Raw genomic sequence first — 83,273 nt, 5'->3', positions numbered from 1 at the left:
ACAGCTGCTGGGTGAGCTTGATCGTGCCGTCGATCTGCACGTCGGCCGCGCGGACCATCTGCTCGATGCGGTGCAGCACGCGCACCGGCTGCACCCAGGTGGCCGGGTCCACGATCTGCACGGTGCCTGCGTCCAGGTCCGCCGTCCATCCGCCCTGGATCAGCTTGCCATCGGCGCCGACCAGGTGCACGCGCGACAGCCGTGTGCGGCCTGCCGAGACGGTCTGCCCGGTCGCGTAGTTGGCTGCGGGCACGGTGCCGGTGTGGCCCACGACCAGATAGCTGCCCACCCGGTAGATAGGCACGCGGCCATCGGGCGGCAGGCGCACCGGATCGAGACCCAGGATGTCTGCGTCCAGGGGCAAATAGAAATACGCCACGCTGTTGTACCGCAGCGTAGTCGGGTCCACGGGCCAGGGGCGCCAGATCTTGCCGGCCTCGACCGCGCCCACGTCAGCAGGCCGGTACCACCACTCGGCCTTTTGCGCGGGAGTGAGGTCCGCGTCGGCAACGAAGTCACCAAACTGCAGCTCGCCCACGCCGGCCTCGTAGTCCATGCGCCCACGCATGTGCTCGCCGCTGAAACTGCCATCCAGGCCCGCCGTGGCCGTGAGCGCATTGCCCTGCAGGTCCAGCAACGTGAGCACCAGCCCGCCCGGCTTGATCGGCGCGCTCTGCGTCCGGAAAAACACGCTCGCCGTGTTCCAGGCACTGCGCTGGGTCCACAGGCTGGCGAGCGCGAAGGCGGTCGGTGCCCCGGCCACCACATAGTCCGTCATGCGGGCCAGGCCCCGGCCATAGTCCACCGTGCCGCTCACAACGCCGGGCGCGGCATTGGTGCGGCCGCGGTACAGCACGCCCTCGAAGTCGTCGTAGGTCTGGCCCATCCAGACGAAGCGCACGCTGCCCGGCACGATGCGGTCGGTGGTGTAGCGGCACAGGTCGATCACCACCTCGGGCGGCGCGAAATCTTCCTCGTACGCATTGGGCGCCAGCGGCGCGACCTTGTAACGCACGATGACCGTGCCCAGCATCTGCTCGCCCACGGCCGCGGTACTGTACTCACCGCCCTGGGCCGAGTTGCTGCCCGACGACGACTGGCTGGACACGCGATCGAACTCCTTCGCGTCCTCGTAGTCGCTGCTGTAGCTCTCCGTGGTCTTGCTGTAGCTGACCAGCTTGAGGACCACGGTCTTGGCAGCATAGGCTACGGTGCCCAGGCCCGCCGCGAAGCCGCCCGCGCCGTCATCGGTGGCGCGGTGTAGCGTGATCACGCGGTTGGAGTTCGTGGTGTCGCTGCCCGACGTGCGGCTGTAGCGGCTGGTGGTAGTGAGCGTGCCGATCACGTTGAGGAAGCCCGCGACATACGGCCGGCCGTCAATGACTTTGCGCTCCACGGACATGCCGGGGGCCAAGTTGCCGTAGCGCTCCCAGAGTGGCTCCTCCATCCAGCTCAAGGCGGTGATCGCCTCGGGCGCCTTGGACGTGCTGGCGCTGGTGAGCTTGGCGCCGCTGGTGCTGCTCACTTCCTGCGCGGTGGACCATGCGACCTCGATGCTGCCCGCCACCGGCTGCTGGGCCAGCGTGATCGTGGCCGAGCCGGTCGGGTCCAATGCGGGCCCAGTAAAGACCTCCTCCTGCATTGATGCCGCCGTGTAGCTCGTCGAAAACGATCCGCCCGCGTCGATCATGTGAGCAGGCCGCAGGAAGATGCTGGAGCTGGGGTAGTCGATCTCGCCCGCCGCATCGCCCGTGAACTTGCCGGCGCCGTTGTCGGTGGCGGTGCGCACCTGGCCGGCCGACAGCCAGGTGATGGTGACGTCGCCCGGGGTGGCTCCAGAGTGCGCCAGCGTCCACGAGTACTCCGGTGCACGCACCTGCGCGCCCTGGGCCGAGCGGTTGTTGTAGCCCACGCGCTCGGCCCACTGGATGATGATGCTGCTCGCGTCGTCCGGCATCGCCAGCAGCGTCATGTCCACGCTGCCGGTGGCGTAGATCACCCGGCCGGATCCGGAACCCGTCAGCACCCCGGTGCCGTCGTCGGTGAGCGTGTACCAATTGCCCAGTGCCCGGTAGCTGATGACCACGGTGCCTGGTGCCGGCAGTGGCTTGAGCATTGCGACGTAGCTGAACCCACGATTGCTCTGGCCGATCTTGATGCGGTTGGTGTGCGCGGCCACGGCGACCTCCACGCGGCGCGGCGCCTCGGCCAGGACGATAGAGCGCTCCGCTGCAGGACGCTGGTCCAGGGCCGTGGTCTCCGTGCGCGAGCTGGGCACGAGCTGGGTGTAGATGCTCGCAACGCGCAGCACCGAGTCGCCCAGCGCCGTGGGCGCGGCCAGGGGCGAGGCGCCGTAGTACACCGCGGCATCGGCCACGGTGGTGTCGCGGATCACGGCCTTGCCGGCACCGGCTGCGTAGTCGCGCGAGGGCGGCGAGCCCGGAAAGGCGAGGCGCAGCGCGTCGGTCAGGTCCACCTTGGTGACTGCGCCCTGGTAGTCCACGAATCCGCCGCTGGAACCGTAGGTGTATGTGCGCTGCTCGGTCTCGGTGCGTGTCACGCGAACGAACTGCACGCGCTCGGTGGGCGTACCCGCCTGGTAGGTGAGCACCAGGGTGCGGCCGATGTCCGGCGCGGGCGTGCCGGGGCGGTGGAAGATCTGGATGGACCGCATGCCCACGACGTGATCCTCGAGAAGGTAGCCCGACCACTGGGTGCCCTCGATGAGATAGGCCGCGATCGCGGCGGCGATTTCGGTGCGGCGGGCGAACAGGCCGCACTTGGCGAGGGTGATGCTCACCTGCGGATCGGTGGGCAGCTGCGACAGCACGATGTTGCTGCCCATGTACACGTCGGTGTTGGGGGTGAGGACGCCCACGTGCAGCTGGCGCATGGACACGTTGCCGCCTGCGCGATCGGTCTCCGTCACGTCCGGGAAGATGTTGTTGCTGCCGCCGTAGGGGATCATGGTGCCGGTCGGCCCGCCGCCGCCCTCCGGCACGTCGGCCATGACGCGGCTCGCGAAAAGATGGATGTCACCGTCCTGAATGGGCATGGTTCAGACCTCGAAAAACTTGAAGGTGGGGAGATAGAGAAGCTTGGGCGTGATCTCGCCGTCCAAGAGCTTGTGAATCGGCTGGGCCTGGAAGCCGCCGACGCCGTGGTCGAACATCACGCGGTAGGTGTCGCCGCGCAGCACCAGGTCGAGCTCGATGCCGGGCAACTTGGCCCAGGCCTGCAGCGTGGTGCACAGCGCCCGCGTGATCCAGGCGGCGGTGTCGGTACCGACCAGGGTGATGGGGCGGCCGGCCTGCTTGAGCGCGACGTCCACGAGCAGCGCGCCGGTGGTGCTGTAGGCCGTGGCCTGATCGACCGGGCTCCAGCCGAATTCGTCGGTCCATTGGAGGCGGTCGCTGATGTGGGCCGTGGTGCCGTTGTAGGTGAGCGTGATCATGGTGTCTGGGGTCTCAGATGGCGGCGCCCTTGGCCTGGGCGAGGTCGCGCAGCAGATCGATCTCGGTCTGCGCGCTCTGGGCGTCGACGTGGCGCGTGGTGCCGCGCGCGACGCCCCAGTCGCCAGCGCCGTTGATCGTGATGTTGTTGACGTAGGTGGTGCCGCCGGTGCCTGGGGCTGGCGCGGGCGACGGGGTTGGCGATGGAGCGGGCGACGGGCTGGTGGAGGGCGTCTTGTTCTTGTTGCGCTCGTACTCCAGCATGGTGTTGGCTTCTGATTTGCCATTGCCGTACTGGTAGTAATCAACCATCTTTCCCAGCGCCTCGGCCAGGGTGGAAGATGGGCCACCCCATTTCTTTTGCGCTTCGCTTGCCACGTATGGCACGGAGCCGTCGGGCTGGACGAACTGAGCGGCCAGGCGCTCTGCGAGCAGTTCGTCCATACCGGCCTGCTTGAGGTAATCGATGATGGCGGCGCGGGTCCATACCCACTGCTGCTGGACGTTGCCCTTGGCATCCGACGTCATGCCTTCCTTGTTGCGGAACTGGTAGCCGCCCGTTCCCACTTCTTGGACGCCAGGGCTCAGCTCCTCCCCACGGGTGCTGCGCCGGCCAGATTCGAACAAGCCTTTGTCACCTTCGCCAGGACGGCCGTATTTCTCGGCCATCCGCTGCTGGTATTCCTGGAGTGCGCGGCTCGCCACATTGATTGAGGAGCCGACGCCAGTCCAGTCCTTGACCATGCTGCCTGCCGCTCGGTTGCTGGCAGAGGCGGTCTTGGTTACGGAATCACCCAGTTCAACCGAGGCCTTACCGGCATCGTCAAATGCAATCTTCAAGCCCTTCGACGCGGCCTGAGATTCCAGCAGAGTTCGAGTGCTGCTGGCTACGGCGTCACCCTGCCTCTCCGCGGCTTCCATGCTCGCCCGTGCATAAGACTCAAACGCCTGACGCAACGTGCTTGCAGACTTCACTCCTGACTCGGCTAGCGTGTCCCAAGACCTCTTTGCAAGTTCTGCGGCGTCATTGAGTTCCTTGGACGTTTTCAGGCCCAAGCTCGTATAAGCCTGCTCTAGCCGCGCAGCCGCTTCCTTGGCAGCGTCGGCAGCGCCAGATGCCGACTGCATGATCCGGTCGATCTCTTGCAATTTATCGGCCGCCGCCTGGAGATTGCCTTCGGACACCAGCGCTGCATACTGATCTTTTAGTTGCCGCACCGAGTCAGCTACAGCGGTGTCTGCTGCAGCCTTCTCTCGGCTGGCCTGAGCAGCCGCCGCTGACTTCTGACCCACCGCTTCGATCTGCCGAGCCACTTCGGCGATAGCCTGCGACGTGTTGTCAGCCTGCACCCGGCCCTCGCCGAGCGTCTGCGTCAAGCCCGCAAAGCTGGTCTGCGCGATCCGAGCGCCGCCAGCAGCGGCATCCATTGCCGTGTTGGCTCGCCGTGCGAACTCGTCGCTCACGCCCGACAGGCCTGTGAGCACCTCGCGCATCTGCGCCGCGTCATCAAGAAGCTTCTGCTTGGCGCTGCCGATCGCGATCTTGGAGAGCGCCTCGGACAGTGAGGCCGCCCCCTTAACGATGAACCCCGCCGTTTCAGTGAAGGCCACGCCCAGACCATAGATGCCCGCCAGGACCGTGTTGGCGCCGGCCGACATGACCCCGTAGGCCAGCTTGACGCTGTTGCCCGCGGTGGAGGCGTAGTCCGCCACCTGGGTGAAGGCCTCCTGCGCCCGAGTCGCGAAGTCCTGCATGCTCTTGGTGATCGCCGCAAAGTCGATCTGCGCCAGGAAGTCGCGACCCCACTTCACACCTGCGCGGAACGCCTCGGCGATCGCTTCGCCGAACTTGGCGACCGTGCCGTCGGCCACGATGCCCTTGAGCGAGCCGGCCAGCTCATTGACCGCATCTTTCAGCACCGGCAGCACCGGAGCGCCCAGCACGTTCTTTACCGTGTCCCAGGCACTGGCCAGGCTGTTCATCGCGCCGGGCAGGTTGTCTTCCATGATCGCGGCCGTGCGCGCCGCGCTGCCGGCCGAGTCCAGCAGCTTGGCTTTCAGCTCGTCCAGCGCGCCCATGCCCTGGTTGAGCAGCGCGCGCAAGGCGGGCCCCGCCTCCAGGCCGACCGCAAGCAGCGCCTTCTGGCCTTTCGGTCCGGCGGCGGCCAGCTGCTGCAGCGCGCGCTCGAAGTTCGTCGTCACGATGCCCGCCGCGCCCAGTTCTTGTCGGAACTTGCTGGACGGGTCCATGAACTGGCTCAGGATGCTGTTGAGCGCCGTGCCCGCGCGGCTGGCGTCGATGCCGGCATCAGCAAACTTGCCGATGATGGCGACCGTGGATTCCAGGCTCAGGCCCAGGCTGTGCGCCACGGGCGCGGTATAGGACAGTGCCTCGGCCAGGCCTTTGACGCTGGTGTTGGAGGCGTTGGCACCCTTGGCGAGCACGTCGGCCACGCGCCCGGCCTGGTCGAACGACAGGCCCATGCCCATCACGGCCTTGGTGAGCATCTCGCTGGACTGCGCCAGCTCGATGTCGCCGGCCTGTGCCAGCGACAGCACTGGGGGCAAGGCCTTGATCGCGTCGTTGGCGCTCAGGCCTGCCTTGGCGAGGTTCTCGAGTGCGTTGGCGGCCTGGACGCTGGTGTATTTGGTGTCCGCGCCCGCGTCCTCTGCGGCTTGCTTGAGCGCCACCATCTCTTGCGCGCTCGCATCGGTCGCGGCCTTGACGCGCGAGAGCGCCGCTTCGAATTCAGCCGCCGACTTGACCGCCCCGGCAAACAGCGTGACGCCGAAGAAGGCCGCCACGGCCGCTGCGAGGGCCGTCACCTTGGCCTGCACGCTGGTCAGCATGCCGGTGGCTTCGTCCTTGACGCGGATGAGGATCTCGATGGGGCGGATCATGGTGAGGCGGTCTGCAATAAAAAGGCCGCACGCCTCCTATGGGGCAGCGTGCGGCCGGCGTTGATGCGAGGCGGGAATGCGTGCGTGTCAGGCCAGCCGGGTTCGGTAGTACTTGCTGACACCCGCGCCGGTCTTCGTGGGGTCCTGCAGCACAGTCCCTTCGACGTCCAAGGCGCCGAAGCCCTTGTTGATCAAGGCCAGCGTCTTCGTGATGCCTTGCGACGCACGCCAGATGTCCACCACGACCGGCTTACCCGAGTCGGCTTCGTTCAGGCCGCCGAAGAGAAGCTGCAGCTCGGGGGTCTTGGTCGTCAGCGCCTCGATCGCGGCATAGGCGCCGTAGCTGTAGCTCACCCACAACTTGTCCGCGACCGTGATGCCCGGCGCGCCATCCAAAAGAACGATGCCTTCCGACTTGACCAGGTAGTTACCGGCCATGGCCACCGGAGTTGCGGCACCAGCCGTTGCGCCTTTCTTGACCACTACCGCCGTCGGGTCGATGTGCAGCAGTGGCAGGAGGATCCCCAGGCCAGTGGCCACGAAGGGCTCGTCTTCCACCTCGCCGGCCTCAATGGCGGCGACGGTGCCGAGCGATGCGCGCGCCAAGTTGACCACGTTGAGGTCGGCGATCTTCATGTTCACCTTGACCTCGGTGACGCGGCGCACCTCGGCGTGCGTGCCGCCGCCCAACTGGGTCATGTCGTCCTGCCGCTGCACGTCTTCGGTGTGCTCCAGGCCGAGCTCGAGCACGTTGCCCACCGGCATGGGGGCAGCTGCCGAGCCGTAGGGCTTGGCATACACCTGGCCCACCGTCATGGCGGGCCTGTAAATCTTCTTGATGACATCGACGGCCATGGCGGCTCCTAGGTTTGCGGTTTGCGAAAAATGGTTTCGGCCCGGAAGGCCGTGGGCAGGTACAGGTACCCCGCGGCGTACCCCGCGGGCGGTGGCGTGATGAGCGTGAGCGGCCGCACCGCGCCCGGCACTTGCGCGCCGGCCAGCGCCCCTACGACGTGGGCGGCCAATGCGCCCGCGTCCTGCCGGGCGGCCTGGCCGCTGCGCGTGGTGGCCACGTTGCGCACGGCCGCGACGACAAACCAGGTGTGCGCCAGGCGCCAGGACGTGCCCATGTCTTCCTCCACCTGGTAGCCGCCGTAGATCACGTGCACCGCGGGCGTCTTCTGCACCGCCTCCTTGACGTCGGCCAGGTCGGCTGCGGTCAACACATGCACCGCGGGCACCATGTGCTGCACGGCCCCCTGGACGAGCGCGATCAGCCGGCCTTCCAAGGCCATGAAGTTGTTGGCTTCGGCGATCGACAAGCCGGCGTTGCTCATCGGTAATCCTCGTCCACGTCCCGGCCGATCCGGCGCGGGGCGAATTCGAAGTAGGTCTCGCCTGCGGCCGGTCCGCTGCTGGCGCTGTCGCCGGGCTCGCCGCCCCACGGGCACACCAGGCGGGATTTGCCGTCGGCAATCGACTGCAGTTCGCTTGCGGCGACTTTGAAGCGGCGGTACACCTCGCTCTCGGGCGCCAGGTCGGTGTAGAGGTAGTAGCGCGCGACGTCGCACACAATGCGCTTGAGCTGGGGCGGCGCCACGTACTCCACCACACCCACGCCGCCCACCGGCTTGGCGCAGCCCTTGAGCGGCAAGGCGTAAACGCGGCCGAGGTAGCCGTCGGCCAGCGCGTGCGCATCGTCCAGCTTGAGCTGCACACGTTCCGGCTGGACAGCGGACAGGTTTTCCGTGTCGGTGAGCTGGATCATCTCCGGCTCACCGAAACGATCGACCATGTCCGCGACGCTGGCGTATTGCATGGTCAGGCGTGCGTGTGCCGAACGATCTGCACCTCGACCAACTGCCCCGCGGCGCTGGCGATGCCGAGCGCGCGGCCGCAGTGGTCCGCCAACGCACCAGGTGCCGCGCGGCCCGAGCCGTCCGCGGCGGGCTTGACGTAGTCGAACAGCGCGATGGCCGCGCTGGCCTCCACCAGGTAGCTGTAGCCGGTGACGATGCTGAAGGCTTCGCCGGCCGCAGCCGACTCTTCGGCCACGCCTTGGCTGTCCTGGCCTCCATTGGCGGGCGCAGCGGGTGCATGGGCACCGTTGTAGGCGGTGAAGCGGTGCTTGGTGACGGCCGCGGTTGCGGTCTGCGTGACCGCGTGGACCTTGTCGAACTGGCGGCCATAGCCGGGTTGGGATGCCATAGGTGCTCCTCAAATGGGATGTGGTTGCGAGTGCTCAGCGCTTGCGGCGCTGGGCCGGGTCGGCCACGGGCGTTTCGGACGCGTCGGCCGGCTCGCCTGCGACCGTGTCGGCCGTGGCCGTGGCCGTTGCCGTTGCGGTCGGTTCGCTGCTGGCATCCGGAGCCTGCGAAGGTTCAGGGCTTGCCGGGGCGGGCTTGGGTACCGGCAGCGGCTCGCCCGCCTGGACGACGCGGCGCACGCCGTTTTCGAGTACCGCGGTGGGCACGAGGGCGATTTCGGGGATGATCTTTTCGGGCATGGTGATGCTGTGCCTTTATGCGGGGTTTTGCAGAAGGAAGCCCGCGGTGCCGCGGACCAGGGTGGGCTTGCGTTCGAAGGTCGAGCCGTAGATCCACGACTTGAGGGGACGGTCGTAATACGGGGTCTCGACGAAGGGATGGCCGTCCATCCAGCTGGTGAACCCGAACGCCGGTTCGCCGAGGCTCAGCCCGGTGCCTGTAGGGCCGATGTTGGGCGTATAGGCCAGGATGGCGTTGTTGCCCCAGATGTCGGTGACGACGCCCGCATCCGAGGTCCAGACGCCGTCGGCGATCACGATGTTGGGTACGTTCAGGATCGTCTTGAGCTGGTCCAACGTCGCCGGCCCCAGCATCGTGGTCGGCATGTAGCTCTTGACTTGCTTGTTCAGCGCCAGGGCATTGAATGCCTTGGCGCTGACCACCAGCGTATTGGGGCGCCGTCCGGTAGCCACGCGGATGGACTCGGCAGCGCTGGAGATGTCCGTGACAGGGGTGCCCGTGTCGGCCGTCCACTTCGTGCCCCCCGTGAGCGCGAGCACGTTGGGACCGAAGGCCGCTGGATCGGTTGCCAGCGAGGCCGCTTCCATCTCGTACGACGTGTTGAGGATCTGCAGCGACGTGTTGACGGCGATCTGGCTGATGTCCAGGTTGGCGCCGACATTGAGACGCCGGGCCTCATCGCTTTCTTGGATCAGCTCTCGCGGAATCGGCACGTCGATCGCATGCTGGTCCACGGTGTAGGTCTGACCCTGCCAGCTGATACGTACCTGTTTGGTGGCCGTGCCTGGCGCGCGGCGCGTGTTGTATGCACGGGAAGCCTCGTCGCCGAGCTGCGCGAGCTGGAAGCCACGCAGCGCGGAGGGCAACCGCGGGAAGAGCGCGGGCGCCGCGAGAGCCGTGGCGGCTGCGACGCCAGCGATCATCAGGCTGCCCAGGATAGGGTTCGCCAGGCGTACGTCTTTGGGAGTCATGTCGGGTTCCTTGGAGTAGAGATAGGAGGGTCAGGCGCCGAAGCTCACGACCTTGCCCAGGGCCTCGGCGTAGCTCACCGTGGGGTGGTCCGCTTGGTAGCGGCGCGCGGCCTGGTCGATCTCCGCGTCGGACTTACCGCGCGAATCGAAGGCGTTGGCATCGGTGCTGCTGGCGGCGAACTCGCCGTAGCTCACTACTGCAGTACGGCTGGACATCTGGCCCTGCAGCCATGCGCACATTTCCAGAGGTGTGACCTGGGTGGTGCTGCTGCCTTCGCTGAAAGACAGCGGCTGCTGTGCGGTGGCCAGGGTTTCCAGGGCAGCGACCGCGGCGTTCTTGTCCTTGGGCAGCAACCGGCCCGCCTTGATCTCGGACTCTGCGAAGCTCACGTAGCTGGCGCGGCGATCGGCTGCGGCCTTTTCAGCGAAGTTCGAGACCTGCTTTTGTGCCTTTTCGGCGCGGTCGTTGGCGGCTTTGGCGTCGGCTTCGGCCTTGGCGCGCGCATCGGCGTTGGCCTTGGCCTCGGCGCGCAGGCGCTCCAGCTCGGCCTTGTCGGTATCACTCATGGAGGGCTCCTTTGGTGGGATGGGGGTTGGGGTTTCAGAAAAGCTCACGGCCTCGGTCAGGTCGCCGAACTCGGCAAACCCGATGTCCTTGAGCCCGGCGACGGCCGGCGGCTGCGCGCCGAGGAAAGCGACGTGGCGCAGGTACCACTTGCCCGGGGTCGGGTTGTGGGGGGCGTTCGGGGGATAGAAGCTCGCGCTGCGCTTTTTGAAGCGACCCGCGACGACCATGGCGGCGAACGCGGGATCGACCTGGTGCGGATCGACGGCCAGGTTGCCGGCGTCGTTGATGAATACGCGCTGCACCCAGCCGTAGGCAGGCAGGTTGTCTTTGGGGTGACCGACGGTCAGCGGCGCTTCGCGCAGCGTGGCGTTGTACGTGCCGGCCATCTCCTCGAGCTGGGCGCGGGTGAACGTGTGGGTGTTGCCCGCATCGTCGCGGTGCGTGCCGGCCCGGAAGATCTCGATGCCGGCGGGCAGACCCGCAGACGGCTGCGCGGCGGGCGATCCGGCGCTACCTGGCGCGGCGGCCGGCGTGGCGGTGGTGGAATTCGCGGGAGTGGAGAGCGCTTGGGATGCCATGGTGGGCATCGTCGCGCGAAGGGACCGGACCTACTGAATGACGCCGGTCAGTGATTTGCAGTCAGTCGAGCGGGAGCACGCCCTGTCGGCGCGCCCGTTCGGAGAGCAGCCACCGCGCCTCGATGCGCCTCACGTGGCGGTCGGACAGACCCACGAGCTGGGCCACGTGGGCGTAGTCCTGGCGGTGCTGGCCCAGCAGCTGGATCACCCGGGCGGCCGTGCTGCTGCGCTGGATGTCGATGCCCTGGTTGATGTAGGGCTGGGTGCCGCCCATGTGGGCCGCAATGCCCAGGGTAAGCTCGATGGCAAGCTCGACGGCGGGCTCGCAGGCCATGGCCTGGTCGCCGGTCAGCAGCGTGACGTAGAGCGACCGGGCGATCTCGCGCCAACTGTCCGGCCAAGCAGCGCCGACGATGCGGGCTTCCAGCATCGCGGTCTCCTCCGCTGTGACCGTCAGCGCATCCATGGACCGGATGTCATCATCCATGGTCAGCCTCGCCCCGTTCGACCCAGGCCTTGAGTGCTTCGATCAAGCTGTCGAGCTGCGGCCCGGTGGCCCAGCGCAGTGCCGATACGCCGACCTGGCGGTGGACCCAGGCGTCGAGTGCGGCCTGGCTCTTGTTGTTGACTAGGCCGTCACGGTGCAACTGGTGCCACAGAGCCCACACCTTGCGCTCGCGCGGGCTGGCTGCCTTCTTGACCTGGTCGAACTGCTCTCGGGTCAGCGGGCGACGGCGCGTGGTGGCCGGCACCAGGCCCTGGCGCTCGGCCAGGCCCTGCATGTGGTCGCGCACGCGCTGCTGTTCGGCCGCGCTCATGGCCTTGCTGCTGGTCTTGCCGGTGAGCTGCTGAAGGAGCACGCGGTAGTCGTCGTCGCTTTGACCGAGCTTGCCCTTGAGTACGTGGATGGCTGCGACGTGGTTCACGCGGCACTCCCCGAACGCGCAGGGCCGGCGAGCAGCGGCGCGATGCAGTCCGTCATGTGTGGGCTGGCGCTGGCAACGGTCTGCCGCCTCGGAACGGCAGCCACCTGTTCCCGATAGCAGGCCTTGCAGCAGTACGCGAGGCCATCGGTCGTTCGCGGATTGGAGTAGAAAAACTCCAGATCCGCGGGCCAGTCCTCGCCGCATTTGTTGCAGTGCTTTTCGTGGGTGGCCATGGTCACCCCAGCAGCAGCGGTCCGAGCCACCAGTTCCACAGGCCCACCAGACTTGTGACCAGGAACACGACCTGTTGCGCGAACATGCGCCAGTGGCGATGGCTTGCGCTGAAAGCCAGCCAGGCCACATTGCTGACCAGGAAAGCGCCGAATCCGAGCCCGGGCGGATAGGCCGTGGCCAGAAGCATCGCGCCCAGCATGCCGAATACGGCAGCAGCCGTTTCGAGCGCAAGTGCAGTGCGCATTAGGGCCTCCTCGATTTAAAGGCCACGGAGACGCTTTGGGGCATTTCCGCACCCGGTGCCCCGGCGTTTGCTTTGGGACGATTTGGGACGGGTTTCTGCGCGTCGGCGGCGCCTTTGGCCCCGAGGGCGGCGGCGAATCCGCGGAAAGCCCGGTCGGCATCCGCTCCCGTGAAGCGGATCGTGGTGCCGCGCGAGGTCTGGCGTACACGGATCGTCATGCGCTTCTCCCTTCGCCGCCGAGCGCTTTGACCAGGTCGGGGATCAGCTTGCTGAGCTCGCTCGTGGCGATGGCCACGTCGGTATCGAAGCCGCCTTCGTCGGTCTTGGTGCCGTCGAAGACGGAGTCTAGGAACGCGATCTTGCGCAGCTGCAGGCAGTCGGTCAGAAGGAACGACACGCGATCGTCCCAGGTCAGCGCGAGCTTGGTCGGCAGCTTGCCGTGGTTGATGTGCTCGCGCACCTCGTCGATGTCGAGTGGATGGCGGGCATAGCGCACCACGGCCTTGGCCTCGTCGGCGCTCTTGAGTTCGCACTCGCGGTCCACGCTGAAATCCGGCGGTGGCTCCTGCGTGCCGAGCCAGTGCGCCATCGCGGCCTGGGGCGAGGTCGCCGTGTCCAGCAGCGCCACCGACAGACCGGGCACGGTCTCCACCAGCAGGGTGACGACCTCGTCGGCGCGTGCCTGGCTGGGGGTGTCCAGCACCAGCAGGTTCGCCGCAGGATCGATCCACACCCACATCGCACCCTGCTTGGCGAACGCCATGGGCAGGAGATCGAGCTTGGTCTCGTCCACCAGTTCCTTGCGTTCCTTCTTGCCGGGCATGCGGCCGGTGTCCTGTTCGATGCGCGCGGCTTTTGCCTTGACCTTGCGGTTGAGTTCCGTACCCGGGATGGACTTGGCCTCGACCATGAAGCGGGCGATCCACTGGCCGCCGATGGACTCAACGAAGGCGCCGTTCGCTTCGCCCCGAGGCGGCACCCAGCCGACGGACTTTTCTTGCGTGGCGCCGCACTCCACGAAGGGCACCTTGGCGAGGGCCTGCTCGACCTGGTCAAGCCCCGCAGACAGGCTGGTGATGCGGTAGATGATGGCGTTCTTGATCATGGCATCCTCACTTGAGTGCGTGACGGGTCACGGCAGTGATGCCGTTCGGAAACGGCGAGCCATCGGGCAGCGCTGCGGTAGTGGCGGTCGGCGGCTCTTCTAGGAACCCGGCCCGCTCCTGTCCAGTGGCCTTGAGGTAGTCCACTTCGACCTTGGCCGTGTCCACGAGGACGGAAGCGACCTGGGCAACGGCACGGGCGCGGTCAGGCTCCATGGGCTTGTCCCGGTCGCGCAGGTCGGCGAGCGTGTCCAGCAGGTGCTGGCGCAATTGGCTGATGTGCGGCGAGGCGGCTGCGATGGTCATGCTTTTGCTCCTTCGCCAGACTCCCTGGCGATGCGATTGACTTGGCGGGTGATGGCCCCTTTGAGCTGGACCAGACGGGCGAGCTCAGGGCTCTTACTACGTGGGTGGTTGCGGCGAGCGTTCTCGGCCCGCGTGATGCATTCGAGCCGGTCCACCGTGATCTCTAGAGACTTCACGGTCTTCTTGCCAGGCCGGAACACCACGATGTGGCCGTCCGGGATAGCGCCATGGGCGCCGATCCACACCAGGCGGTGCACAGCCACCCAGCGTCGCGCCGGGTAGATCGACGGGTCATCCGTCATCTTGCGTTCCAGGTAGCCGTCGGTGCAGATCCGCTCGCTGCCTATGGGCACGTAGTTGTGACTCGCGGCACCTCGCCTCTGGCCTTTCTTGAACTGGGTCGCGCGGGTGTTTGGATGAGTGCCAGTCGACCCTTTGACGCCCTTGTTCCAAGGCCTCGAGCCTGGCTGGAATCGAGACGCGACCATCGAAGGCAACTGATGGCCTCGCTTGATGCGCCTAGACAGATCCGACGCGGTGAAGGCGTCGGATTTACACAGGCCCAGTTCACGCGCCTTGCGGTACACGGCCTCGACCGGCCGCCCGAGTTCGCGGGCGACGGAGCTCGCCAGCAGGTCGGGATACAGCTCCTGCAACCGGCGCAGTTCGTGTGGCGTCCAGGCGCGGCGCGCCGGCAGGATGTTTCGGGACTTGGTCATGGAGCCTCCACCGACTCGTCATCCTTCAGCGCAAGGGCAACCGTCTCAATGGAGTCGGCCAAGCCACCGAGTTCGTTGACGCAGTACTGGTCCAGGTCCTCCCATTGCTCAGCCATCTGCAGAACGCTTTCGCGCATGGTTTTCAGGCGGCGGATGTGGCGGGCTGCAAGCTGCTTCTTGGTGGGAGCGCTCATGCTGCGCCGCCTTCCTTGAGTTCGCCTTGGGTAAGTTCCTGCCGGACCTGCAGCAGGCGCTGCGTGAGCAGGCCCAGCTTGGACTCGCGGCCCCAGTCGCCAGGACGGCCTGCGTACTTGAGCAGCGGGTCCAGCACGTTGATCCACTTGGCACGTTCTTCGATGGACAGGGGGCAGGACGCCAGCGCGAGACCGTCGAATGTCTTGGGCGTCGTCATCGGAGGGGGCGAATCGGCCGCACTTCCCAGCAATCCGGCAGCAGTGCGCAAAAGCATGCGCACTTGGGCGTCGCTGCCGACGTCGCCGCCGTCTGACAGGTGGAGCAACCACTCGGCGCACCGCTTGGCTTCGCAGACGCCACCCGCCATGTCCAAGGGCCGGGGGCAACCAGTGAATGCCACATGCGAGGCGATGGTGCTGGTGGCCTGCTGCCACCCATTGATCTCGGTTTGGCTCAAGCGCTCCCACTCGGACGCTTTGGCACCGCCCAGGCGCATGCGCTCTTTGGCATAAGCGTGATAGGCGTCCTGGGCCAGTTGATCGGTGGTGGTGGGCGCCGAGGCGCGCAGGGTAGAGATGGGCAAGCTCATGGCGCCACCTCGGCCGTCGCTTCGAAAGGCGCGACGATGAAATCCTCGACGCCCGTCACGATGTTGATGCCGGCAATGCCCCGCACCGCTTCGGGCTCGTTCAGCATCGCTTCCTTGTTGGGCTCGTTCTTCACACGGACGAAGCGGCCCAGGCCCATGCGCAGCAGCGTGTCCATCACGGTGTCCACGCCCCGGATAGAAACACTGGGCGGGCGCTGCCGCCAGCTGACTTCGCCGGTGACCAGGTTGGCCGTCTTGCCCAGCTTGTCGGCCTCGCCGCACAGCTCGACCCGGTGCGCTTCGCACCAGGCCTGGACGCCCGCCTGCAGGGCTTCGACCCGCTGCGCCAGATCAGAGAGCGCGGGCTGGTGCTGCTGGGTGATCGCCGCGATCGCATCGTTCATCGTGGCGCGTTCGCGCTCGAATTGGCGCTGCAGGTCGCCGATCAGGCGGATGGATTCGGCGCAGTCGTTCTTGCTCTGTGGCACTGCGGCCAGGGTCTTGGATTTGATTCGGGTTGCCATGGTGGCTCCTTTCAGTGGATGGGGCGGTTGGTAGACAGGCCTTTGCCAGTGCTGCTGGCTTGCATGAGTTCGCCGGCATAGGCGGCTATGGCAAAGCCAGCGGCTCCGAGGGCTTCAGCAGGCAGCTGGACGCAGACAAAGCGATGCACGCGACAGAGCGCTTCCAAGACTAAGAAGCCGTCCTGCTCGCCTTCAAGTGCTTGGACGATCCGGCGCGCAATGACATCTGCCTGTTCCGAAAACTCGCTCTTGCTCAATGGTTGTTGTTGCATGTGGACGTCCTCTCAGCACCGATAGCCGCGGCTGGCGATGCGCTGGTGATCGTCGGCACCGGCACGGGTGGCCGGTGCGGGGTTGGTGGTCCAGACCGGCGCACGCATGCGGTCGTACTGGGCGGGTTCCACGGCACCTGCTTGTCGGGTCTGGGCTTGGACCTTTGCGCGTGCGTGGACCTTGGCCTTGGGGGGCGTTTTCATGGTTGCTCGCCTTTCTTGCGTGCCTCGATCTGCGCCCGCATTGCGCGGACCGTGGGGGAGACGCCTGCAGGCGCGGGTGCGGCTGCTGCAGGGCGTGGCGTGTGCGCCGCAGACGGCGCGGCGGGTTGCAGGACGTCGCCCACCGCGGCCGGGCCGTTGGTGGATGCACGGCGTGGGCCGGTACGCAGCTCCTGCTCGTGCTGCTGCTCAGCCTGGCCTTCCAGCTTGTCGGCCATGCCGGCCAGGATCGTGTACAGGTAGCTGTGGTTCGTCATGGGCAGCGTCAGCCGGTCCATGGCGCGGGCCGTCAGCATCTGCTCGATGGCCTGGGCCCAGTGCGCAAGGGGTGCCGCCCAATCTCGGCCCTTGTGCGTGATCGACCGAGCCTCCAGGCCAGGCAGCAGCTGATCGATCAACCGCAGCTTCTTGGTATTGGTCAGGCGCTGGCTGGCCGGAGTGAACAGGGTCAGGTACTGCATGACCAGGGTGCCTAGGGGCACGCTGACCGCGGCAAGGCGGTCGAACGTGCGTCCCGATTCCATGTGGCCCAGCAGCTGCTCGAACGTCAGCTCTGCGGAGCACACCGGACAGGCGAGCTTCTCGGATGGCTTGGTCACAGCGGCAGTCCCCGCACACTGATGCAGCCCAGCAGCATCGCCAGCCCGAGCGTGAAGGCCAGCACGGCGGCCAGCACGAGCGCGTAGCACCCCACCGAGCGGTGCGTGGCGTACGCCTCGACCACGCCGGGAGCGAACACCAGCGCGCCAGGAGGCAAAGCATGGGTATCGTGCTGGATCGGAGCTGTCTTGCGAGTGGCGATCGAGGCCAGCCGGCGTGCCTTCCAGGCCCCGTACGTCTCCACGGAGATGCTCTGCGCTGCAGGGCGCCGCCGAGCCATCTCCTGGGCGGCGATCACCGGGTCGCCGAAGTCATCGAGGTGTCGCTCTTCCGTGCCGTCCGGGCGGATGATGGTGGTCAGGTAGGAGGGCATGGTCAGCACCCCGCGATCACTTGGGCGTCCACCTTCGGAAAGCCCACCAGGGCGGCGGCGTTGAGGGCGCGGCAGACCAGGTTGTTGACCACGAGCGGGTAGCACACGCTCACGGCATCCGCCGCGCGGCCGCCCCGCGGCATGCTGATGAGTCGCGCGCGGATTGCGTCCAGGGCATCGGGCTCGACCAGGTCCGCCAGCTTGGCGCCAGCGCGCTCCAGCTTGTGCGAGAGATAGGCCTCCAGGTCGTTGTCCAGCGGCTCCATGGCGATCTGCTCGCAGCGCTGCACGATCTCCCGGATCTCCGGGTTCTGCTCGCTCAGCAGTGTGCGCAGCTCGGGCTGGCCGATGAGGGCAACACCGATCAGGCGGCGCAGGCCGTCCTTGAGTTCCATCAGGTTCTTGAGGTGCTTGAGGGTGGCGAGCGGCATGCGGTGGGCCTCTTCGATCACCACCAGGTGCGAGTAGCCTGCGGCCCGGCTGCTCTTGAGCAGGTCGTGCACCTGGCGGTAGCGGGCTTCCGGACTGCTTTTCATCCCCACGGCCGGGGCGAGGGCATGCACGATGGCCTCAGCGATCTGACCCACGCGCATCGGCTTGCCCTTGGTTTCGTTGGGCTCCATGCCCAGCACATAGGGCTTGATGACGATCACGGGCTTGCGCTCCTCGCGGATGCGCTCCTCCAGGTCCTCGCGAAGCGTGGACTTTCCGGATCCGGACTCGCCCACGATGGCAATGAAACCGTGGTGGGTCGCGGCATCCATCAGCGCGGCGCGAACGTAGCGGCCGTGCTGGCTTGCGAACACGTCATCGCGAGACTGGATGTCGTCCACGAAAGGGCTTCGGGCCAGGCCGAAGTGGCGCTTGGCGGCCGGGGTGAGTGTCTCGTTGCGCAGTAACATCTGGCTTTCCTCCTGGGGTTCGGTTGGTTCTGGGTTCACGGGGGCGGCCTCGGCGTGTTGCAAGCACTCCGGGGCCAACTTCTTTGGCAAGACGATTTCGCGCAGGTGCGCCATGGAGGCACCGCGGGACTTGAGGTAATCCACCACGCGCTGGCGCACTTCGCCGGCCCGGCGCGCGGGCAGCAGCCCATGGGCCACCAGGCGGCTGGCGGCGCTGCGCGACAGGTTGGCGGCGCGCGCGAGGTCGCGGCTTTGGATGCCCAGCTCGGCCAGCACCGGCTGCAGGGGCGGCATCACGGGGACGGACAGGGATGCGGGGATCACTGGGCACCTCCGACCACGCGCAGGCCAGCGCGCACCGTGAGCCGGGCCACCAGGGCGTCCAGCTCGGCTTCCGGCACTCCCTCGGGGTGCAGGCTCTTGAGCGTGCCCACGAGTTCGGGCGACATGGCCACGCCCTTGGACACGAGGGCCTTCGCAGCCTCGAAGTGCGTGAGCAGCTCGGGCTCGGCCTGGGCCACGCGGGTGGCGGTTTCGAGCTCGGTGCCGCGCCGGGGCAGCGGTACCGCTGCCGGCAGGCTGGGTTCGTGATGCGCATACGGATCGTGCTTGCCACCGAACGGCAGGGCCTTGGCCTTGCGTGCTGCTGCGGCGGAATCGTCGCTGTCCGTGCCCGTAGCCAGGCGCTCCACCAACTTGCGATTGGTGACCGCCACCGTGTCGGGCAGCGACTTCATCTCTCGGGCGATGCGGGCCGCGCTGGCTGCGAAGCCGTGGGCGCCTTCCTGCGCCTCCGGCACGGGGATCAGCAACTCCTGTCCTTCGGAATCGTGCTGGATCACGTAGGCCGTGGCCTGGTCGAAGGGGTTGTAGGTGATTTCGACCGTCCCCCCCACCATCACGCCCGGCACATCCCGCACATTCCATACGCGGTTGTCGAAGCGCACCGTCAGCTCGCGGTCCACCTTCGGGGTCACCGGTTCGCGGGTGAGCAGCGCCCGGGCCAGCGTTGCGTCCACCAGCCGCAGCTGCTGCTGGGTGATCTCCAGCCACTTGGCCCAACGGGTCATGCCGTGGCGTGAATGCGTGCGGGCGCTGTTGTAGTGGCGCATCCACATTTGCGCCTTCTCGTTGATCCACTCTATGCTCGGGACGTGGGTGAACTTGAAGCCCGACTCGAAGTTCGTCTCCACCAAGTTGTGGGCGTTTTCGACCTGGCCCTTGGCGCGGGCGTTGCCAGCCTTGTTGACCACCGGAGTCACCTGCAGGCGGCGCAGCAGGTTCATGAACGTTCCGCCGATGCCGGCGCTGCCCGGGTCCATCATCAAGTGGAAGGGCACGCCGTACATCTGCTGGCCGGGGCGCTGCGCGATCGCGGCCAGGAATGACTCGGCCATGTTGACCGTGCTCTCGCCACCAGGCACGTACAGCACGAAGATGGAGCCGCTGCAGTGGTCGGTGAGCACGTAGCGCGTGAGGCGCTGGCGCTTGATCCGCTCGAAGTTCTCGGGCTTGTTCTTGTAGAAGACGCCAGGCGCCATGTCCTGCATACCGCTCTCGCGCTCACCAGGCACATAAAACAATGTGCTGATGGAGGCGTCGATCTGCCACACGTCGTTCGGGTGGTCGCTGGCCAGGGCCTGCACCGGGGCGGGTGCGCGCAGCTGCTCAGGGTGCAGCGCGTAGCCACGCAGTGCACGGGCGCAAGCGCTTTCGGAGAGCTGACGCGTCTCGCCCGTGTCGGCGTCGATCACGCTTGCGAACAGGGGGTTCTCGGCGCGCAGTTGCTCCAGAGACAGCTTGAGAGCCTGGATGGACTTGTCGTTGGCCCGGTAGCCTTCCATCATCTGCGCAGATAGGCGCTGCGCGTCAGGCAGGGTCAGGCTGGTCTTGCCTGCGTCGTTGCGGCGTTTGCGTTCAGGTTGCACGGTGACCTCTTTCAGGCGGCGCATGAGCGTGGCGCGGGAGTAGCCGAGGTGCTCGCAGGCGGCGGCATAAACGGCTTCTTTGCCGCCATGGCCTGCCGCCTGGGCGCGGCGCTGCACGTTCAGCAGGGCGTCGATCAATGCGGGGCTCAGACTCATGGCAGGGCGGCGGCTCAGCGGGTGGTGGGGGTGGCATCGACCGGATTGGCCTTTGCCCAGCGTTCCCACTCGGGGGTACCGTCGCCTGCCGTCTCGGGCAGGTTGAATTCGTCGCGAAGGCCGTTCAGCTCCACGATCACGGCGCCCACCAGCCCGGCCATGAATGCCTGCTTGCTGGCCTCGTCGGGTGCGTCGTTGAGTGCGATCAGTGCCTGGCGCAAGCCACCACGGACCAGGCCCAGCGTTTCGCTGAGGATGGTGGTGGCCTCGTTTTTGGTCTTCGCCAGTGCCTCGTCGGGCGGCAGCTTGGCAATACGCTTCTGCGCGCGTTCCAGCTGGTCGATCTTGGCGTTCTTCTTTTCGAGTAGCTGATCGCCCGCGTCCTTCTCCGCGCGGGTTTCTCGCAGGGCGGCTCGGAGCTCCTTGACGGACATCGTGGCGACGTCGTCAAGGGAGAGTTCGCCGGTCTGGCCGGTAAGAGCCAGTTCTTCAAGCTGCCCGTCGTCAAGGATGAGCATTTCCAGCAGCTTTGACTGGGTGCCAATTGCCTTTGTCAAATGTGCCGACGTCGGCACATTTGAAAATTTGACCGCTGCCTGCATGAACCGAGCTGCGACGTACCTGTCGACACCCAGGTCATCCAATCTCTCGACGAAGTCGCCGTGCTCGCAGGCTTCTTTCAGCACACGCAGGCCACGACCTACTTCCAGGCAGGCCTCAACACTGCGCCGCATGTTGGAGGAAATATCGCGCTGGATCAGATCAGGGTCGATGTGATCCATCGGCAACTGGTAACCCAGCTGCAGGGCAACCGCGCGCACTGAGCTCGCACGCTGGGCCTGGGCCAATGTCAGGGCGCCAGCGTCTGCCTGCATCTGCGCCATGTCGGCAGCAAAGCGTTCCTGGTCGATGGACTTGTCCGCGACGTCCTGCACGTCGGCAGCGACGGGGGTTTTCTTGGGGAAGCGGGCTTCGATCTGCGCGTCGGTCAATTGTGGGCGTGCCATGGTGTTCATCAATCAGGGTTGCGGGTGTAGCGGTTGCGGGCTTCCTCGACGCGGCGTGCAGCCGCTTCGATGGCGCTGTAGACCTTGATGGCCTGCTGCGGAAAGCGGGGCGTGAGACGCCAGTGGCCGGTGGCGTCGTCGCGCTCGGCCAGGCCCGCGGTGCGCAGGTTGTCCAGGTCTCGTGTGATGACGCTGGGCGAAGCCTTGAGCAGATCGGCCAAGCGGCTGGGCGGGTAGCCGTGCACGACGTCGCCAAAGAGCGCCAGGGTGAGGTGCAGGATCCGCTGCTGGGCGGCGTTGGTGTAGTCGGTGGCGCGGGTCATTAATACGTCCCGTCCCGGCTCACGGTGAAGCCGATGTAGATGCAGTCCAGGGTGGGGCTGACACAGGCGTCGTGCGAACCTTGAGGCAGGTTGCACGGCGCATCCAAGGGGGCGAAGTCATCGCGCCAGGGCCAGTCTTCGCGGCCCACGAGCACACTGACCGCGCGGGGATGACCCGTGATCGCATGACCGGCCGGTTGCCGCCGAATGTCTGGATCCTGGTTCATGGCTGCACCTTGCCCTTCTCCACTCCGTAGTCGAAGCCGGCGCGCCACGCATCGTCTTGCGCACTGCCAGTCGGGTAGTTGCTGGGTTGTGGCTCGACGCCGTCGATCGCCTGCTCCAGGCCACGCAGTGCGCCGGTCTTCCATTCCGGGCTGCGCGGGCAACGCCGGATCTCGGCGTTGTAGATGTGCTGGGTGGACCTCATGCCGATGCCCCTGCGCGATCGCGGCGCAGTTTGGGTCCGGCCGCCTTGGTTGGCCATATCTTGTCCGCCGGCAGGCCGATGACCTGGACGATGCGGGTGGCGATCCGGGCGCTCTTGGCCTTGCCGTTGATGACGTGCGACACCATCGATCGCGACACCTTCAGCTCCTCAGCAAGCGCTGTGGGCGTGGTGCCCTTCATTCGGATGGCCGCTTTGATTTCTTCTGGGTGCATGGTCTGTTACCCTTCGACTCAACTTGTTTAGGTGCAGCAGGGATTTGCTGCGTTGAGTGAATTATGTGAACTTGAATTCACAACGTCAAGGTGTTTTTTGTGAACTCTTATGAGCATTTCGGAGAGCGTTTGCGTGAAGAGCGCAAGCGTCTCGGTTGGTCCCAGGCAACCGCAGCAAGCGCTGCGGGGGTAAGTCGTGAGATGTGGTCCAAGTACGAGTCAGGTGCCGAACCCGGAGCAAGGGTCCTGGCGGCTATCGCGGGCGCTGGGGCAGACGTGCACTACATCCTCACGGAGAGTAAGGAGCACAGTCCGCAAGTCACCTTGACAGCCGAGGAAGCGCTACTGCTTGAGTACTTCCGTGACGCGTCTAAGGATGTGCGGCGTGCAGCACTGGGAGCGCTACTTGGCGCATCTGCACCTGGGCATATAGGAGGAACGCACAGCCAGCACAACAGCGGCGATGGGGCCATCCAAATTGGCAGCTTTGGAAACGCACCAGTTAAACGCAGGAGGTAACGAGTGGGGTTGGTTCCGAAGTGGCTTCGAGACTGGATTTCGAGTCTCATGCCAAAACAAGAAAATAAAGGGAGCGGAACAGTGCAAATGGGCAATGTTCGCGGGCAGGTGCAAAACGTGACGCACGTCACACATCAATACTTCTATGGTCCGCCGCCACAATCTCTACCTGCAGAGCAAAAGCCTACTGATATCGTCTCGGCGGTAAATGAAGAAGAGAAACTTACAACTGAGCAGCTTGCCGTGTTGGCACTGCTGAGACCCCTTGACCCGCTGGTCAAAAAGAAGGTCTATAAATGGATGGCGCTTCAGTTCAACACGACGTGGGTGAAAGAATTGCCACCTGATCAAGTATTTAGGACGCGCCGTTATTTAGAAGCCGTTCATAAAAACGAGAGGGAGCGATCATGATGAAAAAGGTGTTGGCCGTTGCTCTGGCTTTTGCAGTGGTTCCCGCGTGGGCAATAAACAGGTGCACTGGGCCTGACGGGAAGGTGCAGTTTCAAGATGGCGCGTGCACATCCAATGAGACTTCAAAAACTTTGCCAATCTTGTCTGCGCCCCCGGGTGATCGAGACAAGTGGAATTTCGAGAAGAGCACTGATTCGATGACAGGTAAGGTTTCGTGTCTCGCCTTTTCGCCAGAGGTCCTTTTGGGAACGAGGGTCGCCAGGCAATACAACGCTGTCCGACTCACTGTGCATGCATTGCCGAATGAGCGGTTTCTAGCCACAGCGGACATCATGTCCGGTAGCCGGGACATATTCCACAATGATCTTGCAGGTATGGGCATCCGGTCAGAACCAGGCAGCTTTCTTCCGCTTGACGTCAAGCTAGGACAAAAGATGGTTGGAGGCTCAAAGAGCGGTCAAGCCATAGATGAGTTGCTGTCGGCGAAATTCATAAAGCTCAGACTTCGGTTTTGGCCCTACGACGATTTAGTCGACAGCCCGGCAATTGCAACAGTTGGGTTACGTCAAGCCATAGTGCTCGCATCTCAGTGCGCTCGGGCCTCGTCGGAAAAATAGACCCAAGCTAACTTGCTTCTTAGTCGCGGCACACTGCCATTTTCAGGTAACTGACAGCCGTCATTTAGCACCCTCGCGCGCGCGAAGCACCATACCTCCATGCCCGATTTGGGCGAGGAGGATTGGTAATGCAGGACGACGACAAAGCCACGCCGTGGCTCGTGAAATTCGCGCGGGTGCGCATGGCAGATTGGGTGATTGCAGCGGTGCTGCTCACCATCCTGGTGGCGCTGCTCGCGCCCCAGCAAATCCCGGTCTCGCTCTACAAACTCAGCCTGGTGGCGCTGGCTGCGGTGTCCGGCTACTGGATCGACCGCAGCCTCTTTCCCTACGCGCGCCCCGACCTGTTCTTCGAGCTCCGGCACGGCGCCGGCGAAGTCCCGCAGGAAACCACCTTCACCAGTCTGGAAGGCGCGGTCAGCTTCGCCGAGAAAGCCGTCGCGATCAACTTGGCCAACGCGCGGCCCGATGAGCTCATGCGCCTGGCCGGCGTCAGCATGCTGCGGCGCGCCGCCATCGTCGCGGCGACCATGCTGGCGGTGGGACTGGGCGCATGATCCGCTCCCTCAAAGCCCGTGCGTTGCTGGCCCTGGCGCTCGCTGCGGCCGCGTGCCAGGTGGGCGCTCAAGAGCCCTACCAGTCCACCCGTTACAAGCTCACGCTGCTGCGCGAAGCGCATCGCCAATGGGGACTGTCTGCGCCGGTTGCTGCCCTGGCCGCCCAGGTGCAGCAGGAGAGCGCTTGGAACCCCCAGGCCGTGAGCCGCGTGGGCGCGCAGGGCCTCGCCCAGTTCATGCCTGCGACGACGCGCTGGTGGTGCGAGCGGGCCCGCATCGCGGCCGACGACTGCCAACCCCATAACCCCACCTGGGCGCTGCGCGCCATGGTGGGCTACGACCTCTTTCTCTGGCAGCGGGTGTCCGCCACCTACAGCGACTACGACCGGCTCTGGCTGGCCCTGCGTGGCTACAACGGGGGCGAGGCGCATTGGCGTGCGGAGGCCCGCACCACCGGCCTGGAGCAACCCACGCGCGAGCAGATCGACGCCGCATGCGGCACTGCGCGCCGCGCCGCGCTGCACTGCCGCGAGAACCTGCACTACCCCCGCCGCATCCTGGTGGAGCTGCAGCCGCGCTACGCGGCCTGGGGTGCCGTCTGGGAGCCCGCGAAATGACGGCCTCGAGCTGGGTGTTGATCGCCAAGCTGCTGGGCACTGCGGCGCTGTTGTCGCTCGCCGTGACCGGCGTGCGCAGCTGCCAGGAGCACTACCGCGACCAGGGCCGCCAGCAGGTGCAGGCCGCGTGGGACACCGACCGCCAGGAGCAGCGGCGTGTCGCCGAATCCGCCCGGGCAGCGCGTGAGCGTGACGAGCGAACCAAAGAGCAAAACATGGCCCTCGGGGCCGAGGAGAACGTCCGTGTCCAAGTCCAACGGGAAGAGTCCACTGTGCGCCGCGATGCTGGCCTGCAGCGCAGTGCTGACGGGATGCACAGCACCATTGCCCGCGCCGACACCGACAGCCATGCCCGACGTGCAGCCAGCTCGTGCCCCGCTGCCGATGCCGAAGCTCATGAAGCGGCCACCGCGCGCGGGCTACTTGGAGCCTGCACAGGCCGATATCGACAGCTGGCAAAAAGCGCTGCAGATCTCGCCGACCAGGTAACGGGCCTGCAGGACCACGTCCTGCTGCTGCAGCCCGAGGCCGCTGCACTCGTGGGCGGGGAAACGCCATGACCCTGCTGCAGATCCAGGTCATCGCCGTGCTGAGCCTGCTGATCGCGCTGGCGGCGCTGGCCTTCGCCGCACTGTCCCTGCGCAAGCAGCCGTACCTGCAGCACCTGGCTGCGGTGGAGGCCGGGCTCACCAAGGCGATCGCGGAGCTGCGGCTGCGATCGGATGCCGTGGACCACCGGCTGGCCCAGTTGCCCAACGTGCAGGAATTCACCGACATCCGCGTGAAGCTGGCCTCTGTCGAAGCCCGCCAGGAAGCCGTGCTCACGGAGACGCACGGTGCCCGCGCGGCGATCCGCCGGGTGGAAGATTTTTTGTTGAAGTCGAGGCTGAACAACCATGATTCCCAGTTATGAAGTGCATCGCGCCGCTGATCGGCGGCTGGTGATCCTTGCGCTGCTGTCGCACGCGACGGGCTACTCCGATAACGAGTACCTGATCCACGCCGTGTTGCCCGAGCAGGGCCACGACATCAGCCGCGACAAGCTCGCGGCCGAGCTGGCCTGGCTGCAAGAGCAGGGCCTGATCACCACCACCAAGGTGGGCGGCGTGACCATTGCCAAGCTGACCCCCCGCGGCCTGGACGTGGCACGGGGCCGTGCGACGGTGCCGGGCGTCAAGCGCCCCGAACCGGACTGATGCGGGGGCACTGAGCCATGGGCCGACCGTCCACTGTAGGCAAGCTCCCCAAGGCGCTGGTAGAGGCTTGCAACGGCCTGATCCGCGACGGCCGCACGATCGACGAGATCCTCGCCGCGCTGCAGCAGCTGGGCGCAGAGGTCTCGCGCAGTGCGGTGGGCCGCTACGTCAAGGGCGCGCGCGAGTCCATGGAGAAGTACCGGGAGGCGCAAGAGATCGCCAAGGTCTGGGTGGACAAGCTGGAAGCCGAGCCTTCTGGGGATGTGGCGCGCCTGCTGCCCGAGATGCTGCGCACGGTGGCGTTCCAGACGCTCACGCAAATGGGCGAGTCGGAAAAGGCCGCCGGGGCCATGGACGTGATGCTGCTCGCCAAAGCCCTCAAGGACATTGCCGGCACCAGCAAGACCAACCTGGACACGGAGCTGCAGCTGCGCAAGCTGCGCTCGGAGATCCAGGCCAAGGCCAACGCGGCCGCCTCGGCCGTCGAGCAGATGACGCGCCAGGCCGGCATGAGCGACGAGCTGGTGTCCACCATCCGGGCCCGGATTCTCGGTGTGGGAGAAAAGGTATGAGCACGACCGACCGCGATCTGCCGGTACGCATGCGCGAGCGTGCCGACGCCGAGCAATTGCCTGCAGACCACGACCTCCGGCAGCGGGCCGACGCGCTGGACCTCGCGGTTGTAGGGCACTTTGCGAGCCCTCCCACCGTGTCGGTCGCGCAGTTGGTGGGCGCCTGGGCCCGGGCCCGCACGGCGTGGTGCGCGCACACCGGCGAGGCGCTGCTGTGACCCCCGCAGACCTCCCATCCGTTCTGCTGCCGTACCAGCAGCGCTGGATCGCCGATCCGTCGCCCTTCAAGGTCGCGGAGAAAGGCCGGCGCACGGGCCTGACCTGGGCCGAGGCGGCGGACGACGTGCTGATCGCCGCCGCCAACAAAAAGGCCGGCGGGCAGAACGTGTACTACGTCGGCCAGGACAAGGACATGACGGAGGAGTACATCGACGCCTGCGCGATGTGGTCTCGGGAGTTCAACCAGGCGGCGGCCGCCGTCGAGCAGGGCCTGTGGGATGACGTGGACGACGAGGGCAACAGCAAGAGCATCCTCACCTACACCATCCGCTATCCGAAGTCCCGGTACCGCATCACGGCGCTGGCATCGCGCCCCAAGAAGCTGCGCGGCCGCCAGGGCGTTCTGGTGGGAGACGAAGCGGCGTTCCAGGACGACCTGCCGGGCCTGACCAAGGCCGCCATGGCGTTCCTGATCTGGGGCGGCAAGGTGAGGTTCATTTCCACGCAGTTCGGCGTGGACAACCCCTTCAACACGCTCTGCACGGACATTCGCACGGGCAAGCAGAAGGGAACGCTCCATCGCATCACGTTCCGCCAGGCCGTGGCGGACGGCCTCTACCAGCGCGTGTGCCTGCGCATTGGCAAGATCTGGACCCAGGCAGAGGAAGACGTCTGGGTTCAGGGCATCTACGACTTCTACCGCAGCAACGCGGATGAAGAACTCGATTGCATCCCGAGCCAGAGCAGCGGCTTCTACATGAGCCGGGCGATGATCGAGGCGCGTATGTCGCCCGATTTGCCGGTGCTGCGCCTGACCCTGCCACAGGGCTTCGAGCTGCGGCCCGAGGCCGAACGGATCGCCACCGTCAACGACTGGTTGGTCCAGCACGTCGAGCCTTTGCTCAAGGCGCTGCCGTCCACCGTGCGCAGCTACTACGGCCAGGACTTTGCGCGGACCAACGACCTCTCCGTGTTGTTCCCGCTGATCGAAGACCAGTTCCTGCGCAAGCGCGCGCCCTTCATCCTGGAGATGCGCAACGTGCCGTTCGAGCAGCAGAAGCAGGTGCTTTTTTATGTGGTGGACCGACTGCCTAATTTTTCCTCCGGCGCGAACGATTCACGTGGCAATGGGCAGTACCTGGGCGAGGTGGCCGCGCAGCGCTATGGCGGCACGCGCATCCATCGCGTGATGCAGACGCAGGAGTGGTACATCGACCAGATGCCGCGCTACAAGGCGGCCTTCGAAGACGGCGACATCACGATCCCTCGCGATGACGGCGTGCTGACCGACCACCGCGCGATTCAGATGATCAAGGGCGTGCCAAAGGTGCCGGACAACGCACGGGCCAAGGATGCCGATGGTGGCGAGCGCCACGGTGACACGGCCATTGCCGGTGCGCTGGCCTGGTATGCCTCGCAAAACGGCGCAGCACCCATCGAATTCATGAGCGACGGGCCGCTGTCCGGCGCCGACGACTACCAGGGCTTTCTATGAGCGACGACAAAAAGGCGCCCGAGCGCCCACCACTGGACACCGAGGTGGCCGGCCAGGCACAGGATCCGTTCTCCACCCTGTTCATGGGCTTGCTGCGCACCAACGATCCGTTGCTGATCGAGCGCGGGCTGCAGGGCAGCGAGGCGCACGAGCTGTACCGCGATCTGCGGCGCGACGGCAAGGTGTTCAGCGGCATGCAAAAGCGCAAGCTCGCGGTGGTCAGCCGCGATTGGACCGTGGAGCCGGTGACCGCCACCGACCAGGGCACGCGCGATGCGGCGGTGCTGGACGACGTGCTCGGCAGCTTCGGCTTTGATCGGCTGTGCAGCGACCTGCTGGACGCGCTGCTGGTGGGTTGGCAACCGTCCGAGGTGATCTGGACGCTGCGGGATGTGACCGTGGACGGCCGATCGCGTCAGATGGTGGTGCCGGCGCGCGTGGTCAAGCGCTCGCACCGTCGTTTCGTGTACACGCAGGAGGAAGGCAAGCCCTACGAGCTGCGGCTGCTCACGCGCGGGGACATGCAGCGCGGCGTGCCGGTCCCGGAGCGCAAGTTCATCGTGCACCGGGTCAATGCCGAGGACGACAACCCTTACGGAACGGGCCTGGGCCTGCAGCTCTACTGGCCGGTCTCGTTCAAGCGCCGGGGCGTGCTGGCGTGGACCAAGTTCCTGGACCGGTTCGGCCTGCCCATCCCCTGGGGCAAGTACCCCGTGTCGGCCACCCCGAGAGAAAAAGGCACGCTGTTCGATGCGCTGCGCGCCGTCAGCAACGACGGCTTGATCATGACGCCCGAGGGCACCATGATCGAGCTGCTGGAGAGCAAGCTGTCGGGCTCGGCGACGCCGCACCAGTCGCAGGTGGAGTACATGGACGACTGGATCATGGAAGTGGTCCTGGGCCAGTCGCCCCGCGGCAAGTCCGGCGGCGCGCTGGCGGCGGCCGCGGCCGAGCGCGAGGATGTGCGCCTGGAGTTGAGCCAGGCCGACAGCGATCTACTGAGCGAGACGCTCAACGGCACGTTGATCCAATGGATCTGCGAGCTCAACGGGCTGCAGCCGTGCCTGGTGTATCGCCGCATCGAAAAGGACGCGAACCTCCAGGCGGAGTCCGAGACGGACAAGAACATCAGCGAGCTGGGCTTCGAGATGACGGAGGAAGGCGCGCAGGCGAAGTACGGGGCCCATTGGAAGCGCAAGGCGGCTACGCCCCCTGCTGGCGCGCCCGCCGACCCGAAGCTGCCCGGGCGAACGGCCAGTTTTGCGGAGGGGGAGCCCACCGGCGCCGCAGCTCCGGATGCGATCGACCAGCTGATCGACGCAGAGCAGGCGCAGTGGCAGCGCGTCATGGAACCGATGGTGGATCCAGTCCGCGCCCTGCTGTCGGAGGCCGCAGCGCGCGGGCTCACCGCGGCCGAACTGCTGGAGCGCCTGCCGCAAGTGCTGGCGGACATGGACCCCACGCAGCTGCTGGATGCGCTGACGGCCACCGCCTTTGCGTCTCGCCTGGCCGCCGAGGCTGGCATCCCTACGGAGTGATCGATGTCCGCAGCCACCGACTTTGCCGAACTGCGCAAGCTCCCGCCCGAGGACGCCGTGGCCTGGCTGGCCGGCCGGGGCCAGCTCACGCGCAGCTTCGCCTGGCAGGACGTGTTCCAGGATGAGCACGGCCACCAGTTCACGATATCGCGCCTGACGCGGCTCGACCTCTTGCAGGCGATCCACGATGCCATCGTCCAATCGGTGCAGGGCGATCTGAGCCGAAGCGATTGGATGCAGGACGTAGAGCAGCTGCTGCGCGACGCCGGCTGGTGGGGCACCAAGGCGGTGACCGATCCGGTGGACGGCGACATCAAGCTCACCCGCTTCGACGCGGCCCGTCTGCGGCTGATCTTCGACACCAACACGCGCCAAGCGTATGCGACCGGGCTGTGGGACCGGGTGGAGCGCAGCAAGCGCACCCACCCCTTCGTTCGCTACATCACGCGCCAGGATGAGCGGGTGCGCGCGAGCCACCGGGCCTGGGACAACCTGGCGTTGCCCGTGGACGATCCGTTTTGGCTGCAGCACTGGCCGCCCAACGGCTGGCGCTGCCGCTGCCGCGTGATGTCGATGACGCAGCGTGACTACGACAAGGGCTATACGCTGAGCCGACCCGGCGCGGAGACCGATCCGGACGCACCCCTGGTGCGCACGCCGATCAAGACGCAGGCACCTAAGGAAGTGCTGCAGGAATACACCAACCCGCGCACCGGCGAGGTGACCCAGGTGCCCGAGGGCGTCGATCCGGGCTTTGCATACAACCCGGGCATCGCGCGCAAGCAGGCGCTGCAGCAGCTGGTGGACGGCAAGCTCAAGGGCGCGGATCCGGGCCTGGCGCGCGCGGCCCGGCGCGCCGGCCTGTCCGAGGAGGAGTGACCGATGTTGGACGTGTCCACCGACGATCGCGCGTTCGCCCAGGACCTGCGCACGATCTACAACCGGCTGGGCAACCTGCGGCCGGTGATGGAGAGCATCGGCATGGAGCTCGAGGGCCGGGTCAGCGGCCGATTCGAGACGCGCACCGATCCCAACGGCAAGGGCTGGGCGGCCTGGTCGCCTTTCACGCAGGCAACGTACCCAAAAGACGGCAACCGGCGACTGCTGGACCGCTACGGCGACATGCTGGGCAGCCTGACGCACAAGGCCGACGCCGGCAGCGTGCGCGTGGGCTTCGGCCAGCCGTATGCCACCTTCCACGAGTTCGGGACCAAGCACATGCCGCGGCGCGGGTTGCTGTTCGCCGACCCGGAAGCCGGGACGCTGGGCCAGGAAGATGAGGCGGCGGTGCTGGATGTGCTTTCGGCGTGGCTCAACGACCTGACGAAGTGATGGGAGTGTTCATGAGCACGATGTTCTCGATTTTGGCGATGCTGTGCGTTTTGGTGTGCGCTTGTAGAGATGGCGTGCTGCTGGAGACCGTGTTCGTGTTTGCGGTGATTGCGGCGGTCATCTCTTGCTTTGCCCAAGGATGAGACTTCCCCGTCCAAGCTATGGGCTGGAGGGCTACCTGCTGCACAACCAATGGCGTGCCGACTGATTTCCGTTTCAACGACGCCGACGGCAGGCGGCCCGACCTGTCAAATCCCCTGAAAAGCCATGCCCGATATCAGCAAGCACCCCATCCTCCAGCAGATCAGCCAGTTGATCCACGCCATCGAGGTCTGCGGCGCCTCGCCCGAGTTGACCCATGCGGTCTGCTTGGCCGAGCGCCTTTACACGCCTGCCGAGGCGTTGATCGACGCCAGCCAGCCAGCCTCAATCCTTGCCGCCGCGGAAACTTCGTTGCCTCCCATGAGCGACGGCGAGATAGAGCTCGAGATTCGGTCGGCAGGGGCCGATGCCGCGTCACGCATTGCCACTGGCAAGATCGACGCGCTGCATGCCTCCCTGGTCGTGCGTTCGCACCACTTCCCGGGCACCACCACGACCGTCGCCGTGGCCGCACTGCCGGATGGCTTCGTGGTGGCCACCGGCCATTCCGCCTGCATCAGCGCCGCCAACTTCAAACGCGATGTCGGCGAGCAAATTGCAGCCGACAACGCGCGAGCCGCCGCGCGGTCCAAGCTCTGGGAGCTGGAAGGCTACCTGCTGCGCGACTCGCTGCGTGCGGATGCGGAGTTCATCGGCGGTAGCATGGCCATCACAGACTGATCCGGTGAACGGCCAGCAAAAAGGCGCCGATCGGGCGCCTTTTTTTCTTTCGCTTACCTGTTTCGTCTTGGGAAAGAGATTTGCGGAGATCGATCCCACAACATCCCGGCCGCAGACCACAAAATCCCATTTATCGCGCCTCCCTCTCTTCCTTTATCTCACTCCCGTTCACTCGGTGGAGATGGTGGTGGGACTGCTGGCCATCCTCAAGGCCGGTGGTGCCTATGTGCCGCTGGACCCGGACTACCCTGCCGATCGCCTGGCGCACATGGTCCAGGACAGCGGCATCGGCTTGGTGCTGGTGCAGTCCACGCTGCGCGCGAGCCTGCCTGGCCTGCAGGCGTTGCAGGTGGTCGAACTGGATCAGTCGGATCTGCCGGGCCTGGATGCCGGACCTGCGCACGATCCCGCGGTAGAGCTGCACGGCGAGAACCTGGCCTATGTCATCTTTACCTCGGGTTCGACAGGGCGGCCCAAGGGCGCAGCCAACCGGCACGGTGCGCTGCAAAATCGGCTGGCCTGGATGCAGCAGGCCTATGCGCTGACTGCGGCGGATGCCGTGCTGCAGAAGACGCCGTTCAGTTTCGACGTATCGGTCTGGGAGTTCTTCTGGCCGCTGATGACCGGGGCCAGGCTGGTGATGGCCGACCCGGGCGATCACCGCGATCCCGCCCGACTGGTTTCGCTGATCCAGCGGCATGGCATCACGACGCTTCACTTCGTGCCCTCGATGCTCCAGGCTTTTCTCGGGTATGAGGGCATCGAGGCCTGTACAAGCCTGACCCGCATCGTGTGCAGCGGCGAAGCGCTGCATGCCGATGCACAGGCCCAGGTCCACAGGCGGCTGCCAGGCGCAGCCCTCCACAACCTTTATGGGCCGACCGAGGCTGCCATCGATGTGACGCACTGGACGTGCCGCAACGACGGGCGGCCCAGCGTGCCCATCGGTCGACCCATCAGTGGCATCCGTACTTATGTGCTGGACGCACAGCTGAATCTGACGGTGCCGGGTGTGCCGGGCGAGCTGTATTTGGGCGGCCTGGGCCTGGCCCGTGGCTACCAGCACCGCGCCGGGCTGAGCGCGGACCGCTTTGTCGCAGACCCGCTGGACGATGCTGGCGGCAGGTTGTACCGCACGGGGGATCTGGTCCGCTGGAGCGCAGACGGGCAAATAGAGTATCTGGGCCGCATCGATCATCAGGTGAAGATCCGGGGCCTGCGCATCGAGTTGGGCGAGGTGGAGTCGCAACTGCTGGCGCAGCCGCAGGTGCGCGAAGCCGTGGTCATGGCAAGGCAGGGCGCCGGGGGCGCGCGCCTGGTGGCCTATGTGACGCCTGCGCCAGCCGGCCCGGACGCCGCCATCGACACCGATGTGCTGCGTGCCCAGCTGGGGCAGGTCCTGCCCGACTACATGGTGCCCAGTACCGTCGTGGTGCTGGACGACTTGCCTTTGAATGCCAATGGCAAGGTGGACAGAAAGGCGCTGCCCGAGCCGCAGGCGCCGGCAGGCAGCGCATACGAGGCACCCTTGCCGGGTGTCGAGGCGTTGATGGCGGAAGTTTGGTCCCAGGTGCTGAAGGTGGACTCCATGGGCCGGCATGACAATTTTTTCGCGCTGGGCGGTGACTCCATCCTCAGCCTGCAGATCGTCACGCGGATGCAACAGCGCGGTTGGCACATCACGCCCCGGCAGCTGTTCGAATGCCAGACCATTGCTGCGCTGGGCGCTGTGGCCAAGGAGACCGATGCAAGCGCATCGCAGGGCCGCGCGCCAAGGCGCCGCTCGGACCTGAGCGACTACCCGGAGGTAGACCCGGCCTGGTTCCCGCTGCTCGACAGGGACAACATCGAGGATGTCTATCCCCTGGCCCCCACGCAGGCCGGCATGCTGCTGCATGCGATGGAGGCGCCGGGTTCGGGCTTGTACGTCAACCAGTTGAACCTGGAGGTCGGCAATCTGAATGCGGCCCGTCTGGCGCGGGCCTGGCAGGTCATGGTCGATCGCCATGAGATGCTGCGCACCGGATTCCTGTGGCACAGCGCCATGGCGCGGCCCCTGCAGGTTGTGCTGCGCAGTGTGCAAGCGCAGGTGTTGCTGCTTGACTGGTCCGGCGTGGAAGCCGGTGAGGCCGAGCGCCGTGTGTCGTCGCTGGCGCAAGAGCTGTTCACGCGCGACATCGACTGGTTGCGCCCGCCGCTGTCACAGGTCACCGTGATCGACCTGGGCGCCGACCATCCAGGCCATCGACATCGCCTGATCTGGACCCACCACCATGTGCTTTCGGATGGCTGGTCCGATTCGCGCCTGATGGGCGAATGGCTGCGCGCGTACGCTGACGAGCCTCTGCCGGCCAGGCCCGCGCCCTATGGCGATTACATAGACTGGCTGCAGGCCCAGGACATGCAGCAGGCCGAGCAGTTCTGGCGGGGCGAGCTTGCAGCGTGCGACGGTCCCAGCCTGCTGGCGCAAGCCACGGCAAACAGCCATCCCGGCCAGGGCTTCGGCAAGCTGTATACCCACCTGGGCCGCCAAGAGACCGGCGTACTCCAGGCGTTTGCACAGCGCGAGCGCGTCACGCTCAACACACTGGTGCAGGCCGCCTGGGCCTTGCTGCTGCAGCAGCACACGGGCAAGGAGCGCGTGCTGTTCGGCTCCACGGTGGCCGGCCGTCCGGCGCAACTCCAGGGCGTGGAAGAGATGATGGGACTGTTCATCAATACCATTCCGGTTCCCGTCGCAGCCCCGGGCGGGCAAAGTGTGGGTGACTATCTGCGCGAGGTGCAGCAGACCAACATGCGCGTGCGCGAGTACGAGCATGTGTCACTTGCCGATATCCAGCGCTGGAGCGGATCGGGCGGTAGGCCGTTGTTCGACAGCATCATCGTTTTCGAAAACCTGCCCATGGACGAGACGCTGCGCAGCCTAGAACGCTTCGGCCTGCAGTTCGGCCCCATGCAGGGTGGCGGTCTGACCGGGTATGCCATGGACCTGCAGGTCGTCGTGGGCGAGTACTTGGACATTGAGTACTGCTACGACCGCCGCGAGTTCGACGAGGACCAAGTGGCGGCGCTGCGCTCGCAAATGGAGCATGTGATGCAGCGCATGGCCTGCGATGCGGCTTGCGCATTGGGCGAACTGGGTTGGCTGGACGATGCGGCGCGTGACGGCCTGGTGGCCCTGGGCGGCAATGATTCACCGCCGCCGAGCGCCAGCCATGGGGCCGTTCACCACCTCATCGAACAGCAGGCCGCCCGGCGCGGCGATGCCATCGCCTTGTTAATGGGTGACGAGGAGCTGAGCTACGCCCAGCTCAATGCCAGGGCCAACCGGCTGGCGCATTGCCTGCGCGGCCTGGGAGTGGGGCCCGACGTGCTGGTGGGGGTGGCGCTACAGCGTTCGCTGGACAGCATCATCAGCCTGCTGGCCGTACTCAAGGCCGGCGGCGCCTATCTTCCCATCGACCCCGGTTATCCGGCCGACCGACTGAAGTACATGGTCGAGGACAGCGGCATCGCCCTGCTGCTGGCTCACCGTGCCGTGGCGGCCCGATGGCCGGCTTGCGAGGGTGTCGAGGTGCTGGAGCTGGAGAGCATTGATCTGCCCGGTGGCGAGGAAAGTGCATGCAACCCGCAGGTGGCGCTGGGGGCCGACCATCTGGCCTACGTCATCTATACCTCGGGATCGACGGGGCGTCCCAAAGGGGTGGCCGTGGCCCATGGGCCCCTGGCCATGCATTGCCTCGCGACGGCGGAAATCTATGGCATCGGGCCCCAGTCGCGTGAGCTGCATTTCATGTCTTTTTCTTTCGATGGGGCGCATGAGCGCTGGCTTGCACCCTTGTGCGTGGGAGCCGGGCTGGCTTTGCGCGAAGAGGAACTTTGGACTGCGGAGCAGGCCTACGAAGCCCTGCGCCGCTATGGGGCGACGAATGCCGCGTTCCCTCCTGCCTACCTTGGACAGATCGCCGACTGGGCGCACCAGCGTGAAGATGTTCCGCCCGTGGAGTTATATGTCTTTGGCGGCGAGGCCATGCCCAAGGCCGCCTATGAAAAGGTAAGGAGCAGCCTGCGGCCGCGCTTGCTCATCAACGGTTATGGTCCCACGGAGACCGTGGTGACGCCGCTGATCTGGAAGACCACGGCCGATCGCAGCTTCGATTGTGCTTATGCGCCCATCGGCCGACCCGTGGGCGAGCGCAGCGCCTATGTGCTGGACGCCGGCCTGCAGTTAGTCCCCCGCGGTATGGTGGGCGAGTTGTACATCGGCGGCTACGGCCTAGCGCGAGGCTACCTGGGGCGCAGTGCGCTGACGGCAGAGCGCTTCGTAGCCAGTCCCTTTGAAAAAGACGGCGGGCGTCTGTATCGCACCGGCGACCTGGTACGTTGGATGGAGGACGGCAATATCGAATACATCGGACGCGTGGACCACCAGATCAAGGTCCGCGGCTTTCGCATCGAACTGGGTGAGGTTGAAGCCCGCGTGCGTGAGGTTGAAGGGGTGGTCGACGCCGCCGTGGTCGCCCACCAATGCGCTGCGGGCGTGCAACTGATCGCCTATGCCGTGCCTCGGGATGGCTTGTCCGCGGAGGAACTGGTGGCGCGCATACAGCAGCAACTGCCCCAGCGGTTGCCGGAATACATGCTGCCCTCGCGCGTGCTAGGTCTGCCGGCCCTCCCCCGGCTCATCAGCGGCAAGCTGGACCGCGCTGCGCTGCCGCCCCCCGCTGCCGAGGTGCGAAGCACATTCCAAGCACCCGCCAGCCATGCGCAGGTCGAGATGGCCAGGATCTGGCAACAGGTGCTGGGCGTGAAGCAGGTGGGCATCCATGACAACTTCTTCGAACTCGGCGGCGATTCCATCATGAGCCTGCAGGTTATCTCGCGCGTGAAGAATGCCAAGCTCGGATTCAATCTGCGCCTGCGTGATCTGATGCGTCACCAGACCATCGAGGCCTTGGTGGCCGCCTGTGCCGCGCAGCTCGACTCCGTGCAGCCGGCGGCGGCGGCCGCGGTCGCCGCCCAGGGCGAGATCCCATTGGGCCCCATACAGCAATGGTTCTTCTGCGAGGACATTCCATCGCGCCACCATTTCAACCAATCGGTGCTGCTGCGTGCGGCACGACCACTGCACAGCCGCAACCTGGAAGAAGCCGTTCGCCTGTTGCAAGCCCGGCATGATGCTTTTCGCATCCGCTTTCGGCGTAACGGGGCTGGTGTGTGGACGCAGGCCTATGCGCCGGACAGCGGCTCCACCGTGCTCTGCACGCTGGAGGACGTGGCCGTTGACGACATCTCCCGCACTTGTGAAACCGTGCAGTGCAGCTTGGATCTGGAGCACGGGCCTTTGTGGCGCGTGGCACATCTGCGCGTTGAAGATGGCAGCGAGCGGCTGTTGATCGTCGTCCACCATCTCATTGTGGATGGCGTTTCCTGGCGTGTGCTTCTGGAGGACTTGCAGAGCCTGTACCAGCAGCTTGGCGACGGTGCTCTGCCGAAAGGTTTGGCCGAATCTGCACCCTACAAGGCCTGGACTCAGCACCTGCACGACCCTGCCACGCTGCAGCAGCGCATGGCCGAACTTCCCTACTGGCTGGGCCAACTCGGCGCCGCCGGGGATCTGCCACGCGATGATGAGTGCGTCAGGGCCGTCATCAAGGACAGGGCCACCGTGTCCCTGCAACTGGACGAGGCGCAGACCCATGCGCTGCTGCGCCAGGCGCCTGCAGCGCTGGGCGTGTCCACGGAGGACCTGCTGCTGGCGGCCCTGGTGCGTGCCGTCGCCCAGTGGACGGGGCAGGATGCCCTGCTGCTCACCCTTGAAGGCCATGGCCGCGAGGCCGACGATGCGGGGATCGACCTGAGCCGGACCGTAGGGTGGTTCACCAGCGCCTATCCCGTGCGTCTGACCGGTGGTCGACTGGCTGCGCGACAAACTCTGGAGAGGGTCCGGGCCGGCCTGCAGGGCGTGCCGGGCAAGGGCATCGGCTTTGGGGCCTTGCGCTATCTGCATCCCGACGAGAAGGTGCGGGGCGCGCTGAGCACCGTCGAGCCCCGGATCACCTTCAACTATCTGGGACAGTTCGACCAGACCTTCGATGGCGAAGCCAGCTTCATGCCTGCCGGCGAATCTCCCGGTGCCGAACGCCATCCCGAGGCGCCGCTGGCGAACTGGCTGGAAGTCATTGGTCGCACGTACGGCGCAAGGCTATCCATGGGATGGAACTACAGTGCCGCCATGTTCGAGCGAAAGACCATGGAGCAACTGGTGCAGGCCTATCACGCGGAGCTGGTGGCATTGCTGGCGCAGGCAGTGGCAGATCCGCAAGAGTGCGTGGTAGCTGAAGCCGGAAGCGTGTGACAGGCGGGGCGGCGCAGGCACCGCCTGCGCCAGTTCCGCAATGAAGAAAGAGCGCCGTGGCGCTCTTTCTTATTAAAGGAGCGGGCACGTAGCTGCTCCTCGATGTCCATCCACTTACCAACGGTAGGTGGCTGTGGCAATCGCCTTGCGGGGCTCGCCATAGAAGCAGCCCGTGGTGCAGCTGCCGACATAGGTTTTGTCGAAGAGATTGGTGACGTTCAGGGCCAGGCGCCAGGGCCCCGTGGTGTAGCTGACCATCGCGTCGAACAGCGTGAAGGATGGCACATCGAAGGTGCCCACATTGGGCTTGGTCTCGCCCTGGTAGCGCATGCCTGCGCCCACCTTGAGGTTGGGCATTCCAAAGCGGCCGAAGTTGTAGTCACCCCAGAGGGAGAGCTGGTGGTAAGGGATGCCTGGTGACCGCATGCCGACCTGGGACGGCTGCAAAGGGCTGGCCTGCGTGGTGCGCGCATCGGTGTAGGCATAGGCTGCGATCAGGTTAGCGTTGCGGCCCACGCGTGTCCGGGCTTCCAGTTCGAAGCCCCTGGAGCGCACCTCACCAATCTGGGCCGAATACGTGGGGTCCACGGGATCGGCTACCGAAACGTTCTGCCGGGTCAACTGGTACAGGGCCGCGGAAATCAGCGTGCTCGAACCCGGAGGCTGGTAGCGGGTGCCGATTTCGTACTGCGTACCCTTTGATGGGTCGAAGCGTGATCCCAGGCGGTCCCGGCCCGAGGTGGGCTCGAAGGACTGGCTGAAACTGAAGAAAGGCGCCAAGCCGTTGTCCGCCAGGTAGACCAAGCCGGCGCGGCCCGTGAACGCCTTGTTCTTCTCGTTGTCGACGGCTTTTTCTCCCGTGAACAGGTTGCTCTGGTTGTCACTGGCATGGTCGTAGCGACCGCCGATCAGGGCCACCCATTTGTCGGCGATCTTCATCTGGTCCTGCGCATAGACGCCCAATTGCCGGGTGTCGGCGTTATAGGACCACCAGTTGTCACGGGTCGGCTCACCCAGGGCGCTGCCATATACCGGGTTGTAGTAGTCGATGCTGCCCGCCGTCCTGTCGTATCGCTCGGACTGATTCTTGGGCCGGGTGTAGTCGAACCCGACCAGCACCGTGTGCTCGACATTGTCGTGCTTGGCCTGGTATTGCAGCGAGGTGTCGGCGACCAGCGAGGAGGAGCGCTCCCAGCGCAGCGTACCGCCGCGGAAAGCTGAAGTGCGCTGGTCTGCCGCAAGCCCGGAAACCCAGACCTGCGGGAAGTCGCTGTTGGAATGGAAGTAGCGCAGGCTGTTGCGCAGCTTGAGGTTGTCGTTGAACGCATGTTCGAACAGGTAACCGATCGAATAGCGTTCCATATCGAACTTGCTGTAGCCGGGCTCTCCGGTAAAGCGGTTGCGCGGGATCTTGCCGTAGATGGTGGGGAAGATGGTGCCCTGCGCGGGCAGCCAGTAAACGTAGTTGGTCTTGTCCTTTTGGTAGTCGGCCAGCAGCGTCAGCGATGTCGATGCGTTGGGTTGCCACTTCAGTGCCGGGGCAATGAAGGTCCGGTCATCGCGCACATAGTCGACGAAGGTGTTGCTGTCGCGTTGGAGAAAAGTCATCCGATAGGACCATTCACCATCCTTGTCCAGCGGTCCGCCGAAGTCCCCGGAGATCTGCTTGCGGCCGAAACTTCCCAACTCGAGGTTGAGTTCATGCAGCGGGGTCGACGTGGGCTGCTTGCTGACCATGTTGATGATCCCGCCGGGACCGGCAGACCCGTACAGGACCGAGGCTGCGCCCTTGAGCACCTCAATGCGTTCAAGGCCGTAGATTTCCTGCTTGCCGTTGAAGGCATTGACCGTGTACTTCGTGCCATCGCGGTAGACACTGCCCGTGCCGGCCTGCGCCTGAAAGCCGCGGATATAGATGGTGTCCTGGACCCGCGACAGGCCTTCGAAGCGGCTGACGCCAGCCACGTAACCGAGCGCATCCTGGATACTTTGAGACTTCAGCGTGTCGATCTCCTCGGCGCCGACCACCGAGATGGACTGCGGAGTCTCGATAAGGGGCGTGTCGGTCTTGGTGCCCGTCGCACTGCGGCTGGCGACGTAGCCCTGCACGGGGCCGGTGGCGGATTCGTGGAATGCGTCGTCCCGCACTAGCACGGTGGGAAGTGTTGAATCCTGGGCCGACGGGGGCGGACTGCGACGGATGGAAAAACCCCCACTTGCCATGTGCACAGCCTCCAGAGGGGTGCCCGAAAGCATCTGGTGCAGCGCCTGATCCAGCGGCAGTCGGGCGGCGACGGCGCGGGACTGCAGTCCGCTCACCAACTCGCCTGCGGCGAAGATGGGCAAGCCTGTCTGGCGCGAGAACTCGTTGAGTGCGCCCGCCAGGGGCTGTGCGGGCACATTGATGTCAAACACCTGTGCCGTCGCCTGTATCGGTGCCTGGGCGCTGGCGAAGGGGCTGTGGAGCGCCAGGGTGGACCCGAAGGCCGTGGCAAGGGCTGTACTGAGCAGAGGGTGGCGAGGCAGAGAACGCATGGTTGGGAGGTCCGAGTGCATTGAATGAGAGCTATTCCTAAAGAGGCGCGGGCTCCCGTTCTCTATCGGTTGCCACATGCCGCACTGCGAAGACGTATGGGCCTGGAAAATGGAGACAGGCTGCCCCCATTTTTTTTGGAAACTGCAGGATGGTCTCGGAGAAGCCGTTCAGAGCGCTTGTAACTGCACCTTGCCATCGGCCTGCATCCGCACCTTCAGCGGCAGGATCGAGGGCAGCACGGCCAGCAGGCCGGCGGAATCCTTGGCACGAAAACGCCCGGTGAGGCGCAGCGCCGCCACACGAGCGTCGGCCGCCTCGATGGGTTGTATGCGATAGGCGTTGACCGTGGCCAGGGCTTCGGCCAACGGGGTGTCTTCGAAGACCAGCCAGCCCTCTCGCCACGCCGACAACGTCGTGGCATCGGCCTGGCGGACAGCCCCGGGCTGGCCATTGCGGATGTCCAGGATCTGCCCGGGCAGCATGTCGAGCACCGGTGCGGTTGCGGCAGCCGAATCCTGTGCATCCTTGCCCATCACCCGCACCCTCACGTGGCCATGCTCGACGCCCACGGTGACTTGGCCGCCGCGGTCGCGCACGTGGAACACCGTGCCTATGACCTCGATGCGGGCCTCACGTGTCACGACCTCAAAGGGCCGTCCGGGATCGGGGGCCACGTCGAAACGCACCTCGCCCTCCGACATGGACACGCTGCGGCGCTGGCGGTACAGGGTGACGGCGATGGCGCTTCGGGGCGAGAGCTCGACGCGGCTGGCTTCGCGAGAAACCTCGCCGTCGGCCAGTGTGACCTTGAGAAGCTGGGAGCTGCGAGTGGTGTAGGACGCCGTGTGCACGGGCTGCTGCCAGTACCAATAGGTTCCGCGGCCTGCCAGTACACCAGTGCACAGCAGTCCTGCAATGGATCGCAGCAGCTTGCGGCGCTGCCGCAAGCCCGCAGAGCGGTCGGCGTTGCCAGCCAGCATCGCTGACTCCTGGAATTGCTCACGCAGCCCGTTGGACATGCCGCCCAGCATCGTCCAGCGCAGATGCGCCTCGTGCGCGGCGGCGTCGTGCCGGGCCGATTTCTCGCGCCATTCGCCAAGGATCAGGCGGGCCTGGTCGGCGATCGGGACAGGCGCAATTTCGCTTTGAACGATCAGCGTCAGCGCATGCTCGACCATGCGCTCACTAGGTGCATTCGCCATGGGAAAGGGGGTCAGGAGGCATCGTCGCTCAGTGTACTGTTGTCGAAATCCATGGCACTGGCCATGCTTTGATCCTCCAACAGTTCCAAACGCAGCTGGGCGAGCACACGCGAGCAATCGAGCGTGGCACGCACCATGTGCTTGGCGACAGCCATTTCCGTGATGTTGAGTTGCTCGGCGATTTCAGCGCGCGTGTAGCCGTGGGCGCGGAACAGAATGAAAACTTCTCGCCGGCGCGGCGGCAGGTCTTCCAGCACTCCGACAACGCGGTTCAGGATCTGACTTTGGGCGGCAAGGTACTCGCTCGACGGTGCACTGTGCTGCAGCACCATTTGCTGGCGCGTCCATTCCTGAGCGGTCTTGCGCTTTCGCGCATCGTCGATACACAGATTGCGGGCCACGCGAAAGAGCAGGGCCCGCGGCGATTCGATGCCCGCATTCGGCGGCGCTTTGGCCTGTCTGCCACTGCGCAGGCCCATGGCGTGGACATAGACCCGCTCGAAGCTCGATTGCGCAATGTCGGCTGCATAGTGCGGATCCCTGAGATCGCGCGTGAGCTGGCGGCGCAGATCGCCATAGTGAACCACGAGTTCCTGGATCAGGTCACGCATCCGGATACCTGCCTTTCTGCAAGGACGATGGGTTGGAACCCCTGGGTCCGTGCAGAGAAGGGCCTATCGGATTCTGCAGCTCCGGGCGAGCCGGAGGCATGCAGCAACGGATATGGAATTCAGCGGCGCAGGCGATTCAAATGCAAATGGTTTGCATTCAAATTATGGCATGGGAGATTCGTGCGTCCATCATGCCCCATGTGATCTTTCAGTCCTGCAGCGCCAGCTGTTCTTTGCGCGCAACATCCGGTCGTTCTGCTTGTGCAGCCAGCAGGGCTTCACCGATCTCTCCGGTGCGCACCGAGGTGACCGACAAAAGGGTGTCACTGAGCCCGTGGGAGCCTTCGCAGGCGCCCTGCAGGAAGATGGCTGGGCGAAAGTCCGGCGTGGTCTTGAGCTGGTAGTCACGGCTGACGGAAAAATCTCCCAGGTACGGTGCCAGCGGGTCCAGCAACGTCTTGTGGTGATCACGCGCATAACCGGTGGCCAGCACCACCACGTCATAGCGTGACGCATGGTGGATGCCGCTGTTGAGGTCCCGCAGCCCGAGATGGATGCCATCGCTGGCGGCTCGTACATCCTGCACCTCATTGCGGCGCAGGAAGCGGTGGCGCGTATCGCCCGTGACCTTCTGTTCGTAGAACACTTTGAAGATGTTCTCGATCAGTTCCAGATCGGGGCAGGCATAGTTGGTGTGCCAGAACTCGCGCAGCAAGGCGCCGCGTTCGTCATGGGGGCGGCTGTAGACATGGTCCACGAAGTCGGCATTGAAGATTTCGTTGACGAAGGGGCTGTCGTCCGACGGACGGATGGAGCGGGCCCGCATGACGAGGTCGATCTCGGCGGTGGCGTAGCGGCCATGCAGATCCATGAAGATCTCGGCGGCGCTCTGTCCGGCGCCAACGACAGCGATGCGCAGTGGTTTGGGATGCTCGGCAATGCTGCGCAGGTAGGCGCTGGAGTGAAAGACGCGAGGGTTCCCGCGCAGGGGCTTGAACTGCTCGGGAATGCTGGGCGTGCCACCAATGCTCATGACCAGGTTCTGGCCCAGTCGCTCGTGCACATTGCCGGCCGCATCGCGTGAGCGTACGCGCAGCAGTTCGACCCTGCCGTCGCGCTTTTCGGGCAGCACTTCGATGACTTCCTGGCCGTAGACGCAGCGGTCCTCGAACTTGGAGGCAGCCCAGCCCAGGTAATCGTTGAACTCGTGGCGGCTGGGGAAGAAGGTCTTGAGGTTGATGAAGTCCTGCAACCGGCCCTTCTCATGAAGGTAGTTGATGAAGGTGAAGCGGCTGGTGGGATTGCGCAACGTGGCCAGATCCTTGAGAAAGGAGACCTGCATGTGGGCCTGCTCCAGCAGCATGTCCCTGTGCCAGGCAAAGCGCGGCTGCTTTTCGATGAAGAGAGGATGCATGGCATGCGTGGCGGATTCGCGCTCCTTGAGGGCGATGGCCAGTGCAATGTTGGAGGGGCCGAAGCCGATGCCGATCAGCGGGTGGATTTGCATGGAAAGTCCTTTCATTGGGTCGATGCGTCCGGCGCGGCTGCGTCAGACTGCGGTATCCATAAGGCGTCTGCGAAAAAGCGTTCCCTGAGCAGGACTCCCAGCACGGCACGTTTGTGCGGAAAGTCGAATTCCTTGAGCAGCGCATAGCCGCAGCGCGGCAGGTTCTTTCGCATCTTCAAGTTGTCGGAGCGTGGCTCGACGACGATGCGCTGCGTGCGGCAGTCGTCGAGGAACAGGTAGTGCGAAAGCGACGGCAGCCAAGCCGTGAGATAAGGCTGACCGCGAAACTCGGCCTCGCCCACCAGTGCATGCCAGCCGCGGTCGTGGTCGCCGGCGTCATAGAACGGCGCGATGCGGTCTTCCTTGGCCCAGTAGGCCTCGAAGTAGCCGAAGGGCTGGCCGTCGAAGCAGCCGATGAGGCCTACCGCATGCGGGTCACCGGCAATGCGCTGCAGATATGCGCGGTGATGGCCGAGGTCGCCGCTTTCCTCCCAGAAATGGGCTACCGTGGGATCGTTCATCCAGCGGTGGAAGGTGGGAAGGTCGGCATCGGGATCCACGGTGCGCAGGCTCAAGGTTCGGCCCAGCCAGGGAATGAAGCGCCGGTATACCGTGTTCTGGGGATGGGCTGGCCGCACCGGATGTCGCCGCTCTCCGGTCATCGTGTAATGCAGTGCATACGGTGGCCGAGGTTGCGGCAGCCATAGCCGTTGCTGCTGCCACAGCACCGACCTGGCGACCCGGGGAGGGCGGCTGGGGCTCAAATCCACGATGCCATCACGCAGACCCGGTGCCAACTGTGGCATGGACAGCCTGAATTCGATGGCCTCGGGATGGAGTTGGAAGGCCGCCTCCAGAGCTGCCAGCGACTCGGTGGCGTTTGGAGCGGCAGAGCATGACCCCATCCATTGCAGGCACGGGGGGTGGGTTGTCGGGTTCAGTTTCCAGAGGCTTGGTGCGTGCCCATCCTTGAAATCCAGGCGCAGCTTATCGTCCTCGCATTGCACGATGGCCGTTTTTCCATCGGCATAGGCGATGTGCCGTTGGCTGGTCTGGCGCATTGGAGCTAGGGATGGAATGGATGGAGCTTCGACTGGATGCACATGGACTCTTTCAGGTGGAGTACTCCGATCGGGGTGAAACTGCTGCCTCATAAAGGACGAGACGCGCAAGGCTGCGAAACGTTCATGCCGCCGGCTGCTCCATGCGGCGGACTGGATGGTTACCGAAAGGCCTGTGCGAGCGCCTGGCACAGGTCATGCCGCAGCGTGTCGGCCTCTTCAGTGATGCACCCCAGACGCGCGAAATCGTGGACCATGCCGTTATAGATATGAAGGCTCACACCGACGCCCGCGGCCTCTAGTCGCTCGGCATAGAGCTTGCCTTCATCCATCAGCGGGTCGTATTCGGCAAGGACCAGGTGCACTGGTGCCAACCGGTCCAGGTCTTCGGCCTCAAGCGGCGCGAAGCGCCAGTCCCGTCTGTCCGTATCGCTGCGCAGGTATTGGCCGAACATCCAGTCCAAGGTTTCGCGTTCCAGCAGGTAGCCGGACGCCAGGCGTTCATGGGAAGCGCTGTCTTGCCGGGCGGCCGTACAGGGGTAGAGCAGCATTTGGAGTATGGGCTGTGGGCGCTGTGCATTCCGCTCGGCAATGCACAGTGCGGTCGCCAGCGTGCCGCCCACGCTGTCGCCTCCGATGGTCAGCTTCCGGGCGTCGAGTCCATGTTCGGGGCCATGAACTCTCAACCATGCCAGGGCGTCCTGGGCATCAAAAAAGGCCCTGGGAAAGCGGTGCTCTGGAGCCAGTCGGTAATCGACCGCTATCACGTTGCACGGGGTGCCATGCGCTAGATCGCGGCAAAGGCTGTCGTGGGAATCGAGGCCGCCCAGCACATAGCCACCGCCATGGAAGAACAACAGTGTTGGCGCTGGGGAGTCGGCCGCGCATCCGCGGTACAGCCTGGCAGGAAGCTTCGAGCCGTCTCGGGTCTGCAGCTCGAGCATCTCGATCGGCAGTTCATTGCCGGGTTGATCCAGTGCGAGCGTGGAGCGGTCATAGGCTGCGCGCGCTTGTTCCGCCGTCATCTGGTGCATTTTTGGCCGTCCGGAGGATGGCGCATTGGCCAGTTCGAGGAATGCTTCGAGATCGGGATGCAGGGGCATGGTGTCCTTGGTCAAGCAGGCAAAGCCGAGGGCATTGCTTTCAGCCCTGATGACGCATCAGGCCTGGATTTGTTCAAGGTTCAAGGAGTTCTCGGTGCGGAGGGGGCAGCTTGCAGATGGCCAAAAAGGGGCCGTTATGAGTGGTGGTGCGACCGCAACTCCTGTGCCGTACAACGCCTGCCTGGCCTTGCCGTTCCATGAGCGGCAGATCGTGCGTCCGCAACGGCGTGCCGCCGTTCCTGCGGGGGCGGCTGAACATTCTTCGATCTCGAACGTCTTGCAAAGATAGGTCGCTGTGCGCTGCCTAGCGCTTGGCCAGCCAGCCGTCAGTGGTTACCTGTGCACAGTCGAGAACCGGTCCGTCGGAGGCTGGAGTCGCCAATCGATGCGTCCGTGAGGCGCCAAGGAAAACCGTATGGAAAACTCAACCAGCCGGACAGCGGAGATTACCCGCCTGCTCAAGCCATTCCTGCCATGGATCGCCTTGTCGGCGATCGCGGGCATTCTCGCGGGTGCTGCGACGGTTGCATTGCTGGCAACCATCAACCAGGTCCTCAATCGCCCAGGAGGGATGGCGGGCGGGCTGTTGCTGACATTCATTGCCTTGTGCGCCACTGCGCTGGCGGGCCGTGCCGCCTCTGATATCTCCACCAACCTGGTAGGGCAGCGCTTGGTGGCTCAAGTGCGCAAGAGCTTGGCACAGAAGATCCTGGCCGCACCGATCGATGCGCTGGAGCGCTATCGCACCCACCGCCTCATGCCTGTCCTCACGCAGGACGTGGACATGATCAGCGACGTCGCCTTCGCGCTGGCCTCTACCGTGATCTCCATGGCCATCGCACTGGGCTGCCTGATTTATTTGGCCGTGCTGTCCTTGCCGCTGTTTGGCATGCTGGTGATTGCCCTGGTTTTTGGCATCACCATTCAAGTCATGGCGCAATCGCGCGGGGTCGCCGGCTTCTGGAAGGCGCGTGATCATGAGGAACAACTGCATAAGGCCTACCGGGGAATCAGCGAGGGTGCGAAAGAACTGCGCATGCACCGCGCTCGGCGTCGCCGAATCTTCGGCGAACAGATCGAGCGTACTGTCGATGCGATCAGGGACATCAATCGGCGCGCTATCAATACCTATGTGTTGGCGACCGCTTTCGGCTCGGCACTGTTCTTCCTGTTGATCGCCTTGATCCTTGGCTGGGCGGCCTTCCGCACCATGGAGCCCGCGGTGCTCAGCGGGTTCGTGCTGGTGCTGCTCTTTCTCAAAGGGCCGATGGACCAGATCGCAGGCTCCCTTCCGGGCATAGGGCGGGCCAAGGTGGCGTTTCAACGCATTGCAGACCTGTCGGCGCGCTTCGCGAGTCCGGAGCCGCATTTGCACCTGGACCGAGATCCCAGTGAAGTCGATTTGAAGGCGGGGATCGAACTGCGCGGCGTGCGCTACGCCTTTGACGCAGCCGAGGGAGGCGAGCCCTTTGAGTTGGGTCCGATCGATCTGCAACTGCGCAAAGGCGAACTGGTATTCGTTGTCGGGGATAACGGCTCTGGCAAGACGACATTGATCAAGCTGCTGCTCGGGCTGTACGCACCGCAGGCTGGCGAGATATTGCTCGATGGGAAGGCGGTCACGCCGCAGACGCGCGACGACTATCGGCAACTGTTCACCACGGTGTTTTCCGATTTCTACCTGTTCGAGGATCTGGTGGCAGGTGGGGATGGAGCTCAGGTGGAGGCGCTGCCGCAGGCCGCGCTGCCGTATCTGGAGCGGCTGGAGATTGCTCACAAGCTCAGCGTCAAGGACGGTTCTTTCAGCACGATCGACTTGTCCACTGGACAGCGCAAGCGGCTGGCGCTGGTGCATGCTTACCTGGAGGGCCGGCCGGTGCTGGTGTTCGATGAATGGGCCGCTGATCAGGACCCTACCTTCCGCCATCTGTTCTATACCGAACTGTTGCCGGAGTTGCGCGCCAAGGGGCATTTGCTGGTGGTGATTTCGCACGACGACCGCTACTTTCATCTGGCCGATCGACTCGTGTGCATGCGAGCGGGGCAGGTCAAGGAAGAAAAAATCCAGAAGATCAAGGGGACAGAAGGGGCCAGTGAGACCGATGAGCATGTGGGCGATGACGCCCTCATTACCGTCTAAGTTGCTTCTGATCGCATGAACATGCCCAAGACCAAGCTTGTCTATATCTGGTCCCTGAGAAACGCCGCCGCCGATCAGGCTGGGCAGCATGTCCCCTACAAAGGCGGCCTCAGGTATATGAAGTCACCACTGGAGTATCTGGGGGAGGCGCTCGAAAGGACCGCACTGGGAGATGCATACAGCCTGGAAGCCGTGATTTACGACGATGACGAGGAATCGCCACGCGACCGAGAGAAACTTCGGGACTATGGCTTTGCGTATCGGCCTGACAGGCGCTGGTTCTATCCCCCAGAGCTATCGATCCAGGGGCGCATAGTGAACGATCTCCTGCACGCGATCCCTTCTTCTTATCGACGGGAGCCACTGCATGCCCCGGAACGCGGGACTGGCAAACAGGCGTTCGAGAAAAACCTGCAGGACAAGCTGATTGACCTGGGGGCTGAACTGGTGTTGCTCGATGGTCTGCTGGTCATTCTCGATCGGCTGGTGCGTCCTGGTGCACCGTTCCATCGCAAGATCGTCAATATCCACCCGGGCATCACCCGGCTGGAATCTCCGTATGAGCGCCGTGGTGCATGTGCGACGCTCGATGCGTTGTACGGTGCTCGTGGTCTTGAAGTCGTGGATTGGACCTCGATGGAAACGCGGGCAGTGCCTCCACTTCTGATGACTGGTGCTTCGTGTCACTACGTGGACAACGGCATTGATTCAGGCGAGGTCATTGCCGACGTTCTGAAGACTGATATTGACCCAGCCGACACCATCCTTGAGCTTCGCTGGAACAATTTCACGAACAGCTTGTTTCCTGCGCTTCAGCAGGGGCTGGAAGTATTGGCTGGGCAGCATCGCAAAGGCCATGCAAGGCATTCAGAGATTGAGAACGCCTGACATCACGCGGCGCATGAACAATCGAGCGGGATTGGCGAAATCAACCGGGCGATCACCCAGTTGGACCACATGACCCAGCAAAACGCCGCCCTGGTCGAAGAATCCTCGGCGACCGCAGCGGGCCTGAGAGGACAGGCCCAGGCGCTGTCGCGCACGGTGACGGTGTTCAAACTCGAGCCTGGCGTTCTTCCCGTGGCCCTGGCGCCCTCGTATCCACCCCCTGCGCTGAACCGCCTTACCCTGGCGCCTTGAGCGGCGGGACAGTCCGGACCTGCGGGGCCCGCCACCGCGCGCTTGTCGGTCTGCGCAATGCCTGCCGGTATGGGGGCTTTGCACCGGCAGGCGCGCCGCACTTTTCAAATTGTCCGAATGCAGAATCTTCTCGAGCGCATCGCCAGCGCGGTGCGTCCATTGGCCCGCACGGGCCGCGTGGCCAGCTACATCCCCGGTTTGGCCGACGTAGAACCTTCGCAGTTCGGCATCGCTATTGCCACGCTGGAGGGCGACATCTACGCGGCCGGCGACTCTGACCAGCCGTTTTCGATCCAGAGCATTTCCAAGGTATTTGCGCTCACCCTGGCGATGCGTCTGAAGGACGATGAACTCTGGGCGCGTGTGGGGAGACTGCCCAGCTCGAACCAGTTCAATTCGCTCATCGAACTGGAACTGGAGGAAGGCAAGCCGCGCAACCCGTTTCTCAATCCCGGGGCGCTGGCGGTGTCCGACATGCTCAGCAGCCGCAACACCCAGATGGAACTGGCCGTGCTGTCGCTCCTGCGCGATCTTTCGGGCAATGCGGCGTTGCAGTACGACCTCGATGTGGCAAAGGGCGAGTTCGCGTGCGCGCGCAGAAACCTGGCGGCCGCGCACCTGATGAAGAGTTTTGGCAATTTCCGCAACCCGGTCGAGGACGTTGTGAAGGCGTATTGCGCCCAGTGCGCGATCGCAGCCAGCTGCAAGGACCTGGCGGTGGCCGCGCTGTTTCTTGCCAATGGCGGTGCTGACCTGCGCATGCGCAAGGTGCTGGAGGCCCGCCAGGCCCAGCAGGTGTGCGCGCTCATGATGAGCAGCGGGACCTACGAAGCCTCCGGTGAAACCGCATTCAGCATAGGGTTGCCGATCAAGAGCGGAGTCGGTGGTGGCGTCCTCGCCGTGATCCCCCGATTTGGCGCGGTGTGCTCCTGGTCGCCGCCATTGGACGAGAAGGGAAACTCTGTCGCGGGGTTGAAAGCCATCGAGCTTGTTGCTGCCGAACTGGACAGAACGGTTTTTTCATGACGAGAACCGCAAGCCAACGGGTTGAATCTTCGCCTGGTTCATCCCTGCGCCATGGATGGCGAGCTGCATCGCACCGGCCGTGCCAGACCATGTTTGATCCGATCACCCTACGAAGATGAGAGGTCCCTCACCAGGCCGTTGACCTCGAAGTTTGCACCCGCGCGCTGAGCGTAAGTCATGCTTCAAGTCCCAATGCATGGGGTGCTGCTTTTTCGTTGTGGCGGAGACTGTGAGATTCGAACTCACGGACGGTTGCCCGTCGGCAGTTTTCAAGACTGCTGGTTTAAACCGCTCACCCAAGTCTCCGCAAACTGGCGCGTATTCTAGCCGGCCTCCACACCCCGCCCCCGCGCATCAGGCCGCCTGCAGCAGGCCCTTCTTTTCGATGAAGGCCACCACCTCGTCCAGACCCTGCAGGGTTTTCAGATTGGTCATCACGAACGGCTTGGTGCCGCGCATGCGCGTGGTGTCGGCGGCCATCACGTCCAGGTTGGCGCCCACGTGCGGGGCCAGGTCGGTCTTGTTGATGACGAACAGGTCGCTCTTGGTGATGCCGGGGCCGCCCTTGCGGGGGATCTTCTCGCCCGCGGCCACGTCGATCACGTAGAGCGTGAGGTCGCTCAGCTCGGGGCTGAACGTGGCCGCGAGGTTGTCGCCGCCGCTTTCGATGAAGACCACGTCGGCGTTCGGAAACTGCGCCAGCATGCGGTCGATGGCCTCCAGGTTGATGGAGGCGTCTTCGCGGATGGCGGTGTGGGGGCAGCCACCGGTTTCCACGCCCAGGATGCGTTCCGCGGGCAGGGCGCCGCTCACCGTCAGCAGGCGCTGGTCTTCCTTGGTGTAGATGTCGTTGGTGATGGCGATGAGGTCGTGCTTGTCGCGCATGGCCTTGCACAGCATTTCCAGCAGGGTGGTCTTGCCCGAGCCGACCGGGCCGCCGATGCCCACGCGCAGCGGGGGCAGGGGCTTGGTGCGGTGGGGGATGTGATGCAGTGCGGTGGTGCTGGTGGTGGTGTTCATGATCGGAAGAGGCGGGAGTATTGGGTTTCATGCTGCGCCGACAGGATGGCGAGCATGGGCGAGAAGGCCTGGCGGTCCGCGTCGCCGGTGTGCAGCGCGGCGTCGGTGGCGGCCGGAATGGCGGCGGCCAGCCGGGCCAGGATGCGCTGGCCGGCGCTCTGGCCCAGGGGCACGGCCTTGAGCGCGGCCTGCACCATGTTCTCGGCCCAGCCGAAGGTGTAGGCCAGCAGCACGTCGCGCGCGCCGGCTTCGGTGCCGGCGGCGGCCAGGGCGAAGGCGACAGGGTAGGTGGGGGTGGGCGGCAAGGCGGCGAGCGCGGCCACGTCGTGCAGCCGGGCGGCGTCGCCCGCGTGCTGGTTGCGCAGCCAGTCGGCCAGCGAGCGGCCCATCTGCTCGGTCTGCAGGCGCATTTCGCTGGTCTCGCGCGTTTGCAGCACCCAGTCGTTCAATTGGCGCACGCGGGCGTGGTCGGCGGCGCGCCAGGCGGCCAGCGCCTGCTGCAGCACGGCCATGTCGCCGCGCGCCTGGGTGAGCTGCAGTTGCGCGGCCAGCCATTCGGCGGCGGCGGCTTCGGTGGTGACGCCGGCGCGCTCCACCGCCACTTCCAGCCCTTCGGAGTACGAGAACCCGCCCACCGGCAACGCCGGCGAGGCCAGCCAGATGAGCTGCAGCAGGCTGGCGGCGGGCAGGGCCGTGGGGGCTTGGGGTGGTGGGGCGTTGCAGTCGGGGGACGTCATCCCGGCGTCAATCAAGGGTGGTGGTGCGGGTGATCGCACTTCGCATGGTCATGGTCGTGGCCATGGGCGTGCGCATCGCCGTGATCGTGGCCATGGCTTGCATGGCGGTGCCCGTGGTCATGCCCATCGCCGTGCGCGGGGCCGGCGGCGTCGTGCGAAGGGGCTGCGCGGTCGTGGTCGTGGCCATGGGCGTGACCGTGGTCATGGCCGTGGTGCCCGTGCCCATGGTGTCCGCCCGCCGCATAGGCGCCACCCTCGGGCTCGAAGGGGGCATCGATGGCGTTCACGATCAGGTGCATGGCGCGCAGCATGTCGGCCAGCACGTGGTCGGGCTCGATCTGCAGGTGGGTGGGCGTGAGTTCGATGGGCACGTGCCGGTTGCCCAGGTGGTAGGCGGCGCGGGTCAGATCGAAGGGGGTGCCGTGTTGGGCGCAATGGGTGATGCGCAGCACCGCCTGGGGCGCGGCGATCACGCGGACCAGGGCGCCGTCCTCGGCCACCAGCACGTCGCCGCCGCGCACGGCAGTGCCTCGGGGCAGGAAGATGCCCAGTTCCCGCCCGGTGGAGTCGGTGGCGGCGAAGCGGCTTTTCTGGCGCGTGTCCCAGTCGAGTTCGAGGGTGGCGGCGCGCTTGACGAGCACGGGCGCGAGGCCCTTGCCCTGGGCGATGAGTTTGGAGACTTGAAGCATGCGTGCGATCAGAACAGAAAGTAGCGCTGCGCCATGGGCAGCACGGTCGCGGGCTCGCAGGTGAGCAACTGGCCGTCGGCGCGCACGGTGTAGGTCTGCGCGTCGATCTCCATGCGCGGCGTGTAGTGGTTGTGCACCATGTGCTGCTTGCGCACGCCGCGCACGCCGCGCACGGCGCTGAGCTGCTTGGCCAGGCCGAAGCGCTCGCCGATGCCCGCGGCCAGCCCGGCCTGCGACACGAAGGTGAGCGAGGTGCGGGCCAGAGCCCCGCCGAAGGCGCCGAACATGGGCCGGTAGTGCACGGGCTGCGGCGTGGGGATGGAGGCGTTGGGGTCGCCCATGGCGGCCATGGCGATGAAGCCGCCCTTCAGGATCATGGCGGGCTTGACGCCGAAGAAGGCGGGCTTCCAGATCACGATGTCGGCCCACTTGCCCACCTCCAGGCTGCCCACCTCGTGGCTGATGCCGTGGGCGATGGCGGGGTTGATGGTGTACTTGGCCACGTAGCGCTTGATGCGCGTGTTGTCGTTGCGCGCGGTGTCGCCGTCCAGCGTGCCGCGCTGGGCCTTCATCTTGTGGGCCGTCTGCCAGGTGCGCAGGATGACCTCGCCCACGCGGCCCATGGCCTGGCTGTCGCTGCTCATCATGCTGATGGCGCCCAGGTCGTGCAGCACGTCTTCGGCCGCGATGGTTTCCTTGCGGATGCGGCTCTCCGCAAAGGCCAGGTCTTCGGCGATGGAGGCGTCCAGGTGGTGGCACACCATCAGCATGTCCACATGCTCGTCCAGCGTGTTCACCGTGTAGGGCATGGTGGGGTTGGTGGAAGACGGCAGAAAGTTCGCCTCGCCCACCACGCGCAGGATGTCGGGCGCATGCCCGCCGCCCGCGCCTTCGGTGTGGAAGGCGCAGATGCCGCGGCCCGCCACGGCGGCGATGGTGTTCTCGACGAAGCCGCTCTCGTTGAGCGTGTCGGAGTGGATGGCGACCTGCGTGTCGGTGGCGTCGGCCACGTCCAGGCAGTTGCTGATGGCCGCCGGCGTGGTGCCCCAGTCCTCGTGCAGCTTGAGGCCGATCACGCCCGCGTCGATCTGCTCGTGCAGCGCGTCGGGCAGGCTGGCGTTGCCCTTGCCGAGAAAGCCGAGGTTCATGGGAAAGGCGTCGGCCGCCTGCAGCATGCGCTCGATGTTCCAGGGCCCCGAGGTGCAGGTGGTGGCCAGCGTGCCGGTGGCCGGGCCGGTGCCGCCGCCCAGCATGGTGGTCACGCCCGAGGCCAGGGCTTCTTCGATCTGCTGCGGGCAGATGAAGTGGATGTGGCTGTCGATGCCGCCCGCCGTGACGATGTTGCCTTCGCAGCTGATGATCTCGGTGCCGGGGCCGATGACGATGTCCACGCCGGGCTGCGTGTCGGGGTTGCCGGCCTTGCCGATGGCGGCGATGCGCCCGCCCTTCAGGCCGATGTCGGCCTTGACGATGCCCCAGTGGTCCAGGATGAGCGCGTTGGTCAGCACCGTATCCATGGCGCCCCCGGCCGTGGGGCCGGTGCCCTGGCCGTCGCGCGTGCGCTGGCCCTGCGCCATGCCGTCGCGGATGGTCTTGCCGCCGCCGAACTTCACCTCTTCGCCATAGGCGCCGGCGCGCAGCGTGTAGTCCTGCTCCACCTCGGCGATGAGCCCGGTGTCGGCCAGGCGCACGCGGTCTCCGACGGTGGGGCCGAACATCTCGGCATAGGCGCGTTTGGACACAGTGGCCATGGGAATGCTCTCCAGCTCTGGGGCGGTTCGAAAAGGGATGGGGTCGGTGTTCAGGCGGCGGCCGGGGCCGGCGGCTCGCCCAGCGGCCCCTGCGTGAGGCCCCGAAAGCCGTACACCGTGCGGTCGCCCGCGTAGTCCACCAGCTCCACGGTGCGCTGCTGGCCGGGCTCGAAGCGCACGGCCGTGCCGCTGGCGATGTTCAGCCGCATGCCGCGCGCGGCGTCGCGGTCGAAGCCGAGCGCGCCGTTGGTCTCGGCGAAGTGGTAGTGCGAGCCGACCTGGATCGGCCGGTCGGCGGTGTTGCGCACCACCAGGGTGAGGGTGCGGCGGCCGGTGTTGAGCGCGTGCTCGCCGTCGTCGATGAGGAGTTCGCCGGGGATCATGGGGTGGGCTCTCGGTGGGGTGGGGCTGCGGTCGGCGCGGGGTGCCGCTCAGGCCATGCGCACGAGCAGCGTGGCGCCCAGCAGCGCGGTCGAGGCGCCCGCCGCCACGGCCAGCCAGCGGTGGCGCGCCACCACGGCATGGCCCAGGGCGATGCCGGCGGCGTGCAGCGTGGCGGTGGCGATCACCATGCCGGCCAGGGCCAGCCACTGGCCGCTGCCGCCCAGTTCGGTGCCATGCGCCGCGCCGTGGAAGAACGCGAACGCGCCCGCCAGCCCCGCGGCCAGCGGCAGGGCCAAGTGGCGGCGCCAGGCGACCAGCAGGCCCAGCACCAGCAGCGAGGCGGCGATCATCGGCTCCACCGCCGGCACCGCCACGCCCAGGAAGCCGGCCGTGGCCCCCGCCACCAGCAGCGCCACGAAGGCGGCGGGCGCCAGCCACACGGGGCGCACGGCCAGCGCGCTCCACACGCCCACGGCCAGCATGGCGGCCAGGTGGTCCAGGCCGGTGAAGGGATGGACCAGGCCGTCGAGGAAGCCGGCGTCGGCATGCAGCGCGTCCTGCGCGCCATGGCCCGGGTGGGCGAAGGCGAGGGCGGGCAACAGCAGCAGCGCGGCGGCGGAGACGAAGGAGCGGGTTTTTGCTTCTTTTTTCATAGCATCAAGGGCAATGGGTACTAGGGCGTGAGAGGGATTTGGTTCAAAAACCCGTCACACGATGGGTTGGTGCACGGTGACCAGCTTGGTGCCGTCGGGGAAGGTGGCCTCGACCTGGATGTCGGGAATCATCTCGGGCACGCCTTCCATCACGTCGGCCCGCGTGAGCACCGTGCGGCCCTCGCTCATGAGCTGGGCGACGGTCTTGCCGTCGCGCGCGCCCTCCATCACGGCGGCGCTGATGAGGGCCATGGATTCGGGGTAGTTGAGCTTGAGTCCGCGCGCGCGGCGCCGCTCGGCGAGCAGCGCGGCGGTGAAGATCAGGAGCTTGTCTTTTTCGCGGGGGGTGAGTTCCATGGCGCAGCGGGCGGTGGGAGGGCAAAGGGGACGGAATGCCGCATGGTAGTCAGCAATCGCCATGCCCGTCCATACGCCGGATGGCGGTGGTGGCACCGCGTGGCATGGAACCTGCACCCCGCGCCCCTGCCCCCATGACGCCCGCCAGCCCCGCCACCGCCCCCGCGGCCCCTTCCCCGGCCCCTTCGTCGCCAGCGCCCGCCGACCACCTGGCCGCCGTGCCGCAGCAGGTGGTGAAGGTGCGCCGCGACTACAACAGCTGGGTCGCCACCGAGACGATGGAGGACTACGCGCTGCGCTTCACGCCGCAGCGCTTTCGGCGCTGGTCCGAATGGCGGGTGGCCAACACGGCGTTCGGCGCGGCCTCGTTCCTGGTGCTGGAGGCGGTGGGCGCCACGCTGCTGGTGCAGTACGGCTTTTTGAACGCCTTCTGGGCCATCGTGGCCACGGGGCTCATCATCTTCCTGGCAGGCCTGCCGATCAGCGTGTACGCCGCGCGCTACGGCGTGGACATGGACCTGCTCACGCGCGGGGCGGGCTTCGGCTACATCGGCTCGACCATCACCTCGCTGATCTACGCCATCTTCACCTTCATCTTCTTCGCGCTGGAGGCGGCCGTGATGGCCTATGCGCTGGAGCTGGCGCTGGACATCCCGCCGCGCTGGGGCTACCTCATCTGCGCGTTGGCGGTGATCCCGCTGGTCACGCACGGGGTGTCGGCCATCAGCCGGCTGCAGGTCTGGACGCAGCCGCTGTGGCTGGTGATGCTGGTGGTGCCGTTCGTGTACGTGCTGGCGCGCGATCCTGGTGCATTCACCGGGGTGATGCACTACGGCGGTGAATCCGGTGCGGTCTCCATGTTCAATCTGCCCCTGTTTGGTGCGGCGCTCACCGTGGGCATCGCCCTCATTACCCAGATGGGCGAGCAGGCCGACTACCTGCGCTTCATGCCCGCGCGCACGCCGGCCAACCGCTGGCGCTGGTGGCTCGGGGTGCTGGCCGGCGGGCCGGGCTGGGTGGTGCTGGGCGTGGTCAAGATGCTGGGCGGCGCGCTGCTGGCATACCTGGCGATCCGCCACATGGTGCCGGTGGAGCGTGCGGTGGACCCGAACCAGATGTACCTGGCGGCGTACGAATACGTGTTCCCGCACTACGGCTGGGCGGTGGCGGCCACGGCGCTGTTCGTCGTCGTCTCGCAGATCAAGATCAACGTGACCAACGCCTACGCCGGCTCGCTGGCGTGGAGCAATTTCTTCTCGCGCCTGACGCACAGCCACCCGGGGCGGGTGGTGTGGGTGGTGTTCAACACGCTCATCGCGTTCATGCTCATGGAGATGAACGTGTTCAAGGCGCTGGGGCAGGTGCTGGGGCTGTATTCCAACCTCGCCATCGCCTGGATGATGGCGGTGGTGGCCGACCTGGTGGTGAACAAGCCGCTGGGCCTGTCGCCCCGGGGCATCGAGTTCAAGCGCGCGCACCTGTACGACATCAACCCGGTGGGCGTGGGGGCCATGGCGCTGGCTTCGGGGCTGTCCATCGTGGCGCACCTGGGGCTGTTCGGGCCGCTGGCGCAGGCGTTCTCGGCCGTGATCGCCATGGTGACGGCCTTCGTCGCGGCGCCGCTCATCGCCTGGGCCACGCGCGGGCGCTACTACCTGGCCCGGCCCGCCGGTGCCCAGGCGCCGGCCGTGGGCACGCCCGGGGCCTGGGCGGTGCAGCGCTGCGTGGTGTGCGAGCGCGAGTACGAGGCGCCCGACATGGCGCAATGCCCCGCCTACCGCGGCACCATCTGCTCGCTGTGCTGCACGCTGGATGCGCGCTGCGGCGACATGTGCAAGCCCCACGCGCACCTGGCCGTGCAGTGGAGCGCGGCCCTGCGCTGGGTGCTGCCGCGGCGGGTGTGGCGCATGCTCGACACGGGCCTGGGCCACTTCCTGCTGCTGATGCTGGTGATCGCGCCGCTGCTGGCCGCGGTGTTCGGGCTGTTCTACCACCAGGAGCTGCAGACGCTCACCCCCCTGGCGCCCGACAGCGGCCCGGGCACCGCCGCCGTGCCGGGCACGCATGCCGCGCTGCGATCGGGGCTGCTCAAGGCCTATCTGGCGCTGCTGGTCATCTCGGGCATCGTGGCGTGGTGGCTGGTGCTGGCCCACAAGAGCCGCAAGGTCGCGCAGGAGGAGTCCAACCGCCAGACCCACCTGCTGCAGCGCGAGATCCACCTGCACCGCCAGACCGACCAAGCCCTGCAGGAGGCCCGCCGCATCGCCGAGCACGCGCGCTCGCAGGCCGAGCAGGCGCGCGGCGTGGCCGAGGAAGCGCGCGAGGAGGCCGAGGGCGCCCGGCTGCTGGCCGACCAGGCCAACCAGGCCAAGAGCCGCTACATCAGCGCCATCAGCCACGAACTGCGCACGCCGCTCAACAGCATCCTGGGCTATGCCCAGCTCATGGGCGAGGACGCCGCCGTGCCGCCGCACCGCCAGCAGGCCGTGAGCGTGATCCGCCGCGGCGGCGAGCACCTGCTGTCGCTCATCGAGGGCACGCTGGACATCGCCCGCATCGAAAGCGGCAAGCTCACGCTGCAGGTGCGGCCCATGCGCTTTGCCGACTGCCTGCACGAGATGTGCGACATGTTCGAGCCGCAGGCGCGCGCCAAGGGGCTGGCGTTCCGCTTCGAGCCGCAGGGCACCTTGCCCGAGTGGGTGCGCGGCGACGACAAGCGCGTGCGCCAGATCCTCATCAATCTCATCGGCAACGCCATCAAGTTCACCGCCAGCGGCCATGTGCGGCTGTCGGTGCGGCACGCGCGCGAGCTGGCCCTGATCGAGATCGAGGACAGCGGCCCGGGCCTCACCGAGGCCGAGCGCGCCAGCATCTTCGAGCCCTTCGCGCGCGGCGCGGCCAGCAGCCAGGGCGCTGCGCCTGGCGCGGGCCTGGGGCTCACCATCGCCAAGATGCTCACCGAACTGATGGGCGGCGAGATGCTGGTGACCAGCACGCCGGGCGCGGGCGCGCTGTTCCGCATCCGCCTGTTCCTGCCCGAGGTGCACCCGGGCGCGGTGGGCGAGGCCCTGGGCCCCGCGCGCCTGCGCGCGCCGCGCCGGGGCTACGCCGGCCCGCGCCGCCGCCTCCTGGTGGTGGACAACGAAGAGGCCGACCGCGAACTGCTGGTGCAACTGCTCGCGCCGCTGGGCTTCACCCTGCGCACCGCCGCCAGCGGCCACGACGCTCTGGACCTGATCGCGGCCGGCTACCGGCCCGATGCGGTGTTCATGGACCTCGCCATGCCGGGCATCGACGGCTGGGAAACCATCCGCCGCCTGCGCCAACTCGAAGGCGCCGTGCAAGGCGCGCAGGCGCCCGCGCACATCGCCGTGGTCTCCGCCAACGCCTTCGACAAGGGGCTGGAGAACGACGTGTGCATCCGCCCCGAGGATTTCATCGTCAAGCCCGTGCGCCACAGCGAGCTGCTGGACTGGCTGGAGCGGCGCCTGGGCCTGGCCTGGATCGAGGACGTGCCGGCGCCGTCCGCTCCACCCGCTCCGGGCCCGACCTCGGAGCCGCCCCGGGTCCCCGCCGCCAAGGCGCTGCCCGACCCGTCCCGCCTGCCGGCCCTGTCCGAAGCCGTCGAGCTGGGCTACTACCGCGGCGTGCTCAACCAGCTGGGCGCTATCGAGGCCGCGCAGCCCGGCTGCGCGGCCTGGGTGGGCGAGGCGCGCGACCATGCGCGGCAGTTCCGTTTCGAGGCCATCGCCCGCATGGTGGCCGAGGCCGCCGCATCCCATCCTCCTTCCCCATGACCGCGACCGCCATGCTCCCCACCGATGCGCTGCCCCTGGATGCCACCGCGCAGGCGCTCGACCGCACCCGTGCCGACGTGGTGCTGATCGTGGACGACGTGCCCGACAACCTCGCCGTGCTGCACGACGCGCTCGACGAGTCCGGCTACACCGTGCTCGTGGCCACCAATGGCGAGACCGCGCTGTCGCGCGCGGCGCAGGCGCTGCCCGACGTGGTGCTGCTCGACGCGATGATGCCGGGCATGGACGGCTTCGAGGTCGCGCGGCGGCTGAAAGGCCTGCCGGCCACCGCGCACATCCCCATCATCTTCATGACCGGCCTGACCGAGACCGAGCACCTGGTCGCCGCGCTGGACGCGGGCGGCGTGGACTACGTGACCAAGCCCATCAAGCCCAAGGAGGTGCTCGCGCGCATGAACGTGCACCTGCAGGGCGCGCGCCGTGCCCGTCAGGAGATCCGCCAGGCCGGCCAGGCGCGCAACGCGCTCGACGCCTTCGGCTACGCCAGCATCACCGTTCGCGCGAGCGACGGCCGGCTCATGTGGCAGACCGCCCTGGCGCGCGAGCTGCTGCACGGCTACTTCGGTGGCGGTGCGGCCACCGGCGCAGCGGGCGGGGCCGTGCCGGTGCCCGCCTTCGCCCCCGCGCCGGTCACCGAGTGGCTGCAGGTGCAGCTGCCCCGCCTGGCCGATCTGGCCGCGCAGCAGCTGGAGCCGCCGCGCCTGGTGGTGGAGCAGGGCGCGCGCCGCCTGTCGTTCAGCCTGCACCAGCAGACCGGCGACAGCGAAGGCGGCGGCGACTGGCTGATCGTGATGCGCGAGGTGTCCGACGCCGCCGTGATCGAAGCCATGGGTCTGTCGTTCAAGCTCACCGCCCGCGAGGCCGAGGTGCTGTACTGGCTCGTCAAGGGCAAGACCAACCGCGACATCGGCGACATCCTGGGCGCCAGCCCCGCCACGGTCAAGAAGCACCTGGAGCGCGTGTACGTGAAGCTGGGCGTGGAAACGCGCACGGCAGCGGCCGGCATCGCCATGGCGCGCATCCGGCAGACGCATCCGCAGTTCGAGGGCTGAGCGCCACGGCGTGCGGGCCCCGGTGGCTGCAGCGCTGGGCGCTAGAACCGCACCCCGGTGGACAGCCGCAGCATGTTCTGCGGCGTGAAGTTGACCTGCGGGTCCCACGCGGCTCGCACGAACCACTCGGGCCAGTCGTAGCCCACCGACAGGCCGGCGCGGCGGATGAACCGGCCGTCCACCGTGCCCTGCTTGGCCAGCAGGTCCACGGTGAGCCGCTGGCCGCCCGGCCGCGGGCTGCGCCACACGAGGTGCAGGTTCTGCTGGTCGGGGTTCTGCCGGTTGTCGCGCACCAGTTGCAGCGCCAGGGTGTCGCCGCTGGTGAAGCGGTGGCTGCCGTACACGCTGTAGGCGTCGTTGGGGTCGAAGTTGAGGTTGGCGTAGTTGCGCAGGTTGGTGCGTCCCAGGCCCGCGCCCACCACCCAGGTGGTGCCGGTCTCCACGGCCAGGCTGCCGCCGACGAAGCCGCCCGAGGCGATCTGCACCGAGGGCAGCACCCGCCAGTCGCCGAAGGCCACGGTGCTGTCCCACCCCGCGCGCGGCATGGAAAAGCCCAGCGCGGGCGAGCGGAACGCGCCCACCCACCAGTGGTCGTCGCCGCGGATGTAGCGCAGGTTCACGTCCAGCCCGGGGCCCGAGGGCAGGCCGCCGCCGGATACCTGGTAGAGGCCCGTGGTCAGCTTGAAGTGCAGCGGCGTGTCGGGATCGGTGTCGGTGGCCGCGTGGGCGGCCGGCGCGGCGAGGGCCGCGGTGCCGAGGGCCGCCAGCACGGCGGCGCGCGCCAGGCGGCGCAGCGGGGTGGACAGCCGAGTGGAGGGCCGCCGAGGGGAGGGCAGGGCGTCAGCTCGCACGGCGGCCGATCTCGATCAGGCGGTTGTCCGGCAGCCGGAAGTAGTCGGACGCGCGCGCCGCGTTGCGCTGCAGCGATCCGAACACGGCCTTGCGCAGGGCGCCCAGCCCTTCGAGCCGGCCCGTGCCCAGCGAGGCGCGCGAGGTGAAGTACGAGGTGGACATGGACTCGATGTGCAGGCCCTTCTGGTAGGCCAGCAGGCGCAGGTATTCGGGCACGTCGGGCCGCTCCATGAAGCCGTGGCTGGCGGTCACGCACCACACGCCGTGGCCCAGTTCCTGGGCGTGCAGGCGATCGGCGGCCGGCACGCGCGGCACCGGGCGCGTGCGCACGGCCAGCACCACCACGCGCTCGTGCAGCACCTGGTTGTGCTTGAGGTTGTGCAGCAGCGCGTGCGGCACGCTGTCGGCGTCGGCGGTCATGAACACGGCGGTGCCGCGCACGCGGTGCGGCATGCCGTGCGCCAGGGCCTCGATGAAGGGGGCGAGCGGCATGCGCTCCTGCGCCGCCGCCTGCTCGGCCACGCGCCGGCCCTTGGCCCAGGTGGTGAAGACGAACATGACCACCGCCGCCACCGCCAGGGTCAGCCAGCCGCCGTCGGCGATCTTCAGGCTGTTGGCCACGATGAAGGTCACGTCCACCAGCGCGAAGCAGCCCACGCCCAGGCCCACGGCCAGCGGGTTCCAGCGCCACAGCCGCAGCGCGACCACGCCGGCCAGCAAGGTGGTGGTGAGCATGGTGAGCGACACCGCGATGCCGTAGGCGGCCGACAGCGCGCTGGAGCTGCGAAAGGCCAGCACCAGCAGCAGCACGCCGGCCATGAGCAGCCAGTTCATCGTGGGCAGGTAGATCTGGCCGATGGCGGTGCCTGAGGTCTGCACGATGCGCATGCGCGGCAGGTAGCCCATGCGGATGGCGTGCGCCGTCATGGAGAACGCGCCCGAGATCACGGCCTGCGAGGCGATGACGGTGGCGCAGGCGGCCAGCACCACCACGGGCACGGTGGCCCAAGGGGGAAAGAGCCGGAAGAACGGGTTGTCGATGGCCGCGGGGTTGGCCAGCACCAGCGCGCCCTGGCCGAAGTAGTTCAGCACCAGCGACGGCAGCGCGATGAACAGCCACGCCAGCCGGATGGGCGTGGCGCCGAAATGGCCCATGTCGGCATACAGCGCCTCGCCGCCGGTGAACGCGAGGAACACCGCGCCCAGCACCGCCAGCGACTGCGCCGGGTGCGTGGCCAGGAACTGCACCGCCCAGCGCGGGTCGATGGCCTCGAGCACGTGCGGGTTCTGCGTGATCTGCCAGAGGCCGGACACCGCCAGCACGCCGAACCACAGCACCATCACCGGCCCGAACACGCGGCCCACCGATTCGGTGCCCCGGCGCTGCACGAGGAACAGGCCGATCAGCACCAGCAGCGTGATGGGCACCACGTAAGGCTTGAACACCGGCGTGGCCACCTCCAGCCCCTCGACCGCCGACAGCACCGAGATGGCCGGCGTGATGAGGCTGTCGCCATAGAACATGGCCGCGCCGACCAGGCCCAGCCCGGCGACGGCCTTCCACGCCCACGGGCGGGCGCCGCCGCGCTCCAGCGCCTGCGCGGCCAGGCCCTGCAGCGCCAGGATGCCGCCCTCGCCGTCGTGGTCGGCGCGCAGCACGAACACCACGTACTTGAGGGTGACCACCAGCATCAGGCCCCAAAGCACCAGCGACAGCAGGCCCAGCACCGCGGCGCGGTCCAGCGCCACGCCGTGTTCGGGGTTCAGGCATTCCTTGAAGGCGTAGAGCGGCGAGGTGCCGATGTCGCCGAACACCACCCCGAGTGCGGCGATCATCAGGGCGGATCGGGCGGCGAAGCCGCGGGCAGCGGGCGCGTGGCCGGGCGCCGGAGTGGAGGTCATTGCGGAGTGCGGGGCAGTGAAGGGTCGGCGCATTGTGCGCCGGCGGCTGCGCTCGGTCACGGGCGGCGCGAACCGGGTGATGCCGGCGCGCAACGCTGTGGGAAGGCTTGGGGTCGAAAAGGCCTCCAGGGCAATTTCAACTCGGGCGTATTGCTATCAATTAAATAGCATTTAGGTGGCGGTGCCTTCGTGGCCCGCCACCGCATTGGCCCGCCCCGTCGTCACATGCCCAGCGACTTGAGCAGGTCGTCCGTGTCGCTGGACGACGCGGCGGCCGGCACCGGGGCCGCGGCCTTGGGCTCGCCGGCCTGGGCGATCAGCGCGTCGGGATCGGGGGCTTCCTGCGGCTCGAAATCGACGAGCTTGATGAACTCGGTGCGGTCGATCGCCAGTTCCAGGTAGAAGATGTGGTTGCTGGCCGTGTAGAAGGTCACGCGGCGCGCCTCGGGCTTGTCCAGGTTGGCGTCCACGCTCAGCATCACCTGCTTGTTCAGCGCCAGCATCTTGGGCTGGTTCTGCGTGATGTGCGTCTGCAGTTCGCGGCGCACCTTGCCGGTGAAGTCGCCCACCACCTGGTTCATCAGCTCGCCCATCACGTTCGACACCTCGTCCGAGGTGTAGGAGCTGGCCAGGTCGTCCTTGGACATGCCCATGCTCAGCAGGTAGCTCTGGTAGAGCTCCATCGCCGCTTCCTTCGAGAAATTGATGATCACCAGGCCCGAGAACCCGCCGTCGAACAGCACGAAGCAGCCGATGTCGGGGCGCAGGCAGGTCTTGGTGATGCGCTGGACCATGCCGGAGTAGTGGATGGGGCTCTGCGTGGCCACGCTGAGCACCCGGGTCACCGAGTTGCAGAGGCTGATCAGCAGGTCTTCGGTGCCGTAGACGATGGAGGGGGTTTGTGCGCTCATGGTGTGCAAGGGAAAAGGGGAGGGGGACGAAAAAGGGGCTCTGGAAAAAAGGCCGAGGCGGTTCAGCGCTCCGGGGTGTCGGAGATGCGCCGGGCATACACCGCCAGCACGATGCGCTCCGAATGCACGAGGTACTCGTTGAGCTGGTCCGAGGCCTCGCGCAGTTTGCCCGCCTCGAACAGATCGACGATCCTGACGTTCATGTCCACGTACGGCGCGTGCAGGAACTCGGGATCGTTCAGCAGCCCGAAGGCCAGCCGCAGTTCGGCCAGGATGTGCGAGAACATCACGTTCAGGCGCTCGCTGTCGGCCAGCTCCACGATGGCCATGTGGAACTCCATGTTGGCCGTGCCCACGCCCTGCCAGTCGGCCGCCTCGCGGCAGCGCACCGCCGAATCCACCGCCTCGCGCAGGTGCTTCTTGGCGGGGTGGCGCGGGTAGGCCTGGGCGATGGCCTGGCATTCGATGAGCCGGCGCACGCGGTAGATGTCGATGATCGAGGCGATGCTCGGGATGGCCACCGAGACGCCGCGGTTGGGCTCGTACTTGACCAGGCCTTCCTTGGTCAGCAGGCGGAAGACCTCGCGCAGGGTGTTGCGCGAAATCTCCAGGCTTTCGCTCAGGGCGGCCTCGGACAGCCGCTGGCCGGGCGAGAACTCGCCCTTCACGATCTTCTGGCGGATCAGCTCCGCCGTGCGTTCGTTCAGGGTCTGGGCGTTCGTGGGGGTTTCGATGGTCATGCCTGGGCGGTTCGGGGTGGGCGTGCGGCACGGCGTGCGCAGGCCGGGATCGGGGTTCCGCACTTTGTAGCAGATCGGCCTGCTTCGCAAGAATCCACTCTGTGGAATACCGTTTTCTAACCCCTTTTCCTAGGGTTTGTCCGGGTCGGTTGTGCGCCCTGTTGTTGGGCAAAATCGACCAATCGTGAAACAAATTGGTGCTGGTTGTCTCTTCATAGTGCATCGATTGTTCAACAACTTGAAGTTTTTCAATGGTTGATCCCTGATTTGTTGTTCATGGATTGGCATGCAATTTGCGTTGTGTGTCGTGCCGGTCCAGACCGCGCTCGGGCAGCAACCTCCCATTGCCCGCGCGCTGCCAGGCCGGCAATGGGGCCCTACGGTTGTCCGCACCTCTTCGCCAACGGCGGCGGGGCGCACGCGAAGACCGGACCGGCCAGGGCTGTACGTATTCAAGGAAGTTCAAGATGCAAAACGTAGTCAATCTGTGGCCGCTCATCGGGGTGGCGGTCATCATCGTGGGGTTCATCCTGCGGTTCAACCCGATGCTGGTGGTGATCGTCACGGCCATCGCGACGGCGTTTGCCGCCGGATTTCCGATCGACAAGATCCTGGCCACCATCGGCACCGGCTTCATCAAGACGCGCAACCTGCCGCTCATCATCCTGCTGCCCCTGGCGGTGATCGGGCTGCTGGAGCGCCACGGCCTGCGCCAGCATGCGCAGAACTGGATCAGCAGCATCAAGTCGGCCACCGCCGGCCGCCTGCTCATCGTGTACCTGGGCGCCCGCCAGCTCACGGCCGCCATCGGCCTGACCAGCCTGGGCGGCCACCCCCAGATGGTGCGCCCGCTGCTCGCCCCCATGGCCGAAGGCGCCACCGAGGCGCGCTACGGCAAGCTGCCCGACCGCATCCGCCACAAGCTGCGTGCCTTCTCGGCGGCCACCGACAACGTGGGCCTGTTCTTCGGCGAAGACATCTTCGTGGCCTTCGGCGCCATCGTGCTGATGTCCACCTTCCTGCACGAGGCCGGCATCGATGTCGAGCCGATCCACATCGCGCTGTGGGGCATTCCGACCGCGATCTGCGCGTTCGCCATCCACGCCTGGCGCCTGCACCGCCTGGACGGCGTGCTGGCCCGTGAACTGGCCGCGCACGCCGCCGAAACCGCTGGCCGCAATGGCAACGGGAACGGCAATGGCGACGGCACCCTCTCCAGCGCCAAGGGAGCATGAACATGACACTGACCATCCAACACCTGTACTACCTCGTCGGCGCCATCCTGGCCATCACCGCGGTGATGACCGTGGCCGACCGTGACAACCCCAAGCGCTTTTCCAGCGGACTGTTCTGGGCCCTGTATTCCCTGGTCTTCCTCATCGGCGACCTGCTGCCGCCCATCTGGGTGGGCGCTGGCGCCGTGGTGATGGCGCTCATCGCCGGCTTCGGCGGCGTGGGCGCGGGCAAGCACACCCCCCGCACCCCGGCCGAGTACCAGACCAGCGCCAAGCGCCTGGGCAACCGCCTGTTCATTCCCGCGCTGGCGATTCCGCTCATCACGATGATCGGTACGCTGTCGGCCAAGCACCTGTCCGTGGGCGGCGTGCCGCTGATCGACCCCAAGAACACCACCCTGGTGAGCCTGGGCGTGGGCTGCGTGCTGTCGCTGGCCCTGGCCTGCTGGCTGACCCGCGAGAGCCCCGTGCAGGGCCTGCGCGAATCGCGCCGCCTGACCGACGCGCTGGGCTGGGCCCTGGTGCTGCCGCAGATGCTGGGCATGCTCGGCCTGGTGTTCTCCGACGCCGGCGTGGGCAAGGCCGTGGCGTACATCACCACCAGCTACATCAACATGGACATCCGCTTCGTGGCCTGCGCCGTGTACGTGATCGGCATGGCGCTGTTCACCATCATCATGGGCAACGGCTTCGCCGCCTTCCCCGTCATGACGGGCGGCGTGGGCGTGCCGATCCTGCTGGGCGTGTACCACGGCGACCCCGCCGTGATGGCCGCGATCGGCATGCTCTCGGGCTACTGCGGCACGCTGCTGACCCCGATGGCCGCCAACTTCAACATCGTGCCCGCCGCGCTGCTGGAGCTTCCGGACAAGAATGCGGTGATCCGCGCACAGGTGCCGACGGCCCTCGCGCTGCTCACGTGCAACGTGTTCCTGATGTACTTCCTGATGTTCCGATAGTCCGAAGAAAGGCCGCCCCGTGTCCGACGCCGCCCCCCACACTGTGCTGCTCACCGGCTTCGAGCCCTTCGAGCTCGATCCGGTCAACCCCTCGTGGGAGGTGGCGCGTGCGCTGGACGGCTGGCAGCATGGGGGCGCCACGGTGCGCTCGGTGCAACTGCCCTGCGTGTTCGGCAAGGCCGCGCAGGCGCTCGACGCGGCGCTGGCGCAGTGGCGGCCCTCGCTGGTGATCTGCCTGGGCCTGGCCGGTGGCCGCGCCGAGGTGTCGCTGGAGCGCGTGGCCATCAACTTGGACGATGCGCGCATCGCCGACAACGCCGGGCAGCAGCCGGTGGACACCGCCGTGGTGCCGGGCGCCCCGGCGGCGTACTTTTCCACGCTGCCCATCAAGGCGATCGTGCGCGACCTGCGCGCCGAAGGGCTGCCGGCTGTGGTGTCCAACACTGCGGGCACTTTCGTTTGCAACCACATCTTCTACGCGCTGATGCACCGCCTGGCGCAACAGGCCGCAGGCGCCGCCACGCTGCCGGGCACTGCGGCGCCCGCGCGCGGCGGCTTCATCCACGTGCCGTACCTGCCCGAGCAGGCCGCGCGCGTGGGTGGCGGCGCGCCCAGCGTGGCGCTGGACACGCTGGCGCAGGCTCTGCGCGCCGTCATCCGCACGGCGCTGGCCGTGCGCGAGGACGTTCGCGAGACCGCCGGGCAATTGCATTGACCGGCATGGGCATATAGACGGGGCGCTGCGCGCAGCGCTCCGCGGGTTTGAGATATCGGCGGCACCGACCGCCAGGAGAACGACGATGAAAATGGATCTGAACAGCGACCTGGGCGAGAGCCTCGGCGCATGGCGCATGGGCGACGACGCGGCCATGCTGGGCATCGTGAGCAGCGCCAACGTGGCTTGCGGCTTCCACGCCGGCGATGCCGCCGGCATCCTGCGCACGCTGCGCGAGGCCCAGGCCCGCGGCGTGGTGGTGGGGGCGCACGTGGCCTATCGCGATCTGGTCGGTTTCGGTCGCCGCAACATGGACGTGGAAAGCGCCGACCTCGTGGCCGACGTGATCTACCAGATCGGCGCGCTGCAGGGCCTGGCCAAGGCCGCCGGCACCGAGGTGCGCTACGTGAAGCCCCACGGCGCGCTCTACAACACCATCGCCCACGACGCCCGCCAGGCGCGCGACGTGATCACCGCGCTGCGCGAGATCGACGACCGCCTGGTGCTGGTGGCGCTGGCCGGCTCGCCGCTGATCGGCTGGGCGCGCGACGCCGGCCTGCGCGTGGTGGCCGAAGCCTTTGCCGACCGCGCCTACACCCCGGCCGGCACGCTGGTGTCGCGCCGCGAAAAGGGCGCCGTGCTGCATGACGCCGCGCTGATCGCCGAGCGCATGCTGCGCCTGGTGTCCGACGGCGTGATCGAGGCCATCGACGGCAGCCAGGTGCGCATCGGTGCCGACTCGATCTGTGTGCACGGCGACAGCCCCGACGCCGTCGCGATCGCGCAGCAGGTGCGCCAGCGCTTCGAGCAGGCCGGCGTGACCATCACGTCGTTCGCAGGGCAGCCCGCAGCATGATGCGCTTCCTGCCCGTCAACCTGAATGCGGTCATGGTCGAGCTGGACGACCTCGACCAGACGCTGGCGCTGCTCGCCTCGCTGCGGCGCGAGCCCATCGACGGCATCGAGGAAATGGTGCCCGCCGCGCGCACCATCCTCATCCACTTCCGCCCCGCCGTGCAGTCGCTGACCGCGCTGGTGGACGCCATCGCCCGGCGCGACGTGAGCGCGCAGGCCGAGCGCAGCACCACGCTGATCGAGATCCCCGTGCACTACGACGGGGAAGACCTGGCCGAAGTGGCGCACATGCTGGGCATCACCCCCGAAGAGGTGATCGCGCGCCACACGGGCAGCGAATACACCGTGGCGTTCACCGGCTTCGCGCCGGGCTTCGGCTACCTGACCGGCGGCCACCCCAGCCTGAACGTGCCGCGCCGCACCACGCCGCGCACCCGCATCCCGGCGGGCGCGGTGGGGCTGGCGGGCACCTTCAGCGGCGTCTATCCGCAGGCCAGCCCGGGCGGCTGGCAGATCATCGGCACCACGCCCACGGCCATGTGGGACCTGGGGCGCCCCGTGCCGGCGCTGCTGCAGCCCGGCGACCGCGTGCGCTTCGTGGATATTGCTACTAAAAATGTAGAAGAACGCCCTAGTGAAACATGTGCTGAGGGCCAAAAAGGCACTGAAACCGCACCGGCACCCGCCGGGCCCCCTGCGGCCACCGCGCTCGAAGTGGTCTCGGCCGGCCTGCAGACCCTGTTCCAGGACGTGGGCCGCCACGGCCAGGCGGGCCAGGGCGTGTCGGCCTCGGGCGCCATGGACCAGGCCGCCTGCAAGGCCGCCAACCGCCTGGCCGGCAATGCCTCCGACGGCGCCTGCCTGGAGACGGTCAACGGTGGCCTGCAGCTGCGCAGCCGCGGCGACACCGTCGTGGCCGTGACCGGCGCCGATGCACCGCTGACCCTCACCAACGCGGCCGGCCTGCGCTGGCCCGTGCCGAACTACCAGCCCATCGCCCTGGGCGACGGCGACACGCTCACCGTGGGCGAACCGGTGGCCGGCACGCGCTGCTATGTGGCGGTGCGCGGCGGCTTCGCCGTGCAGCCGGTGCTGGGCAGCTGCGCCACCGACACGCTGGCCCGCGTGGGCCCGGCGGCGGTGGCCGGCGGCGACGTGCTGGGCGTGCGGCCCGTGGTGGGCAGCGCCGTGGTCGGCGCGCCCGAGGTGCCGCCGGCCGGCCTGCCCACGGTGCACGAAGACATCACGCTCGACGTGGTGCTCGGCCCGCGCACCGACTGGTTCACGCCCGATGCCGTCGCCCTGCTGGCGGCGCAACGCTGGCGCGTCACGCCGCAGTCCAACCGCGTGGGCATCCGCCTGGCGGGCGACGAGCCGCTGGCGCGTGCCGTGGGCGGCGAGCTGCCCAGCGAAGGCACCTGCATCGGCGCCATCCAGGTGCCGCCGAGCGGCCAGCCCGTGCTGTTCCTGGCCGACCACCCGCTCACGGGCGGCTATCCGGTCATCGGCACCGTCGCGCCCCACCACCTGGACCGCGCGGGCCAGATCCCGGTCAACGCCTGGGTGCGTTTCAACCCGATCCGCGAATTCGAAGCCATCACGCGCGGCGCTGCCGCCTGACGGGCCTGAACGAGCACCCCCTTACCGAACACCGATTACCGAGCCCCTGACATGAAAAAAGTCCTCATTGCCAACCGTGGCGAGATCGCCGTCCGCATCGCCCGTGCCTGCGCCGACTACGGCGTGGCCTCCGTGGCCGTCTATGCCAATGCCGACATCGACGCCGTGCACGCCCGCATGGCGGGCGAGGCCTACGGCCTGGACGGCGACCGGCCGGCCGACACCTACCTGAACATCGAAAAGCTGCTGGCCGTGGCCCGACGCAGCGGCGCCGACGCGGTGCACCCGGGCTACGGCTTCCTGTCGGAAAGCGCCGCCTTCGCGCAGGCCGTGATCGACGCGGGCCTGACCTGGATCGGCCCCTCGCCCGAGGCCATCGCGCGCCTGGGCGACAAGGTCGAGGCCCGCAAGATCGCGCTCAAGGTCGGCGCGCCGCTGGTGGCCGGAACCTCCGAGCCCGTCAAGGACGCCAGCGAGGTCATCGCCTTCGCCGAGCAGCATGGCCTGCCCATCATCATCAAGGCCGCGTTCGGCGGCGGCGGCCGCGGCATGAAGGTCGCCTGGCGCATGGACGAAGTGGCCGAGCTGTACGACTCCGCCGTGCGCGAGGCTGTCACCGCCTTCGGGCGCGGCGAGTGCTTCGTCGAGCAGTTCCTCGACCGGCCCCGCCACATCGAGGCGCAGGTGCTGGCCGACACCCACGGCAACGTGCTGGTGCTGGGCACGCGCGACTGCTCGCTGCAGCGGCGCAACCAAAAGCTGGTGGAAGAGGCGCCTGCGCCTTTCCTCTCCGACGACCAGCGCGCGCGCATCCACCAGGCCGCGCACGACATCTGCGCCGAGGCGGGCTACGCCAGCGCGGGCACGGTGGAGTTTTTGCTCAGCGGCAGCGGCGCCATCTCGTTCCTCGAAGTGAACACGCGCCTGCAGGTGGAGCACCCCGTGACCGAGCAGACCACGGGCATCGACCTGGTGGTGGAGCAGTTGCGCATCGCCGACGGCCACCCACTGGCCGTCACCGAAACGCCGCGCCCGCTGGGCCATTCCATCGAGTTCCGCATCAACGCCGAAGACGTGGGCCGGGGCTTCCTGCCCACGCCCGGTCCGGTCGTCTCGTTCTCCGCGCCGTCCGGCCCTGGCGTGCGGGTGGACAGCGGCGTGCAGTCCGGCTCCACGGTGCCGGGCACGTTCGATTCGCTGATGGCCAAGCTCATCGTCTCGGGCGCCACGCGCGAGCAGGCGATCGCCCGCGCACAGCGCGCGCTGCGCGAGTTCAAGATCGAAGGCGTGGCCTCGGTGCTGCCGTTCCACCGCGCGGTCATCGGCCATCCGGATTTCGTGGGCGGCGACGGCTTCAAGGTCCACACCCGCTGGATCGAGACCGACTTCGCCCCCGACCTGGCCGCCGCCCTGCGCGCCGAGCCCGTGGCCGACACCACCCTGATCCGCACTGCGATGGAGATCGGCGGACGCCGTGTCTCCCTGGGCCTGCCGCCCGAGCTGCTGCGCGGCCTGCAGTCCGTGCCGGGCGGCGCCCCGGTTGCCCCGGGCGCGGGCGGCGGCGACAAGGCGGAGCAGGACCCCAATGCCGTCGGCGCCCCCATCGCCGGCACGCTGCAGACCTGGAAAGTGGCCGAAGGCGACACCGTGGCCAAGGGCGACGTGATCGCCGTGATGGAAGCCATGAAGATGGAAATGCAGGTCACCGCGCACCGCGCGGGCAAGATCGCCCTGAGCGCGGCGGCCGGCAGCTACCACGCGGCCGGCACGGCCATCGCGCGCATCCAGGACTGAAGAAGCCCTGGCGCCTGAACGGAGCGGCCTTTGGAGCCTTCCTCCAACAGGGCTTTTCGGCGATCCGTCGCCGGAAAGCCCATCCTTCGATTGCTGCCCGCGCTGGAGGCCCCGGCGCCGGCGGCTATTTTTTTGTCGAAGGGTTTGCGCTGCGTGCGCGCTTCTCGCTTTCTTGCGGTCGCCCCACCGAGGTGCAGTCGGGTCGGCGGAGCGCTATGGCGGCCCCTCGTGGAGGGCTTGGCCGATGGCGCGGGGGAGGGTAGTCTTCGGGCTCGGCTGCGAGCCCGTGCTGCCCTCGCCGCTCCCTGCGGGCGCCTTCAGCGCTGCGGCACAGGCGGTTTGAGCATTCACATTTTTTGAACCATTGCGTCAATTCCATTGAAACTTGGCGCACAAAAGGCTATCTACACTGCGCCATGCCTGAGTGTTGCGTCGCAGCATTCCACCCCACGAAACCCAGACCACCATCCATGACGCCTCCTCTGCCACGATCGTCCCGCTACGGGGGCATGGCCATCGCCCTGCACTGGATCCTCGCTCTGGCGCTCATCGGCATCTTCGCGGTGGGGTTGTACATGACGGGCTTGCCGTTCTCGCCCCAGCGCCTGAAGCTCTACAACTGGCACAAGTGGGCCGGCGTGACGATCCTGGCGCTGTCCACCCTGCGGCTGATCTGGCGCCTCACGCACCGCCCACCCGCGCTGCCGCCGGCCGTGCAAGCGGCCATGCCCCGCTGGCAGCACATCGCGCACCACGGCACGCACCACGTGATGTACGCGCTCTTTTTCATCGTGCCGCTGGTCGGCTGGGCCTACAGCTCGGCGGCCGGCTTTCCCATCGTGTTCCTCGGCGTGCTGCCGCTGCCCAGCTTCGTGCCCGTGAGCCCCGAGCTGGCCGAGGCCATCAAGCCCTGGCATGAAATCACCGCCTATGCCCTGGCAGCGCTGGTCGTGCTGCACGTGGCGGCCGTGGTCAAGCACCAGGTCATCGACCGCGACGGCCTGCTGTCGCGCATGCTGCCGGGCCGGGGCTGATCGATCGTTTCGCTGGCTGTGCAGGCGCCGGGGTGCCCGGCCTCTCGGCCGGTTCTTCCTGAATTTTTGGTTTGTTGTTGACTGACGGAGTCCTGTCCATGAAATATTCGATGACGCTAGCTGGCCTCGCGCTGGCATCCACCACGCTGCTGGCGGCCGCACCGGCATTCGCCCAGCAAAAACTCGTGCCCGAGCAAAGCGAGATCACCTTCGTGAGCAAGCAGATGGGCGTGCCGGTGGAAGGCAAGTTCAAAAAGTTTGATGCCCAGGTCGCGTTCGATCCGGCCAAGCTGGCCACCAGCAAGATCGCCTTCACCGTCGATACCGGCAGCGCCACCCTGGGCGTGAAGGAGTCCGACGCCGAACTGCCCAAGGCCACGTGGTTCAACGTGCCCAAGTTCCCGCAGGCCACCTTCCAGTCCACCGCCATCAAGGCCCTGGGCGCCGGCAAGTACGAAGTGGCCGGCAAGCTCAGCATCAAGGGCGCCACGCAGGACGTCACCGTGCCCGTCACGCTCGCCCAGAGCGGCGCGACCACCACGGCCACCGGTGCCTTCGCCATCAAGCGCCTGGCCTTCAAGATCGGCGAGAACGAATGGGCCGATACGTCCATGGTGGCCGACGACGTGCAGGTCAAGTTCAAGCTCGCGCTGACCGGCGTGGGCAAGCTCTGAGCCTCGGCTTTCGCCCGCTGAACCCCGTTTCTTGTTTCTTGTTCCGTTTCTGTTTTTTCAACCCGGAGATATCGACATGCGCAAATCCCTCTTCGCCCTCGCCGCCGTGGCTGCAACCCTGGCCGCCGGCGCCGTGCAGGCCCAGACCGCCACGTATGCCGTGGACCCGACCCACACCTTCGCCACGTTCGAGATCAGCCACTTCGGCGCCAGCGTGAACCGCGGCCGCTTCGACAAGAAGGAAGGCACCGTGCAGCTGGACAAGGCCGCCAAGACCGGCAAGGTGGAACTGACGATCGACATCACCTCGATCAACACGGGCGTGGCACCGTTCGACAAGCACCTGCAAAGCGCCGACATCTTCGACGCCGCCAAGCACCCCACGGCCAAGTTCGTGGGCGACAAGTTCACGTTCGACGGCGACAAGCTTGTGTCCGTGGCCGGCGACCTGACCATCAAGGGCAAGACCCAGCCCGTGACCTTCAAGGCCAACCAGTTCGCCTGCTACCAAAGCCCCATGCTCAAGCGTGAAGTGTGCGGCGGCGACTTCGAAACCACCATCGACCGCACGGCCTTCGGCGCCGACTACGGCGTGCAGTACGGCTTCCCCAAGAACGTGCGCATCGTGGCGCAGATCGAAGCCGTCAAGCAGTAAACCTTTCCCCCATGGCCTTCGGGCCGTGGGCGGCCAGGGCCGGGCCCCGCGTGCACACCGCTGCGCGGGACCGGCCCTTTTTCGTGGCCGCGCACCCGCGGCGCCTGCCGGCAAAGCGGGGTGCGTGCCTTGGCTTCTTTTCCGAATGAACGAGGATGAAACAGGTTTTATGAGTTCCCTGATGAAACGATGTGCGCCGGCCGCCCGCCAGGCCTTGGCCATGGCCGTGATGGCGGGCGCCGTCACCGGTGCCTGGGCGGGCGAGGAGGCGGCGCGCATTCCCGCCATCAAGCTGTACTCCACCCCGGACCACCACGCCGCCTTCGTGCGCGGCACGGTGCCGGCGCTGCACAAGATTTCCAGCCAGCAGTTCTGGCTAAGCAATTCGGTGGAGCCGTGGGAGCAAAACACCCACCCGGCGCCCCGCCGGCAATACGTGGTGCCGCTGCAGGGCGTGCTGGAGTTTCGCGTGAGCGACGGCTCCACCTTCCGCCTGGCCCCCGGCACGGTCTTGCTGGCCGAGGACACCCAGGGCGAAGGCCACAGTTGGAAGATCGTGTCGAACGACAAGGAATGGGTGCGCGCCTATATCCCGATGGTGTCCGAAAATGATGAATTCGAAGCGGACAAGTAGCTTGGAATTTCTTCGCTAAGTTCCTGTCCTCTCGCCATTTTCAAATGGCCTCGCATATTGAGAGATGCTAAAAATGCCGTTATCTAGGCGACCAGATAACGGCATTTTCTTTGGTTCGGCATATATACGATTAATGCGTCAGGAGTTCCGCCCGGCAAGGCAAATGTTCGCTTCGCCGTCGCTTCTTTCGGGTGCAGGGCAAGGCAAAAACAGCAGAGTTTAAGAATTATAAGCCCAACAGATTATTTATTAACCACTGAAAGATCTATATGACCACTGTCAAATCGCCTGCGTCCTCTGCTTCCGTGACCACCCCGTTGCTCAAGCCGTCCGAATCCAAAAGCGATGGCGCGGGTTCGTCCACGCAAAAGTCGTCCAAGTTCAGCGGAAATTCCGTGCTCGACGGCTTGCGTTCCGCGTTCACCGGCTCGGGCAAGGCCGCGTCCGTGCCTCCCCGCAGCAACAGCATGGTGGTCAGCCAGCCGAAGCGGTTCCATGACGGCAGCGTGCGTCCCGACGCGCTGGTGGCCAAGCGGCACTCCGGCGCGGTCATTCACAGCGCGAAGACGGGCGAGGCGATCACGGTCGGCAACCATTTCGAAGTGGCCACCTACGAGCTGTCCAGCGGCCTCGACGCGCACAGCGACAGCCACATGCACCCCACCAACTACGTGCAGCGCGGCCTGAACCCCGAGCAACTGCTGAAGATGATGGACGACATCGGCGTGCGCAACACCACCTTGATGCCCATTCCCACCTCGCTGCTGCAAGCCAAGCTGCCGGGTGACGATGGCGCGACCACGGCCCTCAATCCCCACGAAATCTCCGAACAGATCGGCGGCGGCGAACATGCGCACCATTGCGGTCCGCTCGAGTTCTACTACGTGCCCAAGAAGATCGAAGACCGCGTGCTCGCCGGCCGCACGAGCGAAGAACTGGCCAGCCGTCCCAAGCTGGACATCGACGACTTCCGCAAGGATCCGGGCCTGATCAAGGAGATCGTCGATGCGTCCATTCTGTACGTGGACACCGCCGTCAACACCGACCTGGCCACGGCCATCAAGAATTCCGGCATGAGCGAGGCGCAGCGCAGCCGCCTGGACCCCATGATCACCGGCCTGCACCTGGGTGACCCGCGCGTGAGCGACCGCCTGCTGCACGAGCTGTACAAGACCAAGGGTACCTTCACCGGCATCGGTGAAATCACGGTTCACAAGGAATTGGTGGAAGACATGTTCGCGGGTGGCCGGTTGCAGGCCAGCACCCAGACTCCGCGCATGGAGCCGCTCACGAAGCTGATGGAAGTGGCCGGGGTCATCGGCACGCCCGTGGTGCTGCATTGCGACATCGACAACCTGCACGATCAGGTCAAGGAGTTCAACAGCAAGGGCAAGGGCAAGGCCTCCGAAGCGCGCCTGCCGGCCAATCTGGAAGGCCTGCGCAAGATGTTCAGCGATCCGCGGGTGCAGGACACCAAGATCGTCTGGGCGCACGGCGGCGGCCTGGGCCGTTTCGTGCAGCAGGGCGAGGGCCATCTGGACGCCCTGAAGAAGCTGCTGGCGGACTGCCCCAACCTGAACCTGGACATCTCGTGGAGCGAAGTGGCCAAGCAGATCGGCAAGGACGACCAGTCGCTCACCGCCTGGCGCGGCTTCATCCAGGACCACAGCCACCGCATCTGCTTCGGCTCCGACACGCTGGCGCCCAAGGAAACCGGCACCTGGGAAGCCACCAAGAAGATGTACGACGAAGGCCTGTTCCAGGGCATGAGCACCGAGGCCAAGCACAACGTGCTCAACGGCACCTACGACCGCGTGTTCGTGGCATCGCGCAAGCAGGTGCGCGACTTCGAGCAGAACGTCCTGACCAAGGAGTTCATGGACACCCACGTCACCAACAACGGTGGCGACCCCGTCTCGGCCCAGACGCTGAAGGACCTGAAGGCCGCAGCGGCGACGGCTTAAGGGTTTTGTAGGAAACAGCCCGGGCGTGGTGGGTGCGGGGCACCCACCACGGGGCGCATGATTTGGAGCGATGCGATGCGAATTCCCATTTGGTGCGGCGTGCGGCCTGGTGACGTGGATGAGGGCCAACACCGGCCGAAGAGCGAGGAGGTGCGCCAGGAGCGCACCTCCGGGAAGCGGCTCGATGCAGGCGACATGCCTTCATCGCGGCGCGCTGCGCAGGAGCGGCAAAGCGCATCGTCCGACGGAGCCGGATCAGTGCCGCCCAGCAAACCCCACAAGTCGTTCAAGGCCAAGGTGGCCAGCAACTTCAAGAAGGCAGTAGGCTTCAAGTCCTCGAAACCGGCGCCGCCGCAAACGGCCAAGCCTTCCGGTTCGCCAGAGGCACCCAAAACGCCCCAGACTCCCGGCAACGCAGGCGGCAAGAATTCCGGGTTGGATGCACCTGGTGCAGGCTGGCCACTGCGCAAGCCTTCCATCCAGGCGGTGGCTTATGCATCGACCTCCGGTGTCATACCCAACCCCTCGGAGGGTGTTTCGAGTTCTCCGGAAGAGCCGGAGGCCTTTGAAATGGCCGAGCGCGATGAGATCGTCGAGATCGGCGCCAAGCAGTCGGTACCGACACATGCGCGAGTGCAGAGCGAAGGCGCTCATTCCGACAGTGCGGATGCCGACATCGACTTCGATGTGGTCGATCTCGGCGTCGTGATCGAGCCGCAGCATGCGCGCAACGACAGCGCGGACTCGGACATCGTCTTCGACGGGGGCAACTCCGAGATCGAGATCGAGTCGCAGCACGTGCAAAGCGAGGACGACGGGGGCGGTGACGGTGACGGTGACGGTGACGACAGCATCAGCGTCAACAGCCGACGCAGTTCGGCCCCGTCGGCTGCCGATGGGGCTGCCGCAAGCGAGATCCCAGCCCAGGACCTGCGGCGCCAGGACGGCCTGTCCAAGCTCAAGAAGGTCACCGAGGGGATCAAGGAAGGTGCGTTCAAGCACGGCTTCGGTATCTCGAGCACCACCACGTCGCCTCCCTGGAACCCGTTCCGGAGCAATGTCTCGTCCGCCGCGCCGAAGTTTGGCAGCTTCGTCGGCCAGGAAGGCGCTTCGGCCGTCAAGGTGCCCAACACGCTGCAGCAGGCCGCGCCCCGTGTCGGCCGCACCTTGCCCAAGGAGGGCAGGCGTGCCGAAGATCTCCGGAAGGAGCCGACCATCTTCGGAACCATCGTGAATTACTTCGATGGTCCAGCCAACCGGAAGAAAGCCTTGGAAGCCAGCGTGCTGCAACTGAAGGCCGCCACGGGCATCTCTGTTGGCGAGTCCGTCGTCCTGGTCAAGGCGCTTGCCGCCCACAGCAAGGACACGGCGCAAGCCGAGCGCCTCCTGCAGGCCCTGCCGCAAGTGCGCCTGGTGGCCGACCTGCTGGCTCCGCCCGCAGACGGCGTCAGCGCCGAGGTGCAACTGGCCTGGAAATTCGCGGCCGAGATCGAAAGTACTCCAGGGGCCAAGGGACTGGACCTGCTGAGCAAGATCACCGCGAAGCCCGAGGGCGCGGCGGATGGCGCGCCGGCCCTGGCCGCGGCGCAACGCGGCCCGATGCGCGCGTATCTGCGTGCCGCCGCCGAAGTGGCGCGCATGGCGCGCGCCGCAGCCAACCCCGTCCCTGGACTCGATCCGGCCAGCATGTTCGCCCATGGCCGGCTGGGCAGGACCATACAGGCCACGCCCAATGGCTGGCCCGGCCGCGCGGGGGCGCCCATTGCCAACGGATCCTCGCTCTCGCTGGCCGAGAAAGCGCTGCTGGCCGTGCGCGATGAGCTCGACCCCGCCATCCAGGAGGTCCATGGCTGCCGTTTCGCCGTGGAGATGCTCCGTGGCGGCATGGCCACCGACAAGCCCCGCAACCCGGACGGCAGCAAGAGCGAGTTCCACAAGACCGAGTCGCGCGCGGCCAAGGGCGTGGGCATGCACCTGAACCGCGCCATCGCATCGCCCACGGGCTTTCAGCGCATCGCGGACACGCTGCGCTACGGCTCGCTGCACCACGGCAAGAGCCCCTTCTACGGCTACGACGCCATCGTGTCCTCGCGCGGCAAGAACATGGGTTTCGAGCTGTCGCACATCGGCGGCATCCACGAAGGCCGGGCCATGAAGGACATGGTCGATGTGCTGGAGTCCACCATGAAGGCGCGTGGAGGCCTGGAGAACGGCGCGCTGCCCAGTGCACAGGACACCGTGGACGCGCAGGCGCTGCTGGACGACAGCGGCGCGGGCGGTTCTCTGCTGCGCAACATGGTGCGCTCCGAGATCCTTCTGCGCGCCAAGTCCGAGGCGCTGCTGCTGCCCCGCCTGGCGCGCGGCGACAACCTGTCGGAACCTGCCATCGCCCAGGTGCGCCAGGCGGTGATGGCGGCCATCCAGTTGCCGGAGGCGGCGCCCGACGACGCCGGCCTGGTCGACCCGATCGGCGCACTGGTGGATGCTGCGCTCGCTGAACAGAACCTGCCCCTCACCCCCGCCCGGCTGCTGGCATGGTCCGGCGATGCGGGTGGGCCGTCCGACGCGCAGTCGGCCCTGGAGATGCAAACCTACCGGCACGAAGCCGGCCAACCCGACTGGAAGGCCTTCTCGACCGCATTCGCCCGCGTGTCGCAAGACCCTCAGGTGAGCGTGCCACCCAATACCGCGATGAAAGGCAAGACCCGCGTCGAAGCGGCGGAAATCCTCGCATCGATGATTCGCGGCGAAGAACTGGGATCGGGGTTCTCGCTGGCCAACGCGGGCAACACCCAGGGCACTACCCGGAACGTGACCGAGGTCATCTCGGGCCTCCTGTCCGCCGGCACCGTGTCCCTCCGCGCTGACCTGGGCGGCGGGCGCACCCGCATCGTTTCCTTCGAATCCGGCGTCTCCACCGACCGCAGCTCGCTGCGCATGAGCGTCTCCACCGTCAAGCGGGTGCAGGAAGGAGCGGGCGCCTCGCTGGGTTTCAGCGTCGGCAAGACCGAGGCTGCATCGTTTTCCGCCTTTGTCGGTGGCGACGTGGGCCACAGCTATGAACTACTGGACCAGGAAGGCGCGGTGTTCGGATTTCCCCGCCACAAGTCCGGCGGCGTGGGCGGGGACCGGGACCTGGCGCAGCAGAAGGCCCGCCTGATCAAGCTGCTGATCGGCGTGCCCGATGAAGCCGGCCCCTACCAAGCCCCGGGCAACAAGGAAGACCAGTCTTCGCTCGTCAAGCGTGCCTACCAGGAGTTCGGCGACACGATCTCCATCGGCGCATTCGAAGTGCGGCAAAAGGACCACCGCCTCACCGGCAGCACGTCCGGAGGCGTTGGGATGACGGTGGGCGACTTGCGCGTGGGAATGCCCCAGGCAAGTGTCGGCGGGGAGATGCGGCTGGGCACCCTCGAGTATCGTGACACCTCGGGCACGCTCAAGGTCATTCGCGAGTCCGAGTCCAAGGCGTTCAAAGCCACCGTGACAGGCGCGCTGGCATCGCTGAGCGGGCTGATCGAAGGCGCCACCGCGCCGGCGGCCGTGCCGGGGCAGCCTCCCGTGGATGCCGTCACCAGCATGACATCGCTGGGGGCGGCCACCTTCGGCTCCGCCTCCGCCGATCTCTTCCGGGATGGCGAGACCCGCACCACCACCCGCATCCTGTACGACGACCAAGAGCTGCCCACCAGCTGTGCCACGCAGACCTTGGTCACCAGCAAGGACTTTGTGAACAACCTGGCGGCGGACGTGGAAAACTTCGCCGAAGACAAGGCCAAGAAGTTCTTCCCGGCCCGGCACGGGGCGGACCGCGACCATGCCGTGCAGACCGAAAAGAAGATCCTCGGCGAATTCGCGGGCCAGCTGCGCGAGCACCGCGACCTGACCGGCACGTCGCAGCTGTATTGGGAGTGGGGCCCCAACCATGTGGAGACCAGCAACCTGCTGGAGGCGGACCGCGCACTCTCGGAAAAGCTGGGCGACAAGGAAGCCGCCAAGCATGCCGAGCGCGAGATCGACACCATCCACAAGGACCCGGGCTACCGCGAGGCGCGCTTCTTGATCAATGCTAACGAACAGTCGGCCAGCGACATCCGGGGCGTGAACGGGATGATGGGCATCCGCCACGACGTGAGAACCAGCGCCAGCGTTCGATCGTTGAACTTCACCTGAGTCGGTGTGCGCGGGAGCGGTGGGGGACGAGGCATCGGCCATGCCACCCACCGCTCCGGGCTGAACCCCATCCATCGCCGGGCGTATGGATGGAGGCGCAGACGCGGGCGCCTCTTTCCGAGATACACACGCAGCGCGCGTGGCATCGGTGCCCCGGTTAAGTACGCGAGGCCACCTGTCGCGGTCGAGCCAACCACGCTGTCGCCATGGCCTGATCAACAGGCTGCATGCACCCCTTTCGCGTCAGGGTGTCAGGGCTTGCCGCCGAATTGCCCTTTGTTGCGGTTGTTGGCCTCGTTGGTCTCCTGGACCGTGTTGGAGCGGTCTGCAATCGCCTCGTATTCGGCTTGCGACAGCAGGAACCCGGTCTGAACCGACAGGGCTACCTGCTGACCGGGTTGAAGCGCCGGGATCTTCGGGCTGAACACCTTGAGGCCGCCGCCGAATGGCACAACGCGCAACGCCAGGTAGCACGCAGCCGAGGGCCCTGCACCCTGGTTCTTGACCTGCACCGTGATGACACCGCCGTCGAGGTTGGGCGAATCAACGCTGGGCACCACCAAATCAGGCAAGGCCTGTGCTGAGGCGGCGCAGGCCAGCGTGAGCGATGCGCAGAGAAATACGTACTTCGAAGAGGACTTCATGGTTCGGACTCCTGGTGTGTGTGCCGCACTGGGAAGTAGTACGCGGCTGGTGCGGCGGCAACTGCGCTATAGAAGCGGGGCGGTTTCCTTTCTTTATGCAACCGCCGGAAGTCATTGCCTCAGCCGCGGCGCAGGTATGTACCGCTGACTACGATCTTTGCGCATTTTCCAACTCATGGGCGAATCTGTAATTAACTACTCGACGCCTTGTTTCTGACGCATCATACGCAAGCAATTGAAAAATATTCAGCGGGGGTTTTTTTGCCGCGATGCTGGTTTTATGCTTTCCTCTGGATTCCTTGCCATGACCAGAAAAAGTTCTTTCGGTAGCTTTATCTTTAGGTAATTTTATTCTCACTCTCGACTGAGGACTTTTTGACATTGGATATATGGCGGCTTAGGGCGTATACGTGTAGCCCGCTATCCAGTCTTGGAAACTGTTGTTATCCCATCATTCAGATATTCATTTGAAGGATGTACATCTAGAGCGTGTTATGAACTTCCCGCCGCAGCTAGCACCCGTGCAGCGGCGGGCAACATGAGCACTGCAAACACCAGAAAATGTAGCCCGCCGAGCACTTCCGGCAACCGCTCATAGTCCCGGGAGAG

General features: G+C 66.3%; 85 protein-coding genes, 1 tRNA gene and 1 pseudogene. 35 read left to right on the top strand and 52 right to left on the bottom strand.

Annotation, left to right across the window (positions count from 1 at the left end):
- The 32 genes from AVAK2825_RS21115 to AVAK2825_RS20960 all read right to left on the bottom strand — a co-directional run.
- The coding region (locus tag AVAK2825_RS21115) for a hypothetical protein (protein ID WP_284402425.1) at positions 1 to 3,055 on the bottom strand (3,055 nt) is incomplete at its 3' end.
- A gap of 3 nt (positions 3,056 to 3,058) precedes the next feature.
- Complete coding sequence (locus AVAK2825_RS21110; protein ID WP_284402424.1) at positions 3,059 to 3,454, bottom strand: hypothetical protein; 396 nt, start codon at positions 3,452 to 3,454, stop codon at positions 3,059 to 3,061.
- A 13-nt stretch (positions 3,455 to 3,467) separates the two neighbouring features.
- Positions 3,468 to 6,353 (bottom strand): phage tail tape measure protein, encoded by a 2,886-nt coding sequence (locus AVAK2825_RS21105; protein WP_284402423.1) that lies wholly within the window; start codon positions 6,351 to 6,353, stop codon positions 3,468 to 3,470.
- An 87-nt stretch (positions 6,354 to 6,440) separates the two neighbouring features.
- Entirely contained in the window at positions 6,441 to 7,208 is a 768-nt protein-coding gene (locus tag AVAK2825_RS21100; protein ID WP_284402422.1) for a phage tail tube protein, read from the bottom strand.
- Positions 7,209 to 7,216: 8 nt separating this feature from the next.
- Positions 7,217 to 7,690 carry a phage tail terminator protein gene (locus AVAK2825_RS21095; protein ID WP_284402421.1) on the bottom strand — a complete coding sequence of 158 codons (474 nt, stop codon included), beginning with the start codon at positions 7,688 to 7,690 and terminating at the stop codon, positions 7,217 to 7,219.
- A complete protein-coding gene (locus AVAK2825_RS21090; protein WP_284402420.1) occupies positions 7,687 to 8,172 on the bottom strand; it encodes a gp436 family protein in 486 nt (161 codons plus the stop codon). Before AVAK2825_RS21090 ends, AVAK2825_RS21095 begins: the two co-directional genes overlap by 4 nt.
- Positions 8,173 to 8,174: 2 nt before the next feature.
- The gene (locus AVAK2825_RS21085) at positions 8,175 to 8,561 is read right to left on the bottom strand and encodes a capsid cement protein (protein WP_284402419.1); all 387 of its coding nucleotides are present in this window, start codon (positions 8,559 to 8,561) and stop codon (positions 8,175 to 8,177) included.
- A 34-nt stretch (positions 8,562 to 8,595) separates the two neighbouring features.
- Positions 8,596 to 8,859: a hypothetical protein gene (locus AVAK2825_RS21080; RefSeq protein WP_284402417.1), complete on the bottom strand. Its 264-nt coding sequence runs from the start codon at positions 8,857 to 8,859 to the stop codon at positions 8,596 to 8,598.
- 15 nt (positions 8,860 to 8,874) lie between these two features.
- Positions 8,875 to 9,831 (bottom strand): major capsid protein, encoded by a 957-nt coding sequence (locus AVAK2825_RS21075; protein WP_284402416.1) that lies wholly within the window; start codon positions 9,829 to 9,831, stop codon positions 8,875 to 8,877.
- 30 nt (positions 9,832 to 9,861) lie between these two features.
- Positions 9,862 to 10,977: a hypothetical protein gene (locus tag AVAK2825_RS21070; protein WP_284402415.1), complete on the bottom strand. Its 1,116-nt coding sequence runs from the start codon at positions 10,975 to 10,977 to the stop codon at positions 9,862 to 9,864.
- A gap of 61 nt (positions 10,978 to 11,038) precedes the next feature.
- Complete coding sequence (locus AVAK2825_RS21065) at positions 11,039 to 11,464, bottom strand: hypothetical protein (RefSeq protein WP_284402414.1); 426 nt, start codon at positions 11,462 to 11,464, stop codon at positions 11,039 to 11,041.
- Positions 11,457 to 11,903, bottom strand: coding sequence for a regulatory protein GemA (locus AVAK2825_RS21060; RefSeq protein ID WP_284402413.1), 447 nt, complete (start codon positions 11,901 to 11,903; stop codon positions 11,457 to 11,459). The genes AVAK2825_RS21065 and AVAK2825_RS21060 overlap by 8 nt, the downstream gene beginning before the upstream one ends.
- Positions 11,900 to 12,136, bottom strand: a complete 237-nt coding sequence (locus AVAK2825_RS21055) for a hypothetical protein (protein ID WP_284402412.1) — start codon at positions 12,134 to 12,136, stop codon at positions 11,900 to 11,902. The genes AVAK2825_RS21060 and AVAK2825_RS21055 overlap by 4 nt, the downstream gene beginning before the upstream one ends.
- A 2-nt stretch (positions 12,137 to 12,138) precedes the next feature.
- The gene (locus tag AVAK2825_RS21050) at positions 12,139 to 12,381 is read right to left on the bottom strand and encodes a hypothetical protein (RefSeq protein ID WP_284402411.1); all 243 of its coding nucleotides are present in this window, start codon (positions 12,379 to 12,381) and stop codon (positions 12,139 to 12,141) included.
- On the bottom strand, positions 12,381 to 12,599 hold the full coding sequence (locus AVAK2825_RS21045) for a hypothetical protein (protein WP_284402410.1): 219 nt from the start codon (positions 12,597 to 12,599) through the stop codon (positions 12,381 to 12,383). The genes AVAK2825_RS21050 and AVAK2825_RS21045 overlap by 1 nt, the downstream gene beginning before the upstream one ends.
- On the bottom strand, positions 12,596 to 13,486 hold the full coding sequence (locus tag AVAK2825_RS21040) for a recombination-associated protein RdgC (RefSeq protein ID WP_284402409.1): 891 nt from the start codon (positions 13,484 to 13,486) through the stop codon (positions 12,596 to 12,598). Before AVAK2825_RS21040 ends, AVAK2825_RS21045 begins: the two co-directional genes overlap by 4 nt.
- Positions 13,487 to 13,493: 7 nt before the next feature.
- Positions 13,494 to 13,790 (bottom strand): hypothetical protein, encoded by a 297-nt coding sequence (locus AVAK2825_RS21035; RefSeq protein WP_284402408.1) that lies wholly within the window; start codon positions 13,788 to 13,790, stop codon positions 13,494 to 13,496.
- The gene (locus AVAK2825_RS21030; protein WP_284402407.1) at positions 13,787 to 14,509 is read right to left on the bottom strand and encodes an HNH endonuclease; all 723 of its coding nucleotides are present in this window, start codon (positions 14,507 to 14,509) and stop codon (positions 13,787 to 13,789) included. Before AVAK2825_RS21030 ends, AVAK2825_RS21035 begins: the two co-directional genes overlap by 4 nt.
- Positions 14,506 to 14,703: a hypothetical protein gene (locus tag AVAK2825_RS21025; RefSeq protein WP_284402406.1), complete on the bottom strand. Its 198-nt coding sequence runs from the start codon at positions 14,701 to 14,703 to the stop codon at positions 14,506 to 14,508. The genes AVAK2825_RS21030 and AVAK2825_RS21025 overlap by 4 nt, the downstream gene beginning before the upstream one ends.
- Positions 14,700 to 15,293, bottom strand: a complete 594-nt coding sequence (locus tag AVAK2825_RS21020; protein ID WP_284402405.1) for a hypothetical protein — start codon at positions 15,291 to 15,293, stop codon at positions 14,700 to 14,702. The genes AVAK2825_RS21025 and AVAK2825_RS21020 overlap by 4 nt, the downstream gene beginning before the upstream one ends.
- A complete protein-coding gene (locus AVAK2825_RS21015; protein ID WP_284402404.1) occupies positions 15,290 to 15,817 on the bottom strand; it encodes a host-nuclease inhibitor Gam family protein in 528 nt (175 codons plus the stop codon). The genes AVAK2825_RS21020 and AVAK2825_RS21015 overlap by 4 nt, the downstream gene beginning before the upstream one ends.
- An 11-nt stretch (positions 15,818 to 15,828) precedes the next feature.
- Positions 15,829 to 16,089: a hypothetical protein gene (locus tag AVAK2825_RS21010; protein ID WP_284402403.1), complete on the bottom strand. Its 261-nt coding sequence runs from the start codon at positions 16,087 to 16,089 to the stop codon at positions 15,829 to 15,831.
- A gap of 12 nt (positions 16,090 to 16,101) precedes the next feature.
- Positions 16,102 to 16,293 (bottom strand): hypothetical protein, encoded by a 192-nt coding sequence (locus AVAK2825_RS21005; protein WP_284402402.1) that lies wholly within the window; start codon positions 16,291 to 16,293, stop codon positions 16,102 to 16,104.
- Positions 16,290 to 16,910 carry an HI_1489 N-terminal domain-containing protein gene (locus tag AVAK2825_RS21000; RefSeq protein ID WP_284402401.1) on the bottom strand — a complete coding sequence of 207 codons (621 nt, stop codon included), beginning with the start codon at positions 16,908 to 16,910 and terminating at the stop codon, positions 16,290 to 16,292. The genes AVAK2825_RS21005 and AVAK2825_RS21000 overlap by 4 nt, the downstream gene beginning before the upstream one ends.
- A complete protein-coding gene (locus tag AVAK2825_RS20995) occupies positions 16,907 to 17,284 on the bottom strand; it encodes a hypothetical protein (protein ID WP_284402400.1) in 378 nt (125 codons plus the stop codon). The genes AVAK2825_RS21000 and AVAK2825_RS20995 overlap by 4 nt, the downstream gene beginning before the upstream one ends.
- 2 nt (positions 17,285 to 17,286) lie before the next feature.
- A complete protein-coding gene (locus AVAK2825_RS20990; protein WP_284402399.1) occupies positions 17,287 to 18,510 on the bottom strand; it encodes an ExeA family protein in 1,224 nt (407 codons plus the stop codon).
- Positions 18,507 to 20,270: a transposase gene (locus tag AVAK2825_RS20985; protein ID WP_284402398.1), complete on the bottom strand. Its 1,764-nt coding sequence runs from the start codon at positions 20,268 to 20,270 to the stop codon at positions 18,507 to 18,509. Before AVAK2825_RS20985 ends, AVAK2825_RS20990 begins: the two co-directional genes overlap by 4 nt.
- A 14-nt stretch (positions 20,271 to 20,284) precedes the next feature.
- On the bottom strand, positions 20,285 to 21,277 hold the full coding sequence (locus AVAK2825_RS20980; RefSeq protein WP_284402397.1) for a hypothetical protein: 993 nt from the start codon (positions 21,275 to 21,277) through the stop codon (positions 20,285 to 20,287).
- An 8-nt stretch (positions 21,278 to 21,285) separates the two neighbouring features.
- Positions 21,286 to 21,600 carry a helix-turn-helix domain-containing protein gene (locus tag AVAK2825_RS20975; protein ID WP_284402396.1) on the bottom strand — a complete coding sequence of 105 codons (315 nt, stop codon included), beginning with the start codon at positions 21,598 to 21,600 and terminating at the stop codon, positions 21,286 to 21,288.
- On the bottom strand, positions 21,600 to 21,827 hold the full coding sequence (locus AVAK2825_RS20970) for a hypothetical protein (protein ID WP_284402395.1): 228 nt from the start codon (positions 21,825 to 21,827) through the stop codon (positions 21,600 to 21,602). The genes AVAK2825_RS20975 and AVAK2825_RS20970 overlap by 1 nt, the downstream gene beginning before the upstream one ends.
- On the bottom strand, positions 21,824 to 22,030 hold the full coding sequence (locus AVAK2825_RS20965) for a hypothetical protein (RefSeq protein ID WP_284402394.1): 207 nt from the start codon (positions 22,028 to 22,030) through the stop codon (positions 21,824 to 21,826). Before AVAK2825_RS20965 ends, AVAK2825_RS20970 begins: the two co-directional genes overlap by 4 nt.
- Complete coding sequence (locus AVAK2825_RS20960) at positions 22,027 to 22,263, bottom strand: helix-turn-helix domain-containing protein (RefSeq protein ID WP_284402393.1); 237 nt, start codon at positions 22,261 to 22,263, stop codon at positions 22,027 to 22,029. The genes AVAK2825_RS20965 and AVAK2825_RS20960 overlap by 4 nt, the downstream gene beginning before the upstream one ends.
- A gap of 90 nt (positions 22,264 to 22,353) precedes the next feature.
- Between AVAK2825_RS20960 and AVAK2825_RS24835 the strand changes: the two genes are divergently transcribed.
- The 16 genes from AVAK2825_RS24835 to AVAK2825_RS20885 all read left to right on the top strand — a co-directional run bounded on the left by AVAK2825_RS24835 (position 22,354) and on the right by AVAK2825_RS20885 (position 38,516).
- Positions 22,354 to 22,782, top strand: coding sequence for a helix-turn-helix domain-containing protein (locus AVAK2825_RS24835; RefSeq protein ID WP_349817187.1), 429 nt, complete (start codon positions 22,354 to 22,356; stop codon positions 22,780 to 22,782).
- A 48-nt stretch (positions 22,783 to 22,830) separates the two neighbouring features.
- Positions 22,831 to 23,193 (top strand): hypothetical protein, encoded by a 363-nt coding sequence (locus AVAK2825_RS20955; protein WP_284402392.1) that lies wholly within the window; start codon positions 22,831 to 22,833, stop codon positions 23,191 to 23,193.
- Positions 23,194 to 23,938: 745 nt separating this feature from the next.
- Entirely contained in the window at positions 23,939 to 24,367 is a 429-nt protein-coding gene (locus tag AVAK2825_RS20950; protein ID WP_284402391.1) for a putative holin, read from the top strand.
- Positions 24,364 to 24,984, top strand: coding sequence for a transglycosylase SLT domain-containing protein (locus tag AVAK2825_RS20945; RefSeq protein WP_284402390.1), 621 nt, complete (start codon positions 24,364 to 24,366; stop codon positions 24,982 to 24,984). The genes AVAK2825_RS20950 and AVAK2825_RS20945 overlap by 4 nt, the downstream gene beginning before the upstream one ends.
- Positions 24,981 to 25,544 (top strand): hypothetical protein, encoded by a 564-nt coding sequence (locus AVAK2825_RS20940; protein ID WP_284402389.1) that lies wholly within the window; start codon positions 24,981 to 24,983, stop codon positions 25,542 to 25,544. The genes AVAK2825_RS20945 and AVAK2825_RS20940 overlap by 4 nt, the downstream gene beginning before the upstream one ends.
- Positions 25,541 to 25,897 (top strand): DUF2730 family protein, encoded by a 357-nt coding sequence (locus AVAK2825_RS20935; RefSeq protein ID WP_284402388.1) that lies wholly within the window; start codon positions 25,541 to 25,543, stop codon positions 25,895 to 25,897. Before AVAK2825_RS20940 ends, AVAK2825_RS20935 begins: the two co-directional genes overlap by 4 nt.
- A complete protein-coding gene (locus AVAK2825_RS20930) occupies positions 25,881 to 26,180 on the top strand; it encodes a VpaChn25_0724 family phage protein (protein ID WP_284402387.1) in 300 nt (99 codons plus the stop codon). The genes AVAK2825_RS20935 and AVAK2825_RS20930 overlap by 17 nt, the downstream gene beginning before the upstream one ends.
- Positions 26,181 to 26,197: 17 nt before the next feature.
- Positions 26,198 to 26,752: a phage protein Gp27 family protein gene (locus AVAK2825_RS20925; RefSeq protein ID WP_284402386.1), complete on the top strand. Its 555-nt coding sequence runs from the start codon at positions 26,198 to 26,200 to the stop codon at positions 26,750 to 26,752.
- Positions 26,749 to 26,970 (top strand): hypothetical protein, encoded by a 222-nt coding sequence (locus AVAK2825_RS20920; protein WP_284402385.1) that lies wholly within the window; start codon positions 26,749 to 26,751, stop codon positions 26,968 to 26,970. The genes AVAK2825_RS20925 and AVAK2825_RS20920 overlap by 4 nt, the downstream gene beginning before the upstream one ends.
- Positions 26,967 to 28,466 (top strand): hypothetical protein, encoded by a 1,500-nt coding sequence (locus AVAK2825_RS20915; protein WP_284402384.1) that lies wholly within the window; start codon positions 26,967 to 26,969, stop codon positions 28,464 to 28,466. The genes AVAK2825_RS20920 and AVAK2825_RS20915 overlap by 4 nt, the downstream gene beginning before the upstream one ends.
- Positions 28,463 to 30,004: a DUF935 domain-containing protein gene (locus AVAK2825_RS20910; RefSeq protein WP_284402383.1), complete on the top strand. Its 1,542-nt coding sequence runs from the start codon at positions 28,463 to 28,465 to the stop codon at positions 30,002 to 30,004. Before AVAK2825_RS20915 ends, AVAK2825_RS20910 begins: the two co-directional genes overlap by 4 nt.
- A gap of 3 nt (positions 30,005 to 30,007) precedes the next feature.
- Positions 30,008 to 30,883 (top strand): phage head morphogenesis protein, encoded by an 876-nt coding sequence (locus AVAK2825_RS20905; protein WP_284402382.1) that lies wholly within the window; start codon positions 30,008 to 30,010, stop codon positions 30,881 to 30,883.
- Between the two features lie 3 nt (positions 30,884 to 30,886).
- The gene (locus AVAK2825_RS20900; RefSeq protein ID WP_284402381.1) at positions 30,887 to 31,336 is read left to right on the top strand and encodes a phage virion morphogenesis protein; all 450 of its coding nucleotides are present in this window, start codon (positions 30,887 to 30,889) and stop codon (positions 31,334 to 31,336) included.
- An 11-nt stretch (positions 31,337 to 31,347) separates the two neighbouring features.
- The gene (locus AVAK2825_RS20895; RefSeq protein ID WP_284402380.1) at positions 31,348 to 31,479 is read left to right on the top strand and encodes a hypothetical protein; all 132 of its coding nucleotides are present in this window, start codon (positions 31,348 to 31,350) and stop codon (positions 31,477 to 31,479) included.
- A 124-nt stretch (positions 31,480 to 31,603) separates the two neighbouring features.
- Positions 31,604 to 32,158 (top strand): Gp49 family protein, encoded by a 555-nt coding sequence (locus AVAK2825_RS20890; RefSeq protein ID WP_284402379.1) that lies wholly within the window; start codon positions 31,604 to 31,606, stop codon positions 32,156 to 32,158.
- A gap of 4 nt (positions 32,159 to 32,162) precedes the next feature.
- Complete coding sequence (locus tag AVAK2825_RS20885) at positions 32,163 to 38,516, top strand: non-ribosomal peptide synthetase (protein WP_284402378.1); 6,354 nt, start codon at positions 32,163 to 32,165, stop codon at positions 38,514 to 38,516.
- 114 nt (positions 38,517 to 38,630) lie between these two features.
- On the opposite strand, the gene AVAK2825_RS20880 is transcribed toward AVAK2825_RS20885, so the two are convergent.
- The 6 genes from AVAK2825_RS20880 to AVAK2825_RS20855 form a co-directional block, all read right to left on the bottom strand.
- On the bottom strand, positions 38,631 to 41,051 hold the full coding sequence (locus AVAK2825_RS20880; RefSeq protein ID WP_284402377.1) for a TonB-dependent siderophore receptor: 2,421 nt from the start codon (positions 41,049 to 41,051) through the stop codon (positions 38,631 to 38,633).
- A 168-nt stretch (positions 41,052 to 41,219) separates the two neighbouring features.
- A complete protein-coding gene (locus tag AVAK2825_RS20875) occupies positions 41,220 to 42,254 on the bottom strand; it encodes a FecR family protein (protein WP_284402376.1) in 1,035 nt (344 codons plus the stop codon).
- An 11-nt stretch (positions 42,255 to 42,265) separates the two neighbouring features.
- Positions 42,266 to 42,865, bottom strand: a complete 600-nt coding sequence (locus tag AVAK2825_RS20870) for an RNA polymerase sigma factor (RefSeq protein WP_284402375.1) — start codon at positions 42,863 to 42,865, stop codon at positions 42,266 to 42,268.
- 208 nt (positions 42,866 to 43,073) lie between these two features.
- Positions 43,074 to 44,372, bottom strand: coding sequence for a lysine N(6)-hydroxylase/L-ornithine N(5)-oxygenase family protein (locus AVAK2825_RS20865; protein WP_284402374.1), 1,299 nt, complete (start codon positions 44,370 to 44,372; stop codon positions 43,074 to 43,076).
- A gap of 11 nt (positions 44,373 to 44,383) precedes the next feature.
- Positions 44,384 to 45,433, bottom strand: a complete 1,050-nt coding sequence (locus tag AVAK2825_RS20860; protein WP_284402373.1) for a GNAT family N-acetyltransferase — start codon at positions 45,431 to 45,433, stop codon at positions 44,384 to 44,386.
- Positions 45,434 to 45,594: 161 nt separating this feature from the next.
- Positions 45,595 to 46,536 carry an alpha/beta hydrolase gene (locus AVAK2825_RS20855; protein WP_284402372.1) on the bottom strand — a complete coding sequence of 314 codons (942 nt, stop codon included), beginning with the start codon at positions 46,534 to 46,536 and terminating at the stop codon, positions 45,595 to 45,597.
- Between AVAK2825_RS20855 and AVAK2825_RS20850 the strand changes: the two genes are divergently transcribed.
- From AVAK2825_RS20850 to AVAK2825_RS20830, 5 genes are all read left to right on the top strand, one after another.
- Positions 46,535 to 46,825 (top strand): hypothetical protein, encoded by a 291-nt coding sequence (locus AVAK2825_RS20850; RefSeq protein WP_284402371.1) that lies wholly within the window; start codon positions 46,535 to 46,537, stop codon positions 46,823 to 46,825. The two genes, AVAK2825_RS20855 and AVAK2825_RS20850, sit on opposite strands and share 2 nt — an antisense overlap.
- Before the next feature lie 126 nt (positions 46,826 to 46,951).
- Positions 46,952 to 48,676, top strand: coding sequence for a cyclic peptide export ABC transporter (locus AVAK2825_RS20845; protein ID WP_284402370.1), 1,725 nt, complete (start codon positions 46,952 to 46,954; stop codon positions 48,674 to 48,676).
- 21 nt (positions 48,677 to 48,697) lie between these two features.
- A complete protein-coding gene (locus AVAK2825_RS20840; protein WP_284402428.1) occupies positions 48,698 to 49,564 on the top strand; it encodes a formyl transferase in 867 nt (288 codons plus the stop codon).
- Positions 49,565 to 49,633: 69 nt separating this feature from the next.
- On the top strand, positions 49,634 to 49,816 hold the full coding sequence (locus tag AVAK2825_RS20835) for a chemotaxis protein (RefSeq protein WP_349817085.1): 183 nt from the start codon (positions 49,634 to 49,636) through the stop codon (positions 49,814 to 49,816).
- A 117-nt stretch (positions 49,817 to 49,933) separates the two neighbouring features.
- Positions 49,934 to 50,842, top strand: coding sequence for a glutaminase (locus AVAK2825_RS20830; protein WP_284402369.1), 909 nt, complete (start codon positions 49,934 to 49,936; stop codon positions 50,840 to 50,842).
- A gap of 218 nt (positions 50,843 to 51,060) precedes the next feature.
- Here AVAK2825_RS20830 and AVAK2825_RS20825 read toward each other — a convergent pair.
- The 8 genes from AVAK2825_RS20825 to AVAK2825_RS20790 all read right to left on the bottom strand — a co-directional run bounded on the left by AVAK2825_RS20825 (position 51,061) and on the right by AVAK2825_RS20790 (position 56,433).
- Positions 51,061 to 51,148 (bottom strand) — tRNA-Ser (locus AVAK2825_RS20825).
- A 48-nt stretch (positions 51,149 to 51,196) separates the two neighbouring features.
- Complete coding sequence (gene ureG, locus AVAK2825_RS20820; protein ID WP_284402368.1) at positions 51,197 to 51,862, bottom strand: urease accessory protein UreG; 666 nt, start codon at positions 51,860 to 51,862, stop codon at positions 51,197 to 51,199.
- On the bottom strand, positions 51,859 to 52,599 hold the full coding sequence (locus AVAK2825_RS20815) for an urease accessory protein UreF (protein WP_284402367.1): 741 nt from the start codon (positions 52,597 to 52,599) through the stop codon (positions 51,859 to 51,861). Before AVAK2825_RS20815 ends, ureG begins: the two co-directional genes overlap by 4 nt.
- An 11-nt stretch (positions 52,600 to 52,610) precedes the next feature.
- The gene (gene ureE / locus AVAK2825_RS20810; protein WP_284402366.1) at positions 52,611 to 53,288 is read right to left on the bottom strand and encodes an urease accessory protein UreE; all 678 of its coding nucleotides are present in this window, start codon (positions 53,286 to 53,288) and stop codon (positions 52,611 to 52,613) included.
- Positions 53,289 to 53,296: 8 nt separating this feature from the next.
- A complete protein-coding gene (ureC, locus tag AVAK2825_RS20805; RefSeq protein WP_284402365.1) occupies positions 53,297 to 55,039 on the bottom strand; it encodes an urease subunit alpha in 1,743 nt (580 codons plus the stop codon).
- A 50-nt stretch (positions 55,040 to 55,089) separates the two neighbouring features.
- Positions 55,090 to 55,422: an urease subunit beta gene (locus AVAK2825_RS20800; protein WP_272564743.1), complete on the bottom strand. Its 333-nt coding sequence runs from the start codon at positions 55,420 to 55,422 to the stop codon at positions 55,090 to 55,092.
- A gap of 48 nt (positions 55,423 to 55,470) precedes the next feature.
- Positions 55,471 to 56,076, bottom strand: coding sequence for a HupE/UreJ family protein (locus AVAK2825_RS20795; protein ID WP_284402364.1), 606 nt, complete (start codon positions 56,074 to 56,076; stop codon positions 55,471 to 55,473).
- 54 nt (positions 56,077 to 56,130) lie between these two features.
- A complete protein-coding gene (locus AVAK2825_RS20790; RefSeq protein WP_092745910.1) occupies positions 56,131 to 56,433 on the bottom strand; it encodes an urease subunit gamma in 303 nt (100 codons plus the stop codon).
- Between the two features lie 134 nt (positions 56,434 to 56,567).
- Here AVAK2825_RS20790 and AVAK2825_RS20785 point away from each other — a divergent pair, with 134 nt between their 5' ends.
- Positions 56,568 to 60,230 (top strand): ATP-binding protein, encoded by a 3,663-nt coding sequence (locus tag AVAK2825_RS20785; RefSeq protein ID WP_284402363.1) that lies wholly within the window; start codon positions 56,568 to 56,570, stop codon positions 60,228 to 60,230.
- A gap of 11 nt (positions 60,231 to 60,241) precedes the next feature.
- Complete coding sequence (locus tag AVAK2825_RS20780) at positions 60,242 to 61,303, top strand: response regulator (RefSeq protein ID WP_502870577.1); 1,062 nt, start codon at positions 60,242 to 60,244, stop codon at positions 61,301 to 61,303.
- A 41-nt stretch (positions 61,304 to 61,344) separates the two neighbouring features.
- Here the strand turns inward: AVAK2825_RS20780 and AVAK2825_RS20775 are convergent, their stop codons facing one another.
- The 4 genes from AVAK2825_RS20775 to AVAK2825_RS20760 form a co-directional block, all read right to left on the bottom strand.
- Positions 61,345 to 62,154: a hypothetical protein gene (locus tag AVAK2825_RS20775; RefSeq protein WP_284402361.1), complete on the bottom strand. Its 810-nt coding sequence runs from the start codon at positions 62,152 to 62,154 to the stop codon at positions 61,345 to 61,347.
- Entirely contained in the window at positions 62,144 to 64,057 is a 1,914-nt protein-coding gene (locus tag AVAK2825_RS20770) for a potassium transporter Kup (RefSeq protein WP_502870575.1), read from the bottom strand. The genes AVAK2825_RS20775 and AVAK2825_RS20770 overlap by 11 nt, the downstream gene beginning before the upstream one ends.
- 221 nt (positions 64,058 to 64,278) lie before the next feature.
- On the bottom strand, positions 64,279 to 64,968 hold the full coding sequence (locus AVAK2825_RS20765) for a DUF3334 family protein (protein WP_284402360.1): 690 nt from the start codon (positions 64,966 to 64,968) through the stop codon (positions 64,279 to 64,281).
- Between the two features lie 62 nt (positions 64,969 to 65,030).
- Entirely contained in the window at positions 65,031 to 65,708 is a 678-nt protein-coding gene (locus AVAK2825_RS20760; RefSeq protein ID WP_272564733.1) for a GntR family transcriptional regulator, read from the bottom strand.
- Positions 65,709 to 66,175: 467 nt separating this feature from the next.
- On the opposite strand from AVAK2825_RS20760, the gene AVAK2825_RS20755 reads away from it, so the two are divergent.
- From AVAK2825_RS20755 to AVAK2825_RS20700, 12 genes are all read left to right on the top strand, one after another.
- On the top strand, positions 66,176 to 66,943 hold the full coding sequence (locus AVAK2825_RS20755; protein ID WP_284402359.1) for a DUF969 domain-containing protein: 768 nt from the start codon (positions 66,176 to 66,178) through the stop codon (positions 66,941 to 66,943).
- A 2-nt stretch (positions 66,944 to 66,945) separates the two neighbouring features.
- A complete protein-coding gene (locus tag AVAK2825_RS20750) occupies positions 66,946 to 67,902 on the top strand; it encodes a DUF979 domain-containing protein (protein ID WP_284402358.1) in 957 nt (318 codons plus the stop codon).
- A 19-nt stretch (positions 67,903 to 67,921) separates the two neighbouring features.
- The gene (gene pcp / locus AVAK2825_RS20745; RefSeq protein ID WP_284402357.1) at positions 67,922 to 68,617 is read left to right on the top strand and encodes a pyroglutamyl-peptidase I; all 696 of its coding nucleotides are present in this window, start codon (positions 67,922 to 67,924) and stop codon (positions 68,615 to 68,617) included.
- An 85-nt stretch (positions 68,618 to 68,702) separates the two neighbouring features.
- Positions 68,703 to 69,473, top strand: coding sequence for a LamB/YcsF family protein (locus tag AVAK2825_RS20740; RefSeq protein WP_284402356.1), 771 nt, complete (start codon positions 68,703 to 68,705; stop codon positions 69,471 to 69,473).
- Positions 69,473 to 71,092 (top strand): 5-oxoprolinase subunit PxpB, encoded by a 1,620-nt coding sequence (pxpB, locus tag AVAK2825_RS20735; protein ID WP_284402426.1) that lies wholly within the window; start codon positions 69,473 to 69,475, stop codon positions 71,090 to 71,092. Before AVAK2825_RS20740 ends, pxpB begins: the two co-directional genes overlap by 1 nt.
- A gap of 51 nt (positions 71,093 to 71,143) precedes the next feature.
- Positions 71,144 to 72,886, top strand: a complete 1,743-nt coding sequence (locus tag AVAK2825_RS20730; RefSeq protein WP_284402355.1) for an acetyl/propionyl/methylcrotonyl-CoA carboxylase subunit alpha — start codon at positions 71,144 to 71,146, stop codon at positions 72,884 to 72,886.
- A gap of 470 nt (positions 72,887 to 73,356) precedes the next feature.
- Positions 73,357 to 73,920 (top strand): cytochrome b, encoded by a 564-nt coding sequence (locus tag AVAK2825_RS20725; RefSeq protein WP_284402354.1) that lies wholly within the window; start codon positions 73,357 to 73,359, stop codon positions 73,918 to 73,920.
- A gap of 98 nt (positions 73,921 to 74,018) precedes the next feature.
- Complete coding sequence (locus AVAK2825_RS20720; RefSeq protein ID WP_284402353.1) at positions 74,019 to 74,594, top strand: YceI family protein; 576 nt, start codon at positions 74,019 to 74,021, stop codon at positions 74,592 to 74,594.
- 76 nt (positions 74,595 to 74,670) lie between these two features.
- Positions 74,671 to 75,249, top strand: coding sequence for a YceI family protein (locus AVAK2825_RS20715; RefSeq protein ID WP_284402352.1), 579 nt, complete (start codon positions 74,671 to 74,673; stop codon positions 75,247 to 75,249).
- 181 nt (positions 75,250 to 75,430) lie between these two features.
- The gene (locus tag AVAK2825_RS20710; protein ID WP_284402351.1) at positions 75,431 to 75,883 is read left to right on the top strand and encodes a cupin domain-containing protein; all 453 of its coding nucleotides are present in this window, start codon (positions 75,431 to 75,433) and stop codon (positions 75,881 to 75,883) included.
- Positions 75,884 to 76,152: 269 nt separating this feature from the next.
- A complete protein-coding gene (locus tag AVAK2825_RS20705; RefSeq protein ID WP_284402350.1) occupies positions 76,153 to 77,847 on the top strand; it encodes an amidohydrolase family protein in 1,695 nt (564 codons plus the stop codon).
- A 570-nt stretch (positions 77,848 to 78,417) separates the two neighbouring features.
- A complete protein-coding gene (locus tag AVAK2825_RS20700) occupies positions 78,418 to 82,020 on the top strand; it encodes a hypothetical protein (protein ID WP_284402349.1) in 3,603 nt (1,200 codons plus the stop codon).
- A 251-nt stretch (positions 82,021 to 82,271) separates the two neighbouring features.
- On the opposite strand, the gene AVAK2825_RS20695 is transcribed toward AVAK2825_RS20700, so the two are convergent.
- Together AVAK2825_RS20695 and AVAK2825_RS20690 are read right to left on the bottom strand one after the other, a co-directional pair.
- Positions 82,272 to 82,664 carry a CARDB domain-containing protein gene (locus AVAK2825_RS20695; RefSeq protein WP_284402348.1) on the bottom strand — a complete coding sequence of 131 codons (393 nt, stop codon included), beginning with the start codon at positions 82,662 to 82,664 and terminating at the stop codon, positions 82,272 to 82,274.
- Positions 82,665 to 83,156: 492 nt separating this feature from the next.
- Positions 83,157 to 83,273, bottom strand: a pseudogene (locus AVAK2825_RS20690) (IS5/IS1182 family transposase); the annotation flags it as partial.

The sequence above is a fragment of the Acidovorax sp. SUPP2825 genome, from assembly GCF_030158995.1.
Taxonomy (GTDB): Bacteria; Pseudomonadota; Gammaproteobacteria; order Burkholderiales; family Burkholderiaceae_C; genus Paracidovorax.
The sequence above is the reverse complement of the archived record's forward strand: the minus strand, read 5'-3'. Positions and strand labels throughout refer to the sequence as shown.

Coding starts and splice junctions, on each gene's coding strand:
- AVAK2825_RS20785 (WP_284402363.1), top strand. CDS start 56,568: ATGACGCCCGCCAGCCCCGCCACCGCCCCCGCGGCCCCTTCCCCGGCC.
- AVAK2825_RS20975 (WP_284402396.1), bottom strand. CDS start 21,600: ATGACCCGCGCCACCGACTACACCAACGCCGCCCAGCAGCGGATCCTG.
- AVAK2825_RS20890 (WP_284402379.1), top strand. CDS start 31,604: ATGCCCGATATCAGCAAGCACCCCATCCTCCAGCAGATCAGCCAGTTG.
- AVAK2825_RS20815 (WP_284402367.1), bottom strand. CDS start 52,599: ATGACGTCCCCCGACTGCAACGCCCCACCACCCCAAGCCCCCACGGCC.
- AVAK2825_RS20905 (WP_284402382.1), top strand. CDS start 30,008: ATGTCCGCAGCCACCGACTTTGCCGAACTGCGCAAGCTCCCGCCCGAG.
- AVAK2825_RS20750 (WP_284402358.1), top strand. CDS start 66,946: ATGACACTGACCATCCAACACCTGTACTACCTCGTCGGCGCCATCCTG.
- AVAK2825_RS20995 (WP_284402400.1), bottom strand. CDS start 17,284: ATGCCCTCCTACCTGACCACCATCATCCGCCCGGACGGCACGGAAGAG.
- AVAK2825_RS20795 (WP_284402364.1), bottom strand. CDS start 56,076: ATGAAAAAAGAAGCAAAAACCCGCTCCTTCGTCTCCGCCGCCGCGCTG.
- AVAK2825_RS20895 (WP_284402380.1), top strand. CDS start 31,348: ATGAGCACGATGTTCTCGATTTTGGCGATGCTGTGCGTTTTGGTGTGC.
- AVAK2825_RS20865 (WP_284402374.1), bottom strand. CDS start 44,372: ATGCAAATCCACCCGCTGATCGGCATCGGCTTCGGCCCCTCCAACATT.
- AVAK2825_RS20705 (WP_284402350.1), top strand. CDS start 76,153: ATGACCACTGTCAAATCGCCTGCGTCCTCTGCTTCCGTGACCACCCCG.
- AVAK2825_RS20960 (WP_284402393.1), bottom strand. CDS start 22,263: ATGCACCCAGAAGAAATCAAAGCGGCCATCCGAATGAAGGGCACCACG.
- AVAK2825_RS21025 (WP_284402406.1), bottom strand. CDS start 14,703: ATGAGCGCTCCCACCAAGAAGCAGCTTGCAGCCCGCCACATCCGCCGC.
- AVAK2825_RS21040 (WP_284402409.1), bottom strand. CDS start 13,486: ATGATCAAGAACGCCATCATCTACCGCATCACCAGCCTGTCTGCGGGG.
- AVAK2825_RS20970 (WP_284402395.1), bottom strand. CDS start 21,827: ATGAACCAGGATCCAGACATTCGGCGGCAACCGGCCGGTCATGCGATC.
- AVAK2825_RS20945 (WP_284402390.1), top strand. CDS start 24,364: ATGATCCGCTCCCTCAAAGCCCGTGCGTTGCTGGCCCTGGCGCTCGCT.
- AVAK2825_RS20760 (WP_272564733.1), bottom strand. CDS start 65,708: ATGACCATCGAAACCCCCACGAACGCCCAGACCCTGAACGAACGCACG.
- AVAK2825_RS21100 (WP_284402422.1), bottom strand. CDS start 7,208: ATGGCCGTCGATGTCATCAAGAAGATTTACAGGCCCGCCATGACGGTG.
- AVAK2825_RS20875 (WP_284402376.1), bottom strand. CDS start 42,254: ATGGCGAATGCACCTAGTGAGCGCATGGTCGAGCATGCGCTGACGCTG.
- AVAK2825_RS21050 (WP_284402411.1), bottom strand. CDS start 12,381: ATGCGCACTGCACTTGCGCTCGAAACGGCTGCTGCCGTATTCGGCATG.
- AVAK2825_RS21085 (WP_284402419.1), bottom strand. CDS start 8,561: ATGGCATCCCAACCCGGCTATGGCCGCCAGTTCGACAAGGTCCACGCG.
- AVAK2825_RS20935 (WP_284402388.1), top strand. CDS start 25,541: ATGACCCTGCTGCAGATCCAGGTCATCGCCGTGCTGAGCCTGCTGATC.
- AVAK2825_RS20720 (WP_284402353.1), top strand. CDS start 74,019: ATGAAATATTCGATGACGCTAGCTGGCCTCGCGCTGGCATCCACCACG.
- AVAK2825_RS20860 (WP_284402373.1), bottom strand. CDS start 45,433: ATGCGCCAGACCAGCCAACGGCACATCGCCTATGCCGATGGAAAAACG.
- AVAK2825_RS21010 (WP_284402403.1), bottom strand. CDS start 16,089: ATGCAACAACAACCATTGAGCAAGAGCGAGTTTTCGGAACAGGCAGAT.
- AVAK2825_RS20740 (WP_284402356.1), top strand. CDS start 68,703: ATGAAAATGGATCTGAACAGCGACCTGGGCGAGAGCCTCGGCGCATGG.
- AVAK2825_RS21015 (WP_284402404.1), bottom strand. CDS start 15,817: ATGGCAACCCGAATCAAATCCAAGACCCTGGCCGCAGTGCCACAGAGC.
- AVAK2825_RS20695 (WP_284402348.1), bottom strand. CDS start 82,664: ATGAAGTCCTCTTCGAAGTACGTATTTCTCTGCGCATCGCTCACGCTG.
- AVAK2825_RS20800 (WP_272564743.1), bottom strand. CDS start 55,422: ATGATCCCCGGCGAACTCCTCATCGACGACGGCGAGCACGCGCTCAAC.
- AVAK2825_RS21105 (WP_284402423.1), bottom strand. CDS start 6,353: ATGATCCGCCCCATCGAGATCCTCATCCGCGTCAAGGACGAAGCCACC.
- AVAK2825_RS20850 (WP_284402371.1), top strand. CDS start 46,535: ATGGTGTCCTTGGTCAAGCAGGCAAAGCCGAGGGCATTGCTTTCAGCC.
- AVAK2825_RS20925 (WP_284402386.1), top strand. CDS start 26,198: ATGGGCCGACCGTCCACTGTAGGCAAGCTCCCCAAGGCGCTGGTAGAG.
- AVAK2825_RS20710 (WP_284402351.1), top strand. CDS start 75,431: ATGAAACGATGTGCGCCGGCCGCCCGCCAGGCCTTGGCCATGGCCGTG.
- AVAK2825_RS21075 (WP_284402416.1), bottom strand. CDS start 9,831: ATGACTCCCAAAGACGTACGCCTGGCGAACCCTATCCTGGGCAGCCTG.
- AVAK2825_RS20955 (WP_284402392.1), top strand. CDS start 22,831: ATGCCAAAACAAGAAAATAAAGGGAGCGGAACAGTGCAAATGGGCAAT.
- AVAK2825_RS21020 (WP_284402405.1), bottom strand. CDS start 15,293: ATGAGCTTGCCCATCTCTACCCTGCGCGCCTCGGCGCCCACCACCACC.
- AVAK2825_RS20830 (WP_284402369.1), top strand. CDS start 49,934: ATGCAGAATCTTCTCGAGCGCATCGCCAGCGCGGTGCGTCCATTGGCC.
- AVAK2825_RS20940 (WP_284402389.1), top strand. CDS start 24,981: ATGACGGCCTCGAGCTGGGTGTTGATCGCCAAGCTGCTGGGCACTGCG.
- AVAK2825_RS21090 (WP_284402420.1), bottom strand. CDS start 8,172: ATGCAATACGCCAGCGTCGCGGACATGGTCGATCGTTTCGGTGAGCCG.
- AVAK2825_RS20880 (WP_284402377.1), bottom strand. CDS start 41,051: ATGCGTTCTCTGCCTCGCCACCCTCTGCTCAGTACAGCCCTTGCCACG.
- ureE (WP_284402366.1), bottom strand. CDS start 53,288: ATGCTTCAAGTCTCCAAACTCATCGCCCAGGGCAAGGGCCTCGCGCCC.
- AVAK2825_RS20985 (WP_284402398.1), bottom strand. CDS start 20,270: ATGAGTCTGAGCCCCGCATTGATCGACGCCCTGCTGAACGTGCAGCGC.
- AVAK2825_RS20755 (WP_284402359.1), top strand. CDS start 66,176: ATGCAAAACGTAGTCAATCTGTGGCCGCTCATCGGGGTGGCGGTCATC.
- AVAK2825_RS21070 (WP_284402415.1), bottom strand. CDS start 10,977: ATGGCATCCCAAGCGCTCTCCACTCCCGCGAATTCCACCACCGCCACG.
- AVAK2825_RS20840 (WP_284402428.1), top strand. CDS start 48,698: ATGCCCAAGACCAAGCTTGTCTATATCTGGTCCCTGAGAAACGCCGCC.
- AVAK2825_RS20930 (WP_284402387.1), top strand. CDS start 25,881: ATGATTCCCAGTTATGAAGTGCATCGCGCCGCTGATCGGCGGCTGGTG.
- AVAK2825_RS21030 (WP_284402407.1), bottom strand. CDS start 14,509: ATGACCAAGTCCCGAAACATCCTGCCGGCGCGCCGCGCCTGGACGCCA.
- AVAK2825_RS20765 (WP_284402360.1), bottom strand. CDS start 64,968: ATGAGCGCACAAACCCCCTCCATCGTCTACGGCACCGAAGACCTGCTG.
- ureC (WP_284402365.1), bottom strand. CDS start 55,039: ATGGCCACTGTGTCCAAACGCGCCTATGCCGAGATGTTCGGCCCCACC.
- AVAK2825_RS21055 (WP_284402412.1), bottom strand. CDS start 12,136: ATGGCCACCCACGAAAAGCACTGCAACAAATGCGGCGAGGACTGGCCC.
- AVAK2825_RS20730 (WP_284402355.1), top strand. CDS start 71,144: ATGAAAAAAGTCCTCATTGCCAACCGTGGCGAGATCGCCGTCCGCATC.
- AVAK2825_RS20980 (WP_284402397.1), bottom strand. CDS start 21,277: ATGGCACGCCCACAATTGACCGACGCGCAGATCGAAGCCCGCTTCCCC.
- AVAK2825_RS20790 (WP_092745910.1), bottom strand. CDS start 56,433: ATGGAACTCACCCCCCGCGAAAAAGACAAGCTCCTGATCTTCACCGCC.
- AVAK2825_RS20900 (WP_284402381.1), top strand. CDS start 30,887: ATGTTGGACGTGTCCACCGACGATCGCGCGTTCGCCCAGGACCTGCGC.
- AVAK2825_RS21045 (WP_284402410.1), bottom strand. CDS start 12,599: ATGACGATCCGTGTACGCCAGACCTCGCGCGGCACCACGATCCGCTTC.
- AVAK2825_RS20870 (WP_284402375.1), bottom strand. CDS start 42,865: ATGCGTGACCTGATCCAGGAACTCGTGGTTCACTATGGCGATCTGCGC.
- AVAK2825_RS21110 (WP_284402424.1), bottom strand. CDS start 3,454: ATGATCACGCTCACCTACAACGGCACCACGGCCCACATCAGCGACCGC.
- AVAK2825_RS21035 (WP_284402408.1), bottom strand. CDS start 13,790: ATGACCATCGCAGCCGCCTCGCCGCACATCAGCCAATTGCGCCAGCAC.
- AVAK2825_RS21095 (WP_284402421.1), bottom strand. CDS start 7,690: ATGAGCAACGCCGGCTTGTCGATCGCCGAAGCCAACAACTTCATGGCC.
- AVAK2825_RS20725 (WP_284402354.1), top strand. CDS start 73,357: ATGACGCCTCCTCTGCCACGATCGTCCCGCTACGGGGGCATGGCCATC.
- pxpB (WP_284402426.1), top strand. CDS start 69,473: ATGCGCTTCCTGCCCGTCAACCTGAATGCGGTCATGGTCGAGCTGGAC.
- AVAK2825_RS20770 (WP_502870575.1), bottom strand. CDS start 64,057: ATGACCTCCACTCCGGCGCCCGGCCACGCGCCCGCTGCCCGCGGCTTC.
- AVAK2825_RS20920 (WP_284402385.1), top strand. CDS start 26,749: ATGAGCACGACCGACCGCGATCTGCCGGTACGCATGCGCGAGCGTGCC.
- AVAK2825_RS20855 (WP_284402372.1), bottom strand. CDS start 46,536: ATGCCCCTGCATCCCGATCTCGAAGCATTCCTCGAACTGGCCAATGCG.
- AVAK2825_RS20700 (WP_284402349.1), top strand. CDS start 78,418: ATGGCCGAGCGCGATGAGATCGTCGAGATCGGCGCCAAGCAGTCGGTA.
- AVAK2825_RS21005 (WP_284402402.1), bottom strand. CDS start 16,293: ATGAAAACGCCCCCCAAGGCCAAGGTCCACGCACGCGCAAAGGTCCAA.
- ureG (WP_284402368.1), bottom strand. CDS start 51,862: ATGAACACCACCACCAGCACCACCGCACTGCATCACATCCCCCACCGC.
- AVAK2825_RS20715 (WP_284402352.1), top strand. CDS start 74,671: ATGCGCAAATCCCTCTTCGCCCTCGCCGCCGTGGCTGCAACCCTGGCC.
- AVAK2825_RS20965 (WP_284402394.1), bottom strand. CDS start 22,030: ATGAGGTCCACCCAGCACATCTACAACGCCGAGATCCGGCGTTGCCCG.
- AVAK2825_RS20780 (WP_502870577.1), top strand. CDS start 60,242: ATGCTCCCCACCGATGCGCTGCCCCTGGATGCCACCGCGCAGGCGCTC.
- AVAK2825_RS20845 (WP_284402370.1), top strand. CDS start 46,952: ATGGAAAACTCAACCAGCCGGACAGCGGAGATTACCCGCCTGCTCAAG.
- AVAK2825_RS20910 (WP_284402383.1), top strand. CDS start 28,463: ATGAGCGACGACAAAAAGGCGCCCGAGCGCCCACCACTGGACACCGAG.
- AVAK2825_RS21065 (WP_284402414.1), bottom strand. CDS start 11,464: ATGGATGATGACATCCGGTCCATGGATGCGCTGACGGTCACAGCGGAG.
- AVAK2825_RS20950 (WP_284402391.1), top strand. CDS start 23,939: ATGCAGGACGACGACAAAGCCACGCCGTGGCTCGTGAAATTCGCGCGG.
- AVAK2825_RS20835 (WP_349817085.1), top strand. CDS start 49,634: ATGACCCAGCAAAACGCCGCCCTGGTCGAAGAATCCTCGGCGACCGCA.
- AVAK2825_RS21080 (WP_284402417.1), bottom strand. CDS start 8,859: ATGCCCGAAAAGATCATCCCCGAAATCGCCCTCGTGCCCACCGCGGTA.